The following is a 108015-nucleotide window of genomic DNA, read 5'->3' as shown; positions in this document are numbered from 1 at the left end:
TCGACGCGGTCGTCGGGGTTCGCGGGCCAGGCTTCCAACGAGGGTTCGGCCAGGATGGCGTCGATGCAGGCGGCGCTCGCGCCGACGTACGTGCTCACCAGGTCGATGTCAGTGGCGACACACCAAGCGCGGTCAGCGGGCCACCACAGGCTGGGACTCTGCTCGAACGGCGCCTGCGCCATCGAGACGGTGGCGGCGTCACTCAACGACCCCCGCAGCACGAGCATGGTGCGGCCGGGCATGGCCAGCGTGGCGACACGGTCGGGCGGCACGGCAGGCGCGCCGATTCCCTCCCACACTGCGAAGAAGCAGTCATCGGCCGCGGTGGTGAACCGTTCCAACGCTGAGACGAGGTGCCGGGCCTGCGCCGTCGGCAGCGAGCCCGGCGAGGGCGGCTGATCGAACAGTCCCGGCTGACGACCGCTGTAGTAGGAGTCCCACGAGCCGGTGAGAGCCACCCACTGCATGCCGGCGTGGGCTTCCCGCCCGATGGCCGCGGCCACCGTGGCCCACCGCACCTCGACCGCGTTCTCGTCAGCGCCGAGGTATGCGGGATGAAGAACTCGCGCGTACGCCGCGAACCCCGCCGGCACGAGCGATCCGACCGTCAGCCCACTGCGCACGCCTTGGCCGACCCAGCCCGCTTCGCCTGCTTGATCGGCTGAGACAGGCCGCAAACTGCCGAGCCCTCTGCGCCCCTCCATGACGTTCACTGTGCCCGAGAAGCACGGGCGAGGGGTGCGGTTGCCCGGAACAGAATTGAACGGGCGGGCAGATCAGTTCGCGTCGCCCCAGCTGTGTCGCGGAAATGGGGGCGACAGGTGCAGCGCGACTGCGGTGAGATAGTGCCCTTGCTGGAAGCAACGGATTGCGGCGCGATGGCAAGCTTCGGCCATGGCAAGGCGCATGAGGGGGGACAGCCGTGCAGCTGATCGCGGGCGACCCGGTGGAATACCTGGACGGCGACACCATCGTCGAGGTGGACCATCCGGCAGTACGGGCGCTGGCCGGTGAGCTGCGCGCAGCGCACCCGGATGACGTCGACTTCGCGCGGGCGGCCTACGAATGGATTCGTGACCGGATCCGGCACTCCGTGGACGCCCAGGATCCGCGGATCACCCTCACGGCCGGCGAGGTGCTCGACGCCGGTGTCGGCCTGTGCTTCGCCAAGTCGCACCTCTTGGTGGCGGTGGCCCGGGCCGGCGGCGTTCCGGCCGGCTTGTGTTACCAACAGCTGACCGACGGCGGGGAGCCCTTCCTGCACGGCCTCGTCGCCGTACACCTGGAGGGCCGCTGGCATCGCCAGGACCCGCGCGGCAACCGCACCGGCATCGACGCCCAATTCCGGCTCGGGCAGGAACAGCTGGCCTACCCGATCGCCGAGGGGTCGCCGAGCCTTGATCTGCCCGAGGTGCGCGTGCATCCTTCGCCCAACGTGATCGCGGCCCTGCGCGGCGCCCGGGACGCCCTTGAGCTTTGCCGCACCGGGTTACCCACCACACCCTGACCCGCAGGCGCACAACCGATCCGGTTTTCGACAGCACTGTCGGCGCGGGCATCCGGCCACGATGTCTGAGGTGGAGGGTGACCGGGTATGGCTTCGCCATGGCCAGCAGAACTACGCCCGAGTCGGTGGAGGCACCCGCCGACGACGCCGCATTGTTTCGGGTCTCGCGGGTGCTGAGCGTCGTGCGGATGTTCGGGATCATCTGGCTGATCTATCTGGTCACTCAACCGCTGGTGCGGCTGGCCCTGGGTGTGGATCGCGATCCCTGGGCGGTCCTGCTGCTGCAAGGAGCGATCTGGAGCGCCTTGGCCGCCGTCGGCATGGCTTTCTGGCCCCGCTCACCGTTCCATACCTGGGTGCGGATTTCCGGCGCAGGGTTGGAGCTCAGCGCCGCCGGCAGTGACCCGATCCTCTTGCTCTGGCCCGATGTCGCCTCCGTCGAGGTGAAGCGGCAAGGGCTGCGAAGCATTCTGCGGGTCACGCCGGTCGAGATGAGCCGCGTCCAACGAGCCGACGTGCACCATGGCCTTCCTCGAATCCGCGATGGCGCGTTCACGGTCGATATCGGACTTCTCCAGCCAGGTGTCGATGTTCTGCGGCGCGCTGTAGCCGCCCATACCGCTCACGCATGAGCAACGGCGCGCAGCCGGGGCGCGTGGGTATTCATGGGATTGTCCCGCCGCGAGGTAGGCGGTTCAGGTCTATGCGGCAGCCGCATCGGGCCTACCCGGCCGAACGGCCGGCTCGGGCGCCGATCGGACCAGGATGATGCTGTACGCCACGATCCATACCAGCCAGAGCAGCCACCCGGCGAGTCCGAACAGCGCGAGAGGGTTGACGCCACCGACGCCGTACGGGCTGGTCGTCGCGGTGACGAAGAGCAGCGTCGCGGCGAGCAGGCCGAGGCCGGCGTGCCATCGGGCTGTGCCGCCGGTGCGAAGGCCGAACAGGGACAACCCGAGCAGTGCGGTCGCCAGGAAGACCTGATTGAAGCCGAACAGGGCGGTGTACAAGCCCCAGAGGCCTGCGACGTCGCTGTCGTGCTGGGTTGCGGAGATCAGTGCGAGGCGGGTGGCTTCGACGCTGGCGAAAACGACCGATTGCATGAGCACCCCGGCCAGACCGACAATCGACCACGGGTCCGTCCGGGCCTGCTCGTCGCGTCGAAGGCAGGCCCACACCCCGACGGCGAAGATCGTGGCCAGTAACCAGGCCATCGGCAGCAGTGCCGAGGCCAGGCGGAGTGAACCGGATCCGGCGTCGAAGACCGTGCTGATCTCGTCGAGGGAGGCGGCTTCGGACGGGGTGGGAAAGCCCGCCATGGTCAGCAGCAGGTTCGCCACGATGAGGACGACGACGAACCCCATGCCGGCGATGCCGGCAAGCCGAGGGAAGCTCACGGCTGTCTCCTTCGATCGGGCACTACGCCGACGCGTGGACGAGCCGGTGGACGGCCGGCAGGGCGCGCATGCCATGGGCGTCGAGCGTGGCGCGTACGAAGCGATGGAAGCTCGGCCGCGCGAGTTGTCCGGCCAGGAACCGGATCGGTCCGGCCGGCAGGCGCGCGTAGTTGACGAGCGCGAACGACGAGGGTCCGACGGGCCGCAGGGCGGTGGAGTTGTCGACTCCGGTCTTGGTGGTGTACCAGCCGGTGACGGAGCGCCAGACTGCTTCGGCGTCGGTGTCCGGCGCGGCGGTGAAGTGGTTGAAGAGGAAGGCGCCGTCGGTTCGGGCCTCGGTGTCGCCGATCCGGGCCACGTTGACGCCGGCGAGAATGGGCTCGCCGGCGAGGGCCGCGACCTCGTCACAGGTGCGCACCGTTTGCAGGTGGTCCACGCGCACGGTACGGATCAGCATGGCGAGGTCGTGCCGCGGCGCGCCCGGCAATGGCGGGATGAACACCGCCCGGAAGATGTGGACGGACTTGACGTCCTCACGGCGCAGGAGGGCTGGGACGTCCTGCACCAGTTGTGCCGCCGCCCGTTGCCGGCGCGGGGTGCGGGCGTAGACGGGTAACCGTTGTGCGGGCTCGGCCTGAAAGCCCAGATAGATGAATCCGTACGGTTCCGGCTCGGCGAACTGGGGCGGCGGATAGGCCATCATGCGTCCTTCGGGATCGACGGTGGACGGTGGTCAGTAAGCGATGGCGGTGCGGTCTGTTCACGAGCTTCGGCGGCCGTACGGCCGGTCACTCTCCACAGCCTCCGCAAGTACGGCCCGGCAGTAACTGTCACCGTACCGGACAATAACAGGGACGTACAATGTTGCGGTGTTCGACGACTCCGCCCCAGGCACAGACCGGCCGCTGGCCGGCCGGGCCACCTTCCTGTTGTCACAACTCGGCTTCCACGTCGCGCAGACGTTCGCCGCGCGGTTGGCGCCGCTGGGCATCGCGCCGAACCACTTCGGGCTGCTCATGCACTTGGAGCGCAGCGAAGGCAACACCCAGCAACAGCTCGCCGACGCGCTGGGCATCCACCGCAAAGTCATGGTCGGCCTGCTCGACGAACTCGAGCAGCGCGAGCTGGTCGAACGCCGGCGGCATCCCAGCGACCGCCGTGCCCACGCCATCCACCTGACCGAAGCCGCACGCCATCTGCTGCCCCGCGCTCGCCAGGTCGCCGACCAGCACGAGGATGAGATCCTCACCCCACTCGACGCCGGCGAACGCGCCGAGCTTGTCGCCGTCCTGCAACGGCTCGCCGAGCACACCGGAAACGCGGCCGGCGTCCACCCGGGCCTGCACCAGCCGGCCACCCGATCGCGCCAGCCTGCCGACTGACCACCGCAGGGCCACCCGCTCCGCGGCGGCTCAAGCTTGATCGTTACCGTGGGCCAGGTGATTCAACCGGCGGACGGTCACGTACATACCGAATTCTCCTGGGATGCCCCCGAGGGCTCCATGGAGCGAACCTGCGTACGCGCCGTGCAGCTCGGACTGCCGGCCGTCGCGTTCACCGAGCACGTCGACTACTCCCGGTGGACGGTCGACGAGGTGGTCCTGGAGCGCTCACCGCTGCGGCGTGAGCTGACCGGCCCCGACGGCGTGCTGGTACCGCCTGAACTCGACCAGGAGCGCTACCTGGAATCGATCCAGCGGTGCCGCGAGATGTTTCCGTCGCTGCGTGTCATCAGCGGCGTCGAGCTGGGCGAACCGCACTGGAACGCGGTGCCGGTCGCGAAACTGCTCGGCACCGGCCACTACGAGCGGGTGCTCGGCTCGCTGCACGCGCTGCCGGTCGACGGCAACCTCGTCGAGGCGAACGCGCTCTACCGGCAGCGCCCAGCCGTCGAGGTGCTCCGGCTCTACCTGGCCGAGATCGCCGAGCTGATCGCCCGTACGGATGCTTTCGCGGTCCTCGCCCACCTGGACTACGCGCTGCGCGGCTGGCCGGCCGAGGCGGGGCCGTTCGACCTGTACGCCTTCGAGGACGAGTTCCGGCACGCGCTGCGTACCCTCGCCGCCACGGACCGGGCGCTGGAGGTCAACACCCGCATCCCGCTGGCCTCGGAGATCGTGCGGTGGTGGCGCGACGAGGGCGGCAAGGTCGTCACCTTCGGCAGCGACGCCCACGTCCCGGACGCGGTCGGCACCGGGCTCGCCGCAGCCGTCGACATGGTCGAGGCGCACGGTTTCCGGCCGGGCCGTCATCCGTACGACCGATGGACCCTGCCGGGGTGACCAGTCTTACCGGTGATCGCCGCCCGGCGCCGGATCGGGTGCGGTCGCCAGGTACCGCCTACTGCGACGCCGCGCGACCCACGACACTCCGACGCCCACTGCGGCCAGCACGACGACCAGTGCAGCGAACGCCAGTTCCAGCCCATCGGTGCCGCGCACGACCTTGGCGATGAACAGACCGGCCTGGAACACGAGCATGACCGCCAGGAAGCCCAGCAGCCAGCCGTTGCGGACGTTGCGGTCGGCCGCCTGGCGGGTCAGCGCCTCGAAGCGAGGGTCATCGACGTGCCCGACGCGCAGTGCCCGCCAGACGACGCGCCAAGATCCGCGTTCGGGACGCGCATCGTCTCCGTTCATGAGCTAGGCGGTACCCAGCCGAGCATGATCTGACGCGCTTTCCCAGCGGATCAGCGGGCATCGTACGGTCACCGCCGCGGGAGCCGGCCTCGGCATGCGACTCGCGGCTGATCGGGATCGGTCTCCCGGCACGGGCCTCGTTCGAGTCATCAGCCGGGCTGTGGCGTGTCGTGCGCGTCCACGGGCCGTTTTGCTGCGTGGGTGTCCATCCCTTGGCGCAGGAGGAGCGGTGACGATACGTGGTGATGTGCCGGTAGCGCGTCCGGTGACGACGGCCGTCGCGGGTGTGGCGGTTGCGGCGTGCGCAGTCATCGCCGGAGCTTCCGCCGTCGTGCCGGGGCGGGTTCCCACCGGCGCCGGCGGGTGGGGCTACCTCTGGGAGTACTTCTGGGTGCTGTGGCTGCTGGTGCTTGGCCTGGCGGCCGCCGGGACAGCGTTGGCGTTCCGGCCGCGGTGGAGGCGCCCCGCGGCGGTGATCGCGCTGGTGCTGGCGGCGCAGGTGTGCGGGCACGGGCTCGTGGCGGTGCGGGACTGGTTCAACACTGCCGGAGCCAGCGCCGGCATGCGGCAGACCGATCTCGCCTGGGTGGTCGGGCTCGCCGCGGTGGTGGCGGTGTGCGGGGCGGTGGCCGGCTGTGTCACCACGGCGCTGCTGTGGCGGGAGCCGGCCGGTGGCTGGCGCGGCCTGCGGCCCGAGAAGCCGGCTTACGTGGTGGCGGCCGTGGTGGTCACGCTGGGCGTACCCCTGGCTCTGGCCTTGTCGACGATGCCGGTCAGGGCGGTGACCATGATGTTCGGGCAGTCCGGACTGTTGTACGGGTTGCCGTGGGGCGTGGGTGTTGCCGCTGCGGCCTGGTTGGGTCGACGGGGAAGAATCGCGGCCCTGACCACGGTCGCGGTCTCGGCGCTGCTGGTCACAGCCGAGTACGCAGTACGAACCATGACCGTTTCCTGGTGAGCGCTCGCAGTTCAGGGGTTGATGGCGAAGGACTCCCGTAGCGTGGCGACCGCCGCGACAAGGTCGTCCAGGGGTCGTTCGATTCTGGCGTTCCGCACTGGCTCGAAATCGAGAATGCGGAGGCCGGCCGCGGTGAGATCCGAAGGGCCGAGATCGTACTGACTGACATTGCTCCAGCCGGCCTGCACTTCCACGAAGCCGTCGCGGGCCGGTCGGACCCGCAACCATCCGGTGCATTGGTCGGAGAAGTTGAAGGGCAGGAGCGCAACGGGACCGTCGCCGGACGAGAGTCGATCCAGTTGCGAGAGCCAGCAGTCCAGTGTGAAGGTGGCGTCGAGGTCTCCACCGCCGATCACGAAGTCGGGGTGATCCAGCTCCAGGATGCATTCGAAACGGCTGGTGCCCAGTTTCAGCACGAGGTCGTACGGCGATGCCTTGTCCGGCTCGATCGTCAGGCCGGCGAGATGTGGCGATGCCCTTCCCTCGTTCTCGGTCATCGCCATTCCTTCGCTGTCGCCTCACAGATGAGGTCCGCCATTCGATCACGACCGTAACTCGCTTCACGGGTGGCGCACTGATCGCGCGGCCGATGAGCGGGCTACTGTCCCAGCCCGTTGGCGCGCGAGATGCGGCAGAGGCCGGTACCGCGGCGTGCCTTCAGGAATCGCCGGACGATCCGCTGCCCGAGGGCGAGTCGCTGCCCCAGCCGTCGGGTGATGTCGGATCGCTGCCGTCGCTTCTGTCGCGCTTGCGGCCGCGGTTTCTGATGCCCGAGATCACTGCGAGCACGACGGTGGCGAGCACCAGTGCGGCGACACCGATGTAGCCCGCCGTCTGGATCGTCGCCATCACGCCGGAAGCCTAGACCGGCAGCCTAGAACGGAAGCCTAGAGCGGTAGCGCGCGGAACATGGCCTGGAGCTATGGCGACACCGTGTTGTATCGGTACGGCCGGCTGGGGCAGGCGCGTTTCGTACGGGTCGGCCGGGTCATCAGCGACGACGCCGAGGGGCTGGCGTTGTGGGTCGGGCCCGGCTCCCCGCAGATCGAGTCTGTTCTGGCCGACGGGCGGGGACTGCGCGAGGTCCCCGTCGCCGACCGGGTCGGGAACCCCGGCCCCTGACCACGCGCGCGGCAAGACGACCGGCTGGTGCGGCGGACGTGGCAGTTCCCGCCGTTCGTACCGATGACTTTTCCTGCTCCGGTTGGTCTGAGGACATGGCAGGACCAAACTTCCAAGCAGAAGGCGGCAGCGATGAGCTTCCAGGCGTATCTCGACAACATCGAGGCCAAGACCGGGCTGACCCCTCGCCAGTTCCTGGCGCTGGCCCACGAGCGCGGCCTCGATGAGCCGTCGACCAAGGCGGGGCAGATCGTCGAGTGGCTGAAGCAGGACCACGGTCTCGGGCGGGGACACGCCATGGCCCTGGTTCACGTGATCAAGAACGGTCCCGCGATCAGCGACAAGCACGTCGGGACGTCCGGCTCCCATCGCGACGAGTCGGACACGCTGTGGCTCGACGGCGTCGCCAATCGGCCCTGAGCCGATCCACCACGGTGCCGGCGGGCCGGTGGCCGACGAGCACTGTGGTGGATGATCGTCACATGCGGCTGCGGATGGAACTGTTCGTCGAAGACCTGGGGGCCAGCGTCGGCTTCTACCGTGAGGTGCTCGGATTCGAGCTGGAGCGACGCGCCGACGACTACGCGAGCCTGCGCCGGGGCCGGGTCGTCCTCGGGCTCGGCCCGGTGGCCAAGCTGCCCACGGACGGCCCCGGTCTCACCCGGCAACGGCTCAGCGGCGACAAGGGCGCCGGCGTCGAGATCGTCCTGGAGCTCGACGACCTGGACGAATTGCGAGCGCTCCATGAACGCTGCCGGCAGCGGACGGTGATCAGCGAACCGCTCATGGTGCGGCCGTGGGGCTTGCACGACTTCCGGCTCACCGACCCCGACGGCTACTACCTGCGCCTCACGCACGGCGATGCCGCGGCCCAGTCCCCGTGACCGCCCGGGCTCAGGCTCGTCGGTCAGACGGCAGCCGTCCGCTGGTCTGGCCGAACAGGAAACCGTTGAGCAGGACGCGCGGGTCGGTCAGGGCGGCGGCGGTCGCCGTCAGGTCGTCGTCGGTCAACCCGTGGGCCAGCAGACTGGTACGCAGCTGAGCCAGCCCGGCCAGCAGCAGCCGGCAGCCCGCGCCGCCACCGCGCCAGCTCGTCCCGTACGAGCGGAACCGCACCTCGGCCAGGCCGGCCGACACGAAAGCGGCCGGCGCCCGGTGAGCCCACTCGTTGTCGTAGCCGTGGGTGGTGAGCGCGCGCACGTGGGCCGTGACATAACGGGAAGACGTCGGCTGTCGCGTCGTCCGGCGCCGACATCACGAACGCCCCGGGGGCGAGCGTGAGGTCGCCGGTGAGCAGCACCCCGCCGGGGGCCACGGCGCTGACCAGCTGCCGGAGCGCCGTCGTCCGCTGCGGCAGGTGACCGAGCAGCAGGCGGGCACGTGTCTTAAGCTGGTCGGCTGCTCGACGGAAGGCTGACCGGAATGACCACCGACCGGGTTCGTCTGCCCGACTTTCACCTGCTCACCTGGCGTGACGTCGATCCGGCCGCGCGCCCCGGCTTCGACCCGGCGGGCGCGGCCGAGCTGGTGCGCTCGCTGCCCCTGGCGGCCGAGGTCCCGACGGCCGGCTCCGACTGGCGGCTCGCCGGCTTCTGGGCCGATCGGATGACGGGGGCCCTGGTCGAGCGGGTCGGCGCCTGGGCGGTGGGCTGGCAGCGCACCGTGGTGCTGGAGGACCACCCGGGGCGCGGCGTCGTTCCGGTCTGGTGGAACGTGGAGCTGACGATCACGACGCCGGCCGAGACTTTGGACAGCCTCGCCCGAGCCCTGGTGGCCTGGCACGAACTGACCGTCGAACTGGCTACGGACGCCCGCGGCCGGTTCGCCGCGGCCGCGCCGGCCACGACCGACAGCACCGGCGACCCGGTGGCGTGGCGGGCGGTCCAGGCATCCGGCCTCACCCGCTACGGCCCCGGGCCCGTTGCTCGCGGTCTCCCCCACCCGGCCCGTCTGGCCTGGGCCGACGTCGACCCGCGGGAGCGGGACTTCGAGCCGGCAACGGTCGCGACGGTCGTCGCCGGTCTGGTCACAGCGAAGAATCTCCCGGCGCGGGACGCGGATTGGCGCCTGCGGGACCTCTGGCTGGAGAACGTGTCGGCCGGCCTGACCGAGCGGTACGGACTGTGGGCGGCCGGCTGGCGCTGGTCGGTCGGCGAGGGCGACCTCGACGGCGGGCCCGTAGCCAACTGGTGCTGCTTCCCGCACTCGGCCACGACCCCGGAGGGGACCGCCACCGCTGTCGCCGCCGCCCTGATCGAGTGGCGCGAGTGGTTGGAGGACACCGCCGAGCGGTTCGACCGCTTCCTGCCGCTGGCCGCCGACGATCTGGACGGGTGGGAACGCGCCGTCGCTCACCTGGTGACCGCCGTCGGCGACCGGACCCAGTACGAGTCGGCCTGGTACGGCTGCTGCACCACCGTCCTCGGCTGGTTTCTCGAGGCGGCCGGCATCGCCGCCGACCGGCGGGAGGGGCTGCTGGACCACGCGATCGGCGGCCGGTTCGACAGCTGGGTCGAGCCGGACCGAACGGTCGTCGCCTCGGTGGCCGAACGCCTGGCCGGGCGGGTGGCCGATGCCTGACCAGCTCACGATCTGGCGGCGGGTCCGCGAGCAGGTGCCGTGGCGCGAGGTCGTCCCGCCCCGGCTGAACCCGGTCACGGCTGTCCGTGACGGGTTCACCGCTCAGGCCGCGGCCGCCGAAGATCACCGACGGCAGAGTCTGCTGCTGACCGCGTACGCCGACGTCCGGCAGACCGAAGCGGCCGGCGACGACCTGACACCGGACTTGACCGCCCGCTGGAACGCGATGCTGCGGGGCATCCCGGTCGCCCCTTTCCGCCGCCACCCGGCCTACGCCAAGAACGGCCGGGACCGGTACGGGCTGGATTCCGGCACCCCCGAGCAGTACGAGTCGTGCCTGTCCGAAGCGGCCGACCCGGCGATCCCGACGGCGGCCCGCGCGGCCCGGGCTTACCTGGACATCGCGTTCTTCCACCCGTACGACGACGGCAACGCCCGCCTGGCCGGACTGGTCCTGCACTTCGTGCTGCTTCGCGGCGGCATCGAACTCGACGACGTCCGCCCCCTCCTCACCATCGTCCGCCGCGCCGACGACCCGGAGGGCGCGGCCGGCCTGGCCCGCCTGATCCATGGCACAGCCGCAGCCACTCACCGCCGCCGGCTCCGCTCACTGGAGACCCACCACGCCGCGGCAGCGCATCGCGCGGTTGAACCACGCCCGCGACGAGGGCACGCCGACCCGCCGAGCGTCAGGTAGCCGATGGGTCGCGTGGCGCGGCGTGGAGGAGCCGCTCTCGCACCTCCGGGGAACACTCGCGCGAATGCCGGTGCGCGTCGCATCTGTCCCGCAGCTCTGCGGCCTCGACACGAGCAGCCGCAGCCTCCGTACGGGCCCGGGCACGATCCTCTTCGAAGAGCAGCGTCTCGGCCAAGCCGTCCAGAGCCTGAGCCATGGCCACCCGCCAATCGGCCAGGTCACACAGCCTTTCGCCGTCAGCAGGCCGCGTCGACCGCACTCGGCGAAGCTCCCGTAACGCAGCCTTCAAGGGCTCATCAATCATCAAGAACCTTCGCTCGCCGCTACCGCCGCTGACCCGAATGGGGCACCCCTCAGGTTGTCGATGTGGTGAGTGAGATCGCCGGCCGGCGGGTGGTGGCGGCCACGGCGAGGAGGGCCAGTCCACCGGCGAGGGTGGCGGCCACCAGCGCGGCCGCGGGATAGGCCACCACCCAGTAGTAGGCCGGAGCGATTCCGTAGACGCCGGGATCGGTGAAAGCGTGCTTGCCGAGCGTGTCGTACAGGCCGATCGTGGGGTGAGCGGCGAGGCCGACAGCGATGAGACCGAGCGCCAGGGCCGCCAGCCGCCGTGGCAGCGCGCTGCGCCGGAGCCGGTAGCCGGCCCAGCCGGACAACAACCAGCCGGCGACCGCCCCGACGAGCCAGCCCAGCCCGATCGCTGCCCATTCCTCACCCGGCCGAACCGGGTGGACGGTGACGCGCAGGTCGGTGCCGGCCAGGCCGGGCGCCAGCACCGTGTTCGCGTACCCGGTGACCGCCTGCCCGTCCTTGGTCGCCTGGAACACCTGGTGGAGCGCATCGTGCCGTTCGTCTCCGTAGGACCGGACCGATGTAGACCTCTCGACAGGTCCGATGGTCCAACCGTTCGCCCGCAGCCGGGCCTGTGCTGCTTCTATCGTCCAGTTCGGCACCGGCTGCTCATAGTCGGGCAACACGTCCACGCCCGGCCACAACTCTCGCGGGCCGTCGCGTCGCTCGATCTGGGGCATGGCCAACGGGACGCCGGCCATGGTCTCGACGGTCCGCACGGCCGTCGGGTCGGACACCAGCCGTGTCGTCTGCCGGCCCAGCCAGGAGCTCGCAGCTGCGCCCACCGCGCCCAGGACCACAGCCGACAGGACGGCTGCCACCACCGCCGCCTTGCCGATCGGCAGCCGGAACCACTGCCGTACCGCCCCGCGCAGCAGATCCAGCACGTCGGCGCGGGCGGGCCGACGTCGTCCCGGCTCGGCCGAGTCCATCAACATCGCCAGGATCTCGTCGCCGTGGGCCCGGCGGTAACCGACCGGATAGGCCCACAGCAGCCGCCGATACCGGCGTTCCAGCCGGCGATGCCCGGGCATGACCTCCCCCGAGGCGGTCATGCCGGAGCTCCGGACGAGTCGGCTGTCCGGCCGAGACCCCAGCTCGGTCGCGCCCGCAGCCGGCTTTCCGCGGCCTCCGCATTCTTGCGCAGACGACGGGCGCGTTCGGCGAGTTGCCCGGCGCCGGCGTCGGTGAGCCGGTAATAGCGGCGCAACCGCCCGTCGACGACTTCCTGCCGGTCGACGGTGATCAGTTCCTGCTCCACGAGGCGGTCGAGGGCTCCGTACAGGGTGCCGGCCCGCAGCGTGACCGTCCCCTCGGAGAGCTCGGCGACCTCCTGGGTCACCCCGTAGCCGTGCTTGGGCCCCGACGCCAGCGCGGTGAGGATCAAGAACGTCGGTTCTTGCATCGCGGTCATACCGGTAGACTACGTCCGCCGGTATATACCGTCAACTTGCGTCAATCACGACGCCAGGCGGCCGCGCACACCTCGATCCAGGATGTGAGGTCGGGTACGTCGTCGATGGTGAGCAGTGCGTACGCCGGTGAATCGGCCAACGGGGTGACGCCGGAGAAGCTGTGGTCGGGAGCGAACACCACCAGCCGCCCGTCGTCGTGCCGGGCCAGCGTCAGGTTGCCGTTGGCCTCCACCGCGGCGGTGTAGTAATCGGCGGGGTCGATCGCCATCTCGAGACCGTCCTGATCCCACATCCAGGCGTAGTCGGCCAGCGCGTCGGCGGCCGGCACCCGAGTCGCCTCGGCGGTGAGCACCTCGTCCTGATTGGTCCACCAGGTGGTGGGCTCACCGAACCGCTCGACCATCCCGCCGCAGACCTCCCAGAAGCGGCGGTGGACGGGAGCTACGGCGACGTCGACGACGCCACCCTGAGGCTGGCGGCAGAGCCAACCGCGCCGGTTGTCAGCGGGTCCCCAGGCGAGCAACTCGTAGGCGTCCTCGGCCACGGAGACCGGAGTGAGAGTCGCCTCGTCGAGCAGGGCGGAAAGGACCGGCAACCCGTCGATCGGGCCGCGTGTCCACGGACGCGGCTCACCCACCTCGGCGTTGTCGCCGGGCTGAAGGAACCAGGAAACCTCGTTCTGGAACAGCTGCCAATCGATCACGGCCACATGGTGCCACTGCCGGCGCGACCGCCCGTCGCCGACAGGGTGACAGACCAGGCGGTCGGAGTGATCTGGGTCACGATGGTCACACAGGACGCTTCGCCTGGTGTCTCGGGGTCGACAGTCGGCGAAGGGATCGGAAATGACCGAGAACATCAGGGTGGTAGTGGTCGGCGGAGGTTTCGCCGGTGTCATGGCGGCCAACCGGCTGATGCAGCGCGACGACGTCATCGTGACCGTGGTGAATCCGCGGCCGGACTTCGTCATCCGGCTTCGGCTGCACCACCTGGTCGCCGGTTCACACGATGCGGTCGTGGACTACCGGGAAGTTCTGGCCGATCGCGTCCAGCTTCTCCAGGACTCTGTCACGACCATTGACGCCGCTGAGCGCCGGATGGGTCTCGCGGACGGCGGCACCCTCGATTACGACTACCTGATCTATGCGGTCGGAAGTGCCGGCGCGAAACCGGTTGTTCCTGGCGCCGTCGAGTTCGCGTACCCGATGGTCACCCTGGAGTCGGCGCGGCGGTTGCGTTCGATCCTCGACGACCGGCCCGCGGCGAGCGCGGTGACAGTCGTGGGCGCCGGGCCGACCGGGATCGAAACCGCCGCCGAGCTCGCCGCACGCGGCTACCCGGTGAGCCTGGTCTGCGGCGGAACGCTGGGCGCTTACCTGCATCCACGGGCCCGGCGCGCGGCCGCCGGAGTGCTCGCCAAGACGGGGGTCGAGGTCTTCGACGGCCCCGGCACCGACGTCGTCGAGGTCACCCGGGACACCGTCCGGCTCGGTGACGGTCGTACGCTGCCGAGCGCGATCACCATCTGGGCCGCGGGGTTCGGCGTGCCGGATCTCGCCACGCGCAGCGGGCTGCGCACCGACGCCATCGGCCGCCTGCTCACCGACGAGACGCTGACCAGCATCGACGACGTACGCATCGTCGCGGCCGGGGATTGCGCGGCGCCGTCCGGTCTGCCCTATCGGATGGGCGCCTACGTCGCGGGCTGCCTCGGCGCCCACGCCGCCGACACCGTGCTGCGGCGGATGACCGGTGCTCGCCCCGAACCGGCCAGTCTCCTCTTCAACGCCATGTGTGTCGGTCTGGGGCCGCACGCCGGCATCTATCAACTGGCCGGCCGGGACGACATCGCGATCGGTCTCTTCGTCGGCGGCCGCCCGGGGGCCAAACTCAAGGAGCTCACGTACAAGTTCGCCGTCGGCCACCTCACGAACGAGGCCCGCAAACCCGGCTCCCATCGCTGGCTGCACAACAGCAAGCGCCCGCACCTGCTCGAGACCGAAGCGGAGCGGGTCCGGGCCGCTGCCGAGCGGTCGGCGTAGTTGCCCGGGTCACCTGGAGAAAGGGCCAGGACATTGAGCGATCAGGAGGTCGATCCGGCGACCGCGACCTTCCTCAGCTACCGCAACCTGCTGTTCACCGTGGCCTACGAGATGCTCGGGTCGGCCGCCGACGCGGAGGACGTCCTGCAGGAGACCTGGCTGAGATGGGTCGGCGTCGACCTCAGCCAGGTACGCGACCAGCGTGCGTATCTCGTCCGGATCACCACCCGGCAGGCCCTCAACCGGATGCGGGCCATGAAACGCCGCCGGGAGGCGTACGTCGGCCCCTGGCTGCCGGAGCCGTTGCTGACCGCCGCTGATGTGGCCGAGGACGTCGAGCTCGCCGAGAGCATGTCGACCGCGCTCATGCTCGTCCTGGAGACGCTGTCGCCGATCGAGCGTGCCGTCTTCGTGCTGCGGGAGGCCTTCGCCGTCAGCTACGACGACATCGCCGCGTCGGTCGGCCGGACCCCGGCCGCCGTCCGTCAGATCGCCCACCGTGCCCGCCGGCACGTCGACGCCCGCCGCCCGCGCAACCCGGTGCCGGCGAGCCAGGCCCGGGCCGTCCTGCAGTCGCTGCGACACGCGATCGAGAGCGGCGACCCGCAAAGCCTGCTGGACGTGCTCGCCCCCGGCGTCGTGCTGGTCGGCGACGGCGGCGGCGTCAGACATGCGACGCTGCGGCCGGTTGTCGGCTCCGACAAGGTCGCCCGCATGTTCCTCGGCGGCCTCAGCAAAGTCTCCGGCACCGTCACGGTTCACCCGACCGTCGTCAACGGCAACCCCGCACTTCTCGTACGCCTGAACGCCGAGTTCGACGGTGTCCTGACCATCCGCATCGACGACGCGCTGGTCAGCGGCCTCTACTACGTCCGCAACCCGCACAAGCTGACCCGGTTGCACACCGAAACGCCGCTCACCCTCGGCCGGTGATGGGGCTCCCCCCTCACTAGCTCCGTCGAGCTCTCCGCGCGGCGGTCGGGGCTTCGCCCTCGCCCGTTGCCCGGGACTTCGTTCGGAGGCGGATTCGCCACAGCGCGACGAGCTGCGCGGCGAAAACAAGCAGCATGGCCCCGAAACAAGCGGCAAGGAACCAATGACGTTCCCTGACGTTGTCGACGAACGCCCACGCCTGTACGACCATGACGGCGCCGAGCAGCCAGGGCATCCATCGGAGAAAGAGCTCGTGCCGTCTCATGGCTGGGTGTTGCCCAAAGGGTCGAAAGCCCAAGCGGGACCTCTCTCCTGAACCGCGCCGCAGTTCAGCCTTTCGCTTCGCGGACGTCCTTCCCATGCTCGGCGAACGCCTTGAAGTCCTGCATGTGCTGGAGCGACTGCTTGCGGAAGGCGCCGGGCATCACAACCCCGACCAGCCGCATCAGCAGACTGCTGAACCGGTACTCGTTCTCGCTCACCCACAGCGTCGCCTCCGGGCCGGAAGCGGTCAGGCGCTCACGCGCGGCGCTCCACATGCCCTCGCCGACGATCTCGCGCTCGAAATGGACGACGTCCTCCCGCCCGAGCCCGTGCAGATCCAGCGGCTCCCGGCGCGTGACGGTCTCGGTGCACTCGAACTCTTGCCGGCCCATCTGCAGCACGACTCGCGACGTGGTGCCGACCTGCCCGTGTTCGCCGCTCAGCGGCTCGTGCAGCACCAGGCCGCGCAGCCACATCGGCAGGTAGGCCGGATCGGTGAGCAGTTCGACGACCCTTCCCCGCGGCCGCGCGATCTCCAGCGAGACGGTGTACTTCATGGCGGGCGCTCCAGTTCTCGAGCGAACTGGACAGATGATATCAGCTTGTCCTTATATACCTGGCCGGCCGGGAACCACGAGAATGGCCGGGTGAAGGCCATTTACCCGGACAGCGGCGACGGTGACAGCGAGGCAGTTCCCGGCCTGCAACCCGAGAGCGCAGGCGCGGCCGACGTCGCTTCACGCATCCTTGAAGTCGATGGAGAGGTGTTCGCCCTCCGTCCGGACGAGTTCGGCGGCACCGGCTACACCTGGCTCAGCGGGCCGGATCCCGGCTACGGGTTCGGCGTCAGTCCGACCCCGGACCTGCCGGTCGACGAGCACATCGAGAACATCCGCGGCTTCCTGGCCCTCGTCGACCCCGCCACGGGGCACATCGAGGACGACTGAACCCACCGGCCGGCATGCAGGGGGAAACAGCGTCCGGCGACGCGATCAGGCCGCCGGGACGGGAAGCACGTGCAACTGGGCCGGAGCCTGATAGGCCGAACCGTCGTCGCTGATCGCGTAGAGCCGCCGGCCGTTCGGCGCCCAGGCCAGCCCGCCGCGGGTCAGGAGGTGATCCCGGCCGCCCAGATCGAACGCCGCCACCGACGTGCCGTCGATGTCGAAGACGAACACATCGCCGTCGTACGCCGCGTCGGACCCGCCGGCGATCCGGGTGCCGTCCCGGGTCAGCTCGACCGCGTTCGGGTAGGGGGCGATCGAATAGGACGGTCCGGTCCGGGTCGGATCGGCCATCGAGAACGACTGCAGGCGGTACGGCGAGCCGCTCGCCGTGTAGACGGTGGCGCCGGTCGGGTCGACGGCCGCGTCGCTCAGGTTCCCGCCGAGCTGGCTGGTGCTGCCGACCGAGGTCAGCGTGCCGCCGGCGCCGATCGTGTAGGAGTAGCCCGTCCACGGGCTGCCGCCCTCGTCCCCGACGAACAGCACCTTGGAGTTGCGCAGGGCCGTGGCCGGTCGCGGCGCGCCGAACCTCTGGCCGGTGAGCCCGGTGGTCACCACGGCCGGTTGACGGGCCAGGTCGATCTTCCCGATCTCGCCGCTCTCGCCACTGCAGCCGTACCCGAAGAACAGGTAACGGCCGGCGTAGGCCAGCGTGGACGGGCAGGTGCCGCCGGCGGTGTCGTGGACGGCCGACTGCGTGAGCGAGCCGGTGTCGTACGCGACGATCTTGTCGGCCGACGGCAGCGCCACGTAGAGCGTGCGCCGGTCGGTGCTCAGTTGCAGGTCGGTCGGGCCTTCGAGCCCGTCGATCGTGGCGGTGATCGCGCCGGCGGCCGAGGCGACCACGATCTGGGTGGCGTCGCGCCCGCCGCTGATGAAGACGCGGTCGCCGGCCGAGACGACGTCGGCCGGGTGACCGAACGGCAGCCGGGTCACGGTGGGCTCGGCCGCGGCCTGAGCCTGAGCCGGGCCCGGGGCGACGGCCAGGCCGCCCAGGGACATCACGAGCGCGGCGAGAAGTACGAGAGGTCTGCGCACCGATCTTCCTCCTTCACGTGAGGACGGATCACCGAGCAGGGGGCAGTTCGAACTGGACGGTCTCGCCCCCGCGCACCGATCCAGAAGGGTCCATAGATACCACAGCGACCCACGCCGGGCGGGGCCTCACCGGGGGGCCCGCAAGTCAGGGCCGTCATCTTCTTGACTTGAGTCGGCAACACATCGAGGCTCAGCTAAGAATGGGAACGCTCCCACTGTCCCGGACGAAGTAGCCGTACGAAGAGGAGTCCGACGTGTCCTTATCTCGTCGCGCGCGGCGGGCGAGCACCGCGTTCGCCGCCGCGGCCGCTGCCTGCGCGGTCGCCCTGGCAATGAATCCCTCACCCGCGGGGGCGGTGATCCCGGACGGCACCCGCTTCTACACCCCCAAGCCGGACCCGGGCGCCGTCCAGCAGATCGCCCAGCTCACGGCGGCCGGGCAGCGCGGGCTGGCCCACCAGATCCGAACCATGGTCGAGACTCCGCAGGCCGTCTGGGTCACCGGCGGCTCCGGCCGGTCGCTGACGAAGTCGGTCAAGGCCGAGGCGTGGCGGGCGGCCGCCAAGAGGACCATGCCGGTCTTCGTGGCCTACAACATCCCGTTCCGCGACTGCTCGCAATACTCCGCGGGCGGGGCGACCTCGGTGGCCGAGTACCGGGCCTGGATCGACGCGTTCGCGGCCGGCATCGGCGGGCAGCGGGCGGCCGTCATGCTCGAGCCGGACGGGCTGGGGATCATCCCCTGGTACACCACGATCAACGGCGAGCAGGAATGGTGTCAGCCGGCCGAGGCCGACGCGGCCACCGCCGCCGCCGAGCGGTTCGCGATGCTCAACTACGCGGTCGACCGGCTGGGCGCCCTGCCCCGGACCAGCGTCTACCTCGACGGCACGCACAGCGCCTGGCTGGGCGTCGGTGACATCGCCGACCGGCTGGTCAAGGCCGGCGTGCGCAAGGCCGACGGGTTCTTCCTCAACGTGTCGAACTACGAGACGACCGAGCGCCAGCTGAAGTACGGCAACTGGATCTCCAAGTGTGTCTACTACGGCACGCAGGGACCGGCCGAGGCCCGCGGCCACTTCGAACAGTGCGCCAGCCAGTACTACCCGGCCAGCCCGGGCGACTTCAGCACGTGGCCGCTCAGCGACGCCTGGTACGCCACCAACGTCGGCGACGTCTCCCCGCGCAAGCTGCCGCACTTCGTCGTGGACACCAGCCGCAACGGGCAGGGCCCGTGGACGGCGCCGGCCGGGGTGACCTGGCCCGACCCGCAGACCTGGTGCAACCCGCCGGACCGGGGCCTGGGACTGCGCCCGACCACCCGGACCGGCGATCCGCTGGCCGACGCCTTCCTGTGGGTCAAGACGCCCGGTCAGTCCGACGGTCAGTGTGACCGCGGCACGGGCACCGGCACCGACCCGGCGCGCGGCGGCATCGCCGACCCGGCCGCCGGCGCCTGGTTCCCGCAGCAGGCGGTCGAGCTCGTCCAGCTGGCCAACCCGCCCCTGCGCTGATCGGCGGGGCGGATGGGCCCCGGCTCATCCGCCCCGCTCGACCCGGCCCGCCCTCAGCCGAGCAGGTCCGGGCACTGCCACTTCTCACCGCGTACGTGGTGGTCGAGGAACGCCAGCATCGTGGCGTGCCACACCTTGGCGTTGCCGGGCTTGTTCACGCCGTGGGCCTCGTCGGGGAAGTACAGGAACTTGTGCCGGCCCTCGGCGCGCGACAGCAGGTCGTACCACAGGCGCAGCGCCTCGCCGATCGGGACGCGGTAGTCCCGGGCGCCGTGGATCACCAGCATCGGGGTGGTGATGGCGTCGGCCGCGTGGTGCGGTGACTGGGACCGCAGGCGGTCGGGAGTCATCTCGCGCAGCCAGTAGTACGGGTGGTCGGTGGTCGTCATCATCTGGTCGAGCGCCCACAGCGACGCGTGCGTGACGATCGCGTCGAAGCGGTCGCTGTGCCCGGCGATCCAGTTGGCCAGGTAGCCGCCGAACGAGGCGCCCACCACCGCCGTACGGGAGGGGTCGAGGTCCGGGCGTTGCAGTGCGGCGTCGGTGACGGCCATCAGGTCGGTGTAGGGCGCGTCGCCCCAGCTCCCCCACCCACGCCGGATGAAGTCGAGGCCGTATCCGGTGGACAGCGCCGGGTCGGGCATCAGCACCGCGTAGCCGCGCGCCACCGCGAGCCACGGGTTCGAGTGCCACTTCCAGGTGTTCCACGACGTCATCGGGCCACCGTGGACCCACAGCAGCAGGGGTGCGGGCGTGTCGGCGCCCGCCTCGCCGGGCACCGCGAGCCAGGCGTGCACCGGGCTGCCGTCGGCGGCTCGCGCGGTGACTTCCTCCAGACGGCCGGGTACGTCGACCGGTGCGGCCGGGCCCGGCAGGCATTCCACCTCGAGCGAGCCGAGCGACACCCGCACCGGGTGGGGCGGGGTGCCGATGGTGTTGCGCAGCGCGTAGACCCACTGCCCGTCGGGGGAGACCACCGGATCGGTGTAGGCGCCGTCGTCGTGGGTCAGCCGGGTCACCTCGCCGGTCGCCGCGTCGACCCGCCACAACGGTGAGCGACCGTGATCGTCGGCCGCCACGATCAGCGCGGCGCCGTCCGGCGTCCAGCACGGGCTGTGCGGCCACCGGTCCCAGTCGCCGGTCAGCGCCTCGACCGGCCCGCCGGCCAGCGGCACCAGGGCCAGCCAGATGTCGCTCGGCTCGGCCGCCGACGACCACCGGCGGACGACCAGGGCGACACGGCTGCCGTCGGGCGACACCCGCGGCGTGCTGTAGTCGTGACCGTCCTGGCCGGCCAGCATCCGGCGTCCGCCATCGGCCACGTCGATCACCGCGACCGCCGACCGCTGCGACGCGCCGGGCGCAGCCACCATCCAGCCGGTGACCACGGTCCGGCCGTCCGGGGTGATCTCCCAGTCGCGGTCGTCGTCCAGGGCCCGTCCGGCATGGCCGGTCAGGTCGCGCAGGACCAGGTCGTCGAGCGTGCCGGTGACCAGGCGCGGGCGGTCGGGCCCGAGGTCGTGGTCCCAGTACCGCACCGGGTACTCCTCATGCAGGATCGCCGAGACCCCGGCGTCGCTGCGCTGTTCGCGGGCCTGCCGGTCGGCGTCCGTACTGTCGGCCGAGGGCAGCATCGCCGTGCCGGCCACCAGCGTCCCGGCCGGGCTGACCCGCACACCGTGCAGGCCGCCGGGCGAGGTCGCGATCACGTACGCGTCGCCGCCCCCGGCCGGCTGCCGCCACAGGGCCGGGTCGTCGCCGTGCCCGGACGGCCGCGACGACGTGAACAACAGGTCGCCGTCGGGGGTGAAGCCGGCCGCGGACTCGCCCCGGTCGCTGCCGGTCAGCCGGCGGGCCGGCCGCTCCCCCGCCGGGTCGACCTCCCACAGCGACGTCCGGTACCGGGTGTTCCCGCTGTCCGGGGTTCCCACCCCGACGACCAGCCGGCGCCCGTCCGGCGAGAGCCACAGCCCGGCCAGTCGCGGCAGACGAACGTACGCGTCGAAGTCGGTGAAGGTGTCGGCGCTCACCGGGTTTGTCTATCACCGCTTCCGGCGGGCCGGAAGGCGCCCGGCGCGGACGAAGGCCGGACGCGCGACTCGGCCCGCGGCCTGGCCCCGGCCTAGCCCAGGGACTCCGGCCGCTGCCATTTCTCGCCGCGCACGTGGTGGTCGAGGAACGCAAGCACCGTCTCGTACCAGACCTTGGCGTTGCCCGGTTTGAGGATCCAGTGGTTCTCGTCCGGGAAGTACAGGAACTTGTGCGGCAGCTCGGAACGGGACAGCAGGTCCCACCACAGGCGCAGCGCCTCGCCGATCGGGACCCGGTAGTCCTTGTCGCCGTGGATGACCAGCATCGGGGTCGTGATGGCGTCGGCCGACCGGTGCGGGGAGTTGGTCTCGAGGCGTTCCGGGGTGAGCTCGCGCAGCCAGTAGAAGGGCAGGTCGGTGGTCGTCATCATCTGGTCGAGCGCCCACAAGGACGCGTGCGTGACGATCGCGTCGAAGCGGTCGGTGTGCCCGGCGATCCAGTTGGCCATGTAACCGCCGAACGAGCCACCCATCGCGGCGGTGCGGCCGGCGTCGAGGTCGGGGCGCTCCAGTGCGGCGTCGGTGAGGGCCATCAGGTCGGTGTAGGGCGCGTCGCCCCACTCGCCCCAGCCGCGCTCGACGAACCCGAGACCGTAGCCGGTGGACAGCGCCGGGTCGGGCAGCAGGACGGCGTAGCCGCGCGCCACCGCCAGCCACGGGTTCCATCGCCACGACCAGGCGTTCCAGGACCCGAGCGGGCCACCGTGGATCCACAGCAGCAGCGGCGCCGGCGTGCCCGCCTCTGCCTCCGGGGGCAGCGCGAGCCAGGCGCGCAGCGGGCTGCCGTCGGCGGCTCGGGCGGTCACCTCCTCGAGACGGCCGGGCACGTCGATCGGCGCGGCCGGGCCCGGCAGAGGCTCGATCTCGGCCGAGCCGAGCGACACCCGCACCGGGTGCGGCGGGCCGGCGATGGTATTGCGCAGCGCGTAGACCCACTGCCCGTCCGGCGAGACGCGCAGGTCGGTGTAGGCGCCGTCGTCGCCGGTCAGCCGGGTCACCTCGCCGGTCGCCGCGTCCACCCGCCACAACGGTGAGCGCCCGTTGTCGTCGGCCGCCACGATCAGCGCGGCGCCGTCCGGCGTCCACCGGGGGCTGTGCGGCCACCGGTCCCAGTCGCCGGTCAGCGCCTCGACCGGCCCACCGGCCAGCGGCACCAGGGCCAGCCAGGAGTCGCCCGGGTCGTCCACCGCCGAGCGGCGGCGGGCGAGCACGGCCACCCGGGACCCGTCCGGTGACACCCGCGGCGAGTCGTAGTCGTGCCCGAGGTCGTCGATGAGCAGGCGCCGCTCGCCGGTCGCCGTGTCGATGGCCGCGATCGCCGTGTGCTGCGACCCGGCGGGCTCGGCGACCGTCCAGACGGCGACCACCGTGCGGCCGTCGGGCGCGAGGTCCCAGTCGCCCTCGATGTCGAGGGCCACGCCGACGTGGCCGGTGAGGTCGCGGAACTCGAGCTCGCCGTCGCCCGCCCCCAGCTCGGCGGCCAGCAGGCGGGGCCGGTCGGGGCCGAGGTCGTGATCCCAGAAGCGGACCGGCTGACCCTCGTGCAGGATCGCCGACACCCCGGCCTGCTTGCGCTGCTCGCGGGCCTGCTTGTCGGCGGCTGGGCCGGCCGAGGAGGGCAGCAGCCCCGAGCCGGCCACCAGGGTGCCGGTCGGCGCGACCCGCACGCCGTGCAGGCCCCCGGGCAGCTGGGCGATCACCCGGGCATCGCCGCCGGCGGCCGGCTGCGACCACAGTGCCGCCGTCTCGTCGTCGTCCTCGCCGTCGGGCCGCGGGCGGGCCGAGGTGAACAGCAGGTCGCCGCCGGGTGTGAAGGCCGCGGCCGACTCGCCCTTGACACTGCGGGTCAGCTGCCGCGCCGGCCGCCGGCCCTCGGGATCGACCTCCCACAGCGCGGTGACGTAACGCGCGTTCTCCTTGTCGGGCGTGCCGACCCCCACCACCAGCCGCTGACCGTCCGGCGACAGCCACAGGCCGGCGAGTCGCGGCAGACGGACGTACGCATCGAGGTCGTGGAAGGGCTCGGCAGCGTTCATCGGGCCTTTCTACCACCGGCGTACGACATCCGCCGTCCGCTGCCGGAACCGGCCGCGGTCTCGTTCCCGGACGCCGGCGAGACCACGACGAACGCACGCGACGCCGGCCACAGAGCGGATTGGAACCGGCCCGTCGCGGGCACTGCGGCAGTCTCAACGTCAGGAGAAGCTTGTGCGCTCGCTGCTGGTCACACTCGGCGTCGTCGCCGTGGTGCTCATCGTCCTCGGCCTGGTCATCAAGGCCGTCAAATGGCTCCTCATCCTCGGCCTGATCGCCCTGGTCGCCTCGATCGTCCTGGGCGTCGTCAAAGGTCGCCGGTCGTTGCGGTAGCGATGGCCCTACGCTGAGGTCGTGACCAGCGTTTCGATCATCGGCGGCGGCGTGCTGGGGCTGACCGTCGCACACGAGCTGGCGGCTCGGGGCTTCGGCGTGACCGTGATCGCGGCCCAGGGCCATCGCGAGGCCGTGTCGTCGGTCGCGGCGGCGATCTGGTTCCCGCACGACGTGACGCCGACCCCGCGGGTGCTCGCGTCGGCCGAGGTGACGTACCGGCGGCTCGTCGCGCTGGCCGGGGACCCGTCGACCGGTGTGCGGCTGCGGCACGGCACGGTCGTGCACCGCACACCCGATCCGGATCTGAGCTGGGTCCCGGCCGTGCCGGGGGGCGCGGCGCCGGCCGACGCGCCGCCGCCCGGCGCCTCCGGTGTGCGCTGCCTGCTGCCGCTCGTCGTGACCGACGCCTACCTGGGCTGGTTGCATCGAGAGGTCCAGAGCCTGGGCGTACGGTTCGAGAGCCGGACGGTGGCGAGGCTGGACGAGGTGGCGGGCGACGCCGTGGTGGTCGCGGCCGGGCTCGGCTCGGCCGCGCTGCTCGGCGGTGACGACGAGGTGTACCCGATCCGCGGGCAGGTCGTGCGGCTGTCCAACCCGGGGCTGACCGACTGGCTGCTCGACGACGAGAACCCGGCCGGCTTGACCTACGTGGTGCCGCGCGACCACGACGTCGTCTGCGGCGGCACGGGCGACGTCGGCTCGTGGGACGAGACGATCGACCCCGACGTCGAGGCCGGCATCCTGGCCCGGGCGACCGAGCTCGTACCCGAGCTGGCCGGTCAGGCGGTGCTGTCGCGAGCGGTCGGCCTGCGCCCCGCGCGGACGAGCGTCCGGCTCGAGCCGGTGCCGGGCCACGGTCGTACGGTGATCGCCTGTTACGGCCACGGCGGCGCCGGATTCACCCTGTCGTGGGGTGAAGCGGCCGAGGTCGTCAACCTTCTGAGCTGAGCCGGATTGCCGCCGCCCGGACGGGGAATGCGGCGTCCATGATCGTCCACACCAGCGCGATCGCCGACGGCACGCTCCTCCTCGCCGTGACCGGGGAGATCGACCTGGCCACCATCGACGACTTCGAGGAGGCGCTCACCCGCGCGGCCTCGGCCGACGGCACGCCCCGCGTGGTCGTGGACTTCAGCGGCGTCAGCTTCTGCGACTCCTCCGGCCTGGCCGCCCTGGACCGAGCGTACGAGAAGGCCGCCCTCCGCGGCATCACGCTGCGGGTGGTCAAGCCGCAACGCGGCGTCCGCCGGCTGATGGAGATCGCCGGCATGCTGGACGGGCTGACCCGAGCGGAGATCTAGGGCGTATCTGAGGGATCACGTGGGAGTGAGGCGCGGTCCAGGTTGTGGCTGGCGTCGGCCGGCCCCGCTGTCCTGCAGCCCACCTTCGCTCAGACGGCACGCTGACGCCGGGTGATGGCGAGGAACGCGGCCGCCGACGCTGCGGAGAAGGCCAGGCCGAGACCGGCGACTTGCCGCTGGGCACCGGCGCCGGCCTCCCGGTAGTCGGCGGCGGAGACACAGGTGTAGATGTTGCCCTTCTCCCTGAGCGGGTGGGCACAATCGGCGCGGGGCGGGCTGGGAGCGCCGGCGCTGTCGAGGCTCATCACCCCGGTCAGGATGCCCACGGCGGTCAGCCCGAGGGCCACGGCACTGAGCCCGGCCCACCAGCCGCCCACCTTCGGCGCGGTGCCGGCCTCGCCGAACCGCTCCCGGAACTGCTCGGCGACGGCGACGACGATGGCCGGTGCCAACGCGGCGAAGAGGCCGATCGGGACCCAGGACGGCAAGTCGGCGATCAGGCCGAGGGGCCGCTCCAGCGCCCAGCTCACCACGACCACAGAGAGGCAGCACAGGGCGATGGTGAGGTAGAAGCCCGCAAGAATCGCGGAGATCACGCCCTTGGACATCCAGCGACGATAGTCGAACGCAGGGTCAGGAAGGAGCCCTGAGCGTCAGGCGTCACGGCCGACGGCGTGCACGACCGGTAGGTGCAGGCTCACGGTGGTGCCCTGCCCGAGCTCCGAGGCCACGGTGACCCGTCCGCCGTGGGCGCGGACGATGGCCTGGACGATCGCCAGGCCCAGGCCGGAGCCGCCGTAGTCGCGGCTGCGGCTCGCCTCGGCCCGCCAGAAACGGTCGAACAGCCGGGGCAGGTCGGCCGCGGCTATCCCCGTGCCGTTGTCGGTGACGTCGGCGCGGGCGTGGTCGCCGTCGGGTGACAGGGTCAGCCCGACCCGGGTGCCGGGCGGGTTGTGCTGGACGGCGTTGCCCACCAGGTTGCGCAGCACCTGCTGCAGCCGGGCGGCGTCGCCGGGCACCGGGGGCAGGCCGGGTTCCGCCCGCAGCGTGATGTCCAGGTCCGGGTGGATCACCCGGGCGTCCTCGACCACGCTCCCGGCCAGCGTCGCCAGATCGAGCGGCCGGCTTTCCAGCGGCCGGCCGGTGTCCAGCCGGGCCAGCAACCCCAGTTCCTCGACCAGCAGCCGGATCCGGCCCACCTCGTCCTCGATGCGGGCCACCGCCTGTGCGACGTCGTCGCCGCTCAGCCCGCCCTGGCGGTAGAGCTCGAGCCAGCCGGAGATCGTGGCCAGCGGGGTCCGCAGTTCGTGCGACGCGTCGGCCGCGAAGGTCCGTGCCCGGTCCTCGGCGCGGGCCTGGGCGTCGAAGGCCCGGTTCACGGCGGCCGCCAGCACGTCGGTCTCGGCGCCGCGGTCGGAGACGGGCAGTCGTTCGCCGCGGGAGCCGCCGGCGATGGCGTCGGCCGCCCGGGCCATCTCGGACAGCGGGCGCAGGCCGATCTGCAGGACGACCACGGCCAGTCCCATCAGGACGAGCACGGCGACGAACGCGATCACCGCCATGCTGCCCACATAGCCCAGGACGGTCCGGCGGTCGACGGTCGCGTCGTTGACCAGGATCAGGTGGGCCACCTGGTCGGTGCCCCGGTCGAGATAGGTCATCCGCATGCCGGGGGTCGTGATCAGCACGGCCACCACGTCGTCGCCGGTTCGCAGGATCTGGCCCGGGACCGCGGCGCCGGCCAGCCGGGCCAGCTCGTACTCGCGTCCGGCGCTGCTGCCGATGGCGAACAGGATGTCGCCGTCCGCGGCCAGCCCCATGATGCCCAGCGGCGGGCCGAGCATCGTCTCGAACTGATCGGCGTTGATGGTCTGCGGGCCGGACCGGACCAGCTCGGCGATCCGGCCCTCGTCGTCGCGCAGCTTGGTGACGGAACGGTCCGAGATGTAGTCGTTGACCAGCAGGGCGGTGATGACGCCGCTGGCCCCGAGGGCGAGGACGAACAGCATCAGGAAGCCCACCAGCAGCCGGCCCCGGATGCCGGCCCGCCACCGGCGCCAGCGGCGGCTCATCGGCGCCGCCGCAGCGCGTAGCCGACGCCGCGGACCGTGTGGATCAGCGGTTCGTGCCCGTCGTCGACCTTGCGGCGCAGGTTGGAGATGAACCGCTCCACGACGACCGAGTCGCCGCCGAAGTCGTACTGCCAGACCGCCTCGAGGATCTGCGGCTTGGACAGCACCTGCCCAGGGTGGGTGATCAGCAGGTGCAGCAGCTTGAACTCGGTCGGCGACAGCTCGACCAGCCGGTCACCCCGGCGGACCTCGTGCCGCTGCGGGTCCAGGGACAGGTCGTGGAAGGTCAGGGCCGGACCGGTGGGGGCCGCCGTGCCGCGCGAGCGGCGCAGCAGCGCCTCGATCCGGGCCCCGATCTCCACGACGCTGAACGGCTTGACCACGTAGTCGTCGCCGCCCAGCTGCAGCCCGCGCACCCGGTCCTCCACGGCGTCGCGGGCGGTCAGGAAGAGCACCGGCACCCCGATCGACCGGGCCCGCACCAGGGCCAGCACGTCGAACCCGCTGCCACCGGGGAGCATCACGTCGAGCACGATGACGTCCGGCCGGCCGGTGAGCACCCGCTCGAGGGCCTGCGGGATGTCGGCGGCCACCTCGACCTCGTAGCCGGCGAAGCGCAGCGCCGAGGTGAGCAGTCCGCGGATGCCCGGATCGTCGTCGACCACGAGCACGCGATCGGGTGTCCCGGTGCCGGTCATGGGTGTCTCCTTGCCTCAGACGAGCTCGGGCTCGGGTTTGGGCTGGGGCTGGGGCTCGGTCGCGCCGGCGGCCGGTTTCTCCCCGGACAGCTCGTGGCCCTCGATGTCGACCCTGGGCACCACCCGGTCCAGCCAGCGCGGCAGCCGCCAGGCCCGGTCGCCCAGCAGCGTCAGCACGGCCGGCACCAGGGTGAGGCGTACGAGGAAGGCGTCGACCGCCACGCCGACCGTCAGGGCCAGGGCGATCGGCATGACGTTGGGGTCGTGCGAGAACAGGAAGCTCGCGAAGACGACGATCATGATGACCGCCGCGGCCACGACGACCCGCCCGGCGTTGCGGCTGCCGGCCCGGATGGCGTCCCGGGCGTCGCCGTGCCGGGCGTAGTGCTCGCGCATCGTGGACACCAGGAAGACTTCGTAGTCCATGGCCAGGCCGAACAGGACGGCCATGACGATGATCGGCGCGAAGCTGGGCACCGGTCCTTCGAGCGGCACGCCGAGCGGTCCGGCCAGCCAGCCCCACTGGAAGACGGCCACCATGGCGCCGAACGCGACCCCGACCGACAGCAGGAAGCCGGCGGTGGCCTTGAGCGGGATGGCCCACGACCGGAAGGCGATCAGCAGCAGGAGCAGGGAGAGCCCGACGACCACCACGGTGAACGGCACCAGGGCGCCGTTGAGCTTGTCGACGACGTCGAGGCTGACCACGGTCAGTCCGGTCACCGCGACGTCGTCGCCGGTCCGCGCGCCGATCGGCACGAGCGCGGCCCGCAGGTCGGCGACCAGCGTGTTGGTGGCGCTGTCGCGGGGGCCGGTGGTGGGCACGATCGGCACGAGCGCGGCCTGCCCGTCGTCGGCGACGACCGGGCCGCCGGCCTGGGCGACGCCGGGCATCGAGGCGACCGTGTCGCGGACCGTCTCGGCGGTGGCGCCGGGGTCGTCCCCCTCGACCAGCACGACCAGCGGGCCGTTGACTCCGGGACCGAACGCGGCGGCGACCAGGTCGTACACCTGCCGGGGTTCGGACGCCCGGGGCGCGGAGCCGTTGTCGTTGAGGGCCAGCGCCAGTTGCGCCGCCGGCACGGCGGCGACGGCCAGACCGAGCACGACGGCCGCCACGACGGTGCGCGGGCGGCGCATCACGACGTCCACCCACCGGGCGGCCAGGCCGCGCGACCGGGTGTCGAGCTCGCGGCGGGCGGCCCGCGACGACGGCTTCGGTCGCAGCCTCTCCCCGGCCAGCGAGAGGACGGCGGGCAGCATGGTCAGGGCGAGCAGGACGGCCATGGCGACCGCGCCGGCCGCGGCCAGGCCCATGGAGGTGAGCATCGGGACCCCGGCCAGGGTCAGGCCGGCCAGGGCGATGATCACGGTCAGGCCGGCGAACACCACGGCGCCGCCGGCGGTGGCCGTGGCCAGCGCGATCGACTCGGCGACGGTGTGCCCCCGGGTCAGCTGGGCCCGGTGCCGCGAGACGATGAGCAGCGCGTAGTCGATGCCGACGGCCAGGCCCAGCATGATCGCCAGGGTCAGCGCGTTCTGCGAGACGTCGAACCGGGCGGCCGCGAGCAGAACGCCGGCGACCGTACCGCCCACCCCGAGCACGGCCGTGAGCATCGGGACGCCGGCGGCCAGCACCGACCCGAACGTGATCAGCATGACCAGCAGCGCCACGCCGATGCCGATCCCCTCCGGTACGCCGAACGGGCTGAGCTCCTCCTCGAAGGCGTCGCCGCCGAACAGCACCCGCCCGCCCTGGTCGCCGTACTGCTGGTTGAACGACGCGCCGGTGGCCCGGACGGCGTCCTGCACGGCCGGGTCGATCTCGCCGCCGGCCGGCAGATCGAAGCTGAGCGAGGCCACGGCGATCCGGCCGTCCGCCGAGACCTCCTCGAGCGGGTCACCCACGTCGGCGATCACGCCCTCGGCCCCGATGCGTTGCACGACGGCCCGCATCTGCCGGGCCACCGCCTCGTCCTTCATCTGGGCGCCGTTCGGGGCGACGAACAGCACCGTGCCGCCGACGCCGCTGCCGTCGGGGAAGTGCCGCTCGACCTTCTCCAGGGCGAGCTGCCCGGGCGAGCCGGGGATGGAGTGCCCGGGTGAGAACGAGCCGGCCGAGCCGAAGGCCAGGACGAGCGCCCCGGCCAGCACGGCCAGCGAAGCCCCCAGGAACAGGAGCCGGCGACGGGCCGCGAGGGCTCCGAGCCGATACAGGAATTGAGCCACCGGAGTGCCTTTCGTGACAGGTATCGAAGACCTGCACAGCCTCACGCCCCACCTTGACGGCTGACCGGCACCGACCTTGACGGCTTCCTGACGACCATCTGGACAGTGTGAGTATTGTGTTGAGCAGCCCAAACTGTCAACCATGGCGATGTCGTGCCAGGATTTGGCCATGGTTGAGAAGCGCCCTCGTACGAGGGCCACGTATCACCACGGCGACCTGCGCGCCGCCCTGATCGCGGCCGGCGTCACCCTGGCCCGCGACGGCGGCCCGCACGCGGTCGTCCTGCGCGAGGTCGCCCGCGCCGTCGGGGTGGCGCCGAACTCCGCCTACGGCCACTTCCCGACCCTGACCGCCCTCAAGAGCGCGGTCGCGCAGCGGGCCCGCGGCGACATGGGCCAGGCCATGGGCGCCCACCTCGACGCGGTGGAGGAGCCCGCGGATCGGGCCGAGGCGGCCAAGACGTACCTACGCGAAGTCGGCCGGGCCTACGTGCACTACGCCGTGGCCGAGCCGGGCCTGTTCCGCACCGCGATGGGCGGCGACCCGACCGGCATCACCGTCCCCGGAACGAGCACCGGCGACCGGGACGACCAGGGCCGGCCCAAACCGAAGGTGTTCCTGGAGCGCGCGCTGGCCCGGCTCGTCGAGGCGGGATGTCTGCGCCCGGCCGACACCGGCCGGGCGGTGATGGCCAGCTGGGCCGCCGTGCACGGGCTGTCGACCATGTTCCTCGACCTGCTGCCCCAGCTGACCGCCGAGGAGCAGGAGACGGCCATCGGCGACGCCCTCGACGTCCTCGTCGCCGGGCTGACCCGGACCGGTCAGGCGCCCCGCAGCAGCGCGGCCATCTCCGGAAGCTTGAAGTAGTCGGCGGTGGCCAGCGCCGAGGGCGTACCGCCGTTGGGGTCGGCACCGGCGGCGAGCAGCGACTTCACCGTCTCGGCGTTCTGCCGGAACACCGCGGCGGACAGGGCCGACTGACCGCGGTCGTTGACCCGGTCGGGGTCGGCGCCCTGCTCCAGCAGCGCGATCACCGTGTCGACGTGGTTGTGGTACGCGGCGAGGATCAGCAGCGTGTCGCCCTTGTCGTTGGTGAGGTTGGCCGGCAGCCCGCCGATGACGTTGCCGATGAGTTCCTCGGTGCCCCCGGAACGGGCCAGGTCGAACATGCGATGGGCGAACGCGATCGTCTCTTCATCCAGCTCAGCCACGGCGGAAGCGTACCGCTCCCGTTCCAGGCGGGATTGTCCGATCAGGTGAAGCCTGCCGTTGATCGGACGAAATCGGTGGCCCCGCCCGCCCCGCTGACCGACAGTGAGGAGAGCGAGTCAGACCCTCGCCTGGAGTGCCCGATGTCGTACGACTCCCGAACACCGTCCCGCCCCGGCCCCCGGTGGCGGCTCAACCCGCTGGTCGCGGGCCTGCTCGCGGTCGGCTCGATCGCCGCCCTGTTCCTGGCCGGCGTCGCGGCCCAGCGACTCGGCAGCCGGGAGCCGGTCGCCGCGGCCACCCCCGGCGCCTCTCCCGGCGCCACGACGAAGATCACACCGAGTGCAAAGCCACCGGGCCTCGGCGACCCGGTCCGCGACGGCGCCTTCGCCTTCGTGGTCACCAAGGTCGACTGCTCCCGTACGACCGTCGGGCCCGAGCGTCTGCGGCGCACCGCCAAGGGCAAGTACTGCCTGATCAGCCTGTCGGTGCGCAACACGGCCGACGGATGGCGGTACTTCCTGGGCCACGCGCAGAAGGCCCTCGACGCGGACGGGGCCGGCTACGGCACCGACGCGCTCGCCGGCCTCTACGCCAACCGCGACACCCAGACGTTCCTGCAGAGGCTCGGCCCCGGCGAGCGGGTGAACGGGCAGCTCGCCTTCGACGTCCCGGCAACGGTCGAGCTGACTGCCGTGGACCTGCACGACTCCCCGCTCTCCGGCGGCGTCCGGGTCACCCTGCGATAGCCGGTGCGGCCATATGGTCGGGCCACGGCACCGCGTACGCCGGATCCCGGCCACCGGCGGCGCGGGCGAACCGCAGCACCTCGCGGACGATCCCCGCGTTGCCCATCGCCCAGCCGACGTGCGGCTCGAGCGCGCTGGGCGTCACCCGGTGCTCATGGTTCGACCAGCGCACCCCGGCGGCGTCGACGGTCGCCCGGGCGGCGAGGTCGTCGGCCAGCACGGTGGCGAACTCCAGCGACTCCCCCCGCTCGACGTGCCGGTCGCAGGCCAGCGCCAGCACCCCCGCTGTCCCGCAGCAGCGGCCGTTGTTGTCCCAGAAGCCGGGGCGCAGGCGGCGCGGGAGGCCGCTGCCGGTGACGGTGTGCCAGCACCGATCGGCCAGCCCGGCCCAGGCCGGTTCCCCGGTCAGCGCGCCCAGCAACCGGAACGCCTGGGCGTCACCGGCCGGGCCGTTGCACCAGCCATAGCTGTAGCGCTCGATCAGCTCGGGCCGGTGCGGTGGGTCGGAGTGCGGCACGAGGAAGCCCGCCGGTCCGGCCTCGTCGCGGGACACCACGTCGGCCGCGCCGGCCCGGGCCAGCTCGATCAGGTCGTCCCGGCCGGCCGCGGCGCCCACGGCGGCCAGCGCGGACACGATGCCCAGCGTGCCGTGGGCCAGGTGGTGCGAACGCGCGGGACTCGGGCGGACCGCCCAGTTGACCCCGCCCGGAGTCGGATCGGCGGTGCGCAGGTAGGGCTCCACGGCCAGCACGGCCAGCTCCAGGTCGCCGGCGTGCAGCGCGCCCAGCCCGATGCCCGCGTTGCCGAAGAGCAGCTCGACCATCTCGCCCCAGCCCCGCCCGTCGAACCGCGCCCGCACCCGGCTCAGCGCCCGGTCCGCCGCCCGGCCCGCCGCCTCGTCGCCCAGCCGGCGGTGGACCGCGCGCAGCGCCACCGCCATGCCGGTCAGCCCGAAGTAGAGCGAACAGCCCTCCTCGCCGTCGACCGCGGCCGCCGACGCCGCCGCGCCACGCCGGGCGGCCTCGGCGTACCGGTCGTCCTGGAAGTGGCTCCAAGCCTCCAGCAGCGTGAGCACGACACCCGCGCCCCCGCTGTACAGCGTGTGGTCGGCCTCGCCTCCGGCCGCCGTGCTCGCCCACGTCAGGCCGGCCCCGGCCGGGCGGGCCGAGCCGATCATCCAGTCCAGGGCGCCCACGGCCAGAGCTTCCATCCGCCCATCACACCAGATCGATGCGCGCCCGGCCGCACCCGAACATTCTCCGAACATCCCGGCCGCGGCGCAGCGGGCAGAATGGGCCGGTGACCGACAAAGGGCTGGTCCTCGTGGTCGAGGACGAGCGGCCCATCGCCGACCTGCTGCGGCTCTATCTGACCCGGGACGGCTTCGGGGTGCAGGTCGAGCACGACGGCGCCGCCGGGCTGGCCGCGGCCCGGCGGATGCGGCCCGTCGCCTGTGTGCTCGACATCGCGCTGCCGTCGCTGGAGGGCACCGAGATCTGCCGGCGGCTGCGTGAGGACGGGGACTGGACGCCCGTGGTGTTCCTGACCGCCCGCGACGACGAGGTCGACCGCGTCCTCGGGCTGGAACTCGGCGGGGACGACTACCTGACCAAGCCGTTCAGCCCGCGGGAGCTGGTCGCCCGGGTCCGGGCGCTGCTGCGGCGCGCGGCCGGTCCCGGCGACGGCGAGCGGGTGCGTACGGTGGGGCCGGTCTCGCTCGATCCGGCCCGTCGCTCGGTCACCGTCGCCGGACGGGACCTGACGCTGACGCCGACCGAGTTCGACCTGCTGGCCCATCTGCTGCGCCGGCCCGGACGGGTCTTCACCCGCGAGGAGCTGCTGGCGACGGTGTGGGGTTACGCCTCGCCCGCCGGCACCCGCACGGTCGACGTCCACGTCGCCCAGCTGCGCGGCAAGCTGGGCGACGCCGCCGGGGTGATCCGCACCGTCCGCGGCGTCGGTTACACGGCCAATGCCTAAGACCCTCACCGGCCGGGCGGTTCTGGTCACCGCGGCCACCGCCGTCATCGCGGTCATCGTCACCGCGCTGGTCGCGCTGCCGATCGCCGTACGGTCGGCCGACCGCGCGGCCCGGGCCGACCTCGGTGACAAGTCGGCCATCGCCGTGGAGCTGCTCGCCACCGAGCGGCCCGCCGCGCGGCAGCGGATCGTCGCCCGGCTGCGCGACGACGGCATCGCGGTCTACCTCATCCGGCGCGGCGCCGCCGACCGCCCGGGCCTGCCCGCCCGCGTGGTCGAGCAGATCGCCGCGGGCTCGGCCGTCGACACCCGCGGCGTCGTCGGCGGCGCCGACGTGTTCATCGCCGGGCAACCGCTGAGCGGCAACGACGCCGGCGTCGTGCTGACCCGGGCGGCGTCCTCGGGCACCGCCGGGCGGGTGCTCGGCGGGGTGTGGCTCGCGCTGCTGGCCGGCCTGGCCGGTGGCGTGGGGGCGGGCGCGCTGCTGGCCCGGTTCGTGGCCCGGCCGTTGCGTCAGGCGGCGCTCGCGGCCGGGCGCCTGTCGGCCGGGGACCGCTCGGTGCGGCTGGCCGTGCGCCCGCCGGTCGAGGCGGCCGAGCTGGCCACGGCGCTGAACCAGCTCGGCGCGGCCCTGCAGCGCAGCGAGGGCCGCGAACGGGAGTTCCTGCTGTCGGTCTCGCACGAGCTGCGCACGCCGCTGGCCACCATCCGCGGGTACGCCGAGGCCCTGACCGACGAGGTGGTGCCGGCCGACCAGGCCGGCGCGACCATCCTGCGCGAGGCCGAGCGTCTCGACCGGCTCATCTCCGACCTGCTCACCCTGTCCCGCCTGGAGGCCGACGAGCTGCCGGTCACCATCGCGCCGGTCGACCTGAACGAGCTGGTCACCGCGGCAGCGCAGGCCTGGCAACCCCGCTACGGTTCCCGGCTGAGCGTCGACCGGCCGGCCACGCCGGTGGTGGTGGACACCGATGCCGACCGGATCCGGCAGGTGATCGACGGGCTGTGCGAGAACGCGCTGCGGGTCAGCCCGGCCGGGGCGCCGCTCGTGCTGGCTGTCCGGGCCGGTGAGCGCGGTGGCGTCGTCGAGGTGCGCGACGGCGGTCCCGGCTTCACCGACGAGGACCTCGGGGTGGCGTTCCAGCGCGGCGCTCTGCGGCAGCGCTACCGGCACGAACGCGCGACCGGCAGCGGACTCGGGCTGGCCCTGGCGGCCCGGCTGGTCACCCGGCTGGGCGGCACGATCGAGGCCGGTCACGCCCCCGAGGGCGGCGCCCGGTTCACCGTGACGCTGCCCTACCCCGCTTCGGGTACGCCCGACCGCGCCGGAGAATGAGGCCGGCGCCCTACCGGCAACCGATCGCGTCCTCGTACCCGTCCGGCGGCCCGGACCGGACGGTCTTGTCGGCGACCTCCCAGAAGACTTCGGACCAGCCGCCGTCGTCGGCCATGTCCTCGAGCACCTTCCACCGGTGGCTGCCGCGCAGCGCGGTGGCGGCCTTCTCGACGGCCGCCTGGTCGCCGGCCTGGTCGGCGCGCACCCACTCGGCGATCCAGGCACAGCCGACCCGGCCGGTCACCTGGGCGCCGAACTGGTACCGGTCGTTGGTGCCGAGATCGTCGAGCGAGGCGGCCGAGAAACCGGGCGGCAGCGGGATGTCGGCGAGCACCTCGGCCGCCGCCTGCTGCACCCGGGCCGGCGTGACGACCTCCGGCGGCATCGCGGCCAGCCAGGTGGCCACGTCGACCCGGTGGATCAGCGCGGCGACCCGGTCGAACTCGGCCCGCGTCCACCCCTCGCTCGCGGTGCCGAGCTCGACGAAGGCGCCGTCGCGCGGGCGCAGCATGACCGCGAAGCGGGTCGCGCTGTAGCGGAACAGGCTGCCCGGCCAGCCGTCGATCGTGGCCGGCGTGGGCTCGCTGACATGGAGCCGGTCCTGGTAGTAGCTGTCGTAGTGCTCACCGGAATACCAGTTGATCTCCAGCTTGAGCGGGCCCTTCGCGAACCGCATGGTGCCCGCGTGCTCGGCGAAGCCGTACGCCGCGTCCGCCTTCCACCCCGCCTCGCCGATGAGCAGGCGAGGGCTGCGGTCGGCGACCGCGGCCGCCGCGACCGGCCGGCCCGCCGGCGGGTTCGGCCGGACGGCGACCGGGGCCCGGTGGTCACGCCCGATCAGCGGAGTGACGGCGAGGACGCCGGTGACCGCGGCGGCGGCGGCGACCGCGGCGGCCCACCGGCGCGCCGGCCGGCGCCCGGCGATGGTCGGAACGGACATGATCTCCTCCAGGAGGATCTGGTCCGCCCCGTGCAGGCTGCGCGCGTGTTCCGGCCGGTAGGGGTCGGCGTCGCGGACCGCGCGGTCGAGCTGCTCGTCGGTCATCTGCGCTCCTTGGGGGCGGGTAGGGCCAGGACGTCGAGTACATGTCCGGCTCGGCCGAACTCGTCACCGAGCAGGTCGCGCAGCCGCGACCGGGCCCGGGTGAGCCTGGTCCGCACGGCCGCGGCGCTGACGCCCAGCACCTCGGCGATCTCGCGCGGTTCCAGCCCCTCCCACGCGGTCAGCCGCAGCACCTCACGATCGACCTCGCCGAGCCGGGCGAGCGCCGCGTGCACGGTGACCCGCCGCGACGCCTCGGCCGCGGGATCGGTGACGACGACGGCCGCGAGGCGCTCCCGCAGCCGCGCGGCCAGCCGCTCCCGGCGCCGGCCGCCGCGGTGCTGGTTGGCCAGCACGCGACGGGCGACGCCGTACAGCCACAAGCGGGTCTCGTCGCCGCCGGGCAGGTCGGCGCCGCGGCGCCAGGCGATGAGGAACGTCTCGGCGACCACGTCGGCCGCGTCCTCCGGGTGGTCCACCCGCCGCACCGCGTAGGCCAGCAACGGTTCGAAGTTGCCGGCGTACACGCGCCGGAAGCGCTCCTCGTTGCCGGAGTCGCCGGATGCGGAGTCGTCGGATTCGGAGCTCACACCAGTCCCATGTCCGGTTGCCCGGTCATCGTGACACCGGTCCTCCACCGGCCTCCGGCGGGGCGCAGGGTCAGACGGTGTTCACCAGGCCGCCGTCGATGAGCACGTCCGCTCCGGTCACATTGCCCGCGGTCTCGGCCGCGAGCAGCAGCACGATTTGGGCGACCTCGGACGGACGAGTGAACCGCCCGGTCGCGGCGCCGCTGACCGCGGCCGCCCGCACCGCGGCGGGGTCGAGACCGCGCGCCTGGCCCACGGTCTCGGCGACGCCGCCCGCCCCCAGCCACAGAGCGGTCTCCACCGGCCCGGGACTGACCGTGTTGACGCGTACGCCGACCGGCCCCAGCTCCTTCGACAGCGACTTGCAGAAACTGCGCAGGGCGGCCTTGGCCGCGCTGTAGTCGATCACTCCGGGGTCGGGCAGCGAGGCGTTCACCGAGCAGACGGTGACGATGGCCGACGGGGCGCCGCGGATCAGGTGCGGGATGGCCGCCCGCGTCGCGCGGACGGCGGACAGCAGGTTGACGTCCAGGGCCCACTGCCAGTCGGCGTCGGTCACCTCGTGGAAGCCGTCGGTGCTGGGGTGCACCCCGCCGACGTTGTTGACCAGGATGTCGATACCCCCGAAGCGGGCCACCGCCTGGTCGACGAGCGCCTGACAGCCGGCCGCCGTCGTCAGGTCGTCCAGCACGACGAGCGCCTCCCCCTCGCCGGTCAGGGCGGTGAGTTCGGCCGTGGCGGTGCGGGCCCCGGCGGCGACCCGGGCGCCCTCCTGGATCAGGGCCTGGGCCACGGCGAGCCCGATGCCCCGGCTCGCCCCGGTGACCACCGCCGTCCGGCCGGCCAGTCCGAGGTTCACAGCGACCGGTCCGTCAGCCGGCCCGGGCCGGCGCCGATGGGCCACACGCCGATGGCCACCTCGGCCGGGCACCGCCCCGGACCATGGATGAAGAGCACGGGCGTGGCCATGCTTGTCTCCGCTCGTCGCACGCCGGGCGCCGGACGCGCCGCGGCTGTCGCCCCGACCGTAGGGCGGCGCGGATCGCGGCGGCTTCAGTCGGCCGACTGCGTCATCGCGGGCGCCCGGAGTCACGGCTAGCGTCAGCTGACTGTGCGGTCAGCGCCAGGGCCAGCTGATTGCGGGACGTCACGCCGAGCTTCGGGAAGATCCGGTACAGGTGGGAGCTGACCGTGCGGTGCGAGAGGAACAGGCGCTGGCCGATCTCGCGGTTGGACAGCCCGCGCGCGGCCAGCTCGGCGATCTGGCTCTCCTGCGGCGACAGGTGCTCGCGCGGATTCGCCGTCGGTTGCCACCCGCCTTCGCCCGTCGCGCGGATCTCCTGGTCGGCCCGCTGGGCCCAGGCACGGGCGCCGACGGCTTCGAACGTGGCCCGGGCCGCCCGCAGCGGCTCCCGGGACTCGACGACGCGTCGCTGCCGGCGCAGCCACGAGCCGTACGCCAGCTCGACGCGGGCCAGGTGCCAGGGCAACTGACGGGCCGCGCCGTCCATCGCGGCGCGGAAGAGCGGCTCGGCCGCCCCGCGCTCGGCCAGCACCGCTCGCGCGTACTCCAGGGCGAGGTTCGTGCCGGTGGCCGGCGACGTGCCGACGGTCTCCTCGACCGAGGCGAGCATGGTCCTCGCCTCCTCGGCCCGGCCGGTGTGGACGGCGGCGTCGGCCAGATAGCTGAGCGTCCACACCCGCTGCACCCGCTGGAACGCCGGGTCGGCGGGCACGAACACGCGGCGCAGTTCCCCGTACGCCTGCTCCGGGCGACTCGCCCCGAGTTCGGCCACGCCCCGGGCCAGCTGCACGCCGGCCAGCAGGGAGGAGTCGGCGTTGGGCATCCGCAGCGCGATGTGCTCGGCCTCGGACAGCAGCGGGTGCGGGCCCGCCCAGCCCTTGCCGACCCCGTCGATCAACGCCACGGCGATGCGGGTGGTGGCCGACCACATGGACTGGCCGGTCTCGTCGGCCAGGCGCATGGCCTCGTCGGACGACGTCGACGCGTCGAAGACCCCGAGGTAGATCTCGCACCAGCCGCGGACCGCCAGCGCCTCGGCGAGCAGGCTCATCCGGCCCTGCGCCCGCAGCTCCTGGACCGGGGTGGACAGGAACGCCACGGCCCGGCGGAAGTCCCCGGCACAGAACGCGGCGATGCCCAGCAGACCGGCCAGATCCGGGCGCCCGCCCGCGTCCTCGGGCCACCGGGACAGGTGGTCGATGACCATCGGCCCGAGCTCGTGGGACTCGCAGAGCGCGAAGATGGCCAGCAGCCGGGCGTCGTTGCCGGGCACGCCCACCTGCCGGGCGACCCGGACGATCTCGTGCCGCACGGCCTCGCCCGGGTCGCGCCACCAGACCCGCCGGGCCGCGCCCACCAGCAGCTGCATGGCCAGGTCGAAGTCCTTGCCGCCGATGGCCAGGCGGGCCATCTCGATCAGGTGCCGCACCTCCGAGGGCTCCCCGGTGGAGCCGTCGTGGAACACCCCCTCGAGCCAGCTCAGCCGGGAGCGGTCGCGCGGCCGCAACGTCATCCCGGTGACCTGGGCCTTGATCTGCTCGACCTGGCTGTACCGGCCGAGCTGGTAGCCCAGCTCGGCCGCGCTGATCAGGCGCGCGGCCTGCGATCGCGGGTCCGGGCTGAGCGCGGCCGCCCGTTCGAGCCAGGCGGCGGCCGACGCGATCGCGCCGCGGCGCTGGGCGTTGCCGGCCGCCTCCTCCAGCTCGGCCGCGACCTGCTCGTCGCGCCCGGACACGGCGGCGGCCCGGTGCCACACCGCGCGGTCCGGGTGGGTGGCCAGCACCCCGGCGAGCGCCCGGTGCGCCTGCCGTCGCGTGGCCGGCGGCATGGCCTGCCGCAGCGCCGAACCGACCAGCGGGTGGGCGATCCGGTACCGCTCGCCGGCCACGGTCAGCAGCCCGTGCTCGAACGCCGGCTGGGCCGTCCGGCGGTCCAGCGGCGAGCCGTGCAGGACCTGCGCGGCCGCGAGGACGTCGTTGATGTCGTCGCCGTCGTCGACCACGGCCACGGTCAGCACGGCCCGCACGGCCGGGGCGAGATGCTCGGCCCGGGCCGCGAACGCCCGCTCCAGCCGCGTGGTCATCGGCAGGTCGTCGTCCAACTCGGCCCACGCGTACCGGCCCGACTCCAGCGCGGTGGCGAACTCGAGCAGGGCGAGCGGGTTGCCGCCGGCCTGGCGCAGCACGCGCTCGCGCGCCGTCGGCGACAACCGCGGCGCCCGCGCCTCCAGCAGGGTGGCCGAGGCGGCGGCGTCGATGCCGTCCAGCTCCATCCAGTCCAGCGTGTGCGCGTCCGGGAACGGCTGCGCCTCCGAGCGCGAGGTGCACAGCACGATCACCCGCTCGCTGACGATGCGGCGGCTCACGAAGGCGAAGGCGTCGATCGAGGGCTGGTCCATCCAGTGCAGGTCGTCGAGGCAGACGAGCACGGGCGCCCGCCGGGACGCGTCGACGAGCAGCTCCAGAACGGCCAGGTAGGTGAAGAACGGGTTCGTCCCGGTCGACTCGCTCATCGCGAAACAGCCGAGCAGGGCGTCGCGCTGGCGGGCCGGCAGCCGGTCGGCCCGGGGCAGCAGCGGCCGGACCACCTGGTGCAGGCCGGCGTACGGCAGATGCGTCTCGGACTGGCTGCCCCGGGCCGGCAGCACGGTGAACCCGAGCGACCGCGCGTACACCACGACCTCGGCCTGCAGCGCGCTCTTGCCCACGCCGGGCTGACCGAGCAGCCCGACCGCCCGGCCCCGGGCACCGACGCCGTCCACCTGCCCGAACAGCACGCGCAGCTCGTCGTCGCGACCGACCAGCCGACCACCGTTGATCGTGCTCACGGGCTTGAGCATTCAGCGCCCGACGGCGTGCTGTCCACCCTCCCGGTGTTTTCCGGCGGGCGTGAGGTGGACGATGCGGGAATGGCTACGCTGCGATCGGTCAACGTCGGACTGCCCAAGGACGTGCTGTGGCACGGCCGGTCCGTCCACACCGGGATCTGGAAGTCACCGGTCGACGGGCCGGCCCGGGTGCGGCGGCTCAACATCGACGGCGACGGCCAGGGCGATCTCGGCGGGCACGGCGGCGAGCAGCGGGCCGTGTTCGTCTACCAGCTCGACTCGTACCGGCACTGGCAGAAGGTCCTCGGCCGCGACGACTTCACCTTCGGGCAGTTCGGCGAGAACTTCACGGTCGAGGGACTGCCCGACGACGAGGTGCGCGCCGGCGACCGGTATCGGATCGGCGCGGCGCTGTTCGAGGTGACCCAGCCCCGGGTCACCTGCTACCGGGTCGGGATCCGGATGGACGAGCCCCGGATGCCGGCCCTGCTCGTCCAGCATCACCGGCCGGGTTTCTACTTCCGGGTGCTGCGCGAGGGCGAGGTCCGCGCCGGCGACGACATCGTCAAGGTCGCCGAGGGCCCGGAACAGCTCAGCGTGGCCGACCTGGACGCTCTGCTGTACCTGCCCGGCCACCCCCGCGAGCGCATCGAGCAGGCGCTGCGCATCCCCGCCCTCAGCCCCGGCTGGCAGGGGTCGTTCCGGGCGATGCTCGACCAGCCCGGGCCGGCCACCGGCAACGCCGGCCTGGTCGCCGCCGCCCCGCCGCCGGCCTGGCCCGGGTTCCGTACGCTGCGGGTGACCGCGATCGAGCCGGAGAGCTCGACGATCACCTCGATCACCCTGGCCGACCCGGACGGCACGCCGCTGCCCGCCGCGCTGCCGGGACAGTTCCTGACCGTACGGCTGCCGTCGGCGCTCGTCCGCAGCTACTCCCTGTCGGGACGGCCCGGCGATCCGGCCTACCGGATCAGCGTCAAGCAGGAGCCGCACGGCCGGGCCAGCGCCTATCTGCACACCCACGTCCGCCCGGGCGACCTGATCGACGCGGCCGCGCCCCGCGGCACGTTCGTCCCCCGCCCCGGCTCCGGCCCGGTCCTGCTGATCAGCGGCGGCGTCGGGGCGACCCCGATGCTGGCCATGCTGCACGCCCTCGTCACCGAGGAGTCGGCCCGGCCGGTGTGGTGGGTGCAGGCGGCCCGCGACGGCGCGCAACGCCCGTTCGCGGCCGAGGCGGCCACGCTGCTGGCCGAGCTGCCGCACGCCCGTTCGTACGTCTGCCTGAGCCGGCCCGGCCCGCACGACCGGCTGGGCCGCGACTACGACAGCGCCGGGCACCTGTCGGCGGACCGGCTGAGTGAGCTCGAGCTGCCGCCCGACGCCGACGCCTACCTGTGCGGCCCGGCCGCCTTCCTCACCGACGTGACCGCCGCGCTGGTCGCGACCGGTGTCCCGGCGGGCCGGATCCACACCGAGGTGTTCGGGGCGCAGCCCGGCCTGACCCCGGGCATCGGCGCGAAGTCGGGCCGGGCCCCGCACCCACCGGCGGGCGAGCCGGGCACGGGACCCGCGGTGTCCTTCGCCCGCAGCGACCTCACCGTGCCGTGGCCCGGTGGCTCGGCCAGCCTGCTCGAGCTGGCCGAGGCGTGCGACGTCCCGGTCCGGTGGTCGTGCCGCGTCGGGGTGTGCCACAACTGCGAGTCCGGCCTGCTGTCCGGCGCCGTCGACTACACGACCGACCCGGTCGATCCGCCGGCCGAGGGCAACGTGCTGATCTGTTCCAGCCGCCCCCGCGGCGACGTGGTCCTCGATCTCTAACCTTCGATCAGCAGTCGGGCGTTCGTCAGCGACACGTACCAGTCCGAGTCGGTGAAGCCCGGCCCGGTCTCCGGGCCGATGTAGGCGTCGAGGTGGCGGCGGCCGCCCAGGCCCGGCGTGAACTCGTCGGTGACCAGCCAGGAGGCCTTGCGCACCGCCGCGCAGGTCGCGGCGGGCGGGCGGGACCCGTCCTCCTGACGGCCGCAGGCGGCCACAGTGAAGCGCGTGCCGTGCGCCAGGACGTCCGGGTCGGCCGCAGCCGAGACGAACGGCACCAGCCGCCGCCCGTCGGAGCTGCGCGGCTGCGAGTCGAGCCAGAAACCGATGTCGTACGACCAGTTCAGGTACCGCCCGGAGTCGGTGCGCCCGGTCCCCTCGTCCTGAACCGCCTGCACGAAGTCTTCCGGGTAGCGGCCCAGGGCGTCGTCGCCGTGCGCGCAGTCCAGCTTGCGGCAGCCGGTGACCTCGATCGGGTCGCCGTCGTGGAACTCCTCGACCGCCGTGTAATAGACGGTGATCTCCCAGCCGTCACTGACCCGGCCCGTGCCTGTGCTTGTGCCTGTGCTTGTGCTGGGGCTCCGGCTCGTGCTCCGGCTCGGGCTCGCACTCCGGCCGGGACTTGCACCCCGGCTGCCGGCGGACGGCACGGCGCTCGAGCTCGGGCTCGGGCTCAGGGCGGCCGACGCGGTCACCGGGGCCGCGGTCACGCCCGGTGCCGCCGGATCGGTCCCGCAACCGGCCGCCAGCAGCACAGCCGTGGCGGCGGAAGCCAGGCAGAGGCGCATGTGGTGAGCATGTCAGGCCGGCCCGCCTCGTATGACCGCCTTGCCCCCTTGCGGCGCTTCTGTGAGCCCGGCCCGGGCATACGGATGCCCCTGTCCGCCGTCGATCCGCGACACACTGTCGGCATGACCCTGGACCTCGAACGGTTGATGTCGCTGTGGGACGTGCCGCCCGGACCGGACGCCGAGGCCGAGTTCGCCGGCCTGTACGCCGACCCCTTCGTGCTCAACGGCGCCTCCACCCCGGTGTCGGCGCTGGTCGCGATGTCGCGCGGCCTGCACGCGGCAGTCGCCGGCCAGCGGCGGGAGATCCTCGACGTGCTGACGGCGGGACCCGACCGCGTCGCGGTGGCCTTCGTCGTCCGCGGCCGGCACGTCGGCCCGCTGCCCAGCCGGCTCGGCACGGTGCCCCCGACCGGACGGGACGTGGAGATGTCGGTCATCGACCTCTTCACCCTCAGCGGCGGCCGGATCACCGAGGTACGGGCCGTCTCCGACGAGCTCGGCATGCTGATCGGGCTGGGCGCCGCCGGCCCCGGTACGCAACCCTGACGGCGCCGGCCTGATCACCCACCGATGGAGCCCAGCGCGGCCGCTCCCCACCCGGCTGGGTCGTCGCCGGCCGGCACCATCGCCAGGCCCTGCCAGAGCAGGACGATGTCCAGCCAGCCGGCCTCGGCCGGGGTCAGCGGGCGCTCGGACGCGTAGCCGGCCAGGAACTCCGCGCGGACGTCGGGCGTTGCCGGCTTCCAGTTGTGGTAGCGGGTGCCGAGCAGGACCGCCGCCCGGGCCAGCTCGACGAGCCGGTGCTCCTGTCGGACTTCCTCGAAGTCGAGGACCGCGGCGATCTGACCGTGGTGACACAGGATGTTGGCCGAGCGGATGTCCAAGTGGACGAGCTGCCGGGCGAGCCGGTCGGGTGGCGCGTCGGCGACGAGCCTGCGCAGCGTGTCACGAGCAGCCACCGGCAGATGGCCGGCGCCGGAGTCGAGCCAGTCGGTGATCCGGACCGTCAACGGCTCGAACGGGACAGCGGGCCCAGGCATCCGATCGGCATCCGGGTAGGCCGCCATCGCATCCTGCAAGCGGGCCAGGAGGGCGCCGGCCGCGCGCACCTGAGCGGGATCGGCGGTGTCGAGCAGGTCGCCCACGATCTCGCGCTGCACGCCGATCGAAACCTGGTCGACCTCGACCTGAAGCCGGCCGTCGCACGCCGGCACCGGCGCCGAGACCGGCAGCCCGCGGCCGTGGAGCCAGCTCGTGAGACGCGCCGTCTCGGCCAGCCGCGGGAAACGCCCCGGCACCACCGACCACTTCGCGAGCAGCCGGCCGGATGGCGTGCCGACCCAGGCCAGCGCGTTGCCGCCGCTCATGACGATCCGCTCGCAGGAGTCGACGCGAACGCCCCAGCGCTTGTCCAACGTGTCGGCGACCCACCGGCCGGCCGCCGGCCCGTCGCTGAACCCGAACCGCTCGCCCAGCGTGCGGCGGGGGTCGTCCGCCTCCCACAACATCTCCAGCACCGGCGCCTGCGATTCGACCATGCGGCCCATCCCACCACAGCGACCGACGGCCACCGCCCGGCGCCGTCCTGGGAGGACGCCGGACGGGAACGGCTCAGTAGTCCCGGATCGAGATCCAGTCGTACCGGCAGCCGGACGTCAGCTTGGCCTTGTAGGTGCCGTACAAGCCGTTGATCACCCGGTCGACGTCCTTGGTCTGACCCTTGCCGGTGCCGCTGGCGATGGTCTTACCGGTCGTGGTGTCCCACACCTTGTACGGAGACCCCTTGCACAGCGAGGCCGTGATGCGGATGTCGTGCGCCTTGTTCGGCTTGATCGAGGCCGTCGTGCACTTCTTGACCTTCAGCGACCAGTCTCTGAGCTCACACTGCACCGACGCCGCGAGCGCGGGCGACTGCACGACCGCGACACCACCGGCCGCCATCACCGCAACAACCGCCGCGGCGGCCTTCTTGGACAGTCTCATATTTCCCCCGTTGGATCCGGACCATGACCGCGGGAGTGTAACGAAGATCAATGTCTGGGTGGGGGCAGCTCTACCTACCTCCGGATGGCTTGCCCGGATCAAGCGTCGTCCGGGTCGGGCCGGACGCTGTGGTCGATCCGTTCGGAGGAGACGTGCACCTCGAGCTGAGCCAGCGTCGCCGGCGACAGACCGGTCACGTCGACGAGGACGTCGGTGTTCGTCGTGCGGGCGAGATGCACCGCGGTCTCCGCCACCAGGGACGCCCACAGGCCGGTGTCGCGCGGTTCGGAGGTCTGCAGCAGACCGGTCACCGCGTCGTCGAGGTACTTCAACTCGAGGCTGAGCCCGGTGGACGCGTCCGCCGCGGTGTCCTGCCCGCGCACCCAGACGATGCTGCCGTGCCCGGAATCGACCGGTGGCCACGCCGCGGGCCGGGGCGCCGCCGGCTCGCGCGGACCGGCGTCGATCATCGGAGGCGAGGGCCGGGTGCTGCCCGCGAGTTGAAGCCGGGTCTCGTTCTCGACGATGGCGGGCAGCGCGTTCAGGCCGTGCGCGACGTAGTAACCGTCGGGCCCGCCCTCCAGCGCCCGGGTGATCGGCCCCGGATAGTCGATGCCCCGGCCCTGGTCGTTGAACTCCGTCAACAGGATGCGGGCGTCCGGGAACAGCTCGCGCAACGACCCGAGCGTCCGGGCGCTGACCACCGTCGTCAGCACGATGGTGGCCGTGGTCGGGGCCGCCTTGATGTCCAGCACGATGTAACCGTCACCGAGCATCTGGCTCAGGTCGGCCCGGGCCTGCGCCGACAACGGCATCGTGGTCGCTACGACGACAGCGCCGGCCGCCCGCTCCTGCCCATCCATACGCCGCACCGTAGCGACACCGCACACTTCACCCGGCCGTCGTCAGGCCGCCGACCCGTTCATCGACCGCAGATAGCGGCGCCGGTAGACACGCTGGGCGACCAGCAGGGCCGGAAAGGCCCAGCCCCACTTTCCGGCGGCCGGTCGGGTCAATGATCGGATGGTCAGCCAGACCAGCCCGTCCGCCGAGCGGTGGGCGATGAACGCCTCCTCACCGCTGACCGGATGCCCGGCCAGAGTCCCGTAGGAGAACCCCCGCCTCGCCGGCTGATCGACCACGGCGATCACCCGGATCGGTTCCGTCACGGTCACCGGGCCCACCCGGGCGGTCAGCCGGTAGTCGTCGCCGCCGACCGGCAGCACCGTGAAACCGCTGCGGGTCTTCACCTGCCAGTCGAGGACGCCGGCCGAGACCGCCTCCCAGTCCGGCGTCCCGCGCCCGACGCGGACCGTCCGCTCGTACCGCCGGTAGCCGGCGGGCCGCTCGGCCCAGGCCTCCTGGTCGGGTCGCGTCGCGCCGACCACGTCATAGCTCAGCTCCGGCATCACTCCATGATCGCGCCGGTCGGCGCCTTCGTCCGGCGACACCGCTCACAACGCACGATCCTGCCATTGCGGGATGTCCCGGCGATGTGCGGAACCCGCGTCCGCCCCGGCAACGAAAGCCAGTGGGACGCGCTGCGGTCGGCCCGTAGCCGTCCGGGCTCTCGTGCGAGCTGCTCGATCGCCCATCGGGTCGTGCGGGCCGCCTTCCTGGCTGATGGCTTCTCGCGTACGGAAGGCGATCATGGAGCAGTGATCCGAGGCCGGCGGGGCAAGAAGGCGAAGCCGTCGCGTAAGCGGCGCGGACGTGCGCCGGGACCCTCCGGCGTACCCCTGACGGCCGGCCCGGCCTGGCGCGTGACGGCCGGCTTGTACTGGTGGGTCACCTTCACGGTGGTCGCCGGGCTGGCCTTGTGCTTCGCAGCCTCCCTCATCGTGCGTGACGAGGTGGCCCTGGACCTCCATCATCGCGTCGCGCTCGCCCGGGTGACCGACACCCACGCGGGTAAAGGCCCGGGCACAGCGAGGGTGGTTTTCACCGAGGACGGCAGCGTCCATGAGGCCGTCGTTCAGCAGCCCCTTCTCGGCTCGGGCCTCGAGGTCGACGACCAGCTCCGGGTGGAGTACCTCCCGTCGCGTCCGGCCGTGGCCCGCCGAGCCGGCGCTCATGACTTCCTGAGCTTCGCCGCCGTGATCGGCACCGTCGTCGTCCCGCCGCTCGTGGTGCCGTTGCTGCGAAGAAGGAGCCGCAGGCGTTGATCTCCGGCCCGCTCGGGGCAGCAACGGCCGGCGGTCGGCGCCGCGTAATACGAGTGCGAGGCGAGCAGGCCTTGGGGTTGGATCGGCCCATGCATATCGAGCGGACGACGCCGGATCCTGCCGCCCTCGACGCGGTTCTGTCCGACCTGGCGTCCTGGCAGCAGGACGGCGGGCCGGTCCAGCTGCATCCGGGCGACCTCGGGTGGCACATGCGCTTCGGGCCGGACGCGGTGGCCGGGGCCCTCCGGATCTGGACCGTCGGGGGGACCGCGGTGGCGATCGGCTTTCTCGACGAGAAGTCGCTGATCCGGATGTGTGTCACGCCGTCGGCCAATCAGGATGAGGAACTGGCCGAAGCACTCGTGCGTGACCTCGAAGATCCGGACAGCGGCGTCCTGACCGGCGACAGGGTTGTCGTGGAGGCCCGTTCCGGCGCGGCCCTCCGCTCACTGCTCCACCGGCGGGGCTGGGTCGACGACGACCCGTGGACGCCGCTGGTCCGCGATCTGCGCGACCCCGTCGAGGTCACCGACCTGCGCGTGGAGATCGCCGGACCCGAGCTGATCGCCGACCGGGTCGCCGTGCAGCGTGCGGCCTTCGACAACTCGACCTTCAGCGCCGACCGGTGGACCGTGATGTCGCAGTCGGCGGCCTACCGGCACGCCCGCTGCCTGGTCGGCTACGACAGTCAGGACAACGCCGTGGCGGCGGCCACCGTCTGGTCGGCCGGTGCGGGCCGCCCCGGGCTTCTGGAGCCCATGGGCGTTCACCGCGACCATCGCGGTCACGGCCACGGCACCGCGATCACTCTCGCCGCGGCCGCAGGCCTGCGGGACCTGGGTGCTTCCAGCGCCACCGTCGCCACCCCGTCGTCGAACGAGGGCGCCGTCGCCACCTACGCTTCGGCCGGTTTCCGGCCTCTGCCCGCGGTCACCGATTTCGCCCTCACCCGCTGACTCCCGGTCCAAGACGCCCGGCGCCGCCGAACCGGGCGGCGGCCGGGATCACCCGCGGTCGCCGGAACGTTCCGGCGATGCGGACGAGCGGACGTGGCGCAACGCCGCGATGGCGATCGCCGTCGCGAACAGTCCGGCCGTGAGGTAGCTCAACGTCCAGTGCTGGGCCTGCCAGAACAGTCCGGCGACGCCATAGCTGAGCAGGACCGGCGCGGCGAGACCGAACGGAAGCGCCAGAGCGAGACCGAGCATGGCCGGCTCGGGCGCCCATGCTCTCGTACCGAGAACGGTGACGCGGCGAAGGAGCAGCCATCCCGCCAGGAGAAGCACGCCACCCACCGCCAGCCACGGGTAAGCGTCACGATCCCCGCCTTCCAGGACGAGGTTGAGGGTGCCGCGATACCGGGTCAAGCAGTCGCTCGTCGCATTCGACGGCACCCACGGGCGCCCGCACATGCCGGCCTGCGTGCCGAACCGGTCGGTGGCGATCAGCAACCAGGTCCACGGCCACCCGAGCAGCCAGGTCATCACCCCGCTGCCACCCCACCAGAGCAGCAGAACCCCGGCGGCGAGCCACGTGCCGCTGAGCAGACGGCGCAGCGTCGTCCGGATGCTGCGTGCCGCAGCCGGAACGTGCCGTACGACGCCGGTCACCGTGCCGAATCGGTCGAGGGCCTCCCGCTCGGCCGCCTCGGCGTCGAGGCCACGGGCGCGCCCTTCTTCCACGGCGTCCAGCAGGTGGCTCTCCGTCTCGGACAGCAGGCGGCGGCCGGCGGCTCCGGTGCCGGCGAGGCGGTCGAACATCTCGTCGAGATACTGCTCCACCGACCCGTGGCCGGTCGCGGTCGTCACGCCATCCCCTGCAGCGTGGCCGACCCGATGACAGCCTGCACACCGCGGACCAGGCCGCGCCACTCACGCTGCTTGGCGGTGCGGGCGACCCGGCCGTCGGGCGTCAGCTCGTAGACCCGGCGCCGTCGAGGCGTCGCCTGTTCCCACCGGCTGACCACCAGACCGGCGCGCTCCAGCTTGTGCAGAGCGGGATAGACGGTGCCCTCCGGTATGTCGAAGACGCCTTGGGACCGCTCACGCAGGGCGGCGATCACGGCATATCCATGTACCGGTCCAGCGTCGGCCAGAACAGCGAGCAACAGCAGATCGAGATGACCCCGAATATCCATGCCTAGGAAACCTAGGCATAGGCTACCTAGGTGTCAAGGCACGGTGGCGGGCGGACCCAGTTCGAGGCCGCCAACGAGAAATGCCTCCAGCCGGGGCCTGAGGCGTGTCAGGGGCGGCGCCGGGGCTCGAGCATGTCGTCGAAGGGCAGCGGCGTGACGGAACGCTCGGCCCGGGTGGTGGGCTGGACCCCGGCCCAGCGGCGCAGAGTGGCGGTGGCGGCCGCGGCATCGGTCGCCGTCAGACGAGAGATGTTGGCGCCGTGGTTGGCCCCCGGCGCCACGTACAACGCCGAGTCGCGGCGGCTGGGACTGAAGCGTTCGGCGCCCCACGGGTCGTTCTGGCCGTAGACGAACATCATGCGCTGCGACTGCGTGCGGACCCACAGGTCGATGTCGATCATCGGCAGCGGGTTGTGCGGGCGGCGCAGGCCGGCCGGCAGCGACGAGTTGGCCGTGTAGAGGCCGGGGTGACGCCGCAGACCGCGCAGGTGCTCGAAGCGCAGGGACGGCCAGCCGAGCTGGGTGGCCGCCTGGTAGTAGTACGGCCAGTAGAACTCGAGCCCCTGATCGGTGTAGAACGACCAGCTCGCGACCCCGTCGATCCACGCGTAGAGCTGCTCGTCGGTGGCGCCGGCGGACGGCACGGAGGCGCAGTCGGCGGTCGAGCTGTACTGCCAGAACGCCCACACCGTGTCGAGCACGGTCATCTCGAAGGACCGGTCGGCGGTGCCGATCGTGCCGGCGAACGTCCAGCCGTTGGTGGCGGCGTCCGCGGCCAGGCGGGGCACCAGGCGGTCGCGACGCTTCAGCGCCTCTTCCTGTACGCCGTCGAGCGCGTCGCGGCAGGCGGCGTCGCCCACGGTGTCGAAGAAGCGGTCGTACGCGCCGTCCAGGTCGTTGAGCGCGTCGTTCGGGGCGACGTAGGCCACGACGCCGTCGATGTCGCCGGGATAGAAGCGGCGGTGGTAGACCGAGGTCATGCCGCCCTTGCTCGCGCCGGTCTGGATCCACTTGGTGGCGTAGATCGACTTGAGCGCCCGCACGATCCGGTGCTCGTCGCTCGCCTCCTGCCAGATGGTCAGGTCGGACCAGTCGGCCGGGCTGGGCCGCGACGGCGTGAAGAAGCGGTGTTCGACCGAGACCTGGTTGGCGTCGAGCAACGCCGTCGGCTCGGTGCGCCCGGGCCGCGGCGCGGCGGGCAGCCCGTACCCTCCGGTGGCCAGCACGACCGGCGCGTCGAGCGACCGGTGCAGCAGGGTGAGCCGCTGCTCGTACGTGCCCCGGCCCGGATGCCGGTGGTCGACCGGCTGGCGGTAGGTGAGCACGAAGAACCGGTAGCCGGCCGGCTCGCTCTGCGAGACGACGGTGAGGCCGGGGATCGCGGTCAGGCGCTCCAGCAGGTCGTCGGCCGCGGCGGCGGGCGAGGCCACCAGCAGACCGGGCAGGAGCAGGGCCACCACGGAACCGAGTACCGCCAGCAGTCGACGCATTGACGCATGCTAATCGATATCGGCGCCCTCGGGGTTGCTCCGGGCGTGGTTTCCGCCGGCCCGCCGGTGATCCGTAGGCTGACCGCATGTCTACAACTCCCCTGCCTCAGCCCGTCGTCGAGATGCTGCGCCGGCCCAACCCCGCGGTCATGGCCACGGTCGCCGCCGACGGCCGCCCGGTCACCGTGGCCACCTGGTATCTGCTCGAGGACGACGGCCGCATCCTGCTGGGCCTGGACGCCACGCGGGCCCGGATCAAGCACATGGAGAACGACCCGCGGATCTCGCTGACCGTGCTGGCCGCGGACGACTGGTACACCCACGTGAGCCTGCAGGGCCGCGTCGTCTCGATCACGCCCGACGAGGGCCTGCGCGACATCGACCGGCTGTCGCGCCACTACGGCGGCGAGCCCTACGCCAACCGCGAGAGCCCCCGGGTCAGCGCCCAGGTCGAGATCACCCACTGGCACGTCTGGGGCGCCCTGCGCAACCAGGGTTAGACGCGGCCCAGCTGGTCACGCCGGCGGGTGAGGTACGCCGTCTCGGCCGTGTTGCCGGCCAGCGCGATGGCCCGGTCGTACGCCGCCCGCGACTGCTCGCTGCGGCCGAGCCGGCGCAGCAGTTCGGCCCGGGTGGCGTGGAAGGCGTGGTATCCCTCCAGCGGCAGACCGTCGATCTGGGCCAGCGCGACCGCCGGGCCGTCGAGCTCGGCGACCGCGACGGCCCGGTTGAGCCGCACGATCGGTGACGGGTCGAGCCGGACCAGCTGGTCGTAGAGCGCGAGCACCTGCGACCAGTCGGTGTCGCGCACGTCGGGGGCGTCGGTGTGCACGGCGTTGACCGCGGCCAGGATCTGGAAACGGCCGGGCGCCCGGCCGGAGGCCAGACGCTCCCGGACCAGCGCGTGTCCCTCGGCGATCAGCTTCCGGTCCCAGGCGCCGCGGTCCTGCTCGCCCAGCGCGACGAGTTCGCCGCCGGCCGACACCCGCGCGGCCCGGCGGGCCTCGGTCAGGAGCATGAGGGCCAGCAGCCCGGCGACCTCGCCGTCGGCCGGCATCAGCTCGCGGACCAGCCGGGTCAGCCGGATCGCCTCGGCGGTCAGGTCGGCGCGGACGGCCTCCTGGGCCGGGTCCGAGGACAGGTACCCCTCGTTGAAGATCAGGAACAGGACGGCCAGCACGCCGGTGACCCGGGCCGGCAGATCGTCGCGCGAGGGCACCCGGTACGGGATCCGCGCCGCCTTGATCTTCTCCTTGGCCCGGGTGATCCGCCGCCCCATGGCCGCCTCCTGCACCAGGAACGCGCGGGCGATCTCGGGCACGGTGAGCCCGCCGACCAGGCGCAGCGTCAGCGCGACCCGCGTCTCGACGGCCAGAGCGGGATGGCAGCACGTGAAGACCAGGCGCAGGCGGTCGTCGTCGATGGCGCCGAGCGGCTCGGTGGGTTCGGACAGCATCAGTGCCTCCCGGTGCTTCTCGTCGCGCCGGGTCTCGCGCCGCACCCGGTCGATGCCCCGGCGGTGGGCGGTGGTGGTGAGCCAGCCGCCCGGATTCGGCGGCACCCCGTCGACCGGCCACCGTTCGACGGCGGTCGCGAACGCCTCGGCCGCCATCTCCTCGGCGAGGTCGAGATCACCGAACCGCCGGGTCAGGGTGGCGACCACCCGGGCCCATTCCTCGCGGTGGACCCGGGTGATCACCTCGCCGACGCCGGTCATCCTTCGAGGAGGGGCCGGACCTCGACCCGGCGGTTGCAGCTCTTCGAGGCTCCGGCGGCGAGCCGGAGCGCCACGTCGAGGTCGGGGATCTCGAGCACCCAGAAGCCGGCCATGAACTCCTTGGACTCCAGGTAGGGCCCGTCGGTGAACACCGGCTCCCCCGCCCGCCCGTCGACGACCGTGGCCGTACTCGGCGCGGCCAGGCCGCCGGCGAAGATCCAGTGACCGTCGGCCTGAAGCTGCTTGTTGAAGGCCCGGATGGCGACCATCTCGTCCTCGGTGCCGGAGTCGGCCGTGTCGTCGAGCACGGAAAACAGATACTGGGCCATCGGGATCGCTCTCCTGTCGTCGTGCGGCCGCACCCTCGGGCGGCCTCTCACCGGTTCCACGAACGCCGCCACCGGGATCCGACACGTCCCCCGGACTTTTCTCGACGAGGATAGGCGCGGGTCCTGGAGCGCGGCGCCGGAAGCTCCCGCTCACGCCGTGGGTCTGGTTGAGTGAGCGGGAGATCTGCAGCGAGGAGGCTGACATGAGCAACCACGTCTATCGGCTCAGCGAGGTGGTCGGCAGCAGTCCGGCCAGCATCGACGACGCCATCCGCACGGCCGTCGCCAAGGCTTCCCAGACCGTACGCAACATCGAGTGGTTCGAGGCGCAGGAGATCCGCGGCCAGGTGGTCGACGGCGAGGTCGCGCATTTCCAGGTGCGGCTCAAGATCGGCTTCCGGGTCGAGGACTGACGCCCGCGGGTCAGCCGGCCGGCGCCGGCGCGGACTCGATCGGCGGGTGCCGGCGGATCAACCAGGCCTGCTGCGCCAGCGCGAAGACGTTCTGCGTGGTCCAGTACAGGACGACCCCGATCGGGAAGAGGATGCCCGAGACGAGCAGCGAGAGCGGCAGGCCATAGGTCATCAGGCGCCGGATCAGCAGCTGGGCCGGGTCGTCGGCCGCGCCGCTGCCGGCCATCGACAGCCGGGTGGTGAGGAACGTGGTGGTGACCATGGCGGCGATCAGCACGCCGGCCACCAGCACCGACGCGCCCCCGCTGCTGACGCTGGAGGCGAGCGGCGCCCCCAGCAGCAGCGCGTGCGAGGCGTCGTGGAACTGCGCGGCCGTCCAGCCGTACAGCGTCTGCGTGCCCGGGTCGGTGATCGTCGGGCGCAGGTGGCGCAGCACGTGGAAGAGCCCGAGAAACACCGGGGCCTGCAGCAGCAGGGGCAGCAGACTCGCGTACGGGCTGACCCGCTCCCGGGTGTAGAGCTGCGAGACAGCGGCGCCCAGGGCCGGCCGGTCGCCCCGGTGTTTCTGCTGCAGCGCCCGGATCTCCGGCTGCAGGCGTTGCATCGCCCGCTGCGAGCGGAACTGCCGCACGTACAACGGCAGAAGGACACCCCGGACGGTCAGCACGAGGAAGACGATGCCCAGCACCCACGACCAGTCGGTGCTCAGCACGTCCGCGTCGCCGGCCAGGGCGTCCCAGACGGAGTGCCAGAAGAGGAGAAGGGCGGAGATCCCCGAATAGACCAGGGACATGAGCTCACTGAAGACGGACACGACGGAACCCCTCGCGGTGATGAGGATGGCTGGCGGACAGGCGTCACCAGCGGCCGCGTCGTGCTCCCGGCGCCTCGAGGAGGCGTCGGTGATCTCAGGCGGCCGCCAGGGGCCGCGCGGTGGGTCCTCTCGGGCGTGTCCGGCCCGGGGCGTCGGGGTCGCGATGACGGGGCACGCCGGCCCGCTCGGAACGGGCGCGCAGCGCGACGGGCGAAACCGGCTCGGCGGAGCCACCGCGGAACAGCAGCATCAGCCCCGCGGCCAGCGCGGCGAGCAGCAGCAGCCCGGCCAGCGCGGACGGACCGGTCAGCCCGGACGGACCGGCCTCGGTCAGCACGCCGACCAGGCACCAGATCGCGTCCAGCCACGTCATGGCCTGCAAGGTACACCCGTATGACAAGGCCGATATGCCCCCGATTCACCCGCGCCTTCCTATGCTGAGCGCATGTATCGACGCGCAGGGATGCTCACCGCCTCGGCCGCCCTCGCCCTGCTCGCCCTGACGATCACATGGGTACGGGCGCCGGCCGGGCTGGCCGCGGCCACGCTCACCGTGGCCCAGGCGATCAGCGGTCAGAGCGGCACGGGCACGGTCCGCGGCTACGTCGTGGGCGAGCCGACCGCCACGTCGACGGTCCGGTTCCGCGACTTCGTGGGCGACACCGCGATCGCGATCGCCGACAGCAGCGCCGAGACGAGCACCGCTCGCATGCTCTACGTGCAGGTGACCAGCCCGTACCGGTCGTCGTTCGGCCTGCGCGCCAATCCCGGCCGGCTGGGCGATCCGGTCACCGTCACCGGGACGCTGACCGCGTACTTCACCCATCCCGGCCTCAAGTCGCCGACCGCGATGACCGCCGGCGCGGGCACGCCGGCCCCGACGACTCCGGGCCCGACGACTCCGGGCCCGACGACACCACCGCCCTCTTCCGACGCCTACTACGCCGCGGCGGCCGGCAAATCGGGTGACGCCCTCAAGGACGCGTTGCACGGGATCGTCTCGCGGGGCGTGACCACCCTGTCGTACGACGCGGTCTGGAACGCCTTGAAAGCCACCGACCAGGACCCGGCGAACGCGGGCAACGTGATCCTGCTGTACTCGGGCGTGAGCCGGTCCAAATCGCTCAACGGCGGCGCCGGCGGCAACTGGAACCGCGAACACGTCTGGGCCAAGTCGCACGGCGACTTCGGCACCAGTGCCGGGCCCGGCACCGACCTGCACCACCTGCGCCCCGAGGACGTCGGCGTCAATTCGCTGCGCGACAACAAGGACTTCGACAACGGCGGCTCGGCCGTGCCGAGCGCCCCCGGCAACTTCACCGACGGCGACTCGTGGGAGCCCCGCACCGCGGTCAAGGGCGACGTGGCCCGCATGATCTTCTACATGGCCGTGCGCTATGAGGGCGGCGACGCCTGGCCCGACCTGGAGGTGGACAACACCACCGGCAGCGGCACCGCTCCCCGCCTCGGCCGGGTGTCGGCCCTGCTGCAGTGGAACGCCCAGGACCCGCCGGACGCCTTCGAGCGCAACCGCAACCAGGTCATCTACGCCGCCTACCAGCACAACCGGAACCCGTTCATCGACCACCCGGAATGGGCGGCCTCGGTCTTCGGCTGACCGCCCCACCCGGCGGCCGGAAACTCATCCGGGCGGGATGAGGCGCGGGCCTCGTCGCGGGCGGACCATCACCGCGTCCGCATGTCCCGTCCGCCCCGCTTGGGGGAAACATGTCCGATGACAACCAGATCCGTCCCTTCCGGCTCGACACGCCGGAGGAACAGCTCGACGACCTGCACCGCCGCGTGTCGGCCACCCGCTGGCCCGGCCGGGAGCTGGTCGCCGACCGCTCCCAAGGGGTGCAGCTGGCCACGGTTCAGGAGCTGGCCCGCTACTGGACGAGCGACCACGACTGGCGGGCGTTCGAGGCCCGGCTGAACGCGCTGCCCCAGTTCATGATCGAAATCGACGGCGTCGACATCCACTACCTGCACGTCCGCTCGCCGCACGAGAACGCCCTGCCGCTGATCATGACGCACGGCTGGCCCGGCTCGGTGGTCGAGCTGCTCGGCACGGTCGGCCCGCTCACCGACCCGACGGCGTACGGCGGCCGGGCCGAGGACGCCTTCCACCTGGTCCTGCCGTCCCTGCCCGGCTACGGCTTCTCCGGTACGCCGGCCGAGCTCGGCTGGGAGAACGGGCGCATCGCCCAGGCCTGGGCCGGGCTGATGAACCGCCTGGGCTACAGCCACTACGTCGCGCAGGGCGGCGACGTCGGGGCCGCCGTCACCGACGCGATGGGCCGGCTCGCGCCCGACGGTCTGCTCGGCATCCACGTCAACCTGCTGGCCGGCGCGATCGGGCTCAAGGATCACCTGCCGGCCGGGACCGAGCAGGAACGCGCGGCGCACGACAAGTTGAACGCGTTCACGACCGACGGCTTCGGCTACTTTCTCGAGCAGTCGACCCGTCCCCAGACGATCGGCTACTCCCTGCTGGACTCCCCCGTCGGCCTGGCCGCCTGGATGCTCGACCACGACACCGACAGCTACCACAAGATGTCGCGGGCGTTCGTCGACAAGGAACCGACCGGCGGGCTGACCCGCGACAGCATCGTCGACAACATCACCCTGTACTGGCTGACCGGAACCGGGGCCTCGGCGGCCCGGTGGTACTGGGAGTTCGGCCGTTTCCTGGCCGCGGCCGGCGCCTCCGGACAGGCGCCTCCCCCGGTGCGGGTCCCGGTCGCCTTCACGACGTTCCCCGGCGAGATCTGGGCTGCGCCGCGCAGCTGGGCCGAGTACGTCTACCCCGGCCTGGCCTCCTTCACCGAGGCCGGCCGGGGCGGCCACTTCGCCGCCTGGGAAGAGCCGGAGCTGTTCGCGGCCGAGCTACGCGCTGCCTTCGGCCCGCTGCGGAACGGGTAGGGAGATCTCGGTGTCGAGCACGATCTCCGGGAAGTGTTTGCGGATCGTCTCGGCGGCCTGGCGGATCTCGGTCGCGGCGGCCCGCTGGTGGCGTTCCACCATCCCGGCGCGGCCGTCGGCCAGCAGGTCGTAGACGCGGGCCTGCTCGTCGAGGATGCTCACCGCCGTCCACATCGCTTCCTCGATCTTGTCCTGCTGGGCGGCGACCAGGCTCTGCGGCGACCAGATGTGGCCGCTGTGGCAGGTGTAGTGGACGACGCCGGCGGATTCGACGATGTTCATCCCGCCGGTGCAGTCCGGGCAGCTCATCGCGGCCGGACGTCCGGGCTGATCGGAGGGGGCGGTGCCGGCGCGGTTCTCAGCCATGTCGGTTTCCTTGACCAGGTCGGCGTCCGGGCTGAACGTCGAGGATTCGACTCTCTCGGACAGCAGCGCCTGGATGCCGAACGCGATCTCCTTGCCCGGCAACATCTCGGCGTGCGGGACGACGGCCAGACCGGCCTGCGGCATGCTCGGGTACAGGGCGTCGTCGGGGTCCTGCACGACGCAGGCGCCCCCGGCGGCGTGGATGGCGGCGAGGCCCACCGCCCCGTCGTCCAGGCTGCCGGAGAGCAGCACCGCGACCGTGCGGGAGCCCCCCCAGCGGGCGGCGCTGCGGAACAGCGCGTCGATCGAGGGGCGGGCCCGGTTCTGCTTGGGCGCGACGCTGAGCAGCATCTTGCGTTCGCGTACGAGCAGATGCCGGCCGGCCACGGCGACGTAGACCCGGCCCGGCTCGAGCGGCGCGTCGTGGGTGGCCGCGACCACCGGCAGGGGCCCGCAGCGGTCGAGCACGCGGACCAGGCCGGTGGAATCGTCGGCCGACGAGTGCACGACCACGAGGACGGCCGCGGGCAGGTCGGCCGGGAGGCTCCCGAGGACGTGCGGAAGCACCTCGAGCGATCCGGCCGAGCCACCGATCACTACGAGATCACGCTGATGTTCGCTGTGGGCCGGCACAGATGGAGTATCCCCGATGACCGCTCAGCTAAACGACCCGTTTCCGCCGCGTCGCACCGGGAACGCGCGATCGATGGTGACCCTGACCGACGATCCGCCCCTGCCCCGCCACCTGCAGCTCGAGATCACCTCGGCCTGCAACCTGCGCTGCACGATGTGCCTGGTCAGCTATCGGGCGCCGGTGAACAAGCTGGCCGGCGCGATGCGGCCGGAGCTGTTCCACCGGCTGCTGGCCGACGTGCCGGTCCGCCGGCTGACGCTGCAGGGGCTGGGCGAGCCGCTGCTCTCGCCGTACCTGATGGAGATGGTCGGCGCCGCGGTCGCCGGGGACATCCGGGTCGGCTTCAACACCAACGCGACGCTGCTCAACGAGCGGCGGGCCGATGAGCTGGTGGCCGGTGGCGTCGACTGGCTGCACGTGTCGCTCGACGGCGCGCGCCCCGGGGTGTACGAGTCGATCCGCGCGGGCGCCACCTTCCAGACCGTCGTGGACAATCTGGCCGGTCTGGTGCGGGCCAAGCAGCGGGCCGGCAGCTCCACCCCGTGGATCCGGGTGGTGTTCGTGGCCATGCGCGACAACGTCGGCGAGCTGCCGGAGCTGGTGCGGCTGCTCAGCGGCATCGGCATCGACGAGGTGCGCGTGCAGAACCTGTCGCACGACTTCGGCGACGCGACCGGCGAGTACGACGGGATCCGCGCGTTCACCGCCAACCAGGCGCTGTGGACGGGCGCCGACGTGGACCGGGCCCGGACGGCGTTCACCGAGGCCGCGCGGGTCGCCGGGCGCCTCGGGTTCCGGCTGCGGCTGCCCGCGCTGCCCGGCGACGAGAACGCCGGCCACGGTGGCGGGAACTGCACCTGGCCGTGGGAGGCCGCGTACATCACCAGCACCGGGGTCGTCCAGCCGTGCTGCATGGTGATGGGCGACGACCGGATCACGCTGGGCACCCTGGAGGAGCAGTCGTTCCCGCAGATCTGGCACGGCGCGCCCTACCGCGAGTTCCGGCGCCGGCTCGACAGCACCGACCCGCCGGACGTGTGCCGCGGATGCTCGCTCTACCGGCGGACGTTTTAAAGCCGGCCAGTCCGGTACTCGCTGCCGATGAGACGAATCCCCCGTACCGTCCTGGCCGGAGCCGCCGTCGCCGGTGGCGTCGCGGCCGCCGGGTTCGCCGTCCGGCGACGTGCGAGCACGACCGGCGGCGACCCGCGCTGGCACTCGGTGACCGTGTTCCGCCCGCTCGACGACGTCGGCGCGAACCTGCCCGAGAAGCTGCGCGCCCTCGAGGTCCAGCTGCACCCGGCGCCGGGTGACCGCGGCACCGAGGTGCGGGCCCGGTCGGCCGGCGGCGAGGTGCCCGACGGTGAGGTGCAACGCGTCCTGCGCGAGAGCCGGTCCCTGCTCGAGGTGGGTGACGTGCTGCAGCCCGGCGGTCCGACCACGACACCCACACCACTGAACAAGCCGCTGCGGGCGATCACGCGGCGGACCCGTACGGGAGGCCTGTCGTGAAAGCTCTGCAGTGGCGTGGCGTCAACAAGCTGGCCGTCGGTGAGGTGCCCGACCCCGAGATCCGCAATCGGGGCGACATCATCGTGAAGGTCAAGCAGACCGTGACCTGCGGCTCGGACCTGCACCTGCTCGGCGGCTACATCCCGTTCATGGAGAAGGGCGACGTGCTCGGGCACGAGTTCGTCGGCGAGGTGGTCGAGACCGGCGCGGACGTGCAGCGGCACCGGATCGGCGACCGGGTGGTGGTGTCGTCGTTCATCGCCTGCGGCAAGTGCTGGTTCTGCTCGCAGAAGGAGTACTCGCTCTGCGACAACGGCAACACCAACCCGGCGATCACCGAGACGCTGTGGGGTCAGGCGCCGGGCGGCTGCTTCGGCTACTCGCACGCGATGGGCGGCAACCCCGGCAGTCACGCCGAGTACATCCGGGTGCCGTTCGCCGACGTGGGCGCCTTCACCGTGCCCGACGAGGTCACCGACCAGCGGGCGCTGTTCGCCTCCGACTCGGCGTCGACCGGCTGGATGGGCGCCGACCTGGGCGGAGTGCAGCCGGGCGACGTGGTGGCGGTCTGGGGCGCGGGCGCGGTCGGGCAGATGGCGGCGCGCGCGGCGATGCTGCTGGGCGCCGACCGGGTCATGGTCATCGACCGGTACGACAACCGGCTGCACCAGGTGGAGAAGCACGTCGGCGCCGAGACGATCAACTACGAGCAGACGAACGTGGCCCTCGAGCTGCGCGACCGCACCGGCGGCCGGGGCCCCGACGTGTGCATCGAGGCGGTCGGGATGGAGGCTCACACCCCCGGCCCACAGCAGGCGTACGACCAGGTCAAACAACAGCTCCGGCTGCAGACCGACCGCCCCTCGGCCGTCCGGGAGGCCGTCCACGCCTGCCGCAAGGGCGGATCGGTCTTCGTGCTGGGCGTCTTCGCGGGGTTCGTCGACAAGTTCCCGCTCGGCGCCCTGATGAACAAGGGCCTGACCGTACGCGGGGCGCAGATGCACGGGCAGCGCTACATCCCGATGCTGCTGGAGCGGATGGCCAAGGGCGAGCTGACCACCGAGCATCTCGCCACCCACGTGATGCCGCTGGACGAGGCGCCCGAGGGATACCGGATCTTCAAGGAGAAGGAGGACGGCTGCGTGCGGTCGGTGTTCCTGCCCTGACCGGCTCGTAGCTCAGATCCATCGTGTCGGTGTGCCCCGGCCAGGTGAGCGTCAGGCGCCAGCAGCCCGGCCGGGGCAGATCGACGATCGACGGTCCCGGGCCACCGGCGACCGTCCGCTGCTCGGTCTGCTCCGAGCCGTCCAGCCGCGCGGTGATGACGAGGTCCCCACTGCGGTCGAGCAGCTCGCGCGACACCCACAGGATCTTGTTGTTGCGCCCCTCGGCCGGCGGGGCACTCAACGGGAAGCCGAAGACGACGGCCAGGATGTCGCCCCTGGCCCCGTAGACGTGCTGGACGCCCGCGCCGTCGCCGCTGAATCCGGCCCGGGCCCATTCGGGCAGCGCGTCGGTGCGTACCGGGGAGCCGCAGGGAGCGGCCGAGGGCGGGGGCTGCGTCCGTACGGCCGGCGACGTCGGCGCGGGCACCGGCCCGCTTGCATCGCTGCAGCCCGCCAGCAGCAACACGGCGCTGAGCCCGATGAGCTTTCTCATGTCTGACAGACACCGCCGAGAGGACCGCGGTTCCCTGATGGCGAACGCTACCGGGTGGCCGTGGCGAGTGCGGCCAGGCGGGAGGCGGCCGCGCTCGGCGTGCGGCCGCGGTAGGTGGCGACGCTGACCACGGTCTCGAGCGTGGCGTCCTCGATGGGGATCCAGTGCAGACCGATGACGCGCTCGACGGAGTACCGGGGCAGGATGCCCACGCCCAGTCCGTTGCGGACCAGGGCCGCCGCGTCGTTGACGTCCGACGTCTCGATCTGGATGTCCCGCCAGAGGCCGCGGCGCCGGAACTCGCCGTCGACCAGGGTCCGGGTCGCGAATCCGGTGCGGTATTCGACGAAGCGCTCGAGGACGATGTCGGCGAACCGTACCCGGGCCCGACCGGCCAGCGGGTGGCCCGCCGGGACGACCAGCCCCATGGGCGAGCGGGCCAGCACGGTGACGCTCAGGTCGGGGTGATCCTCCGGTTCGGCGCTGAGGAAGGCCAGATCGAGATCCCCGCCGCGGAGGCCCTCGGCCAGCCCGGCAGTGCCGGTCGCGGCCGGCGACAGGTGCATGGTGACGCCGGGGTGGTCGGCGTAGAACCGGCCGAGCAGGCACGGGACGTCGAACAGGGTCACGTTGGTCATGTAGCCGATGCGCAGCGACCCGGAGAGGCCGGCGGTCACCGCGTCCACGGTCTCCCGGGCGTCCTGGAAGGCGTCCAGGATCGCCGTCGCCTTCGGCAGCAGGGCTTGGCCCGCGGCAGTGAGCCGCACCCGCCGGGTCGTCCGATCGAACAGGCGCTCGTCCAGGTCCGACTCGAGCGCGGCGACCGTGGCGGAGACGGCGGACTGCACCAGATGCAACTCCGTGGCGGCGCGGGTGAAAGTGCCGGCCCGGGCCACCGCGACGAAGACCTCCAGGTGGCGCTTGTCCATGGTTTGCACCGTCATTCATCACCATCGCCGATCAATGCCATCGGATCATATCGTGGCGGGCGATCAGTGAGCGCGGGATCGTCGTACCCATGGCAACTGCACACGCACCGGCGAAGAGCCGGGGCGTCCCCCACCGAGCCGGGTTCTGGATCGCCGCGGCCGCGTTCCTCGTCGTCATGGCCTACAACACCGTGCCGACGCCGCTCTGGCCGCTGTACCAGCAACGCGACGGCTTCTCGACCTTCGCCATCACGGTCGCGTTCGCGGCGTACGCCGTCGGCGTGGTGATCAGCCTCTTCCTCGCCGGACACCTCGGCGACACCCACGGACGACGACGCATCCTGCTGATCGCCATCTCGCTCGAGATCGCCTCGGCCGGCGTCTTCCTGCTGTGGTCCGACCTGCCCGGCCTGATCCTGGCCCGGGTCGTCGCCGGCCTCGGCGTCGGCATCCTGACCGCCACGATCACCGCGCACATCTTCGACCTGCACCTGGCCGCCCGGCCCGGCACCGACCTCACCCGGGGCCAGGTGGTGGCGACCGCGGCCAACCTGGGCGGATTCGGTGTCGGCGCTCTGGCCTCTGGAGCACTTGCTCAGTGGGTCGCCGGGCCGCTCGTGGTTCCGTACGTCGTCTTCCTCGTCCTTCTCGTCCTCGCCCTGGCCGGGGTGGCTCTCGTACCGGAGACCGCGAACGCTCCGGACGTCCGCCCGCCCTACCGCCCCCAGCGGGTCCGCGTCCCGGACAGCGCGCGGGGAACCTTCTTCCTGGCCGGCGGCATCGCCTTCGCCGCCTTCGCCGTTCTCGGCCTGCTGACCTCGCTGGTGCCGGGCTTCGTGTCCGGGCAGTTGAACATCACGTCACGGTTCACGGCCGGTCTGGTGGTCTTCGCGGCGTTCGCCGCCGCCGTGCTCGCCCAGATCGCCGTCCGCTCGCTCAGCCTGCGGGCCCAGATCGCTGTCGGAACCGCCCTGCTGGTCCTGGGCATCGTCGTGGTGACGGTGGTCGTGGTGCAGGTCGGCGCCCTTGGGTGGTTCTTCGCCGGTGCGGTCCTGACCGGCGCCGGCGGCGGCCCGCTGTTCAAGGCGTCCCTGGCCGTGGCCGGTTCCCTGGCCGACGCCACCCATCGCGGCGAGGTTCTCGCCGGCATCTTCCTGACCGGCTATGTCGGGCTGACCGTGCCGGTGGTCGGCATCGGCGTCGCCACGCTCACGGTCCCGCTCACCACGGCGCTCATCGGTTTCACCGTCGTCACGGTCGCGATCGCCCTGAGCACCGCGATCCCGCTGCTGACCCGTCTGCCGGGCGCATCGCGGGCGGCCGGGCCTCGCCCGACGCACCGTGCTCACGCTGTAACTTCATCATCACAGGAGGATTCTCGTGTCTGACAGCACTCTTCCCTCGGCCAGCACTGTTCCCTCGGCCGGCACTGTTCCCTCGGCGCCTTCGGGCCGTCGCTACGTCATTCGAGGCGGCACGGTCGTGTCCATGGACCCCGCCGTGGGTGACTTCGAGAGTGCTGACGTCCTTGTCGAAGGTACGAAGATCGTGGCGATCGGCCCCGGGCTGGACGCCGGCGACGCGGAGGTGATCGACGCCCGCGGGCGGATCGTCGTGCCGGGTTTCGTCGACACGCACCACCACCTGTTCGAAACCGCGTTGCGCTCGTTCCTGCCCGACGCGCTGCTGTTCAACGACGGATCCGGTACGCCGGCCGCCGATCCCTCGTACGTCGAGTACGTCCTGCAGAAGTTCGCGCCCGCCTACCGCCCGCAGGACGTCTACATCAACTCGTTGTTCGGTGGGCTGTCCCAGCTCGACGCCGGTGTCACCACGGTTCTCGACATCTCGCAGATCCACCATTCGCCCGAGCACACCGACGCGGCCGTGCAAGCCCTCGTCGACACCGGGCGTCGCGCGGCGTTCGGCTACTTCGAGGGTGACGGCCGCACCGGAGCGGCCTATCCGGAGGACGCGTACCGGGTCCGGAAGCAGTGGTTCTCCTCGGACGACCAGTTGGTCACGATGGTCATGGGCGGTGAGGTCTATCTCGGCGACGACGTGCTCACCCGGTCCTGGACCATCGCCCGCGAGCTCGGCCTGCCCATCGCGGCCCACGCGGTCGGCAGCTTCGGGCAGAGCCCGATCATCGACGCGCTCGCGCGGGGCGAGGGCGGGGCGAACAAGGACCTCGGACTGGGCCCGGACGTCCTGCTGATCCACATGACCGGGATGAGCGACCTCGCCTGGAAGGCCGCCCGGGACGCCGGGACGAAGGTCTCCGTGGCCGTGCCCGTCGAGATGGTCATGCGGCACGGCACACCGCCGCTGCTCAAGATGCAGGAAATGGGCCTGGAGCCGTCGTTGAGCTCGGATGTCGAGACCACGATGGCCGCCGATCCGTTCACGCTCATGCGGAGCGCCCTGACCATGCAGCGGATGCTCGTCAACCAGGCCGTTCTCGACCAGGGTGGTCCCCAGCCGGGCACGCCGGCGCTGCTGCGCACCCGCGACGCGCTCCGGTTCGCCACCGCCAACGGCGCCGACCACCTGGGCCTCGGCCGGCGGACCGGCTCCCTGACGGTGGGCAAGGAAGCCGACATCGTCCTGCTCGACGCCACCGCGCTCAACGTCGCGCCGGTCAACAACGCGGTCGGCGCCGTCGTGTCGCTGATGGACCGGAGCAACGTGGAAACCGTCATCGTGGCCGGCCAGATCCGCAAGTGGAAGGGGCAGCTGCTCGGCGCCGACCTGAACCGGCTCGGCCGCGAACTCGAGGAGTCCCGCGAGTATCTCTTCCGGACCACAGGCGTACGCCGGAATCTGCTCGCCTAGTTTTCGCGAACCCTGCGCCGGGCCGGACTCGGTATCGGCCCGGCGCAATGGGAAACACTCTTCACAGATCGAACACTGCCTATGTACGGTCGAGGCATGCGCATTCCCCTCACCGCCCTGCTCGCCGCTGCGCTGCCGCTGACCGTCGCCTCGTCGGCCGCACCGGCCCGCTCGGCCCCGACGCCGGCCGCCCCGGCCCTGGACAGCGTGATCCCGGCGCCGGTCCAGGTCCGCCCGCACGGCCCGGCCTTCCGGCTCACCGCCCGCACGGTGATCGAGGCGCCGCACTCGGCCCGAGCCGTCGCCGACCGCCTGGCCGAAGCGCTGAGAACCACGACGGGTTACCGGCTGCCGGTCGTCGGCCACGCCCCGGCCCGCACCCCGGCCATCACCCTGGAAACGGGCGCCCGGCTCGGCGCCGAGGCCTACGAGCTGAGCGCCGGCCGGTCCGGTGTCACGATCCGGTCGGGCGACAACGCCGGGCTGTTCAACGGCGTACAGACGCTGCGCCAGCTGGTGCCGTTGCGGGCGCCCTTCGTCGTCGCCGGCGGCGAGATCACCGACCGGCCGCGCTTCGCCTACCGCGGCGCGATGCTCGACCTGGCCCGCCACTTCCACACCCCGGCCGAGGTCAAGCGCTACATCGACGAGATCAGCCAGTTCAAGGTCAACCACCTGCACCTGCACCTCTCCGACGACCAGGGCTGGCGCATCCAGATCGACTCGTGGCCCCGGCTGACCACCGTCGGCGGCGCGCCCGGCACCGGGGTCGACGGCGAGAGCGGCGGCTACCTGACCAAGGCCGGCTACCGCGACCTGGTGCGCTACGCCGCCGCGCGGCACGTGACGATCGTGCCCGAGATCGACCTGCCCGGTCACGTCAACGCCGCGCAGGTCGCCTACCCCGAGCTGACCTGCGACGGGGTCGCGCCGCCACCCCGCACGGACACGGAGGTGGGCTACAGCTCGCTGTGCATCGGCAAGGAGGTCACGTACCGGTTCGTCGAGGACGTCATCCGCGAGCTGGCTGCGATGACGCCCGGCCCGCTGATCCACATCGGCGGCGACGAGGCCCACGCCACCACCGAGGCCGACTACGTCGCCTTCCAGCAGCGGGTGCTTCCGCTCGTCGCCAAGTACGGCAAGAAGGCGTACGGGTGGAACGAGATCACCCAGGCGCCGGCCAGTCACACCGCCGTGGCGCAGAACTGGAGCGACAAGACGTCGAACCCGGCCCTGGCCGCCGCCGTCGCGGCCGGCACCAAGGTGGTCATGTCGCCCTCGAACCTGACCTATCTCGACATGAAGTACGACCCGTCGACCCGGCTGGGGCTGACCTGGGCGGGCTACATCGAGGTCCGCAAGGCGTACGACTGGGATCCCGGCACCCATGTCACCGGTGTCCCCGAGAGCGCTGTGCTGGGCATCGAGGCTCCCCTGTGGTCGGAGACGTTGCGCAATCTCGACGACATCGAGTTCATGGCGTTCCCGCGCCTGGCCGCCCTGGCCGAGCTCGGCTGGTCCCCGGCGCGCGACTGGGAGTCGTTCCGGGCCAGGCTCGGCGCCTACGGCCCGCGCTGGACCGCCCGCGGCGTCGACTTCTACCCCTCCCCCCAGATCGACTGGGCCGGCTGAGGCTTCCGCGGTGTCACGCCGGGCCGGGGGCTGACCCCGGCCCGGCGCCACCAGGTCAGTCCGCCTGGGGCGGGGTCACCTTGAGGGTCATCAGCGGGATCGGGCCGGTGATCTGGGTCTTGACCTCCAGCTTGACGCCGGTGCCGGCCACCTTGACCGAGTTCTGCGGGTTGGCCGCGTTCCAGTAGGCCAGCGGGTCGGAGTCGTCGAAGACCGGCTTGGCCGCCTGGCGGGGCAGCGACACCGGGACGCCGTTGCGGTGGAAGGTCACCGGATCGGTCTTCTGCAACCCGAACGTGGCGTCGAAGGGCTGGCGCCGGTTGCCGAGCTGGACACCGTCAGGGAAGACGATCGGCGCGGGCCGCGCGTCGACCGGCAGCGCCAGGCCCGTACCCGGGTGGCGGCTGGTGTTGTTGTTGCCGGCCGCCGGGTTGACATACCAGACCAGCAGACCGTCCTGGTACGGGAACCGTTCGGCCCAGTCCGGCCGCGTGTCCTGCCAGCCCCAGTTGTACGGGCCGACCTTGAGCGTCTCGTCGTAGCCGGTGTACGAGCGGTACTCGGCCGCGTAGTACGAGCCGTCGGCCAGCGGCACCACGACCGCCTCGGGCAGCACGCCGGTCTCCGCGTAGGCGGCCGACCCCAGGGTCACGTACTTGCTCTTGCCGGGCTTGACCGTCACGAAGTTCGACCAGCCGAGGAAGATCTTCTCCCAGGCGCCCATGTAGCCGGGCGTCGAGCCGATCGTCGGGGCGCCACGGTTCAGCCACGACCCGCCCGACATCAGCGTCCAGAAGCCGGTGCCGTTGTCGCCGCCGGCCGTGTCGTACAGGTCGGGCAGGCCCAGGTCGTGCCCGTACTCGTGGGCGAAGACGCCGAGCCCGCCGTTCTCCGGCTCGGTCGTGTAGTCGCCGATCCAGAGGCCGGTGTCACCGATCGGCACGCCGCCGGCCAGGTTGCCCTCGGGTCCGGTGCTGCCGGCGTCGTCGGCGAACGCGTACCAGCGGTGCGACCAGATCGCGTCCGCGCCCTGCGCCCCGCCGCCGGCCTCCTCGCCCTCACCGGCGTGGATGGCCTGGAAGTGGTCGATGTAGCCGTCCGGCTCGTTGAAGTCGCCGTCCTTGTCGTGGTCGTCGCGGTCCCAGACGTCGAACGTCTTCAGGTACGCCTTGATCTGCTCGGGCGTCTTGCCGGCGGCGACCTCGGAGGCGTACCAGGCGGCGGCGCTGTCCTTGATGTAGTTCCAGTAGCCGTCCTCCTCGGCCAGCTCGTTGCTGCCGTAGCGCGCCTCGTTGTACGGCAGCTGCACCCAGTCGGTGACGTCGCCGCCGACCGTGTAGCGACCGCCGGACTGCTTGTAGTAGAAGTTCGCCATCGACTCCTTGTTCTTGGCGAACAGCAGTTCCTTGTAGTAGGCCGGGCTGAAGTCGGAGCGCCAGATCGTCGTGTTGTCGTTGGCCCGGTCCGGGCTGGCGATCTTGTTGTGCAGCGGGCCCGGCGTGCCACCGGCCGCAGGGTAGGTGGTGTCGCCGAACTCGACCAGGAAGGTGAGCACCGGGTCGGTCTTGGTCTCCTTCTTGCGGTACTCGACGAACTTGCCCTGGCCGAGGCGGATGACCTCCGATCCCGTACGCTTCTCGCTCTTGACCTCTCCGGCGATGAGCTTGGCCAGCGCCTCGGTGCGCTCGGCCTCACGCTGCTCGCCGAGCGGGTGGGGCAGGTTGTCCTCGCCCAGCGACGCGGTTGGTTCCGCGCCGGCCGAGCGGGTCGCGACGTCGCCGGGTGCGGCGCTCGCGGGCATGGCCGTGAGGCCCGCCACCACCGCGAACGCGGAGACGGCGGCCAGCACGACGGTGCTCTGGTTCCTCAAGGGACGTGCTCCTCTACAGAGATTCCGCGCCGGGTGGCTCGCACCCGGCTGACAAAATCTCATACCTTTCAATGTTTCGATGCAAGCCCTCACGTGGTCGAACCCGTTACTTATGGGGTGAAGTGCCGCCGGCGGCGCGGCGCGTGCCAACGTCCAGCCCGGAAACGGAGGCGGCCGATGACTTACGGCTCAGCGATGGCCGGCGGCTACGATCGCGGGCGCGGTCTCCGCCCCCGGGACGTCGAGAGGTGGATGTCCGGGGCGCTCCCCTACCTGCCGGCGGGGGCCCGGGCGCTCGCCGGCTTGCCCGGCCACGTCTTCGAGCAAGGACTGGCAGCGCTGCGGCGGGATGCGCGCGAGGGACGCATCGCCGGCCCCGTCGTCGACCGGCTGGACCTGGTGGTGTTCCGCTTGTCCGCCCTCGATCGAGGCAGCGCGAGCACAGTGCCCCGTCCGGACTGAGGCGGCACCGTCCGGCTGTAGGCGGCACCGGGCCGGCACCGTCCAGGTGAAGCCGTCACTTCCTGTAGTACTGAGTCCGAAGAGCAATTGATCTCGAACGCTAACGTCTCGGCATGCGCATACCCCCGTTACCGCCGTCGTCGGTGATGGCGACGCCGGAACAGATGGCGCGACGCGCCGTCGGCGACCGCGCGCCGGACACGCCCAAGGCACCCATCACCATCGGCCCCTACGATCCGAACTGGCCGGCGCGCTACCGGCGAGAAGAAAGCCGCATCCGGGACGCGCTCGGCGAGCGGGTCCTCGCACTCCAGCACGTCGGCTCCACCGCCGTGCCGGGGCTACCCGCGAAGGACCGCGTCGACATCGATCTGATCGTCGCCGACCCGGGCGACGAGGATGCCTACGTCCCGGACCTCACCGTTGCCGGATACGCGCTGCGCGCCCGGGAGCCGCACTGGTACGAGCACCGGTGCTTGTGGACCGAAAGCCACGACGTCAACCTGCACGTCTTCGGCCCGGACTGCGACGAGTACCTGCGCCACATCGTCTTCCGAGACTGGCTCCGGAGCCACCCGGACGACCGGGACCGCTACGCAGCACAGAAGTACGCATCGGCGGCGAAGCACCCACTCTCGGTATCGGGCTACGTCCAGGACAAAGCCGCCGTCATCGTGGAGATCCTCAAGCGTGCGGGTCTCCGCTGACTGCGGACCATCCGCCGCGCGTTCACCGACGCCTCTGCCGGATTCGCCCGCGCCACCGAATGAGGGACGACGCGCGTGGGCGACACCGAGTGGCCTGCGATCTCAGTCGAAATGAATGCGCATCAGTCTGCTGTCAGCCCAGTCCGCCAGCCTGGTCGGGCGGATGGTGCCGGGGTCGTGGGGCTGGTTGAGGTCGTCGACGATGGCGGTGAGGACCGCCGCTCGTTCGGCCGGGTCGGTGACGGTGGTGGCGTGGGCCGGCAGGTCGGCCTTGACGCCGTTCTTCAGGTGGAAGGTGAAGGCGGGGTTCGCGCGCAGGTTCGCGCTCCAGCCGGTGGGACCACCGCCCGCGCCGCTGCAGAGGTAGGTGGCGCCGTGGGCCCGGTAGAAGAAGATCTCGATGCGGCGGGGTCGTCCGGTGCGCCGCCCGGTGGTGGTGATGTCCACGATCCGCTCGCGGGTGCCGGCCGCGGGCGTGATCTCGATGGCTCGCCTGATCTCCGGCGGCAGCTGCGAGAGTGCCATCAGGCGGCGTCGTTCTTCAGGGCGGGCCCGAGGAGCAGTCCGCCGTCGACGATGTGCTCGGCGCCGGTGATGAAGGCCGCGTCGGGCGAGGCGAGGAAGAGCAGCGTCGCTGTGATGTCGGCGGGTTGCCCGAGCCGGGGGACGGCGAACGGCTCGGCGGAGTAGAAGTCGGCGATCGGGGCGTCGGCGCCGGCCGCGGGTTCGGTGATGAACGCGGTGGCGACGACGCCGGGGTGGATGGTGTTGACGCGGATGTTGTCGCGACCCAGTTCGAGTGCGGCGGTCTGGGTGAGCCCGCGGACGGCCCACTTGCTGGCGACATAGGGCGCGTAGAAGGCGGTGCCGCCGGTGCCCATGGTGGAGGCGATGTTGACGATCGCCCCGCCGCCCGCTCGCCGTAGCGCCGGCGCGGCGGCCTTGATGCCGAGGAACGTGCCGGTGAGGTTGGTGTCGAGGATGCGAGTCCACGTGGCCCGGTCGGTGGCCTCGATGAGGGCCGGCGGGTTCTGCACTCCGGCGTTGTTGACCAGGATGGTGAGCGCGCCGAACGCTTCCTCGGTCGCCGCGACGGCCGAGGCCCAGGACGTCTCGTCGGCGACGTCGAGGCGGACGAAAAGCGCCTTGTCACCCAGTTCGGCGGCGAGGGCGGCGCCGCGCTCGGCGTTGATGGCGCCGATGACGACGTTGGCCCCCTCGGCATGGAAGGCGCGCACGTGACTGGCGCCTTGCCCACCGGTGCCGCCGGTGACGAGAACGGTGTGATCGGTGAAGCGGGACATGCGGTCCTCCGACAGCGAAGCAAAGGTGAGTCAAGCGACTCACCATGAGGACAGTACGTCGCCACGGATGGTGAGTCAACCCACTCACCTCGCTATGATGACCGCATGACGACCTATCACCAGCGAGTGGCTCAGCAGAAGCGCGCGCTGATCGTGCAGGCCGCCACACAGCTGTTCCTCGAGCTGGGCTATGACCGGGCGTCGCTGGCGCGCATCGCCGAGGAAGCCGGGGTGTCGAAGGCGACGTTGTTCAAGCAGTTCCCCACGAAGGCCGCCTTGTTCGACGCCATCGTCATCGACTCCTGGGCCGGTGGTGAGGACGCCGAGGTGCCGTTCGTGGGTGACCTGGCAGCCGGACTGACCGCGCTCGGTCGGCATTACGCGGCGCTGCTGGGCCGGCCGGGGATGGTGGACCTGTTCCGCATCGTCATCGCCGAGCTCCCCCGCTTCCCGGAGCTGGCCAAGGCACACTTCGCCGAGGGCAAGCTGCCGTACTTCGAGACGGTGCGGACCTACCTCGTGGCCGAGCGCGACGCGGGGACGGCCGACATCACCGACCCCCAGATGGCCGCCACCCAGTTCCTCGGAATGATCTCCAACTACCTGTTCTGGCCGCGCCTGGTGGTCCCGGGATGGACGGTGACCCCGGAACGCGTGACCGCGGTGGTGGACGACGCCGTCTCCACCATGGTCGCGCGATACAACCGACACGCGAACCGATAAGCGGCACGACAGATCAGCCCACCAACCGCGTCACCCCGCGGCCACGGCAGGTCAGCCCACCAATAGCGTCACCCCGCGGCCACGGCAGATCAGCCCGCCAACCGCGTCACCCCGCGGCCACGGCAGATCGGCCCGCCGTCAGCGTCACCCCGCGGCCACGGCAGATCAGCCCGCCGTCAGCGTCACCCCGCGGGGCACGACAGGTCAGCCCACCACCGGCGTCGCCCCGTGGGCGCGGTGACGCCGGTTTCGGCTGCCGGTTACCGCGCTGCCTCCAGGGCCGGGCGGTCCCAGTCGGCCAGGTCGGCGGCGGCCACGTACGTCGAGCGCAGGAACTCGGTCAGCAGCGCGTCCGGGTCGGATGCCTCGGCCACGGTCTCGTAGGGCAGCACGCACTCGCTGAGCGCCGGGTCGTAGTAGGCCGCTGTGCGCTCCGCGTAGCCCGGCGGCTCCGGGTAGGCGTACGCGTAGAAGGCGCCCTCCTCGCCACCGCCGGGCCAGAAACCGAAGCTGGCCAGCTCGTGCGAATAGCCCTCGCGCATCACCCACGGCGGGCAGTTGGGGGCGCCGCCCGGGTGCGGCGGGGCGCTGCGGCCGGAGAAGCGGGTGTAGGCCAGATCCATCGCGCCCCAGAAGAAGTGGACGGGGCTCGCCTTGCCGACGAACTCGGAGCGGAACCGGCCGAGGACCCGCTCGGCCTGCAGCAGCTGCCGCCAGAACCGTTGCGCCGCGTCCCCGTCGTACGCCTTGTGCTCGTGGTCGTCGGGGAAGGGAATCGCGGCCGCGACCTCGTTGGGGACGGGTCGGATCTGCGGCTCGAGGCCCAGCGCGGCCAGCGCCTCGAGAGTCTCGGCGTAGAAGGTGGCGACCGGTTTGGGCTCGAGCGTGACGTCGCGGGAGCCGCCGTCGCTGGTGCGGATGCGCAGGCGGTGGTCGACGAAGTCGAACTCGATGTCGAACACGCCGCCGGCGTGCGGCACGGCCGACGTGGTCAGGCCGCGCGCGCTGGGGTAGAGCGTGACGTGCCACCAGTGGTTGACGGCCGGCGCGTACGCCATGCGGACCTTGCCCACGATCTGGGTCCACATGTGCAGCGTGTCGCGGGTATCTGTCCAGTCGGCGACGCGTAGGCGGGGCCACGGCGGGGTGATCGCGTTCTCCATGCCCCAAGACTGCCAGGCCGCGCCGCCGGCCGTCCGGCCCTGTGGACAAGCCGGCTGTGGACAACGCGATCTGTGGATGACGCGATCTGTGGACAACGCAATCTGTGGACAAAGCGCTCCGTGGACAACGCTAGAGGCGGTCGCCGTCCGGTGAGCGGATCAGCGCCCACACGATCTTGCCGTCGAGCAGGGGCGTGGCGCCCCAATGCGTGGACGCCGCGGCGACGATGCGCAGGCCACGCCCCGAACCCGGCCGCATCACCGTGCTCGTCACCGGCGGTCCCTCGGGCACCCGGGGCATCGCGGGGCTGGCGTCCTGCACGGCGATCCGCAGATAGCGGCCGGTATGGACGACGGTGAGGTCGAACTCGCCCCCCGAGTGCACAATCGCGTTGGCCGCGAGCTCGTTGGCGACCAGCCGGGCCGGGCCCCGCAACCCCTCGACACCCCAGGTCAGGCAGGCTTCGCCGGTCACGTTCCGGGCGACGGCGGCACTGTGGGGCTGGGGCGGCAGATGCCGGCGGACCCAGCGCGGCACGTTCGCGTGCACGGCGAGCATCGCCTGTGAAGTGTCCTCGTAAAGCGCCACATAGGGCCGAAAAGCGCTGAGCCCCTCCTGTACGCCGGGAGTAGCCTGGCACAGCAGCACGGGCACACCCCAGTGCAGCTGCGCGTCGTGCGTCATGGTCGCGAACACGACCAGCAGCGGGTCCTCGTCGTGACTTAGCCCGGTCAGATCGACGATCACGGCCGGCGGGCACTCGGCCACGGCCTTGGCGATCACGGTGCCGACCTCGGGCACGGTGACGGCCGACAGCTCCCCGTCGAGCCGAACCGTCGTCACCCCGCTGTCGAGATTCCGGTCGATCGCAGTCTTCACCATCGCAGCCCTCTGCTCGCACCTCCCGGTCGATAGCGCCCTTCACGTAACGCCCACGGCCCATCTCCGCGCAATACCTGGTCGTACGCCTATCGCCCGTTAGACGGAGGCCAGGCTGTCCAGGAAACGCGCCACGGCGGCGGCCCAGTTCTCGCGGGCCTCGTCGTTCTGCTCGGGGCCGGGCAGGCCGATCTGGGTGGCCACGATGGAGGCCGTACCGTTGGCCTTGGGCTCGCTGGTGACCGTGACGGACGAGCCGTCGGCCGCCTTGACCCGCCAGGTGATGCGGCGCTCGGTGCCGCTGACCTTGGGCTCACCGGTGATCAGCGCGGTCACGAACTCGTCCCGCGCCGCGAACGCGGTCCAGGCGTCCATCAGCTCGCGCATGCCGAGCCGCGTGGACTTGCTGACGCTCATCTGGAACGTGCCGTCGGGCCGCTGACCGGGGATGCGGCGGCCGATGAACTGCTCGTAGGCCACCGTCACGGCCTGGGTCCACCAGCCCAGCGGCTCCACGCCGGTGCCCTCGAGCTCGTAGTAGACCTTCAAGGCGATCTGCTTGTGATCGAGCTCCTGGGCGCCGATGCCGTCCATGAACGCCAGCCACTCGTCCCACGACCGCTTCGTGGCCCGCTCGACCGGCTTGATCCGGGAGTTCACCGCCATCGCGTCAGGCTACCTTTCACCCGCGGTTCATGGGCGACGACAGCCCGGCCCCCTAAAGTCAGGCTCGTCGATGGATGACGGGAGATGACACATGATCCGCCGAGTTCTCAGCCTGGTCGTCGCGGTGAGCGCCGCCCTGGCCTTCGCGCCCGCCGTGGCCCACGCGGACGGCCGCCCCGGAGCGCGCCCGCTGGCCCGCGCACACGCCCACAACGACTACGAGCACGAGCGCCCCCTGGCCGACGCCCTCGCGCACGGCTTCACCAGCGTGGAGGCCGACATCTACCTGGTCGACGGCGAGCTGCTCGTCGCCCACGACCTCGAGGACGTGGTTCCCGGCCGTACGCTGCAGAGCCTCTACCTGGAGCCACTGAAGCAGCGGGTGCGGGCCAACCACGGCCGCGTGTACCGGGGCAGCCCGATCTCGCTCCAGCTGCTGGTCGACATCAAGAACACCGGCCCGGCCACCTACACAGAGCTCGACCGGGTGCTCCGCCGCTATCGGGACATCCTCACGACGTACGCCTGGGGAAAGGTCTTGAAGGACGCGGTCACGGTGGTCGTCAGCGGTGACCGGCCCCGCGACCTGATGGCCGAGCAGCCGGTGCGCCGCGCGTTCTACGACGGCCGCGCCGCCGACCTGGGCTCGGGCGCCCCGGCGTCGTTCATCCCGCTGATCAGCGACAACTGGAACAATCTGTTCACGTGGCAGGGCGTCGGCCCCATGCCGGCCGCCGAACGCGCGAAGCTGCGCCAGTTCATCCACGACGCCCACGCGAGCAACCAGCGCGTACGCTTCTGGGCCACCCCCGACACCCCCGGCCCGGCCCGCGACGCCCTCTGGCGCGAACTGGTCGCCGCCGACGTCGACCACATCAACACCGACGACCTCGCCGGCCTGGAAGCGTTCCTGCGCGGCCGTTCGCTCCGGCAGGCCGCCTGACCCTTCGACCGCCCGCCGACAGTCCGCCGCCCGCATATCGCTGTGTCTCGCGGGTGCGCCTCGCGCGCACCCGCTCGACTGTCACAAAGAGCCGCTGTCAGTAGGTGGCGCGGCCGCCGCTGATGTCGTAGACGGCGCCGGTGGAGAAGGTGACCTTGTCGGAGGTGAGCCAGGCGATCAGTTCGGCCACCTCCTCGGGGCGGCCGGCGCGCTTCATCGGGATGAGGCCGGTGATGTGGGACAGCGTGGCCGGGTCGGTGGCGGCGTTCATGGGGGTCTCGATCACGGCCGGGGCTATCGCGTTGACCAGGACGCCGGAGGTGGCCAGCTCCTTGCCGAGCGACTTGGTCAGGGCGATGACCGCCGCCTTCGAGGCCGAGTACGGGCTCATGCCGGGGTTGCCGTCCTTGCCGGCGATGCTGGCCAGGTTGACGATGCGGCCCCAGCCGCGCGAGCGCATGCCGGGGACGAAGGCCTGGCACGTGTTGAACGTGCCGCGCACGTTGACGGCGAAGACCCTGTCCCAGGCGTCGGGCTCGATCTCCCACAGCGGCGCGTTCGGGCCGACGACGCCGGCCGAGTTGACCAGGATGTCGATCGGGCCGATCTGGGCGGCGGCCTCCCGTACGGCAGCCGGGTCGGACACGTCGGCGCGCAGATCGGCGCCGTCGGCCAGGTCGAGCGTGAGGACGGTGACGCCGTCGGCGCGCAGCCGGGCCGCGGCGGCCGCGCCTAGGCCGCTCCGGCCGCCGGTGATCAACGCCGTACGAGAGGAAGTCACGCAGTCATTTTGATCGCGACTCCGCAGACCACGTCGAGAGGCTGGGGGCCGGGATCTGCCGGGCGCCACAGCGGGGCCGAGGTCACGCCCGGCTCGATCAGGGTCAGGCCGTCGAAGAAGCGGGCGAATCCGGCGTGACCGCGGAGCACGTACGGCGGGTTGGCCTGTTCGTTCCAGATGGTCTCGGCTTCGGCGTGCTCGATGCTGTGCGAGCCGTCGAGGGCGATGAGGTAGCTGCCGGGAGCGAGCGCCTCGACGTAGGCACGCACCATCGCGGTGGCGTCGGCGTCGTCGGTCACGTGGCCCAGCAGACCCGACATGATCAGGGCCACCGGCTGGTCCAGGTCCAGCGTACGGGCGGCCTCGGCCAGCACCGCGCCGGTGTCGCGGCCGTCGGCCTGAGCGAACGCCGTGCGGCCCTCGGGGCTGCTGGTCAGCAGGGCCCGGGCGTGGGCGAGCACGAGCGGGTCGTTGTCGACGTAGACGATGCGGGCCTCGGGCGCTACGCGCTGGGCCACCTCGTGGGTGTTGTCGGCCGTCGGCAGCCCGGCCCCGACGTCCAGGAACTGCCGCAGGCCACCCGAACGGGTGACGTGGGTGACCGCGCGGACCAGGAAGGCCCGGGACGCCCGCGCGTTGTCGACGATGTCCGGGAACGCCCCGCGGATCTGGTCGCCGACCTGGCGGTCGACCGCGAAATTGTCGGTGCCGCCGAGCCAGTAGTTCCAGATACGCGCCGTCTGCGGCACGCCCGTGTCGAGTTCATCCATTTTTCCATTGTGGACCGGTGAGACAGCGTCCGGGAACGGGCGTTATGGTTCCGCTGTGGAGAACACCAGCGCGGCGCCCGCGGGCCTGGACCCGTCCGTGCCCCACCCGGCCCGGCGTTACAACTACTGGCTCGGCGGCAAGGACAACTTCGCCGCCGACCGCGCTTCGGGCGACGAGCTGCAAAAACTGTTCCCCAAGGTACGGCTGGGCGCGCTGGCCAACCGGGCCCTGCTCCAGCGGGCCACCCGTTTCCTGGCCGCCGAGGCCGGCATCCGGCAGTTCCTCGACATCGGCACCGGCCTGCCCACGGCCGACAACACCCACGAGGTGGCCCAGCGCGTAGCGCCCGAGGCCCGCATCGTCTACGTCGACAACGACCCGCTGGTCATGGTCCACGCCCGCGCCCTGCTCAACAGCAGCCCCGAGGGCCGCACGGCGTACATCGAGGCCGACCTGAACCGCCCCGGCGAGATCCTCCGCAACCCCGCGCTGCGCGACACCCTGGACCTCGACCAGCCGGTCGCCCTGATGCTGATCGCCGTGCTGCACTTCATCCACGGCGACGGCGCCGCCAAGCCGATCGTGCGCGAACTGGTCGACGCCCTGCCCTCGGGCAGCTACCTGGTCGCCACCCACGCCACGTCCGATTTCGGTACGCCCGAGCAGCAGGCCCTCTACCAGCAGATCATCGCCCAGGGCCGCTCCGACGTGTGGACCCGCCCCCAGCAGGAGTTCGCCGACCTGTTCGAGGGCCTGCAGCTCATCGACCCGGGCGTAGTGCCCGCCAGCGAGTGGCGACCCGAGCCAAACGCCGAAATCCCCGCCCGCTCCGACATCAACATCTGGACCGCAGTGGGCCGCAAACCCTGAGGCAGCCTCAACCTCCCAGCCCACGACCTCCCCAGCCGTAACCCTCCTGAGCCGCGACCTGCACAGCTGTAGCCTCCCCAACCGGGATCCGCTCAGCCGCAACCTCCCCAACCGGGATCCGCTCAGCCGCAACCTCCCCAACCGGGATCCGCTCAGCCATAACCTCCCCAGCCGGGATCCGCTCAGCCATAACCTCCCCAGCCGGGATCCGCTCAGCCGCAACCTCCCCAGCCGGGATCCGCTCAGCCGCAACCTCCCCAGCCGGGATCCGCTCAGCCATAACCTCCCCAGCCGTAACGTCCCCAGCGGTAACCTCTCAGCCGCGACCTCCTCAGGCGCGACGACCTCGATCGAACGACGAGTCATGTCATGACCGCAGCCTTGATCAAGATGTACGACGGTGTTCAGCTGCGCACGTGGACCACCGGTTCACCGAGCCGGCAGACGTGGCCCGTGGTCCTGGTGCACGGTGGCCCGGGACTTCCGGACTATCTCGGCCCCGTCGCCGGCATGATCGACGACCTGTGCCTGGTCCACCGCTACGACCAGCGAGGCACTGGAGGATCCCAGTGGGACGGGCAGCACACGATCGCCCGCCACATCCGTGACCTGAACTCGTTGCTCAACGCTTGGCAGCACGATCGGGTCGTTCTGGTGGGCCACTCGTACGGGACCAACTTGGCCGGCTACTTCACGCTGGCCCATCCCGAGCGTGTAGTGGGCCTGGTTCAGCTGGCCGGACCTTTCCTGGGCTCTTGGCGAGAAGCCGACCGGGCAACGCAGCGAGCACGCCGCACCGACGAGCAGCAGACCAGGCTCGACATTCTCGAAGCCATCGCCTCGCGGACCAACGCCGAAGAGACCGAATACCTCACGCTGTCATGGTTCACCGACCACGCCGACCAAACCCAGGCATGGGATCGGGCTAGTGAATCCGCCCATAACCTGCGCCCCGTCAACTACACAATGAACACCCAGCTCAACGCCGCGACGAAAGCCGACCCGCTCGAATCACACCTGAACGAGCTCCGCGACCGCCTTCCCCCCGGCACAGTGATCATCGGTGGAGCCGCCGACAGCCGCCCCGCGGACGCCCTCAAACAACTCGCAGCCCGCCTCAAGTGCAAGGTCGTCCTGATCCCCGACGCAGGCCATCATCCCTGGCTGGAAGCACCAGACCAGTTCGCCACGACGTTCCGCGCCGCAGTAGCGAACCAGACGCGAAAGCACCTCTCATAAATCAACGACGCGACGGTAATGCTTGGTCTCGAAAACGCGCCCACTGCAGCCGATCTGTTCGACGCGCGATCTGTCCGCCGGCCGACCCGCTCGCCCGCCAAGCCGCTCGCCCGCCAAGCCGCTCGCCCGCCAAGCCGCTCGCCCGCCAAGCCGCTCCCCAGCCATGCCGCTCGCCCGCCAAGCCGCTCGCCAGCCAAGCCGGACCCGGACAGCGGCGCCGGAAGCGTCAACGGCCGGATCAAGCTCGGCAAGGCATTCGCCAACTTGATCGGCCGGGATCCGTTCAGGCAGGTAGCCGTTGATCCGCGTACTTCCGCGCTGTTCCCGTGGTGGACCGACCTCGCCTATGTCGCCGTAGGTATCAGCTTCGTCGGGGACCACGGCAATCTGTGGCTGGGAATCGCCGGCTGGACCTTCGCGACAGTCACTTTCGCTGATCTCGTAGCACACGGGCGGCGCAGGCACTGCAGCCGATGTCCGTCACGCCCGGACCAGGAGTTGATTTCGCCGCATCGCCGGGCAGCCAAGCAGCGTCCGAAAAACATGGGTGGCAGGTATGCGCTCAAGGTATGACGTTGATGCGGTCGTGCGATACCAACGTCGATCAGCAAGCGCGCTGCTGATCATCTGGCGCCCGCTGCGCCCGCTGCGCCCTGCGGCAGGGCACCTCAGCCCAGCCGGACCATCCGAACGGGCTGATCATGGCCGCGCTGCTCGTCCGGCAGGCGTTCAACCTGCACATCTCTGTTGTGCGCCGGCTGTCCGAACAGCGCCTCCCCTGGCAGCTTGGCCGCATGACTTCGAGTTGACCATGGGACGAGCGCCGGGCGCAGCCTGTGCAAGGTCGACTGGTCCATCTGCGGATGAGTGTTGCGCGTGGTGGGTGGACGGCGGTTATTGGCGTCGGTGGTAGAGGTTGCGGCGTGGTCGTCGTAGCGGGTCGATGGACGGTGGTGGGTAGAAGTCGGGGTGCTGGTCGGGGCCGAGGCGGATCTGCCAGCCACCACCCGGGTGGTGGATGAGTCGGTGGTGGTGGCGGCACAGCAGGACCAGGTTGTTCAGGGTGGTCGGGCCGCCGCTGGTCCAGGGGATGAGGTGATGGGCGTCGGTCCAGCGTGGTGGGCGGTCGCAGTCGGGGAACGCGCAGCCTTGATCGCGGAGGTGCAGGGCGCGGCGTAGGGGGCCGGTGGCAAGTCGGCGGGCGCGGCCGGTGTCGAGGATCTGGCCGGCGCCGCCGAGCACGAACGGCAGGATCCGGGCGTCACACGCGAGCCTGCGCATCGTGGCGGCCGACAGACGCAGCCCGGTGTCGGTCGTCCCGATGCTCAGCGTGCCGGCGCTCCGCGCGCCAACACTCAGCGTGCCGTTGCCTATGGTGACGGTGTGCGACGCGCAGCGAACTAGAGGCCCCTCGCTTGAGGTGCCGGTCTGCAGGTTGCCATCGCCCGAAGTCCCCGGACCCGAGGCTCGGTTGTGCGAGGTGCCGGTGTGCGGGTTGCCGGTGCCCGAAGTCCCCGGACCCGAGGCGCGGTTGTGCGAGGTGCCGGTGTGCGGGTTGCCGGTGCCCGAAGTCCCCGGACCCGAGGCTCGGTTGTGCGAGGTGCCGGTGTGCGGGTTGCCGCCGCCCAGAGTCCCCGTGCTTGAGGTACCGGTTTGCGGGTCACCACTGACTGAAGTTTCCAGACCGGAGGCACCGGTGTGCGCGGTGCCGGTGTGCGGGGCGCAACTCCCCGAAGTTCCGGTATGTGAGGTGCCAGAGTTCCGGATGCCGGAGTGCGGTATGTCGCTGCCCGACGTTTCGGTGCCCAAGGTGCCGAATTGAGAGGCGCCCCTACCCGAAGTCGCCGTGCCCAAGGCGGCAGTGTGCAAAGCACCGTCGTGTGAGGCGCCGCTACCCGAAGTCCCGCTCCCCAAGGCGGCAGTGTGCAAAGCACCGTCGTGCGAGGCGCCGCTACCCGAAGTCGCGTTGGCCAAGGCGCCGGCGTGCAAGGTACCGACGTGCAGGGCGCCGCTACCCATAGTCCCGATGTCAGAGGCGTCGGCGTGCGAAGTACCGCCGTGCGAGGCTCCGCTACCCGAAGTCCCGCTGGCCAAGGCGCCGGCGCGCGAAGTACCGCCGTGCGAGGCGGCGCTGCCCACAGTTTCTGGCCCTGAGGCGCCGGCGTGCGAGGTCCCGCTGCCAGAGCTGCCGGTGCTTGCAATGCCGACGAGCGGGAGTCGGGTTAGTAGGTCGTAGGCGACGGTGACGGCCAGCTGGGGTGGTTCGCCGCCGTCGGCGGGTAGCTCTCCGGTGCGTAGAGCCAGTCGGCAGATGTCGATCAGGGCGTCGGCGCGGCGGTGTTCTGCTGTGCGGTCGTCGCCCGGCGTGGGGGTGCACAGTGGGTGCAGGGCGGCGTGCATGATGGCGGCGTCTTCGGTGCCGAGCAGGCCGGAGATGCGGACCAGGCCGTCGGATGGCAGCGACAAGGTGAACTTGCGACGGCGGTGGGCGCGGGCTTCCTGACGGGCCAGGGCTGCTTCGTCGGCTCGTTCGGCCAGTTCCGGGGCGACGTGGGCCAGGATGCGTTCGCCCACTCGGCGTAGTTGGTAGGCCGGTAGCCGCTCGGCCATGCCGATCATCGTGGTCTGGGCCAGCTCGACCAGGCGGGATACATCGTGGCCGTTCTGGTCATCTCCGCAGTCCTGACCATCGCTGCGGCTCGGGTAGTCGTCACCGGCGCCGTCGTGCCGGTCGTGGGGACGGTCGGGGTCGTTGCTGCCTTTGTCTCCGGCGCGATGACAGTCGCTATTGCCGTCGTTGCCGATGCCGTTGCCGTCGCTGCCTTGGTCGCGGTCGCGGTGACAGCCGCAGTTATCGTGGCCGCTGCCACCCTTGTCGCCGTCGCGTTGACAGCCGCAGTCGTCATGGCCGCTGCCACCCTTGTCCCCGTCATGATGACAGTCGTGGCGGTCGTGGCCGTCGTGGCCGTCGTGGCCGTCGTCGGCGGCGGCGTCATCGGGGGTAGTGCCGTAGTCGTGGTGGGCTAGGTCGTCGGGGAGGGCATCTAGGGTTTCGGCGATCACGGTGGATTGGCGGAGGTTCAGGTGGCCGGCCCAGACTGCCTGTTCTACCGCTGGGTGGCGGGTCAGTGCGGCGGCCTGGGCGGCCAGCTCGCGGGCTGGTTGCGGGTCGAGCAGCAGGTGGGTGCGGAGCCAACTGGGGGTGCTGCGGTGGCCCTGTGCTGTGGGCAGAGCGCGGGTGATGGCTTGGTGCACCAGCCGCGCCTGCAGGGCTGCGGCGCACTGCTCCAGGCGACGTGCTTCCTTCAGGCACGCGGTCAGCTCATCGTCGGCTAGGGGCCACAACGCGGTCGCGGCGAGTTTCGCCGTGTCCTCGCTCAGCTGCCGCACGTCTGCCATCACGGGAACCATAATCGAACATACGTACGACAGTTTTCAGGCTCTGCTGGCCGCTGAGAAGATCGACGTTCACCATCTGAAGCGGATCATGACAGTGCAGCCCCGACGTGCGAGAAAGTACTGGCGGCGGCGGCTAGGAGCATCTGAAGTGGGCGCTCAGCGCGCGGGGGAATCTGCCGAATCCTGGCGTCCGACTTCGCGGTCGCTCGGTCAGGACGGCAACGGCCCGTTGACTGAACCCGCGGCTCTGTCGACCCCGCCGAAGGTCTCAGACGGTTGCCGCGCTGGGCGAAACGGCGGTCGACGGCGGGCGGCAGTTGCTCCGGCGCGGCCGAGGCATCCGCTTGAAGCGGCACAGCGACCAGCATGGCTCCGGAGAGACGCCCACCCAGCACTCGGCCGGAGCGATTCCTAGACGGCACACAGCCTCAGAAGCATGCAATCAGAGCGGGGTCCGACATGAGGGCCTGGCCCGAGCGGGGGCTCAAGGGCCAAAAGCGAGTACTGCTGGTCGGGTGGATGAAGCCGAGCGGGCGCCAAAATCCCGGCCCGCTCGGACATCACCGCCCGGATCCCAGTGGGCCGCAAGCCACGAGGCGACGCTCAGGGAGCGCCGCCAACGGTGGCCCGCACGTTGTCGAGTCGAATCCGCCCGCGGTGCAGGATTCGCCCGTGGCCTGAGTCGGCGTGGGCGAGCCTGCGTGCCGGGACGGCGCCGCCGTGATCGGGTGGGTCAGCTCTGCTGCTCGGTGCTCCAGAGCTGCCAGACCGTCGTCCGCACGGAGCGGGGCTGCTCCAGGACGACGCGGATCGTGTGGGCGACGTCCTCGGGGCGCAGGTAGGCGTCGAGGTCCGGGGACCCTTCGGTGCGGCCGGCTCCGATGGCGAACTCGGTGGCCGTCCCGGCCGGGCAGATCAGGGTGACCCGGGTGCCTTCGGCGCGCAGTTCGCGGTCGAGGGAGCCGGCCAGGCCGACCTGGGCGTGCTTGGTGCCGGCGTAGACGGCCTCGTCGGCGCCGCCGCGGAAGCCGGCGACGGAGGACACCACGATGATGTCGCCGCCGCTGTTCTGCGCGCGGAACTGCTTGACCGCCGAGCGGGCGCTCCAGACGGTGCCCAGGTAGTTCGTCTGGACCATCTCGGTCAGGGTGTCGTCGTCGAGGTCCAGGATCCCGCCGTACGCGCCGATGCCGGCGTTGGCGACCATCGTGTCGAGCCGGCCCCACTTGTCGACGGCCGCCTTGACCAGGGCATCGCTCAGGCCGGGGTCACGGACGTCGCCGACGACCGGTACGACCTTGTCGTCGCCGAGGTCTTCGACGATCTTGTCGAGGCGGTCCGCGCGGCGAGCCGAGACGGCCACCCGGGCGCCGGCGTCGACCAGCGAGTAGGCGGTGGCCGCGCCGATACCGGCGCTGGCGCCGGTGATCGCGACGACGGTGCCGTCGAGGGAACGGGTGGTGGCATGGGGCATGACGAATCTCCAAGCTGAATGTTGATCTCGTTTCAACCTACGCTTACCCACCGGACGGCTCTTACGCTGTGCGCCCTTGGGGTCGTTCATTCAAAATGTCTCGTTCGACTGCCCCGGCGACGCGGAATCAGGCCGTCGTCAGGAGGCGGCCGCGCGGAACCGCGCGAGCAGGATCTCGAGACGCTCGGCCTCGTGCTCCGGGCGCAGGCGGCCGTTGCGGCCCAGCAGGACCAGGCCGTGCAGCGCGGCCCAGAGCACCTCGGTGAGCGTGTCGACGTCGCCGCCGGCCGCGATGGTGGTGACTGCCTGGCGCAGTTCGCCGAAGGCCTCGATCAGCGGAGCGGGAGTGTCCTCGGCGCCGAAGCGCAGTCGCGTCGACCGGGTGAACATCGCGTCGTAGAGCGCGGGATTGTCCGCGGCGAAGCCGTTGTAGGCAGCGGCCACCCGGTCGACCTCGCCGGCCGGCGTGGCGCCGCCGTGACGAGCCTCCCGCAGCGTCACGGCGAGCTCGCCGAAGCCCTCCAGGGCGACGGCTTCGACGATCTCCTCCATGGAACCGAAGTGCTTGTACAGCACCGGTTGGCTGTACTCGATCTCGGTGGACAACCGGCGTGTGGTGACCGCGTCCCAGCCTTCGCTCTCGGCCAGGGCGCGCGCCGTTGCCGTGATGAGCTGGCGGCGGGCGATGCGCTCACGCAGCCGGCGATCCTCGATAGCCATGCCCGACTTTAGCATTGCTAGCGGTTGTAGCACCGCTATTGACGCGAGCAGTCCGCAGAGTTAGCGTTGCTACCAGCTAGCGGTGCTAACCCTAAGGAGCCCGACATGACCAGCCCCGGACGCGAACTCACCGACCTCTTCGTCGAGATGACCAACACGCACAACGCCGACCTGGTGGACCGGTTCGTCGCCGACGACTACGTGAACCACAACGCCTTCGTCGCCGACGGGCGGGAGGCCAACCGGCAGTTCTGGAACGCTTTCTTCACCGGGCTGCCCGACGTCCAGGTCACCCGGGAAGACCTGGTCGTCGCCGGTGACCGGGTGGTGGGCCGCTTCGTCTATCGCGGCACCCACACCGGCGACCTGCTGGGCATCCCGGCCAGCGGCAAGCCGGTCGAGATGCGCAGCATCGACATCTGGCGGGTACGCGACGGCCTGTTCGTCGAGCACTGGGACGAGCTGAACCTCATGCAGGTGTTCCAGCAGGTCGGCGCCCTGCCGCAGCTGACCGGCCCGGAGCCCCGGGCATGACCCTGGTCGCGCAGCTGGCCGCGCTTCTGGCCATTCTGAGTACGGGCATCGTCTACGGCACCGATGCCTTCTGCGCGCTCGTGCAACGATCCGCCCTGGCCCGGGTCGACGACGCCACGCTCACGACGGTCATGGGCCAGCTGCACGGCGTGGCCGACCGGCGCATGCCCGTTCCCGGCATTCTCGGTGTCGTCGCGGCCGGCGTGGCGGCCGTGCTCGCCGCGGTGGCCGGTCACACCGCCGCGTCGGCGAGCGCGGGGGCGGCGTTCCTGCTGCTGGTCGTCTGGGTGCTGCTCTACGTGCGGATCAGCGCACCCATCAACCGCAGACTCACCGCGGCCGCCGACGCCCACGAAACCCCGGCGGACGTACGCTCCTGGCAGCGCGCCTGGGACCGGATCATCGTCCCCCGCGCCGTCCTGCAGGGCCTGGCCGTCCTCGCTCTGGGCGTCAGCCTGCTGAATTGAGACGGCGGCAGCTCGCACGAGCATCACCAGTGCAGCGTCACCACGGCACCGGGCCGGCGTCGTCGAAGAACCCGCCGGTCGGGCCGTCGTCGGGCAACGTGGCCAGCCGGACGGCGATGGCCGCGCCCTGACTGGGGGTGCGGTAGCCGCTGAAGTGGTTCAGGTCGGTGGCGACGTAACCGGGACAGGCCAGGTTGATCAGGATGTTCGTGCCGGCCAGCTCCTTGGCGTACTGCACGATGACCGCGTTGAGGAAGCTCTTCGAGGGCGCGTACGCGGCGGAGATCGGGCCCACGTCCTCGGTGCCCCCGCTCTGCAACGTCAGCGAGCCCACGCTGCTGGACATGGTGACGATCCGCGGCGACGGCGAGCGGCGCAGCAGCGGCAGCATCGCGTTGGTGACCCGGATGACGCCGAGCACGTTGGTGTCCACCACCGTCGCGACCATCGCCGGGTCGACGACGGTGGGCTCCTGCGGTCGCCCGCCGGTGATCGCGGCGTTGTTGACCAGCACGTCGAGGCCGCCACGCTCGGCCAGCAGGGCGGCGGCAGCGGTGACGCCGGCTTTGTCGGTCACGTCCAGCGGCACCCCGAACGCGTCCACCCCGTCGGCGCGCAGCTTCTCGACGGCCGCGTCCCGGCGTTCGGCCGACCGGGCGCCCACGCCCACGGCCCAGCCGAGCGCGCCCAATCCGGCCGCGATCTCGTATCCGATACCTTTGTTCGCGCCGGTGACCAGCGCCGTTGTCGTCCTCATGAATTGATCCTGGGCGCCGCGACCGGATCGGGCCAACACCGTCTGAGTGCTCAGCGATACCGTGGCGGTATGGAAACGCGGGAGCTCCGCTACTTCGTCGCCGTCGCCGAGGAGCTGCACTTCGGGCGGGCGGCGCAACGACTCGGCATGGCGCAGCCACCCCTGTCGCGGGCGATCAGTCAACTCGAGCGCCGGATCGGGGTCGAGCTGCTGCGCCGCACCAGCCGTTCGGTGACGCTGACCGACGCCGGGGCGGTGCTGCTGCGCGAGGGCCGGGCCGCGCTGGGTGCGGTCGAGGCGGCCGAGAGGCGGGCCCGGCGGGCCTCGGAGAGCCCCGGTCTGGTGCTGGTGTCGAAGGCCGGGGCGGCCGGCGAGCTGCTGCCCAAGCTGCTCGACGCCTACGCGGCCGAACCGGGCTCGGTCACCGTCGATGTGGTGCTGTGCAGCGTCGGTGAGCAGGAGCGAATGCTGCGCGACGGCCGGGCCGACGTGGCGTTGCTGCACCTGCCGTTCGACTCCGCCGCCGGCCTGGACATCGAGGAGCTCAGCACCGAGAGCCAGGTGCTGGTGGTGCCGGCCGGTCACGAGCTGGCCGCCCGGGCGCACGTGCGGATGTCCGATCTCGCGCAGGTCCCGCTGCCGCGCTGGCCCAGCGGCGACGCCACCTATCCGCCGGGGCCCGGGCCCGAGGTGCACGACGTGGTCCAGTTGCTCCAGCTGGTGACGCTGGGCCGGGCCGTGAGCGTGCTGCCCGAGTCGATCCGGTCCTCGTTGCACGACGGGCTCGCCGCCGTGCCCGTGCTCGACGCCCCGCTGGTCACGACGGTGATCGCCTGGCCGCCGCACAGCCGGTCACTGGCGCTGGCGGGCCTGATCCGGACGGCGACGCGGCTCTGACAGCGCCTCCGGCAGCGGGAGCGGCCGCGCGTACAGGAAGCGGAATGACCAGCGGCGCCGCCCGCGGATCTCGACCAGCCGGGTCACGAACGCCCACGCTGAGGGCCGTTCAGATGTTCTCATCACTCGGATGATGTGAGTATCCTAAGGGCGTGAGGATGTCCCGCGCGCAGCAGCAGACGCGCACCCGCGCGGCCGTGCTGACCGCGGCCCGCGCCGAGTTCGCCGAGCGCGGCTACCCCGAAGCCAAGATCGACCGCATCGCCGAACGGGCCGAGCTGACCCGCGGAGCCGTCTACTCCAACTTCGCGAGCAAGCGGTCGCTGTATCTGGCGGTCCTGCTCGACGCCACCCCCTCCCCCACCTCGGCCGCGCCCGCAGCGCCGCCCAAGCTGGCGGACGCGGCCGAGGCCTTCGCCCGCGTCTGGCTCGAACGGCTGCCGCTGGCCACCGGCGACGCCACGGCCGGGCGACTGCGGGCGCGGTCGCTGACCGGGGTGTTCGACGACGAACGGGGACGGGCCGCGCTGGCCCCGATCGCGCGGCTCGAAGCGCTGCTGCTGGCCGTCGCGCTCGAATCGGATCGCTCGCGGCCCGGTCGCCGGGTGCGGCTGGCCGAGCTGATCCTGACGATGCTGCACGGCGCGGCCGGCCTGGCCGAGAGCGCCCCGGGCTTCGGCGACCCCTTCGACGTGGCCCGCGCCTGCCGGCACCTCGCCGGACTGGAGCTCGCCGGACTGGAGCTCGCCGGACTGGAGCCCGCCGACGGCTGGGAGCCACCCCATCTGCCGTACGTGCCGGCCGCCCGGCCGGTCCGGCAGAGCTGGGACCCGCCGGCCCGGATCACCGACGAGCTCAGCGGCCAGGCCGCCACCGTGGACGACGGCGTCGTCGTGGTGCTGGGCACCGGCCGGCTCGCGGCCGCCGAGGAGGCGATCCGCGCCGCCCGCCCCGGCGACACCATCACACTGGCCCTGGTCAGCGACGACCCGGCCGAGACGGGCGCGCTCGTCCGGCTGCGCATCACCGACCTCACCGCGATGCTGCGCCAGGTCTTCGGGGCGGCCCCTCGGCCGGTGCGGCTCGTCCTCGACGACCACGGCACCCTCGCCGCCGCGGCCGGCGCGGCCACGACGTTCGAGACCGAGACGGCCGTACGGGTCACCGGCGGCGAGATCGTCGCCCGGGCCGACGGCCGGGGTGCCGCCCACGCGGCCGCGAAAGCCGGGCCGGCCTGATGAATCAGGTGCTGCACACGCTGCGCTGCCTGGGGTTCGCCGAGCTGGCCCGGGTCGCCGACGCGGCCGGCCTCGACGAGGCGGACACCGAGTCGGAGCTGATCGATCTGGCCGTGGACGGTCTGGTGCGCCGCGAACTGGGCGCCTGGGGACCGACCGAGGCGGGCCGGGCCCGCGACGCGCGGCAGGCCGCAGCCGAGCTCGAGACGGCCGGGGCCGGCCCCGAGGTGGGCGCCGCGTACGAGCAGTTCCTCGTCCTCAACCCCGAACTGCTGGACCTGTGCTCGGCCTGGCAGCTCCGCCCGGTCGACGGCGTGCCCGTGGCCAACGACCACCGCGACCCCGCGTACGACGCCCGGGTCCTGGAGCTCTTCGGCGACCTCGACCAGCGCGCCCAGGTGGTCTGCGGGCGGCTGGCCGCGGCGCTGCCGCGATTCGGACGCTATCGGCGACGGCTCGGCGCGGCCCTCGACCGGGCCCGCGGCGGCGCCCTCGAAGAGCTGGCCGACAGCCTGACCTCGTACCACGTGGTCTGGTTCCAGCTGCACGAAGATCTGCTCGTCACGCTCGGCCGGACCCGCGGATGATCTTCCCGCTCGATCCGGCGGTCGACCGGGGCGCGGACGTGCTCGGCGGCAAGGCGCACGGGCTGATCGCGATGATGCGGCTCGGCCTGCCGGTGCCGGCCGGCTTCGTCGTCGGGGTGCCCGCCGGCCGCGCCTTCCTGCGCCACGGCGAGCTGCCCGCCGGGCTCGGCGCGGCCCGCGACGACCTGCACGCCGAGGCGGTGTCCGTGCGGTCGGGCGCCGCGATGTCGATGCCCGGCATGATGACCACCCTGCTCGACGTGCGCGGCCCGATCACGCCGGCCGTGCGGGACGTCTTCGCCTCCTGGAACACCCCGCGCGCCCGCACCTACCGGTCGCTGCACGGCATCCCGCACGACCTCGGCACCGCCGTCGTGGTCCAGCGGATGGTCTACGGCGAGCGCGGGGCCAGCGGCGTCGCCTTCAGCCGCGACCCCGGCAGCGGTGCCCGCGTCCCGTACGGCGACGTCCTGTTCGGCCGGCGCGGCGACGACGTCGTCTCGGGCCGCGCCACCACCCTGCCCCTGCCCGCCCTGCGCGAACACGAACCGGTGGCCTGGAACGACCTCCTCGACGCGCTGTCGACGCTCGAAGGGCACTACCGCGACGCCTGCCACGTCGAGTTCACGATCGAGTCCGGACGGCTGTGGCTGCTGCAGGTGCGCCCCGGCGGGCTCACCGCCCGCGCCGCCGTCCGCGTGGCCGTCGACCTCGCCGACGAAGGACTCATCGACCGCCGCCAGGCCGTACGCCGGATCACGCCCCGGCACCTGCGCGCCGCCGCCACCCCGCGCATGCTCGGCGGCGACCTGGTGGCCCGCGGCCGCGGCGCCTCCCCCGGCGTGGCCACCGGCCGGATAGCCGTCACGGCCGACCGGGCGGCGCGGATGGCCGCCGACGGGCCGGTCATCCTCGTCCGTCCCGAGACCTCACCGCTCGACCTGCACGGGCTGGCCGCGGCGGCCGGCATCGTGACCACCCGCGGCGGCCTGGCCAGCCACGCCGCCGTCGTCGCCCGGTCCCTGGGCCGGCCCGCCGTCGTCGGCACGACCGAGCTGACCGTCGACGGCCCGGCAGCGCGGGCGGGCCACCGGTCGCTGCCCGAAGGCACCGTGATCACCATCGACGGCACCAGCGGCGACGTCGCCCTCGGCAACCCCGGCCTCACGCCCGCGATGGCCGACACCCACCTGCACCGGCTGCTCACCTGGGCCGACGACATCTCGGGTGACCGCTCGCCCCGCCCCGGCGAGCAACGGCTGACGGCCGCCCACGGTGAGATCCCGGCCGGACGGGATGACGGCGCGCCGAGATCCCCCGGTCGAAGCGGGAGCAGTCCTGATGCGGGCGAGCAGTAACGGGCACCTCACGACGGTCAGGGGCGCTCGCCGGCCGGCCGGAACACAAGGTCGTGCACCAACCCGTCGTCAGGTCTCATCTGTCGATCTCGGCCAGGACGGCCGGGAGATCGCCGAGGGTTCCGATGGTCGAGATGTCCTCGTGCGGAGGGTCGTTGCTCCGGTTGAGCCAGATGCCGTGCAGTCCGGCGTTTGTCGCGGCGATGGCGTCGGTGTGAAGCCGGTCGCCGACGTAGACGACTTCGGCTGGGGACAGCCGCAGGCGCGTGCAGCCGTGATGGAAGATCCGCGCGTCCGGCTTGGCGGCGCCGACGGTGCTGGAGACTATGACCTCGGAGAGGCCGGCGGTGAGTCCGGTGCGCCGAAGTTTCCGGTGCTGCTGGTCGGCGTCACCGTTGGTGAGAACGCCGATGGTGAGGCCGGGGCGCTGGACGGCGAGTGCTCGGAGTGCCGGCTGGACGTCGTCGTAGGCGCACCAGGCTGCTTCGTAGTGCCGTAGGTAGCTGGCGAACCATGCGTCGGTCCGGGGGTTATCCCAGGTGCCCAGCCCGAGTTCTGCGGCGATGGAGGTGACCCGCAGGCGACGTTGTCCGGTGAACGTCAAGTCGCCGGCGAGGTAGCGGTCCATGGCGAGGTTCTCAAGTTCGCGCCAGCGGTGACGCGCGCGTTCGTGGTCGAGATGACTGAGACCGGGGGTCGCTTCCAGTGCCCGGGTGAGTGCGACCGCGGCGGCGCTGTCGTGGTCGATCAAGGTGCCGTCCAGGTCGAACAGCACAGCCTTGACGCTCGGCATCATCCTGGTGCTCGATCGGGGACGGGGGCATCAGGACATGAACGACCCTGACGCCGGTCATGACCCGCGCGGACCCCAGGTCGGTCCGCGCCGGTCCTCACCACGTCAGGGTTCGCGTCACCGCCGGGCCTCGACAACGCTCGACGACGCTCCGACGGCGGGGGACGTCAGCGGCGGGCCAGGCGGCGCTCGCCGGCCGTACCGGTCTGGTAGGGCAAGTTGTAGTGGGCGAAGACGCCCGGCTCGTCGGCCGCGGCCAGCTCGCCGTCGACGTCGATCGTCGGGGCGTCGCCGACCACCTTCTTGTCGTAGCGCACACGCACGGCGCTCGGCAGCACCGTCGCGCCGTCCAGCGGCACGAAGGCAAGCTTGTGCCGGCCGAGCATGCCGACCTTGATGGTGGCGAAAGCCGGCTGGTCGGAGGCGGTGTCGACATAGACCGCCTCCAAGTCGCCGATCTTGTCGCCGTCGGGATCGATGACCTTCTCGCCGCGCCAGTCGCGCAGGTTCTCAGCGGGGAACATGGCTGTCAGATGCCCGGCTCCGGACGGTACGAAACAGGCCGGACACCGCCTCCACCCCCGTTTCAGCCTCAGCCTCCGTTGAAGACGACCCGGGCGACCAGGCCGCCGTCGGCCGGGCTGGCGAAGCACAGGTCGCCGCCCTGCGCCCGGACGATGCGCTGCGTCACGGCCAGCCCGAGACCCATGCCCGGAGCCTCGTCGTCGCGGGCCTTCGAGCCCCGGAAGAACGGCGTACCCAGCATGCGCAACTCATCGGCGCTCAGACCCGGCCCCGTGTCGCGGATCTCGAGCACCGGGCTCGGGTCGTCGATGACCGTCACGGTCACCGGCCGGCCGGGCGCGCTGAACCCCAGGGCGTTGCTCAGCACGTGCCCGATCGCCACCTCGAGCAGAGCCGGGTCGACGTGCACCGGCACCGCGCGATCCGGCGCGCTCAGCTCGAGACGCGACCCGGCCGAGCCCAGACCGGCCGCCACCGACCTGGTCAGGCAGGACAGATCGACGGTGCGGCGGTCCCCGACCGGCTCGTTGTCGTGCTGGTGCACGGCCCGGACCAGCGTGTCCACGGTGCGGCACAGGCGGCCGGCGTTGCGGCCGATCGCCTCCAGCTGCCGGGCGTACGCCGGCGGCAGCGCTCCCGGCATGTCGGTCAGCAGCTCGACGTACCCCTGGATGGCGGTCAGCGGCGTCCGGAACTCGTGCGACACCGTGGCCAGCAGATCGTCGCGGCCGGTCAGCTCGTACGGCGACCGCGTGACCAGCAGGTGCCGCAGCCCCGTCTCGCAGTCGACGCGGCGCGCCATTCGCTCGAGGTAGCGCCGGGTGGTGTCGGCGTCGATCCGGCGCCGACCGTTGTCGAAGACGCAGAGCGCGCCGACGATGTGCCCGTCGTGGCGCAGCGGCGCGGCGGCGATGAAGTTGACGTGCGTGGCCCCGGCGACCAGCGGGTGGTCGGCCAGGCGCGGGTCGTGCAGCGCGTCGTCGACGACCATGGCGTCGTTGCGCCCGGCGACGATGTCGCACAGCGAGCGCGACTTGGGCACGTCGACCGCCATCGGCATGCCCAGCGTGGCCGCGAAGTGCGCGTGCGCCTCGTCGGCGACCTTGAGCGCGACCATGGGCGCCTGGCAGACGTCCGCGACCAGCTCGAGGACCTCCGGTACGTCGTCCACGGCCGCCCGGTAACGGCCGGCCGCGAGGTGACGCGGCTCGACTATCGACGACACCATCTTTCCCCCTTGAAGACCTGCTGACCGAAGACAGCCGATGCTGACCTGACAGTGCAGATCATCGGTCGGCACGGCCCGCACGTGTGCGGTCCTCCGGTGCAGAGAGGGAGCGAACCCCTCCCGCACTACCGCTAAGGCATCCTAGGAGGCTAGGAATAGGAGGATGCGGCTGTGCCGACCACGCGGTCGCCGCGCCATCTGCTGCCGGCGCGACGCGGGTCCGTCGCGCCCCGGGCCTGATCACTCCGGCCGCAGCGCCGCCGCGGTTCGCAGGACGTGGTGGCACAGCAGGTCGGCGGCCCGGTCGGCGTCGCGGGACAGGGCGGCCTGCTCGAGGGCCCGGTGTTCGGCGGCGGCGTCGCGCGACGGGTCGGCGACCGGTGACCAGCGGCGGGCCAGCTCACCCGCCGTCCACAGCCGGTCGAACGTCTGCAGGACGACATCGTTGCCGCAGCCCTCGAGCAGCGCGCGATGGAACCGGCGGTGGGCCTCGGCCCATGCGTCCCCGACCCCGGCGTCACCCTCGCGGTCGTGGAACGGGGTGCCGGCCAGGCGGTGGTGAGCGGCCCGCACGGCAGCCTCCCACTCCAGGTCGCCGCGGGCCACCGCCAGGCGCAGGGCGGCCGGCTCCAGGAGCGAGCGCGCCTCGGCGATCTGCTGCCAGCGGTCGGCGCCGGTGGCCGGCACGGCGAAGCCCCGGTTGGGCCGGCGATCGGCCAGGCCCTCCCCGACCAGGCGCAGCAGCGCCTCCCGGGCCACCGCGAGACTCACCCCGTGCCGGGTGGCCAGCTCCTGCGGCTTCAACGCCTGCCCCGGCTCGAACTCGCCGCGCAGCACGGCCGAGCGCATCGAGGCGTACATCCCCTCCGACACTGTCATGGTCATCACTCTAGCAAGAATAATCGATTATCTGTACGTTGGTCGATCATAGGACGAAGCAAGGACGAGGAGACACCATGAACGACCCGTTCGCCCGGCTGCCCGAGGTGCCGGGCTTCACCGTCACCAGCACGAGCGTCAAGGACGGCGAGCCGCTGCCCCTCGCACAGATGTCCGGCCTGTTCGGCCTGCCCGGCGGCCAGGACGCCTCACCCGCGCTGGGCTGGAGCGGCGCCCCCGAGGGCACGAAGAGCTACGCGGTCACCATGTACGACCCCGACGCGCCCACCGGCTCCGGCTTCTGGCACTGGGCGGTCGCCGACCTGCCGGCCGCGGTGACCTCGCTGCCCGAGGGCGCGGGTGACGACACCGGTTCGGGTCTGCCGGAGCCGGCCTTCCAGCTGCCCAACGACGCCCGCGCGGCCCGTTTCGTCGGTGGCGCGCCGCCCGCCGGTCACGGCCCGCACCGGTACTTCATCACCGTGCACGCGCTCGACGTCGAGACCATCGGCGTTCCCGCCGACGGCACTCCGGCCTTCCTGGGCTTCACGATGGCCGGGCACATCCTGGCCCGGGCGACGATCGTCGCCACCGCCGAGACGCCGGCGGCCTGACTCGGCGACCGCCCAGACGCCGGCGGCCTGACCCGACGACCGCCCAGACGCCGGCGGCTTGATCCGGCGTCCCGCCGGCTGGCCTGGCCCGGGCAGCCGAGAAAGGCGAACTCCTCGGTCCACAGGTCGCGGCGTACCGGTCGATCGCCGGGTCGGGCCCAGATGCCGGCTCCGGGTGGCTTCGAGCGAGAGGAAGTTCTCGCGCAGCGCCGCCTCGTGGGCGGCGCGGCCGGCCAGAAGGCGCGCAGCGCCACCACAGGGGACCGAGTCTGCTGTCCGTGCGCGACGGCGTTCTGGATGATCAGGGCGTCGACGCTCCCGGGACGTCATCGGGGCAGCGCTTGCAGGGCGGCCACGTAGATCTCGGAGAACGTCGGGAACGGCTGGATGGTGTCGCGCAGCACGTCGAGCGGGACGCGCGCTCGGATCGCCAGGGTGGCCTGCTGCAGCCACTCCCCCGCCTCCGGGCCCAGGGCGTACGCCCCGACCAGCACCTCACCGTCGCTGAGCAGGGTCAGGAAGCCGGGCGAGTCCGCGTACGCCCGGGAGTAGGTCTCCATCTTGGCGACCTCGTTGATTGCGGCGGTGGCGCTGAACGGCGCCTCGGTCGCGCCCACCGCGGCCGCCTGCGGGTCGGTGAACACGGTCCGCGGCACGGCCCGGTAGTCGGCCTCGCGGGGCCGGCCCAGGAGGTTGTCGCCGGCCACCTCGCCCTGGTACTTGCCGACGTGGGTGAACATGTGCAGCCCGGTCACGTCGCCGACGGCCCAGAGCCGGTCGGTGACGCGCAGCCGGCTGTCGACCGGGACGCCGGCGCCGGTCACCGTGACCCCGACGGTCTCCAGGCCGATGTCGTGCGTGCGCGGACGCCGCCCGGTGGCCACGAGCAGCCGGTCGCCGCGCAGCTCCCGGCCGTCGTCGAGGGTGAGCACGTAGTCGTCGCCGTCGCGGCGGGCGGCCACCGCCGCCGGGCCGAGCACCAGCTCGACGCCGTCGCGGCGCAGCATCTCGCCGAGCGCCTGCCCCAGCCCGGCGGGCTCGCGCGGCAGCACCCGGTCGCCGCGCGCGGTCAGCACCACCTCGCCGCCGAGCCGGCGCACCGCCTGGGCCATCTCGACGCCGACCGGCCCGGCGCCGAGCACGATCAGCCGCCGGGGCACCTCGCGCATGCCGGTGACCTCGCGGTTGGTCCACACGCCGTCGAGGTCCCGCAGCCCCGGGATCGGCGGGCTGATCGGGGCGGCGCCGGTGGCCAGCACGACGTGATCGGCGGTGTGCCGGACGCCGTTCACCTCGACCGTGCCCGGACCGGCGAGCCGCCCGGCGCCGCGCAGCAGGTCGATGCCGGCGGTGGCCAGCCACTGCTGCTGTCCGGCGTCCGAGTAGTTCGACACCATGAAATCGCGCCAGGCGAGCGCCCGCTTCACGTCGACCTCGGCGTTCGACTCGGCTTCGCGGGCGGCGTTGACCGCTTCCCCGGGCCGCAGCAGGGTCTTCGACGGGATGCACGCGTAGTACGAGCACTCCCCGCCGACGAGCTCGCGTTCGACCAGGGCCACCCGCAGCCCGCCCCCGGCGAGATACCCGGCGCAGTGCTCGCCGGGCGACCCGCCGCCGACGACGATGACGTCGTAGTCGTTGCTCATCAGTAGCCTCCTGGTGGTGATGACATTGCGCCGGGCGCTGGAAGTGGTCGGGCCGCGGCCCGCGGACGACGTGTGGGACCGGTACGCGCGACCCGGGCGGTGGCCGGAGTGGTCGCCACAGATCCGGTCGGTCGACTATCCCGAGCCGGTGCTGCGGGCCGGTGTCTCCGGGACGGTGCACGGGCCGCTCGGGTTCCCGGTCCGGTTCCGCATCGAGCAGGTGACCCCGCCGCGGGCCTGGTCCTGGGTCGTGTCGGCGGCCGGGGTCCGGCTGACGCTGTGGCACACCGTCGAGGCCACCGCGGCCGGGACGAGAACGCTGCTGGCCATCGAGGGTTTCGCACCCGCCGTCCTCCTGTATCTGCCGGCCGCCCGCCTCGCGTTGGGCAAACTGGTCAGCGAGTGAGCTGCTGGCCGCCGTCGACGTCGTAGACGGCTCCGGTCAGGGCCGTGTTGGTCATCAGGTGCAGGACGAGCGCGGCGACGTCCTCGGCGCCGACGACCCGGTGGATCGGCAGGGTGTCGCGCAGCTGCCGGCGACGGTCTTCCAGGTCGTCGCCGAGGATCCGGGCCGACAGCGGGGTGTCGACGAAGCCGGCCGCGACCGCGTTGACCCGCACCGGCCCGATCTCGAGGGCCGCGTTCGCGGTGATGGCCGTGACCGCGGCGGTGCCGATGGCGGCCAGGCTGATGCCGACGGCGGCGTGGCGGGCCCCGGTGCCGCTGATGAAGGTCAGCGAACCGCCGGACCGTACCCGGGTGGCGCACTCGCGGACGATGCGCAGGTGGCCCAGGATGTGCTCGTCGAGGAAGACCCGGGCCCGGTCGAAGTCCAGCTCGGCGATCGGGGCGTAGAACGGGCCGCCCCCGCTGACCAGCACGTGGTCGACCGGCTCGGGCAGGTCGGCGAAGAACCGGGCGACCGCCACGGTGTCGCCCAGGTCGAGGGTCACCGCGGTGGCCCCGAGCTCGTCGCGGACCGCTTCCAGCCGGGCCGGGTCGCGGCCGGTGACGATCAGGTCGGCGCCGGCCGCGCGGGCCAGCCGGGCGGTCTCCAGGCCGATGCCGGAGGTGCCGCCGAGGACGACGACGATGCTGTCCTTCATGGTCGGTTCCCTTTCACTGGTACGGCGCACGCGTGCACCCGCGGGCCCGGCGCCGGATGCGGCGCGGTGACCCGGCGGCTCGGGACGAACAGGGCGGTCAGTACGGCGGCGGCGAAGGTGACGCCGGCCAGCACGACCATGGCGAAGCGGTAGCGGTCGGCCAGCGGACCGGTGAAGTCGGTGGCCCCGCCGACGCCCAGCAGCAGCGGGACGAGCGCGATCAGCACCACCCCGCCGACCCGGGACGCGGCGTCGTTGATGGCCGAGGCCTCCCCCAGGTCGTCGTCGGGCACGGCGGCCAGCACCCCGGCGGTGAGCGGCGCGACGGCCAGCCCGAGACCCAGGCCCCACAGGATCGCCCCGGGCAGGATCGCTTCCCCGTACGGCTGACCGGGTCGCGCCGCCGCCAGCCAGACGAAGCCGGCCGCCACCAGCAGGATGCCGATCGCCATCGGCCAACGCGTGCCGATCCGGGCCACCAGCGCCCCGGCCAGCGGCGACACGACCAGGAAGACGGCCGACTCGGGGATCAGCGCCGCCCCGGCCTCGGTCGCGCTGTAGCCGAGCCGCAGCTGACAGAGCAGCACGACCAGGTACGAGGCGGCCGAGATGGCGCCGTAGAACAGCACCGTCGCCACGTTGATCGCGTCGAACGGCCGCGACGTGAACAGCGACAGCCGCAGCATCGGCCGGCGCAGACGCCGCTCGAGCGGCACCAGCGCGACCAGGCAGCCCACCCCGATCACCGCGGCCGGCCACGACGACGAGGTCAGCGCGAAGATGATCCCGCTCAGACCGACCGACGCCAGCAGCGCACCACCCACGTCGACCGACAGCGGCCGGCGCTGCTCGTGGTCGGCCGGCACCCGGGTCAGCACCAGCAGGGCGGCCGCGATCAGCGGCACGTTCACCAAGAACACCCAGCGCCAGGACGCGTGATCGACCAGCCAGCCCCCGCCGTACGGGCCGAGCGTGGTGCCCAGCGTCGAGATGCCGGCCCAGATGCCGATCCCGCGGGCCCGGTCCCCGGCCCGCAGCGACCCGTTGAGCAGGGCCAGGCTGCTGGGCACGACCAGCGCGCCGCCGGCCCCCTGAACGAGCCGGGCGGCGATCAGCGCGGCCGGGGTGGGGGCGACGGCACAGGCGACCGAGGCGGCCAGCATCACCAGCAGCCCGGCGACCAGCACCCGCTTGCGGCCGAAGTGGTCGGCCAGCGCCCCGGCCAGCAGCAGCAGCGAGGCGACGGTGATCAGATAGCCGGTCAGCACCCACTGCAGCTCGTCGACGCTCGCGGGCAGGTCACGGCCGATCGCCGGGACGGCCACGTTGATCATGTACGCGTCGACGAAGCCGACCATCGACGCGAGCACCGTCGCGGCGACCAGGGCCACCCCGGCCGGCGAGCGCAACGCCACCGGGCCCGGGCCCTCGGTGAGGACTGTCATGGCTCCCAGCGTCGGCCGCCCGGGCTCCGGTTCGCGCCCGTGGCATTCCCTGGTACCCGGGCGACCAGTGTGTCTCCCTGGCGCGACCTGGGACCGGGGGGCGGCAGTCTCGACGGGTCGGCATCATCCGTACGAGCGCTGGAGGCGCTGTCATGGACATGAAGCTCGAAATCGTCGTGGTCCCCGTCTCGGACGTCGACCGGTCCAAGGAGTTCTACACCAGGCTGGGCTGGCGGCTGGACGCCGACTTCGCCTGCGACGACGGTTTCCGGGTCGTGCAGGTGACCCCGCCCGGGTCGCCCGCCTCGGTCATCTTCGGCGCCACCGTCACCGAACAGGAGCCGGGCACCGCTCGGGGCCTGCACCTGGTGGTCAGCGACATCGACGCCGCCCACGACGAGCTCAAGCGGGTCGGCGCCGAGCCGAGCGAGGTCTTCCACGACGCCGGCGGGGTCTTCCACCACGCCGGCACCGACGCCCGGGTGCCCGGCCCGGCCCGGGACCACGCCAGCTACGGCTCGTTCCTGTCGTTCAGCGACCCGGACGGCAACGGCTGGCTCCTGCAGGAGGTCACCACCCGCCTGCCCGGTCGCGTCGACCCGACCACCACGGCGTTCGCCACGACCGCCGACCTGGCCGCCGCGCTGCGCCGGGCGGCCACCGCGCACGGCGAGCACGAGGCCCGGACCGGCATCGCCGACCCGGATTGGCCCGACTGGTACGCCGATTACCTGGTCAAGGAGCAGGCCGGGGCCGAACTGCCGCTCTGACCCCGACGTCGGTTCCGACGGGGGCGGGTGATCGCCCGCCCCCGTCGGTTGTAGCGCTTCCTAGCGGTTGTTGCGGCCGTTGCCGCCGCCGTTGCCCCCGGCGTTCCCGCCGCCGGTGCCCGGGAGCGGGAGGCCGGTGCCGGGATCGTTGCCCGGACCGCCGGTGCCCGGACCGCCGTTGCCCGGGTCGCCCGTGCCCGGGTCGCCCGTGCCCGGATCGCCCGTGCCCGGGTCGTTGTCGTTGCCGGGCGGGCAGACCGTGCCGTTGAGGACGCAGCCGTTGTCGTCCGGCGTGGGCAGCGGATCGAGGCCGTTGCCCTTCTTCTCCGGGTCGCCGACCTGCACGTTCGGCGGGAACTTGTCCCTCTCCGGGTCCAGCGCCTTGTTGGCCAGGTCCATGAAGACCTTCCAGGTGTCGCCGGGGGTGGAGCCGCCGGTCATGCCCTTCTTTGTGCCGGGCTTGTAGATCGGCAGCAACTGCATCTTGTCCTTGACGACCTTCTCGCGGCCGATCCAGACCGATGCGGCCAGGTGCTTGGTGCCGCCCACCCACCAGGCGTCGCCGTTGTCGCCGCTCTTGCCGTCCTTGTACTCCCAGGTGCCGGACTTGCCGATCGCTTCGTAACCGGCGCGCAGGTTCTGACCGTTCTTGCCGGGGATCTTCTGCAGCACGTGGTCGATCGCCGCCACGACGTCGGGCTCGAAGGCCGGCGTGGCCCGGATGCGTTCGGTGTGGACCGGCTTGAACTTGCCGGTCTTCTCGTCGCGCTTCTGCACCGACTTGACGAAGTGCGCCTTGTTGTAGAGCCCGTCGTTGGCCAGCGTGGCCATGCCGTTGGCGTGGTCGAGCGCGGTGATCGCGTACTGGCCGTAGCCGATCTCGTTGCCGAACTGCCGCAGATCGTCTTCCTTGCTCTTGGCCAGGTCGACGCGGGCACCGATCTTGGTCGGGCTGGAGATGTACTGGATGCCGGCCTTGTGCGCGGCCTGGGCCACCTTGTCGGGGCCGAGCGCGGCGGCCAGGTGATAGAAGGGGAAGTTGTACGACTGGACGGTCGCCTCGTCCAGCGGGCAGCGGCGCTTGTCACAGCTGAGCTGCAGACGGCTGGAGTTGTTGATCGCGTCGCCGCCGACCTTCTTGGCCTCCGCGTCCCAGGTGGTGTCGAAGCCGTACCCGTTACTCAGCGCGGCCAGCAAGGTGTAGATCTTGAACGTGGAGCCGGGCGGACGGCCGCCGCCGATGAAGTCGCCGTCGCTGTTGTAGTTGGGGCCCGCGTAGTCCCAGCCCACGCCGTCCGGGCCGCCGTAGTAGCCCAGCACGTGCCCGTTCGCCGGGTCGATGGCGACCAGCGCCGTCTTGTAGGTGGCGTCGAGCTTGCGCAGCGGCGACTTGCTGCTGGTGCGCATGGCCGCGGTCTCGGCCGCCTTCTGCACGGCCGGGTTGATCGTCGTGGTGATCCGCAGACCACCCTTCTTCTGCTCCGCGTCGTCGATGCCGATCGCGCGCAGCTCCTGCTTCACGTACTTGACGATCTTGCCGGTGGCCCGGTCGTTGCCGCAGGAGGTCCGGCACGCGTCCGGGTCGAACTTCTGGACCTTCGGGTACGCGGTGGGCAGCTGCGTGACCCAGCCCTTTTCCAGCATGTTGTTGAGCGTGTACTTCCAGCGGATCTCGGCGTCGGCCCGGTTGTTGTCCGGGTCGTAGCCCCGGTGGGTCTTCGACGGCTCGGGCTGCTTGATCACCGACGCGATGACGGCGGCCTCGGACGCGGTGATCGCGCCCTTCTGGCCGGGCGGGGTCAGCGACGAGCGGCTGTTGCCGAAGTACGCCTTGACGGCCGCCTCGATGCCGTTGGCGCCGCGGCCGAAGTACACCGAGTTGAGGTAGCGGCCGAGGATCTCGTCCTTGGAGTAGTGGTCCTCCATCTTGCGGGCGATCACGGCCTCGCGCAGCTTGCGGTTGTAGCTGATCTCCTTCAGCTCGGCCGCGTGCCGCGCGTACTGCTGGGTGATCGTCGACGCACCCTGCTGGTCACCACCGGTGAAGTTGTTCCACGCGGCGCGGGCGATGCCCCTCATGTCGATGCCGCGGTGGTCGTGGAAGTTCTTGTCCTCGGCGGCCATGACGGCCTGGCCGATGAGCGGGTTGATGCGCTGGTACGGCACCAGCGAGCGGTTGGCGTTGCCGATGGTGGCGACGAGCGTCTTGTTGTCGCCGGCGAAGATCTGGCTGACCTGGTCCTCGCTCTTCGGCTCGGTGAACTGCACGTCGTCGAAGAAGTAGGCGCCGCCGACCACGCCGGCGCCGAGCAGGATCACCAGCACGGCGGCGGCCACGGTGAGCAGATTGGTGCGGCGGCGCTTCTTGGCCGCCTTGGCCTGATCCTTGCCACGCGGGGCCGGGCTCCCCGGGCTGCCGGGCGCACCGGGCGGCGGGGAGGGCCGCACCGCGGCCCGCGCGACCGCGCCGGCGGATCCGACCCGGGCCGCGCCCACCGGGGCGGCGCCGACCGACGCCGAGCCCACCGAGGCGCGCGCGCCGACCGAAGGAGAACCGACCGAAGCCGAACCAACCGAAGCAGAACCGACCGAAGCTGAGCCCACCGAAGCCCGACCGCCGGCCGAAGCCGAGCCCACCGAGGCCCGGCCGCCGGCCGAAGCGGAACCCACCGAGGCAGAACCCACCGACGCAGAGCCGACTGAGGCAGAGCCGACCGGGGCGGAACCGGCCGCGGCTCGCCCACCGGCCGCCGGGGCTGGAGGCACGGAGGCTGAGCCGGCGCCGGGCACACGGGCCCGGGCGCTCGCTGACTGCGGATCGCCGTAGGGGTTCATCTATCCTCGTCGTCGCCGGAGTGGATCTCCTATTTACACGACTCTGCCAGGACCGGACAACGCGTCCGGCAGTGCCGCGTGGTGGTGATGTCGAGTTCCGGGGACACATGATAGAGGTGTTCACCCCCGATCGGGGGGAACAGATTCTGCCCGACGGCCCTGACCTGCACCCTGGCCGCCCCCGATCGGCCCGAAGACTCAACGAGGCCGCTCTCCTGCCGAAGTGATCCGCGACACCGTACGCACACTTCCCCGGACGGAGAACCCGGTGACCGCCGAACCTCGCACGAGCCAGGGTTGGCTCAGCTCCGCCCCGCCGTCGCCGGCCGCCTCACCCCAGAGCTACCAGGCCCGGCAGCAGGCCGGCGGGCTCGCGGACCGCTATCAGGCGTCCGCCCGGCCCGTCCCCCGGCCGTTCGGCACGCCGCCCGCCTCGGCCTACCCGGCCCAGCGTCCCCGGCCGACGACGCCCACCCGCAATCTGCCGCCCTCGGCCCAGCGCCCGCCGGGCGTCGGAGCGATCATCGTCGTCACGCTCGTCTTCGGCCTGATCGGTCTGATCCCCACGATGCTCCGGGCCGGCAAGGCGGCCCGGATGGGCGCCACCACCACCCGGTACTGGGTCGCCTTCAGCGTCACCATGGCGATCGGCTACGGGCTCGGCATCGCGCTGGCCGTCTATTCGGTCATGGCCCACGACCTGATCCCGCTGTGAGCCGCGGGCTCGTTCGCTCCGCTGGTCGCCCGGGCCGCTGACGATGGGGTGGGCCTGGCGGGGCTACGTGGTCGCGATGATCGCCGCGACGGCGGCCGGCTTCGTCGTGCCCGCCGGCGGCGCCGCGACGCTCGGGCTCAATCTGTTCACCGGTCTGCTGCCGGTCGCGGCGATCCTGGCCGGCCTGCGACGGGTGCCGCCGGGCGAGCGGGCGCCCTGGCGGTTCTTCGCGGCCGGCCTGCTCTCCCTCGGCGCTGGCGTCCCTGGCGTCGGGCGAGGGCGCCGATCTGCTGCCCGGTGACTGAACGCCGGCTGGGCGAGCCACTGGTGGTACGGGCCGGTCATCAACGCCGTCTACCAGCTCTCCTGCTCGTGATGGCCCGCTTCACCCAGCTGCTCCGACAGGCCGAACGTCAGGCCCGCACCGTCGACGCGCTGTCCCGGACCGACGAGCTGACCGGTCTGCCCAACCGGCGGGCCTGGAACGACGAGCTGCCGCACGTGCTCGAGCGGGCCCGTTCCGGTGGCACGCCCGTCGTGGTCAGCATGATCGACCTCGACCGCTTCAAGAACTACAACGACACGTACGGGCACCCGGCGGGCGATCGGCTGCTGAGCGCGGCGGCCGAGGTCTGGACGGCCGAGCTGCGCAAGGGCGACGTGCTGGCCCGGTACGGCGGTGAGAAGTTCATCGTCCTGCTCCCCGGCTCGACCGCCGAGCAGGCCACCACCGTGCTGGAGCGGCTGCGCGCGGCGACCCCGGAGAACCAGACGTTCTCGGCCGGCCTGGCGTCCTGGGACGGCCTGGCGTCCTGGAACGGCCTGGAGACTTCGGAGAGCCTGATCGCCCGGGCCGACGCCGCCCTGTACGCCGCCAAGGCGTCCGGCCGCGACCGGATCAGCACGGCCGAGCTGCTCGAGCGCCATCCCGGTCACCATCGTGCCCAGCGCCCCGAGGAGGCCCGCTACACCGTCTCGTGATCGGGGCAGGTGACCCGCAGCTCGGCATCGCCGAAGGAGGCGTCGACGAACCGGCAGTGGTGCGGGCGGGTCGATCCGGGGTGCGCCTCGGGCACGAAGAAGCGGCAGGTCAGGCACATCCGGGAGACCGGGATGGCCCGCCGCTCCTGCAACTGGCGCATGAGGGTCGTGGCGCCGCGCAGCATGGCGGCGAAGTCGTCGGCCGACAGCGCGGCGACGGCCTCGCTCAACGCCGGCGACGTGACGGTCAGCCGGCCGGCCTCGGCCTCACCGGCCGGGCTCAGCCGCACCAGCAACACCCGCGCGTCGCCGGCATCGCGGGCCGACTCCACCAGCTCCTTGCGGCGCAGCACCTTGACGGCGTCGGAGACGGTGGGCGGCGTCGACGCGAGCGCGGCCACGATCTCGCCCTGGCGCAGCGGGCGCGCGCTGTCGGCCAGCAGCGCGACGATGTCGGCCTGCAGCGGCGAGAGGTTGTGCGGACCGGCGTTGCGCCACGCCTCCATGCGGACGGCCTGACCGAGACGGGCCAGGCCCAGCCACAGCTGAGTGGCCGGCGGCGGACCCGGTACGTGCTCCATTAGCACATCCTAGAGACCGATAGTTGGCAGACACAAATAACAGCCTGTGCGCCTGCCCACGTTGCTTCCCCGATCGGCGGCGACGATAGTTGGCAGTGCCAAAAGATACGAGGAAGGACGATCCCATGTCACGTCTCGCCACCGTCGATCCCGCCACCGCCGAGCCGCAGGCCCGGGCCCTGCTGGGCAAGGTCGAGCGCGCCCTCGGCGTCACCCCCAACATGATGCGGGCGATGGCCAGTTCGCCGGCCGTGCTCGACGCCTACCTGCAGTTCAGCGGCGCGCTGTCCAAGGGCCGGCTGCCGGGCCGGGTGCAGGAGCAGATCGCCCTGGTCGCCGCCGTCGAGAACGACTGCGACTACTGCCTGGCCGCGCACACTGTGCTCGGGGCGAAGGCCGGCGTCAGCGACGACGACCTCGTCGCCGGCCGCAAGGCGCAGGCGTCCGACCCCAAGGCCGAGGCCGCTCTCACGTTCGCCAAGGCGGTCATCGCCACCAAGGGCTTCGTCGCCGACGAGGACCTCGACGCCGTGCGACAAGCGGGTTACGGCGACGGCGAGATCGGCGAGATCGTCGCCGCGGTCGCCCTGAACACCTTCACCAACTATTTCAACTCGGTCGGGCGGACCACCCTGGACTTCCCGCCCGCGCGGTAACGCGAAAGGGCGGTGGTCAGGTGCGGCGCAGGACGGAGACGACCTTGCCCAGCACCACGGCCCGGTCGCCGTCGATCTCGTCGTAGGCGGGGTTGCGCGGCTGGAGGACAACGTGGCCGCCCCGGCGGCGGTAGACCTTCACGGTCGCCTCGTCGTCGATCATGGCGGCCACGATGTCGCCGTTGTAGGCCTCGGGCTGCTGCTTCACCACGACGATGTCACCGTCGCAGATCGCCGCGTCGATCATCGAGTCGCCGCGGACGCGCAGCCCGAACAGGCTGCCCCGCCCGACCAGGTCGCGGGGCAACGCGAGCGTCTCGTCGGAGTTCTGCTCGGCCAGGATGGGTGTGCCGGCGGCGATGTCGCCGAGGACCGGCACGCCCACGGTGGCCGGCTCGGCGCGCTGCCGCTGCTCCGGGAGCAGGAACATCCGTACGTCGACGGGCCTGGTCGCCCGGCCGCGGCGCAGGAAACCCAGCTCCTCGAGCGCGCGCAGGTGCCGGCCGACCGACGAGGTCGAGGCCAGCCCGAGCGCGTCCGCGAGCTCCCGCGTCGACGGCGAGTAGCCGTGGCGCTGTGCCCAGGTCTGGATGACGGTGAGGATCTGGCGCTGCCGCCCGGTCAGCCGCGACGTGTCGTAGTAGTCCTCATCGGTCAGCACTCCAGGATCCTGCCAGTTCTCGCGAGACCGGGCGGGAAGGCGCGCCGTCGGTTGCCCGCCCGGTCTCGCGAGGACGGTGGGCCGGATCAGTCGTCCGCGTTCTTGGTCAGCACCTTGAAGGCCGCGTCGAGCTCGACGTCCCACTCGGTGTTGTCGGCCGCCCGGACCTCGACGTCGTAGGCGACATCCTGGTCGTCGCTCGCCTCGACGTCCAGGACGGTGCCGCCGGCGATCGCGCCGAGGGCCGCCTTCTCGGCCGCGGCCCGGTCGGCGTCGCTCACCGGGCGGTCGCCGGTGCCCGCGGCTGCGTCGGGCGTCTCGGCCTGCTGAGCGAGCACCTTGAGGTCCTTGTCCAGGAGGACGTCGACCTCGCTGCCGTCCGGCTTGCGGACCTCGACCTCGTAGGCCTCGCCCCGGTCGTCGCCGGTCTCCACGTCGAGCACGGTGCCGCCCCCGACGGCCTGGACCGCGGCGGCGCCCACCCGGTCACGGTCGCCGCCCTGGACCTCGGGGTCGGCGTTCGCGGCGGTGGCCCAGACTCCCCCGCCGACGGCGAGGGCGGCCAGGGCCGCGGTGGTGACGATGACGCGCTTGCTGCGCAGCTGGGAGATGTTCATGGGAGCGAGCATGCCGGGAGGCCCCTGAATCTGACCTGAACGGAATCCTGAGCGGCGGGATCAGCGGGAGCGGGGCAGCCGTACGGTGAAACGGGCGCCACCCAGCGCCGAGGGTGAGACGGCGACGGTGCCGCCGTGGGCGCCGACGATCTCCTTGACGATGGCCAGGCCGAGCCCGCTGCCACCGGCGTCACGGGCGCGGGCCTCGTCCAGCCGCACGAACCGCTGGAAGACGCGCTCGCGCTGGTCGGCCGGGATGCCGGGACCGTCGTCGTCGACGGTGAGCTCGACCGTGTCACCGCTCTCCCGCACCCCGACGGCCAGGGCGGCGACCGCGTGCCGGGCCGCGTTGTCGGCGAGGTTGCGGATCACCTGGCCGAGCGCGGAGGCGTCGCCGCGAACGCGCCCGGCGCCGACGCCCGTGGTGTCGACGGCCAGACCGCCCCGGCCGACCCGCCGGGCCTCGGCCAGCACCAGGTCGTCCAGGTCGATGTCGTCGGCCCGCACGGCCCCGCCGTCGTCGGCCCGGGTGAGCACCAGCAGCTGATCGACGAGCCGCTGCAGGCGGGCCGACTCGGCCAGCACGGTCTCGGCGAGCTCCCCGTCGGGCAGGGCGGCCGGATGGGCCTGGGCGACCTCGGCCACCTGCCGGATGCTGGCGACCGGCGACCGCAGCTCGTGCGACGCGTCGGCCACGAACTCGCGCTGCCGGTCACGGGAGTCCTGCAGCCGGGCCAGCATCTGGTTCATGGTCCGGGCCAGCCGGCCGATCTCGTCGCCGGTGGCCGGCTCGGGCACCCGGCGGTCGAGCTGGTCCCCGGTGATCTCCTCCACCCCGCGCCGGATGCGTTCGACCGGGGCCAGCGCCCGCGAGACCACCACCCAGGTGGTGCCGCCGACCAGCAGGACGAGCAGCGGCAGGCCGATCGCGAGAGGGGTGGTCAGCGCGGCCGTGGATTCGTCGACGTCCTCCAGGGAGACGGCGACCGAGACGCGGTAGCCACCCTCGTCGTCGGTGACCA

118 protein-coding genes (2 of these 118 only partly in view) are annotated in these 108015 nt (G+C 72.0%); 55 read left to right on the top strand and 63 right to left on the bottom strand.

The genetic code is table 11. The annotated features are described in order from the left end of the window. Window positions 1-593 carry the 5' portion of a hypothetical protein gene (locus tag HJC40_RS31865; protein WP_250006820.1) on the bottom strand. Its footprint begins 40 nt before the window's first position, so the window shows 593 of its 633 coding nt (coding positions 1-593); it begins with the start codon at window positions 591-593; its stop codon lies beyond the left edge, outside the window. A gap of 329 nt (window positions 594-922) precedes the next feature. Here HJC40_RS31865 and HJC40_RS31860 point away from each other — a divergent pair, with 329 nt between their 5' ends. Together HJC40_RS31860 and HJC40_RS31855 are read left to right on the top strand one after the other, a co-directional pair. After that, the gene (locus HJC40_RS31860; protein WP_250006819.1) at window positions 923-1507 is read left to right on the top strand and encodes a transglutaminase family protein; all 585 of its coding nucleotides are present in this window, start codon (window positions 923-925) and stop codon (window positions 1505-1507) included. Between the two features lie 77 nt (window positions 1508-1584). Beyond that, window positions 1585-2139: a hypothetical protein gene (locus HJC40_RS31855; RefSeq protein ID WP_250006818.1), complete on the top strand. Its 555-nt coding sequence runs from the start codon at window positions 1585-1587 to the stop codon at window positions 2137-2139. A gap of 69 nt (window positions 2140-2208) precedes the next feature. On the opposite strand, the gene HJC40_RS31850 is transcribed toward HJC40_RS31855, so the two are convergent. Then, window positions 2209-2907 (bottom strand): hypothetical protein, encoded by a 699-nt coding sequence (locus tag HJC40_RS31850; RefSeq protein WP_250006817.1) that lies wholly within the window; start codon window positions 2905-2907, stop codon window positions 2209-2211. A 22-nt stretch (window positions 2908-2929) separates the two neighbouring features. Beyond that, on the bottom strand, window positions 2930-3607 hold the full coding sequence (locus tag HJC40_RS31845; RefSeq protein ID WP_250006815.1) for a hypothetical protein: 678 nt from the start codon (window positions 3605-3607) through the stop codon (window positions 2930-2932). Window positions 3608-3776: 169 nt separating this feature from the next. On the opposite strand from HJC40_RS31845, the gene HJC40_RS31840 reads away from it, so the two are divergent. Together HJC40_RS31840 and HJC40_RS31835 are read left to right on the top strand one after the other, a co-directional pair. After that, the gene (locus tag HJC40_RS31840) at window positions 3777-4289 is read left to right on the top strand and encodes a MarR family transcriptional regulator (protein WP_250006813.1); all 513 of its coding nucleotides are present in this window, start codon (window positions 3777-3779) and stop codon (window positions 4287-4289) included. A gap of 57 nt (window positions 4290-4346) precedes the next feature. Beyond that, entirely contained in the window at window positions 4347-5189 is an 843-nt protein-coding gene (locus HJC40_RS31835; protein WP_250006811.1) for a PHP domain-containing protein, read from the top strand. Window positions 5190-5195: 6 nt separating this feature from the next. Here HJC40_RS31835 and HJC40_RS31830 read toward each other — a convergent pair whose 3' ends face one another. Continuing rightward, complete coding sequence (locus tag HJC40_RS31830; RefSeq protein ID WP_250006809.1) at window positions 5196-5546, bottom strand: hypothetical protein; 351 nt, start codon at window positions 5544-5546, stop codon at window positions 5196-5198. A gap of 229 nt (window positions 5547-5775) precedes the next feature. Between HJC40_RS31830 and HJC40_RS31825 the strand changes: the two genes are divergently transcribed. Next, entirely contained in the window at window positions 5776-6504 is a 729-nt protein-coding gene (locus HJC40_RS31825) for a hypothetical protein (RefSeq protein ID WP_250006807.1), read from the top strand. An 11-nt stretch (window positions 6505-6515) separates the two neighbouring features. Here HJC40_RS31825 and HJC40_RS31820 read toward each other — a convergent pair whose 3' ends face one another. After that, a complete protein-coding gene (locus tag HJC40_RS31820) occupies window positions 6516-7001 on the bottom strand; it encodes a hypothetical protein (RefSeq protein WP_250006805.1) in 486 nt (161 codons plus the stop codon). 160 nt (window positions 7002-7161) lie between these two features. Beyond that, the gene (locus tag HJC40_RS31815) at window positions 7162-7356 is read right to left on the bottom strand and encodes a hypothetical protein (RefSeq protein WP_250006803.1); all 195 of its coding nucleotides are present in this window, start codon (window positions 7354-7356) and stop codon (window positions 7162-7164) included. A 57-nt stretch (window positions 7357-7413) separates the two neighbouring features. On the opposite strand from HJC40_RS31815, the gene HJC40_RS31810 reads away from it, so the two are divergent. The 3 genes from HJC40_RS31810 to HJC40_RS31800 all read left to right on the top strand — a co-directional run bounded on the left by HJC40_RS31810 (window position 7414) and on the right by HJC40_RS31800 (window position 8510). Next, the gene (locus tag HJC40_RS31810; RefSeq protein WP_250006801.1) at window positions 7414-7626 is read left to right on the top strand and encodes a hypothetical protein; all 213 of its coding nucleotides are present in this window, start codon (window positions 7414-7416) and stop codon (window positions 7624-7626) included. A 132-nt stretch (window positions 7627-7758) separates the two neighbouring features. Then, on the top strand, window positions 7759-8046 hold the full coding sequence (locus HJC40_RS31805; RefSeq protein ID WP_250006799.1) for a DUF4287 domain-containing protein: 288 nt from the start codon (window positions 7759-7761) through the stop codon (window positions 8044-8046). A 62-nt stretch (window positions 8047-8108) separates the two neighbouring features. Then, window positions 8109-8510: a glyoxalase/bleomycin resistance/extradiol dioxygenase family protein gene (locus HJC40_RS31800; protein WP_250006797.1), complete on the top strand. Its 402-nt coding sequence runs from the start codon at window positions 8109-8111 to the stop codon at window positions 8508-8510. A gap of 10 nt (window positions 8511-8520) precedes the next feature. Here HJC40_RS31800 and HJC40_RS31795 read toward each other — a convergent pair whose 3' ends face one another. After that, the gene (locus HJC40_RS31795) at window positions 8521-8826 is read right to left on the bottom strand and encodes a hypothetical protein (RefSeq protein ID WP_250006795.1); all 306 of its coding nucleotides are present in this window, start codon (window positions 8824-8826) and stop codon (window positions 8521-8523) included. A gap of 222 nt (window positions 8827-9048) precedes the next feature. Between HJC40_RS31795 and HJC40_RS31790 the strand changes: the two genes are divergently transcribed. Both HJC40_RS31790 and HJC40_RS31785 read left to right on the top strand, forming a co-directional pair. Next, entirely contained in the window at window positions 9049-10206 is a 1158-nt protein-coding gene (locus HJC40_RS31790; protein ID WP_250006793.1) for a hypothetical protein, read from the top strand. Then, complete coding sequence (locus HJC40_RS31785; protein WP_250006791.1) at window positions 10199-10903, top strand: Fic family protein; 705 nt, start codon at window positions 10199-10201, stop codon at window positions 10901-10903. The genes HJC40_RS31790 and HJC40_RS31785 overlap by 8 nt, the downstream gene beginning before the upstream one ends. Before the next feature lie 353 nt (window positions 10904-11256). Here the strand turns inward: HJC40_RS31785 and HJC40_RS31780 are convergent, their stop codons facing one another. From HJC40_RS31780 to HJC40_RS31770, 3 genes are read right to left on the bottom strand one after another with little or no spacing between them, the layout of a single operon-like run. After that, window positions 11257-12309 carry a hypothetical protein gene (locus HJC40_RS31780; RefSeq protein ID WP_250006789.1) on the bottom strand — a complete coding sequence of 351 codons (1053 nt, stop codon included), beginning with the start codon at window positions 12307-12309 and terminating at the stop codon, window positions 11257-11259. Continuing rightward, window positions 12306-12659, bottom strand: coding sequence for a PadR family transcriptional regulator (locus HJC40_RS31775; RefSeq protein WP_250006930.1), 354 nt, complete (start codon window positions 12657-12659; stop codon window positions 12306-12308). Before HJC40_RS31775 ends, HJC40_RS31780 begins: the two co-directional genes overlap by 4 nt. A 50-nt stretch (window positions 12660-12709) precedes the next feature. Continuing rightward, window positions 12710-13372 carry a hypothetical protein gene (locus tag HJC40_RS31770; RefSeq protein ID WP_250006787.1) on the bottom strand — a complete coding sequence of 221 codons (663 nt, stop codon included), beginning with the start codon at window positions 13370-13372 and terminating at the stop codon, window positions 12710-12712. A gap of 142 nt (window positions 13373-13514) precedes the next feature. Between HJC40_RS31770 and HJC40_RS31765 the strand changes: the two genes are divergently transcribed. Both HJC40_RS31765 and HJC40_RS31760 read left to right on the top strand, forming a co-directional pair. After that, window positions 13515-14711, top strand: coding sequence for an NAD(P)/FAD-dependent oxidoreductase (locus HJC40_RS31765; protein WP_250006785.1), 1197 nt, complete (start codon window positions 13515-13517; stop codon window positions 14709-14711). A gap of 33 nt (window positions 14712-14744) precedes the next feature. Beyond that, window positions 14745-15644, top strand: coding sequence for an RNA polymerase sigma-70 factor (locus HJC40_RS31760; protein ID WP_250006784.1), 900 nt, complete (start codon window positions 14745-14747; stop codon window positions 15642-15644). A gap of 329 nt (window positions 15645-15973) precedes the next feature. On the opposite strand, the gene HJC40_RS31755 is transcribed toward HJC40_RS31760, so the two are convergent. Continuing rightward, window positions 15974-16465 carry an SRPBCC family protein gene (locus HJC40_RS31755; protein ID WP_250006782.1) on the bottom strand — a complete coding sequence of 164 codons (492 nt, stop codon included), beginning with the start codon at window positions 16463-16465 and terminating at the stop codon, window positions 15974-15976. Window positions 16466-16555: 90 nt separating this feature from the next. On the opposite strand from HJC40_RS31755, the gene HJC40_RS31750 reads away from it, so the two are divergent. Further along, on the top strand, window positions 16556-16855 hold the full coding sequence (locus tag HJC40_RS31750; protein ID WP_250006780.1) for a hypothetical protein: 300 nt from the start codon (window positions 16556-16558) through the stop codon (window positions 16853-16855). A 45-nt stretch (window positions 16856-16900) separates the two neighbouring features. Here the strand turns inward: HJC40_RS31750 and HJC40_RS31745 are convergent, their stop codons facing one another. After that, entirely contained in the window at window positions 16901-17950 is a 1050-nt protein-coding gene (locus HJC40_RS31745) for a beta-propeller fold lactonase family protein (RefSeq protein ID WP_250006778.1), read from the bottom strand. Window positions 17951-18204: 254 nt separating this feature from the next. On the opposite strand from HJC40_RS31745, the gene HJC40_RS31740 reads away from it, so the two are divergent. Beyond that, window positions 18205-19464, top strand: a complete 1260-nt coding sequence (locus HJC40_RS31740; protein WP_374273204.1) for a glycoside hydrolase family 6 protein — start codon at window positions 18205-18207, stop codon at window positions 19462-19464. A 53-nt stretch (window positions 19465-19517) separates the two neighbouring features. Here HJC40_RS31740 and HJC40_RS31735 read toward each other — a convergent pair whose 3' ends face one another. Then, window positions 19518-21494, bottom strand: a complete 1977-nt coding sequence (locus HJC40_RS31735) for an alpha/beta fold hydrolase (RefSeq protein WP_250006776.1) — start codon at window positions 21492-21494, stop codon at window positions 19518-19520. 92 nt (window positions 21495-21586) lie between these two features. Continuing rightward, window positions 21587-23590 (bottom strand): prolyl oligopeptidase family serine peptidase, encoded by a 2004-nt coding sequence (locus HJC40_RS31730; protein WP_250006774.1) that lies wholly within the window; start codon window positions 23588-23590, stop codon window positions 21587-21589. Window positions 23591-23762: 172 nt separating this feature from the next. Here HJC40_RS31730 and HJC40_RS31725 point away from each other — a divergent pair, with 172 nt between their 5' ends. The 3 genes from HJC40_RS31725 to HJC40_RS31715 are packed head-to-tail and all read left to right on the top strand — an operon-like array spanning window position 23763 to window position 25225. Continuing rightward, on the top strand, window positions 23763-23921 hold the full coding sequence (locus tag HJC40_RS31725) for a hypothetical protein (RefSeq protein ID WP_250006772.1): 159 nt from the start codon (window positions 23763-23765) through the stop codon (window positions 23919-23921). A 21-nt stretch (window positions 23922-23942) separates the two neighbouring features. Continuing rightward, window positions 23943-24872 carry an FAD-dependent oxidoreductase gene (locus HJC40_RS31720; RefSeq protein ID WP_250006770.1) on the top strand — a complete coding sequence of 310 codons (930 nt, stop codon included), beginning with the start codon at window positions 23943-23945 and terminating at the stop codon, window positions 24870-24872. Between the two features lie 38 nt (window positions 24873-24910). Beyond that, a complete protein-coding gene (locus HJC40_RS31715; RefSeq protein ID WP_250006768.1) occupies window positions 24911-25225 on the top strand; it encodes an STAS domain-containing protein in 315 nt (104 codons plus the stop codon). Window positions 25226-25314: 89 nt separating this feature from the next. Here HJC40_RS31715 and HJC40_RS31710 read toward each other — a convergent pair whose 3' ends face one another. From HJC40_RS31710 to HJC40_RS31695, 4 genes are read right to left on the bottom strand one after another with little or no spacing between them, the layout of a single operon-like run. After that, entirely contained in the window at window positions 25315-25833 is a 519-nt protein-coding gene (locus HJC40_RS31710) for a hypothetical protein (RefSeq protein WP_250006766.1), read from the bottom strand. 45 nt (window positions 25834-25878) lie between these two features. After that, entirely contained in the window at window positions 25879-27297 is a 1419-nt protein-coding gene (locus HJC40_RS31705; protein WP_250006764.1) for a cell wall metabolism sensor histidine kinase WalK, read from the bottom strand. After that, window positions 27294-27995, bottom strand: a complete 702-nt coding sequence (locus tag HJC40_RS31700; RefSeq protein WP_250006762.1) for a response regulator transcription factor — start codon at window positions 27993-27995, stop codon at window positions 27294-27296. The genes HJC40_RS31705 and HJC40_RS31700 overlap by 4 nt, the downstream gene beginning before the upstream one ends. Window positions 27996-28010: 15 nt before the next feature. Continuing rightward, window positions 28011-30224: an MMPL family transporter gene (locus HJC40_RS31695; RefSeq protein ID WP_250006760.1), complete on the bottom strand. Its 2214-nt coding sequence runs from the start codon at window positions 30222-30224 to the stop codon at window positions 28011-28013. A gap of 169 nt (window positions 30225-30393) precedes the next feature. Between HJC40_RS31695 and HJC40_RS31690 the strand changes: the two genes are divergently transcribed. Next, window positions 30394-31092, top strand: coding sequence for a TetR/AcrR family transcriptional regulator (locus tag HJC40_RS31690; RefSeq protein WP_250006758.1), 699 nt, complete (start codon window positions 30394-30396; stop codon window positions 31090-31092). On the opposite strand, the gene HJC40_RS31685 is transcribed toward HJC40_RS31690, so the two are convergent. Beyond that, window positions 31047-31436: an ankyrin repeat domain-containing protein gene (locus tag HJC40_RS31685; RefSeq protein ID WP_250006756.1), complete on the bottom strand. Its 390-nt coding sequence runs from the start codon at window positions 31434-31436 to the stop codon at window positions 31047-31049. The genes HJC40_RS31690 and HJC40_RS31685 overlap by 46 nt on opposite strands. Window positions 31437-31577: 141 nt before the next feature. On the opposite strand from HJC40_RS31685, the gene HJC40_RS31680 reads away from it, so the two are divergent. After that, window positions 31578-32183 carry a DUF4352 domain-containing protein gene (locus HJC40_RS31680; RefSeq protein ID WP_250006754.1) on the top strand — a complete coding sequence of 202 codons (606 nt, stop codon included), beginning with the start codon at window positions 31578-31580 and terminating at the stop codon, window positions 32181-32183. Here HJC40_RS31680 and HJC40_RS31675 read toward each other — a convergent pair. Further along, window positions 32170-33393 (bottom strand): lanthionine synthetase LanC family protein, encoded by a 1224-nt coding sequence (locus HJC40_RS31675; protein WP_250006752.1) that lies wholly within the window; start codon window positions 33391-33393, stop codon window positions 32170-32172. The genes HJC40_RS31680 and HJC40_RS31675 overlap by 14 nt on opposite strands. An 89-nt stretch (window positions 33394-33482) precedes the next feature. Between HJC40_RS31675 and HJC40_RS31670 the strand changes: the two genes are divergently transcribed. Both HJC40_RS31670 and HJC40_RS31665 read left to right on the top strand, forming a co-directional pair. Continuing rightward, window positions 33483-34163, top strand: a complete 681-nt coding sequence (locus HJC40_RS31670) for a response regulator transcription factor (RefSeq protein WP_250006750.1) — start codon at window positions 33483-33485, stop codon at window positions 34161-34163. Further along, window positions 34156-35499, top strand: coding sequence for a HAMP domain-containing sensor histidine kinase (locus HJC40_RS31665; RefSeq protein ID WP_250006748.1), 1344 nt, complete (start codon window positions 34156-34158; stop codon window positions 35497-35499). Before HJC40_RS31670 ends, HJC40_RS31665 begins: the two co-directional genes overlap by 8 nt. A gap of 10 nt (window positions 35500-35509) precedes the next feature. On the opposite strand, the gene HJC40_RS31660 is transcribed toward HJC40_RS31665, so the two are convergent. The 4 genes from HJC40_RS31660 to HJC40_RS31645 all read right to left on the bottom strand — a co-directional run bounded on the left by HJC40_RS31660 (window position 35510) and on the right by HJC40_RS31645 (window position 40982). Continuing rightward, the gene (locus HJC40_RS31660; RefSeq protein WP_250006746.1) at window positions 35510-36544 is read right to left on the bottom strand and encodes a hypothetical protein; all 1035 of its coding nucleotides are present in this window, start codon (window positions 36542-36544) and stop codon (window positions 35510-35512) included. Then, window positions 36541-37131 (bottom strand): RNA polymerase sigma factor, encoded by a 591-nt coding sequence (locus HJC40_RS31655; RefSeq protein ID WP_250006744.1) that lies wholly within the window; start codon window positions 37129-37131, stop codon window positions 36541-36543. Before HJC40_RS31655 ends, HJC40_RS31660 begins: the two co-directional genes overlap by 4 nt. Before the next feature lie 70 nt (window positions 37132-37201). Then, the gene (locus HJC40_RS31650; protein WP_250006742.1) at window positions 37202-37990 is read right to left on the bottom strand and encodes an SDR family oxidoreductase; all 789 of its coding nucleotides are present in this window, start codon (window positions 37988-37990) and stop codon (window positions 37202-37204) included. Window positions 37991-38201: 211 nt separating this feature from the next. Further along, a complete protein-coding gene (locus HJC40_RS31645) occupies window positions 38202-40982 on the bottom strand; it encodes a LuxR family transcriptional regulator (RefSeq protein WP_250006740.1) in 2781 nt (926 codons plus the stop codon). Window positions 40983-41063: 81 nt separating this feature from the next. On the opposite strand from HJC40_RS31645, the gene HJC40_RS31640 reads away from it, so the two are divergent. Next, on the top strand, window positions 41064-42800 hold the full coding sequence (locus tag HJC40_RS31640) for an MOSC and FAD-binding oxidoreductase domain-containing protein (RefSeq protein WP_250006738.1): 1737 nt from the start codon (window positions 41064-41066) through the stop codon (window positions 42798-42800). On the opposite strand, the gene HJC40_RS31635 is transcribed toward HJC40_RS31640, so the two are convergent. After that, the gene (locus HJC40_RS31635) at window positions 42797-43585 is read right to left on the bottom strand and encodes a hypothetical protein (RefSeq protein WP_250006736.1); all 789 of its coding nucleotides are present in this window, start codon (window positions 43583-43585) and stop codon (window positions 42797-42799) included. The genes HJC40_RS31640 and HJC40_RS31635 overlap by 4 nt on opposite strands. A 123-nt stretch (window positions 43586-43708) precedes the next feature. Here HJC40_RS31635 and HJC40_RS31630 point away from each other — a divergent pair, with 123 nt between their 5' ends. Further along, complete coding sequence (locus tag HJC40_RS31630; RefSeq protein WP_250006735.1) at window positions 43709-44134, top strand: ester cyclase; 426 nt, start codon at window positions 43709-43711, stop codon at window positions 44132-44134. A 14-nt stretch (window positions 44135-44148) separates the two neighbouring features. Here the strand turns inward: HJC40_RS31630 and HJC40_RS31625 are convergent, their stop codons facing one another. The 4 genes from HJC40_RS31625 to HJC40_RS31610 all read right to left on the bottom strand — a co-directional run bounded on the left by HJC40_RS31625 (window position 44149) and on the right by HJC40_RS31610 (window position 46980). After that, window positions 44149-45126: a phosphotransferase gene (locus HJC40_RS31625; protein WP_250006734.1), complete on the bottom strand. Its 978-nt coding sequence runs from the start codon at window positions 45124-45126 to the stop codon at window positions 44149-44151. 73 nt (window positions 45127-45199) lie between these two features. Further along, a complete protein-coding gene (locus HJC40_RS31620; protein ID WP_250006733.1) occupies window positions 45200-45571 on the bottom strand; it encodes a hypothetical protein in 372 nt (123 codons plus the stop codon). A gap of 98 nt (window positions 45572-45669) precedes the next feature. After that, entirely contained in the window at window positions 45670-46434 is a 765-nt protein-coding gene (locus HJC40_RS31615; protein WP_250006732.1) for a hypothetical protein, read from the bottom strand. Between the two features lie 42 nt (window positions 46435-46476). Next, the gene (locus tag HJC40_RS31610; RefSeq protein ID WP_250006731.1) at window positions 46477-46980 is read right to left on the bottom strand and encodes a DUF1990 family protein; all 504 of its coding nucleotides are present in this window, start codon (window positions 46978-46980) and stop codon (window positions 46477-46479) included. A gap of 249 nt (window positions 46981-47229) precedes the next feature. Here HJC40_RS31610 and HJC40_RS31605 point away from each other — a divergent pair, with 249 nt between their 5' ends. Next, window positions 47230-47736: a hypothetical protein gene (locus tag HJC40_RS31605; RefSeq protein ID WP_250006730.1), complete on the top strand. Its 507-nt coding sequence runs from the start codon at window positions 47230-47232 to the stop codon at window positions 47734-47736. 89 nt (window positions 47737-47825) lie between these two features. Further along, window positions 47826-48692: an N-acetyltransferase gene (locus tag HJC40_RS31600; RefSeq protein ID WP_250006728.1), complete on the top strand. Its 867-nt coding sequence runs from the start codon at window positions 47826-47828 to the stop codon at window positions 48690-48692. Between the two features lie 48 nt (window positions 48693-48740). Here the strand turns inward: HJC40_RS31600 and HJC40_RS31595 are convergent, their stop codons facing one another. From HJC40_RS31595 to HJC40_RS31585, 3 genes are all read right to left on the bottom strand, one after another. Further along, window positions 48741-49544, bottom strand: a complete 804-nt coding sequence (locus tag HJC40_RS31595) for a permease prefix domain 1-containing protein (protein WP_250006727.1) — start codon at window positions 49542-49544, stop codon at window positions 48741-48743. After that, window positions 49541-49873 carry a PadR family transcriptional regulator gene (locus HJC40_RS31590; RefSeq protein WP_250006725.1) on the bottom strand — a complete coding sequence of 111 codons (333 nt, stop codon included), beginning with the start codon at window positions 49871-49873 and terminating at the stop codon, window positions 49541-49543. Before HJC40_RS31590 ends, HJC40_RS31595 begins: the two co-directional genes overlap by 4 nt. Window positions 49874-49980: 107 nt before the next feature. Next, on the bottom strand, window positions 49981-51363 hold the full coding sequence (locus HJC40_RS31585; protein ID WP_250006723.1) for a S28 family serine protease: 1383 nt from the start codon (window positions 51361-51363) through the stop codon (window positions 49981-49983). An 86-nt stretch (window positions 51364-51449) separates the two neighbouring features. Between HJC40_RS31585 and HJC40_RS31580 the strand changes: the two genes are divergently transcribed. After that, window positions 51450-51863 (top strand): TIGR03618 family F420-dependent PPOX class oxidoreductase, encoded by a 414-nt coding sequence (locus tag HJC40_RS31580; protein ID WP_250006721.1) that lies wholly within the window; start codon window positions 51450-51452, stop codon window positions 51861-51863. Here HJC40_RS31580 and HJC40_RS31575 read toward each other — a convergent pair. Together HJC40_RS31575 and HJC40_RS31570 are read right to left on the bottom strand one after the other, a co-directional pair. Further along, entirely contained in the window at window positions 51860-53080 is a 1221-nt protein-coding gene (locus HJC40_RS31575) for an RNA polymerase sigma factor (protein WP_250006719.1), read from the bottom strand. The two genes, HJC40_RS31580 and HJC40_RS31575, sit on opposite strands and share 4 nt — an antisense overlap. After that, complete coding sequence (locus HJC40_RS31570; protein WP_250006718.1) at window positions 53077-53409, bottom strand: YciI family protein; 333 nt, start codon at window positions 53407-53409, stop codon at window positions 53077-53079. Before HJC40_RS31570 ends, HJC40_RS31575 begins: the two co-directional genes overlap by 4 nt. 203 nt (window positions 53410-53612) lie before the next feature. On the opposite strand from HJC40_RS31570, the gene HJC40_RS31565 reads away from it, so the two are divergent. Continuing rightward, window positions 53613-53822: a dodecin gene (locus HJC40_RS31565; RefSeq protein WP_250006716.1), complete on the top strand. Its 210-nt coding sequence runs from the start codon at window positions 53613-53615 to the stop codon at window positions 53820-53822. A gap of 10 nt (window positions 53823-53832) precedes the next feature. Here HJC40_RS31565 and yidC read toward each other — a convergent pair whose 3' ends face one another. Then, a complete protein-coding gene (yidC, locus tag HJC40_RS31560) occupies window positions 53833-54636 on the bottom strand; it encodes a membrane protein insertase YidC (protein WP_250006714.1) in 804 nt (267 codons plus the stop codon). Between the two features lie 94 nt (window positions 54637-54730). Then, complete coding sequence (locus HJC40_RS31555; RefSeq protein WP_250006712.1) at window positions 54731-55009, bottom strand: DUF6412 domain-containing protein; 279 nt, start codon at window positions 55007-55009, stop codon at window positions 54731-54733. Window positions 55010-55081: 72 nt separating this feature from the next. Here HJC40_RS31555 and HJC40_RS31550 point away from each other — a divergent pair, with 72 nt between their 5' ends. After that, the gene (locus HJC40_RS31550) at window positions 55082-56254 is read left to right on the top strand and encodes an endonuclease (protein ID WP_250006710.1); all 1173 of its coding nucleotides are present in this window, start codon (window positions 55082-55084) and stop codon (window positions 56252-56254) included. A gap of 110 nt (window positions 56255-56364) precedes the next feature. Then, the gene (locus tag HJC40_RS31545) at window positions 56365-57561 is read left to right on the top strand and encodes an epoxide hydrolase family protein (RefSeq protein WP_250006709.1); all 1197 of its coding nucleotides are present in this window, start codon (window positions 56365-56367) and stop codon (window positions 57559-57561) included. On the opposite strand, the gene HJC40_RS31540 is transcribed toward HJC40_RS31545, so the two are convergent. Then, window positions 57526-58560, bottom strand: coding sequence for a chemotaxis protein CheB (locus HJC40_RS31540; RefSeq protein WP_250006707.1), 1035 nt, complete (start codon window positions 58558-58560; stop codon window positions 57526-57528). The two genes, HJC40_RS31545 and HJC40_RS31540, sit on opposite strands and share 36 nt — an antisense overlap. Before the next feature lie 16 nt (window positions 58561-58576). On the opposite strand from HJC40_RS31540, the gene HJC40_RS31535 reads away from it, so the two are divergent. Genes HJC40_RS31535 through HJC40_RS31525 form a run of 3 tightly spaced genes read left to right on the top strand, consistent with a single transcriptional unit; the run spans window position 58577 to window position 61239 of the window. Then, window positions 58577-59635: a radical SAM protein gene (locus HJC40_RS31535; RefSeq protein ID WP_250006705.1), complete on the top strand. Its 1059-nt coding sequence runs from the start codon at window positions 58577-58579 to the stop codon at window positions 59633-59635. Window positions 59636-59662: 27 nt separating this feature from the next. Then, window positions 59663-60073, top strand: a complete 411-nt coding sequence (locus HJC40_RS31530) for a hypothetical protein (protein WP_250006703.1) — start codon at window positions 59663-59665, stop codon at window positions 60071-60073. After that, the gene (locus HJC40_RS31525) at window positions 60070-61239 is read left to right on the top strand and encodes a zinc-dependent alcohol dehydrogenase (protein ID WP_250006701.1); all 1170 of its coding nucleotides are present in this window, start codon (window positions 60070-60072) and stop codon (window positions 61237-61239) included. Before HJC40_RS31530 ends, HJC40_RS31525 begins: the two co-directional genes overlap by 4 nt. Here HJC40_RS31525 and HJC40_RS31520 read toward each other — a convergent pair. Both HJC40_RS31520 and HJC40_RS31515 read right to left on the bottom strand, forming a co-directional pair. Continuing rightward, complete coding sequence (locus HJC40_RS31520) at window positions 61193-61732, bottom strand: hypothetical protein (protein ID WP_250006699.1); 540 nt, start codon at window positions 61730-61732, stop codon at window positions 61193-61195. The genes HJC40_RS31525 and HJC40_RS31520 overlap by 47 nt on opposite strands. Window positions 61733-61779: 47 nt before the next feature. Further along, window positions 61780-62661, bottom strand: coding sequence for a LysR family transcriptional regulator (locus HJC40_RS31515; RefSeq protein WP_250006697.1), 882 nt, complete (start codon window positions 62659-62661; stop codon window positions 61780-61782). A gap of 89 nt (window positions 62662-62750) precedes the next feature. Between HJC40_RS31515 and HJC40_RS31510 the strand changes: the two genes are divergently transcribed. The 3 genes from HJC40_RS31510 (at window position 62751) to HJC40_RS31500 (ending at window position 67131) form a co-directional block, all read left to right on the top strand. Continuing rightward, the gene (locus tag HJC40_RS31510; protein ID WP_250006695.1) at window positions 62751-64049 is read left to right on the top strand and encodes an MFS transporter; all 1299 of its coding nucleotides are present in this window, start codon (window positions 62751-62753) and stop codon (window positions 64047-64049) included. Continuing rightward, window positions 64042-65496, top strand: coding sequence for an amidohydrolase family protein (locus tag HJC40_RS31505; protein WP_308200965.1), 1455 nt, complete (start codon window positions 64042-64044; stop codon window positions 65494-65496). Before HJC40_RS31510 ends, HJC40_RS31505 begins: the two co-directional genes overlap by 8 nt. 96 nt (window positions 65497-65592) lie before the next feature. Beyond that, the gene (locus tag HJC40_RS31500) at window positions 65593-67131 is read left to right on the top strand and encodes a beta-N-acetylhexosaminidase (protein ID WP_250006693.1); all 1539 of its coding nucleotides are present in this window, start codon (window positions 65593-65595) and stop codon (window positions 67129-67131) included. A gap of 55 nt (window positions 67132-67186) precedes the next feature. On the opposite strand, the gene HJC40_RS31495 is transcribed toward HJC40_RS31500, so the two are convergent. Further along, window positions 67187-69001 carry an immune inhibitor A domain-containing protein gene (locus HJC40_RS31495; RefSeq protein WP_250006692.1) on the bottom strand — a complete coding sequence of 605 codons (1815 nt, stop codon included), beginning with the start codon at window positions 68999-69001 and terminating at the stop codon, window positions 67187-67189. Between the two features lie 177 nt (window positions 69002-69178). Between HJC40_RS31495 and HJC40_RS31490 the strand changes: the two genes are divergently transcribed. Both HJC40_RS31490 and HJC40_RS31485 read left to right on the top strand, forming a co-directional pair. Further along, window positions 69179-69463 carry a hypothetical protein gene (locus HJC40_RS31490; protein ID WP_250006691.1) on the top strand — a complete coding sequence of 95 codons (285 nt, stop codon included), beginning with the start codon at window positions 69179-69181 and terminating at the stop codon, window positions 69461-69463. 113 nt (window positions 69464-69576) lie between these two features. Continuing rightward, window positions 69577-70170: a GrpB family protein gene (locus HJC40_RS31485; protein ID WP_250006690.1), complete on the top strand. Its 594-nt coding sequence runs from the start codon at window positions 69577-69579 to the stop codon at window positions 70168-70170. A gap of 102 nt (window positions 70171-70272) precedes the next feature. Here HJC40_RS31485 and HJC40_RS31480 read toward each other — a convergent pair whose 3' ends face one another. Both HJC40_RS31480 and HJC40_RS31475 read right to left on the bottom strand, forming a co-directional pair. Then, window positions 70273-70695 (bottom strand): nitroreductase/quinone reductase family protein, encoded by a 423-nt coding sequence (locus HJC40_RS31480; RefSeq protein WP_250006689.1) that lies wholly within the window; start codon window positions 70693-70695, stop codon window positions 70273-70275. Further along, on the bottom strand, window positions 70695-71474 hold the full coding sequence (locus HJC40_RS31475) for an SDR family NAD(P)-dependent oxidoreductase (RefSeq protein WP_250006688.1): 780 nt from the start codon (window positions 71472-71474) through the stop codon (window positions 70695-70697). The genes HJC40_RS31480 and HJC40_RS31475 overlap by 1 nt, the downstream gene beginning before the upstream one ends. A gap of 105 nt (window positions 71475-71579) precedes the next feature. On the opposite strand from HJC40_RS31475, the gene HJC40_RS31470 reads away from it, so the two are divergent. After that, entirely contained in the window at window positions 71580-72197 is a 618-nt protein-coding gene (locus HJC40_RS31470) for a TetR/AcrR family transcriptional regulator (protein ID WP_250006686.1), read from the top strand. Between the two features lie 260 nt (window positions 72198-72457). Here HJC40_RS31470 and HJC40_RS31465 read toward each other — a convergent pair whose 3' ends face one another. The 3 genes from HJC40_RS31465 to HJC40_RS31455 all read right to left on the bottom strand — a co-directional run bounded on the left by HJC40_RS31465 (window position 72458) and on the right by HJC40_RS31455 (window position 74906). Next, the gene (locus HJC40_RS31465) at window positions 72458-73360 is read right to left on the bottom strand and encodes a DUF5996 family protein (protein ID WP_250006684.1); all 903 of its coding nucleotides are present in this window, start codon (window positions 73358-73360) and stop codon (window positions 72458-72460) included. A gap of 130 nt (window positions 73361-73490) precedes the next feature. Next, the gene (locus HJC40_RS31460) at window positions 73491-74243 is read right to left on the bottom strand and encodes a hypothetical protein (RefSeq protein WP_250006682.1); all 753 of its coding nucleotides are present in this window, start codon (window positions 74241-74243) and stop codon (window positions 73491-73493) included. Window positions 74244-74339: 96 nt separating this feature from the next. Beyond that, the gene (locus tag HJC40_RS31455; protein ID WP_250006680.1) at window positions 74340-74906 is read right to left on the bottom strand and encodes a hypothetical protein; all 567 of its coding nucleotides are present in this window, start codon (window positions 74904-74906) and stop codon (window positions 74340-74342) included. 91 nt (window positions 74907-74997) lie between these two features. Between HJC40_RS31455 and HJC40_RS31450 the strand changes: the two genes are divergently transcribed. Further along, complete coding sequence (locus HJC40_RS31450; protein ID WP_250006678.1) at window positions 74998-75849, top strand: phosphatidylinositol-specific phospholipase C/glycerophosphodiester phosphodiesterase family protein; 852 nt, start codon at window positions 74998-75000, stop codon at window positions 75847-75849. Between the two features lie 97 nt (window positions 75850-75946). On the opposite strand, the gene HJC40_RS31445 is transcribed toward HJC40_RS31450, so the two are convergent. After that, window positions 75947-76630 carry an SDR family NAD(P)-dependent oxidoreductase gene (locus tag HJC40_RS31445; RefSeq protein ID WP_250006676.1) on the bottom strand — a complete coding sequence of 228 codons (684 nt, stop codon included), beginning with the start codon at window positions 76628-76630 and terminating at the stop codon, window positions 75947-75949. After that, complete coding sequence (locus HJC40_RS31440; protein WP_250006674.1) at window positions 76627-77400, bottom strand: SAM-dependent methyltransferase; 774 nt, start codon at window positions 77398-77400, stop codon at window positions 76627-76629. Before HJC40_RS31440 ends, HJC40_RS31445 begins: the two co-directional genes overlap by 4 nt. A 55-nt stretch (window positions 77401-77455) precedes the next feature. Here HJC40_RS31440 and HJC40_RS31435 point away from each other — a divergent pair, with 55 nt between their 5' ends. The 3 genes from HJC40_RS31435 (at window position 77456) to HJC40_RS31425 (ending at window position 80083) form a co-directional block, all read left to right on the top strand. Continuing rightward, a complete protein-coding gene (locus HJC40_RS31435) occupies window positions 77456-78271 on the top strand; it encodes an SAM-dependent methyltransferase (RefSeq protein WP_250006673.1) in 816 nt (271 codons plus the stop codon). A gap of 369 nt (window positions 78272-78640) precedes the next feature. Then, a complete protein-coding gene (locus HJC40_RS31430; protein WP_250006671.1) occupies window positions 78641-79510 on the top strand; it encodes an alpha/beta fold hydrolase in 870 nt (289 codons plus the stop codon). Window positions 79511-79528: 18 nt separating this feature from the next. Beyond that, window positions 79529-80083, top strand: a complete 555-nt coding sequence (locus tag HJC40_RS31425) for a hypothetical protein (protein ID WP_250006669.1) — start codon at window positions 79529-79531, stop codon at window positions 80081-80083. Window positions 80084-80404: 321 nt separating this feature from the next. Here HJC40_RS31425 and HJC40_RS46720 read toward each other — a convergent pair whose 3' ends face one another. From HJC40_RS46720 to HJC40_RS31405, 3 genes are all read right to left on the bottom strand, one after another. Then, window positions 80405-82909 carry a DUF222 domain-containing protein gene (locus tag HJC40_RS46720; RefSeq protein WP_374273181.1) on the bottom strand — a complete coding sequence of 835 codons (2505 nt, stop codon included), beginning with the start codon at window positions 82907-82909 and terminating at the stop codon, window positions 80405-80407. Window positions 82910-83642: 733 nt separating this feature from the next. Next, window positions 83643-84383, bottom strand: coding sequence for an SDR family oxidoreductase (locus HJC40_RS31410; RefSeq protein ID WP_250006667.1), 741 nt, complete (start codon window positions 84381-84383; stop codon window positions 83643-83645). Between the two features lie 138 nt (window positions 84384-84521). After that, a complete protein-coding gene (locus tag HJC40_RS31405) occupies window positions 84522-85103 on the bottom strand; it encodes a TetR/AcrR family transcriptional regulator (protein ID WP_250006665.1) in 582 nt (193 codons plus the stop codon). A gap of 105 nt (window positions 85104-85208) precedes the next feature. Here HJC40_RS31405 and HJC40_RS31400 point away from each other — a divergent pair, with 105 nt between their 5' ends. Together HJC40_RS31400 and HJC40_RS31395 are read left to right on the top strand one after the other, a co-directional pair. Then, on the top strand, window positions 85209-85637 hold the full coding sequence (locus tag HJC40_RS31400) for an ester cyclase (RefSeq protein WP_250006663.1): 429 nt from the start codon (window positions 85209-85211) through the stop codon (window positions 85635-85637). Next, entirely contained in the window at window positions 85634-86104 is a 471-nt protein-coding gene (locus HJC40_RS31395; protein WP_250006661.1) for a DUF1772 domain-containing protein, read from the top strand. Before HJC40_RS31400 ends, HJC40_RS31395 begins: the two co-directional genes overlap by 4 nt. A gap of 37 nt (window positions 86105-86141) precedes the next feature. Here HJC40_RS31395 and HJC40_RS31390 read toward each other — a convergent pair whose 3' ends face one another. Beyond that, window positions 86142-86861, bottom strand: a complete 720-nt coding sequence (locus tag HJC40_RS31390) for an SDR family NAD(P)-dependent oxidoreductase (RefSeq protein WP_250006659.1) — start codon at window positions 86859-86861, stop codon at window positions 86142-86144. A gap of 69 nt (window positions 86862-86930) precedes the next feature. On the opposite strand from HJC40_RS31390, the gene HJC40_RS31385 reads away from it, so the two are divergent. The 4 genes from HJC40_RS31385 (at window position 86931) to HJC40_RS31370 (ending at window position 90941) form a co-directional block, all read left to right on the top strand. Beyond that, window positions 86931-87758, top strand: a complete 828-nt coding sequence (locus HJC40_RS31385; protein ID WP_250006657.1) for a LysR family transcriptional regulator — start codon at window positions 86931-86933, stop codon at window positions 87756-87758. Between the two features lie 158 nt (window positions 87759-87916). Beyond that, complete coding sequence (locus tag HJC40_RS31380; RefSeq protein ID WP_250006928.1) at window positions 87917-88996, top strand: TetR/AcrR family transcriptional regulator; 1080 nt, start codon at window positions 87917-87919, stop codon at window positions 88994-88996. Next, entirely contained in the window at window positions 88996-89583 is a 588-nt protein-coding gene (locus HJC40_RS31375; RefSeq protein WP_250006655.1) for a transcriptional regulator, read from the top strand. Before HJC40_RS31380 ends, HJC40_RS31375 begins: the two co-directional genes overlap by 1 nt. After that, entirely contained in the window at window positions 89580-90941 is a 1362-nt protein-coding gene (locus HJC40_RS31370; protein WP_250006653.1) for a PEP/pyruvate-binding domain-containing protein, read from the top strand. Before HJC40_RS31375 ends, HJC40_RS31370 begins: the two co-directional genes overlap by 4 nt. A 76-nt stretch (window positions 90942-91017) precedes the next feature. Here HJC40_RS31370 and HJC40_RS31365 read toward each other — a convergent pair whose 3' ends face one another. The 4 genes from HJC40_RS31365 to HJC40_RS31350 form a co-directional block, all read right to left on the bottom strand. Beyond that, on the bottom strand, window positions 91018-91716 hold the full coding sequence (locus HJC40_RS31365) for an HAD family hydrolase (protein WP_250006651.1): 699 nt from the start codon (window positions 91714-91716) through the stop codon (window positions 91018-91020). 185 nt (window positions 91717-91901) lie between these two features. After that, window positions 91902-92258 carry a PRC-barrel domain-containing protein gene (locus HJC40_RS31360; RefSeq protein ID WP_250006649.1) on the bottom strand — a complete coding sequence of 119 codons (357 nt, stop codon included), beginning with the start codon at window positions 92256-92258 and terminating at the stop codon, window positions 91902-91904. A 68-nt stretch (window positions 92259-92326) separates the two neighbouring features. Continuing rightward, window positions 92327-93487, bottom strand: a complete 1161-nt coding sequence (locus HJC40_RS31355) for a GAF domain-containing sensor histidine kinase (RefSeq protein WP_250006647.1) — start codon at window positions 93485-93487, stop codon at window positions 92327-92329. A 240-nt stretch (window positions 93488-93727) separates the two neighbouring features. Next, entirely contained in the window at window positions 93728-94366 is a 639-nt protein-coding gene (locus tag HJC40_RS31350; RefSeq protein WP_250006645.1) for a GntR family transcriptional regulator, read from the bottom strand. A gap of 77 nt (window positions 94367-94443) precedes the next feature. On the opposite strand from HJC40_RS31350, the gene HJC40_RS31345 reads away from it, so the two are divergent. Further along, complete coding sequence (locus HJC40_RS31345) at window positions 94444-94980, top strand: YbhB/YbcL family Raf kinase inhibitor-like protein (protein ID WP_250006644.1); 537 nt, start codon at window positions 94444-94446, stop codon at window positions 94978-94980. Window positions 94981-95306: 326 nt separating this feature from the next. Here the strand turns inward: HJC40_RS31345 and HJC40_RS31340 are convergent, their stop codons facing one another. After that, window positions 95307-96626 (bottom strand): NAD(P)/FAD-dependent oxidoreductase, encoded by a 1320-nt coding sequence (locus tag HJC40_RS31340; protein WP_250006642.1) that lies wholly within the window; start codon window positions 96624-96626, stop codon window positions 95307-95309. Between the two features lie 19 nt (window positions 96627-96645). On the opposite strand from HJC40_RS31340, the gene HJC40_RS31335 reads away from it, so the two are divergent. Further along, on the top strand, window positions 96646-97032 hold the full coding sequence (locus tag HJC40_RS31335) for an SRPBCC family protein (protein WP_250006640.1): 387 nt from the start codon (window positions 96646-96648) through the stop codon (window positions 97030-97032). Here HJC40_RS31335 and HJC40_RS31330 read toward each other — a convergent pair. Both HJC40_RS31330 and HJC40_RS31325 read right to left on the bottom strand, forming a co-directional pair. After that, the gene (locus tag HJC40_RS31330; RefSeq protein ID WP_250006638.1) at window positions 97022-97732 is read right to left on the bottom strand and encodes an SDR family oxidoreductase; all 711 of its coding nucleotides are present in this window, start codon (window positions 97730-97732) and stop codon (window positions 97022-97024) included. The two genes, HJC40_RS31335 and HJC40_RS31330, sit on opposite strands and share 11 nt — an antisense overlap. Beyond that, the gene (locus tag HJC40_RS31325) at window positions 97729-99177 is read right to left on the bottom strand and encodes an MFS transporter (RefSeq protein WP_250006636.1); all 1449 of its coding nucleotides are present in this window, start codon (window positions 99175-99177) and stop codon (window positions 97729-97731) included. Before HJC40_RS31325 ends, HJC40_RS31330 begins: the two co-directional genes overlap by 4 nt. A 152-nt stretch (window positions 99178-99329) precedes the next feature. Between HJC40_RS31325 and HJC40_RS31320 the strand changes: the two genes are divergently transcribed. Next, on the top strand, window positions 99330-99947 hold the full coding sequence (locus HJC40_RS31320) for a VOC family protein (RefSeq protein ID WP_250006634.1): 618 nt from the start codon (window positions 99330-99332) through the stop codon (window positions 99945-99947). Window positions 99948-100007: 60 nt separating this feature from the next. Here HJC40_RS31320 and HJC40_RS31315 read toward each other — a convergent pair whose 3' ends face one another. Next, complete coding sequence (locus tag HJC40_RS31315; RefSeq protein WP_250006632.1) at window positions 100008-102473, bottom strand: transglycosylase domain-containing protein; 2466 nt, start codon at window positions 102471-102473, stop codon at window positions 100008-100010. Between the two features lie 577 nt (window positions 102474-103050). Between HJC40_RS31315 and HJC40_RS31310 the strand changes: the two genes are divergently transcribed. From HJC40_RS31310 to HJC40_RS31300, 3 genes are read left to right on the top strand one after another with little or no spacing between them, the layout of a single operon-like run. Further along, window positions 103051-103497, top strand: coding sequence for a hypothetical protein (locus HJC40_RS31310; RefSeq protein ID WP_250006630.1), 447 nt, complete (start codon window positions 103051-103053; stop codon window positions 103495-103497). 43 nt (window positions 103498-103540) lie between these two features. Further along, on the top strand, window positions 103541-103798 hold the full coding sequence (locus HJC40_RS31305) for a hypothetical protein (RefSeq protein ID WP_250006628.1): 258 nt from the start codon (window positions 103541-103543) through the stop codon (window positions 103796-103798). Then, window positions 103795-104478 carry a GGDEF domain-containing protein gene (locus HJC40_RS31300; protein WP_250006626.1) on the top strand — a complete coding sequence of 228 codons (684 nt, stop codon included), beginning with the start codon at window positions 103795-103797 and terminating at the stop codon, window positions 104476-104478. The genes HJC40_RS31305 and HJC40_RS31300 overlap by 4 nt, the downstream gene beginning before the upstream one ends. Here the strand turns inward: HJC40_RS31300 and HJC40_RS31295 are convergent. Beyond that, window positions 104463-105059, bottom strand: a complete 597-nt coding sequence (locus HJC40_RS31295; RefSeq protein WP_250006624.1) for a MarR family winged helix-turn-helix transcriptional regulator — start codon at window positions 105057-105059, stop codon at window positions 104463-104465. The two genes, HJC40_RS31300 and HJC40_RS31295, sit on opposite strands and share 16 nt — an antisense overlap. Before the next feature lie 125 nt (window positions 105060-105184). Here HJC40_RS31295 and HJC40_RS31290 point away from each other — a divergent pair, with 125 nt between their 5' ends. After that, on the top strand, window positions 105185-105715 hold the full coding sequence (locus HJC40_RS31290; RefSeq protein WP_250006623.1) for a carboxymuconolactone decarboxylase family protein: 531 nt from the start codon (window positions 105185-105187) through the stop codon (window positions 105713-105715). 16 nt (window positions 105716-105731) lie between these two features. On the opposite strand, the gene lexA is transcribed toward HJC40_RS31290, so the two are convergent. The 3 genes from lexA to HJC40_RS46335 all read right to left on the bottom strand — a co-directional run. Next, the gene (lexA, locus tag HJC40_RS31285) at window positions 105732-106376 is read right to left on the bottom strand and encodes a transcriptional repressor LexA (protein WP_250006622.1); all 645 of its coding nucleotides are present in this window, start codon (window positions 106374-106376) and stop codon (window positions 105732-105734) included. 86 nt (window positions 106377-106462) lie between these two features. Further along, a complete protein-coding gene (locus HJC40_RS31280) occupies window positions 106463-106993 on the bottom strand; it encodes a PepSY domain-containing protein (protein ID WP_250006621.1) in 531 nt (176 codons plus the stop codon). Between the two features lie 60 nt (window positions 106994-107053). Beyond that, window positions 107054-108015, bottom strand: the 3' portion of a protein-coding gene (locus tag HJC40_RS46335) for a HAMP domain-containing sensor histidine kinase (RefSeq protein WP_250006620.1). The gene runs 343 nt beyond the window's last position; the window shows 962 of its 1305 coding nt (coding positions 344-1305); the start codon falls outside the window, past its right edge — the gene reads right to left on this strand; its stop codon occupies window positions 107054-107056.

This window comes from Actinoplanes sp. M2I2 (genome assembly GCF_023544445.1).
Lineage (GTDB): Bacteria > Actinomycetota > Actinomycetes > Mycobacteriales > Micromonosporaceae > Actinoplanes.
The sequence above is the reverse complement of the archived record's forward strand: the minus strand, read 5'-3'. Positions and strand labels throughout refer to the sequence as shown.

What these genes read in the sequence shown, in the direction of transcription:
- HJC40_RS31845 (WP_250006815.1), bottom strand. Translation starts at nt 3,607, where the DNA reads ATGGCCTATCCGCCGCCCCAGTTCGCCGAGCCGGAACCGTACGGATTC.
- HJC40_RS31830 (WP_250006809.1), bottom strand. Translation starts at nt 5,546, where the DNA reads ATGAACGGAGACGATGCGCGTCCCGAACGCGGATCTTGGCGCGTCGTC.
- HJC40_RS31820 (WP_250006805.1), bottom strand. Translation starts at nt 7,001, where the DNA reads ATGACCGAGAACGAGGGAAGGGCATCGCCACATCTCGCCGGCCTGACG.
- HJC40_RS31810 (WP_250006801.1), top strand. Translation starts at nt 7,414, where the DNA reads ATGGCCTGGAGCTATGGCGACACCGTGTTGTATCGGTACGGCCGGCTG.
- HJC40_RS31805 (WP_250006799.1), top strand. Translation starts at nt 7,759, where the DNA reads ATGAGCTTCCAGGCGTATCTCGACAACATCGAGGCCAAGACCGGGCTG.
- HJC40_RS31800 (WP_250006797.1), top strand. Translation starts at nt 8,109, where the DNA reads ATGCGGCTGCGGATGGAACTGTTCGTCGAAGACCTGGGGGCCAGCGTC.
- HJC40_RS31790 (WP_250006793.1), top strand. Translation starts at nt 9,049, where the DNA reads ATGACCACCGACCGGGTTCGTCTGCCCGACTTTCACCTGCTCACCTGG.
- HJC40_RS31785 (WP_250006791.1), top strand. Translation starts at nt 10,199, where the DNA reads ATGCCTGACCAGCTCACGATCTGGCGGCGGGTCCGCGAGCAGGTGCCG.
- HJC40_RS31780 (WP_250006789.1), bottom strand. Translation starts at nt 12,309, where the DNA reads ATGACCGCCTCGGGGGAGGTCATGCCCGGGCATCGCCGGCTGGAACGC.
- HJC40_RS31775 (WP_250006930.1), bottom strand. Translation starts at nt 12,659, where the DNA reads ATGCAAGAACCGACGTTCTTGATCCTCACCGCGCTGGCGTCGGGGCCC.
- HJC40_RS31765 (WP_250006785.1), top strand. Translation starts at nt 13,515, where the DNA reads ATGACCGAGAACATCAGGGTGGTAGTGGTCGGCGGAGGTTTCGCCGGT.
- HJC40_RS31755 (WP_250006782.1), bottom strand. Translation starts at nt 16,465, where the DNA reads ATGAAGTACACCGTCTCGCTGGAGATCGCGCGGCCGCGGGGAAGGGTC.
- HJC40_RS31730 (WP_250006774.1), bottom strand. Translation starts at nt 23,590, where the DNA reads ATGAACGCTGCCGAGCCCTTCCACGACCTCGATGCGTACGTCCGTCTG.
- HJC40_RS31715 (WP_250006768.1), top strand. Translation starts at nt 24,911, where the DNA reads ATGATCGTCCACACCAGCGCGATCGCCGACGGCACGCTCCTCCTCGCC.
- HJC40_RS31710 (WP_250006766.1), bottom strand. Translation starts at nt 25,833, where the DNA reads ATGTCCAAGGGCGTGATCTCCGCGATTCTTGCGGGCTTCTACCTCACC.
- HJC40_RS31705 (WP_250006764.1), bottom strand. Translation starts at nt 27,297, where the DNA reads ATGAGCCGCCGCTGGCGCCGGTGGCGGGCCGGCATCCGGGGCCGGCTG.
- HJC40_RS31700 (WP_250006762.1), bottom strand. Translation starts at nt 27,995, where the DNA reads ATGACCGGCACCGGGACACCCGATCGCGTGCTCGTGGTCGACGACGAT.
- HJC40_RS31690 (WP_250006758.1), top strand. Translation starts at nt 30,394, where the DNA reads ATGGTTGAGAAGCGCCCTCGTACGAGGGCCACGTATCACCACGGCGAC.
- HJC40_RS31680 (WP_250006754.1), top strand. Translation starts at nt 31,578, where the DNA reads ATGTCGTACGACTCCCGAACACCGTCCCGCCCCGGCCCCCGGTGGCGG.
- HJC40_RS31675 (WP_250006752.1), bottom strand. Translation starts at nt 33,393, where the DNA reads ATGGAAGCTCTGGCCGTGGGCGCCCTGGACTGGATGATCGGCTCGGCC.
- HJC40_RS31665 (WP_250006748.1), top strand. Translation starts at nt 34,156, where the DNA reads ATGCCTAAGACCCTCACCGGCCGGGCGGTTCTGGTCACCGCGGCCACC.
- HJC40_RS31660 (WP_250006746.1), bottom strand. Translation starts at nt 36,544, where the DNA reads ATGACCGACGAGCAGCTCGACCGCGCGGTCCGCGACGCCGACCCCTAC.
- HJC40_RS31640 (WP_250006738.1), top strand. Translation starts at nt 41,064, where the DNA reads ATGGCTACGCTGCGATCGGTCAACGTCGGACTGCCCAAGGACGTGCTG.
- HJC40_RS31635 (WP_250006736.1), bottom strand. Translation starts at nt 43,585, where the DNA reads ATGCGCCTCTGCCTGGCTTCCGCCGCCACGGCTGTGCTGCTGGCGGCC.
- HJC40_RS31630 (WP_250006735.1), top strand. Translation starts at nt 43,709, where the DNA reads ATGACCCTGGACCTCGAACGGTTGATGTCGCTGTGGGACGTGCCGCCC.
- HJC40_RS31625 (WP_250006734.1), bottom strand. Translation starts at nt 45,126, where the DNA reads ATGGTCGAATCGCAGGCGCCGGTGCTGGAGATGTTGTGGGAGGCGGAC.
- HJC40_RS31620 (WP_250006733.1), bottom strand. Translation starts at nt 45,571, where the DNA reads ATGAGACTGTCCAAGAAGGCCGCCGCGGCGGTTGTTGCGGTGATGGCG.
- HJC40_RS31615 (WP_250006732.1), bottom strand. Translation starts at nt 46,434, where the DNA reads ATGGATGGGCAGGAGCGGGCGGCCGGCGCTGTCGTCGTAGCGACCACG.
- HJC40_RS31610 (WP_250006731.1), bottom strand. Translation starts at nt 46,980, where the DNA reads ATGCCGGAGCTGAGCTATGACGTGGTCGGCGCGACGCGACCCGACCAG.
- HJC40_RS31600 (WP_250006728.1), top strand. Translation starts at nt 47,826, where the DNA reads ATGCATATCGAGCGGACGACGCCGGATCCTGCCGCCCTCGACGCGGTT.
- HJC40_RS31590 (WP_250006725.1), bottom strand. Translation starts at nt 49,873, where the DNA reads ATGGATATTCGGGGTCATCTCGATCTGCTGTTGCTCGCTGTTCTGGCC.
- HJC40_RS31585 (WP_250006723.1), bottom strand. Translation starts at nt 51,363, where the DNA reads ATGCGTCGACTGCTGGCGGTACTCGGTTCCGTGGTGGCCCTGCTCCTG.
- HJC40_RS31580 (WP_250006721.1), top strand. Translation starts at nt 51,450, where the DNA reads ATGTCTACAACTCCCCTGCCTCAGCCCGTCGTCGAGATGCTGCGCCGG.
- HJC40_RS31575 (WP_250006719.1), bottom strand. Translation starts at nt 53,080, where the DNA reads ATGACCGGCGTCGGCGAGGTGATCACCCGGGTCCACCGCGAGGAATGG.
- HJC40_RS31570 (WP_250006718.1), bottom strand. Translation starts at nt 53,409, where the DNA reads ATGGCCCAGTATCTGTTTTCCGTGCTCGACGACACGGCCGACTCCGGC.
- HJC40_RS31565 (WP_250006716.1), top strand. Translation starts at nt 53,613, where the DNA reads ATGAGCAACCACGTCTATCGGCTCAGCGAGGTGGTCGGCAGCAGTCCG.
- HJC40_RS31555 (WP_250006712.1), bottom strand. Translation starts at nt 55,009, where the DNA reads ATGACGTGGCTGGACGCGATCTGGTGCCTGGTCGGCGTGCTGACCGAG.
- HJC40_RS31550 (WP_250006710.1), top strand. Translation starts at nt 55,082, where the DNA reads ATGTATCGACGCGCAGGGATGCTCACCGCCTCGGCCGCCCTCGCCCTG.
- HJC40_RS31545 (WP_250006709.1), top strand. Translation starts at nt 56,365, where the DNA reads ATGTCCGATGACAACCAGATCCGTCCCTTCCGGCTCGACACGCCGGAG.
- HJC40_RS31535 (WP_250006705.1), top strand. Translation starts at nt 58,577, where the DNA reads ATGACCGCTCAGCTAAACGACCCGTTTCCGCCGCGTCGCACCGGGAAC.
- HJC40_RS31530 (WP_250006703.1), top strand. Translation starts at nt 59,663, where the DNA reads ATGAGACGAATCCCCCGTACCGTCCTGGCCGGAGCCGCCGTCGCCGGT.
- HJC40_RS31520 (WP_250006699.1), bottom strand. Translation starts at nt 61,732, where the DNA reads ATGAGAAAGCTCATCGGGCTCAGCGCCGTGTTGCTGCTGGCGGGCTGC.
- HJC40_RS31515 (WP_250006697.1), bottom strand. Translation starts at nt 62,661, where the DNA reads ATGGACAAGCGCCACCTGGAGGTCTTCGTCGCGGTGGCCCGGGCCGGC.
- HJC40_RS31510 (WP_250006695.1), top strand. Translation starts at nt 62,751, where the DNA reads ATGGCAACTGCACACGCACCGGCGAAGAGCCGGGGCGTCCCCCACCGA.
- HJC40_RS31500 (WP_250006693.1), top strand. Translation starts at nt 65,593, where the DNA reads ATGCGCATTCCCCTCACCGCCCTGCTCGCCGCTGCGCTGCCGCTGACC.
- HJC40_RS31490 (WP_250006691.1), top strand. Translation starts at nt 69,179, where the DNA reads ATGACTTACGGCTCAGCGATGGCCGGCGGCTACGATCGCGGGCGCGGT.
- HJC40_RS31485 (WP_250006690.1), top strand. Translation starts at nt 69,577, where the DNA reads ATGCGCATACCCCCGTTACCGCCGTCGTCGGTGATGGCGACGCCGGAA.
- HJC40_RS31480 (WP_250006689.1), bottom strand. Translation starts at nt 70,695, where the DNA reads ATGGCACTCTCGCAGCTGCCGCCGGAGATCAGGCGAGCCATCGAGATC.
- HJC40_RS31475 (WP_250006688.1), bottom strand. Translation starts at nt 71,474, where the DNA reads ATGTCCCGCTTCACCGATCACACCGTTCTCGTCACCGGCGGCACCGGT.
- HJC40_RS31470 (WP_250006686.1), top strand. Translation starts at nt 71,580, where the DNA reads ATGACGACCTATCACCAGCGAGTGGCTCAGCAGAAGCGCGCGCTGATC.
- HJC40_RS31465 (WP_250006684.1), bottom strand. Translation starts at nt 73,360, where the DNA reads ATGGAGAACGCGATCACCCCGCCGTGGCCCCGCCTACGCGTCGCCGAC.
- HJC40_RS31460 (WP_250006682.1), bottom strand. Translation starts at nt 74,243, where the DNA reads ATGGTGAAGACTGCGATCGACCGGAATCTCGACAGCGGGGTGACGACG.
- HJC40_RS31455 (WP_250006680.1), bottom strand. Translation starts at nt 74,906, where the DNA reads ATGGCGGTGAACTCCCGGATCAAGCCGGTCGAGCGGGCCACGAAGCGG.
- HJC40_RS31450 (WP_250006678.1), top strand. Translation starts at nt 74,998, where the DNA reads ATGATCCGCCGAGTTCTCAGCCTGGTCGTCGCGGTGAGCGCCGCCCTG.
- HJC40_RS31440 (WP_250006674.1), bottom strand. Translation starts at nt 77,400, where the DNA reads ATGGATGAACTCGACACGGGCGTGCCGCAGACGGCGCGTATCTGGAAC.
- HJC40_RS31430 (WP_250006671.1), top strand. Translation starts at nt 78,641, where the DNA reads ATGACCGCAGCCTTGATCAAGATGTACGACGGTGTTCAGCTGCGCACG.
- HJC40_RS31425 (WP_250006669.1), top strand. Translation starts at nt 79,529, where the DNA reads ATGCTTGGTCTCGAAAACGCGCCCACTGCAGCCGATCTGTTCGACGCG.
- HJC40_RS46720 (WP_374273181.1), bottom strand. Translation starts at nt 82,909, where the DNA reads ATGGCAGACGTGCGGCAGCTGAGCGAGGACACGGCGAAACTCGCCGCG.
- HJC40_RS31410 (WP_250006667.1), bottom strand. Translation starts at nt 84,383, where the DNA reads ATGCCCCATGCCACCACCCGTTCCCTCGACGGCACCGTCGTCGCGATC.
- HJC40_RS31405 (WP_250006665.1), bottom strand. Translation starts at nt 85,103, where the DNA reads ATGGCTATCGAGGATCGCCGGCTGCGTGAGCGCATCGCCCGCCGCCAG.
- HJC40_RS31400 (WP_250006663.1), top strand. Translation starts at nt 85,209, where the DNA reads ATGACCAGCCCCGGACGCGAACTCACCGACCTCTTCGTCGAGATGACC.
- HJC40_RS31395 (WP_250006661.1), top strand. Translation starts at nt 85,634, where the DNA reads ATGACCCTGGTCGCGCAGCTGGCCGCGCTTCTGGCCATTCTGAGTACG.
- HJC40_RS31390 (WP_250006659.1), bottom strand. Translation starts at nt 86,861, where the DNA reads ATGAGGACGACAACGGCGCTGGTCACCGGCGCGAACAAAGGTATCGGA.
- HJC40_RS31385 (WP_250006657.1), top strand. Translation starts at nt 86,931, where the DNA reads ATGGAAACGCGGGAGCTCCGCTACTTCGTCGCCGTCGCCGAGGAGCTG.
- HJC40_RS31380 (WP_250006928.1), top strand. Translation starts at nt 87,917, where the DNA reads ATGTCCCGCGCGCAGCAGCAGACGCGCACCCGCGCGGCCGTGCTGACC.
- HJC40_RS31375 (WP_250006655.1), top strand. Translation starts at nt 88,996, where the DNA reads ATGAATCAGGTGCTGCACACGCTGCGCTGCCTGGGGTTCGCCGAGCTG.
- HJC40_RS31370 (WP_250006653.1), top strand. Translation starts at nt 89,580, where the DNA reads ATGATCTTCCCGCTCGATCCGGCGGTCGACCGGGGCGCGGACGTGCTC.
- HJC40_RS31360 (WP_250006649.1), bottom strand. Translation starts at nt 92,258, where the DNA reads ATGTTCCCCGCTGAGAACCTGCGCGACTGGCGCGGCGAGAAGGTCATC.
- HJC40_RS31355 (WP_250006647.1), bottom strand. Translation starts at nt 93,487, where the DNA reads ATGGTGTCGTCGATAGTCGAGCCGCGTCACCTCGCGGCCGGCCGTTAC.
- HJC40_RS31350 (WP_250006645.1), bottom strand. Translation starts at nt 94,366, where the DNA reads ATGACAGTGTCGGAGGGGATGTACGCCTCGATGCGCTCGGCCGTGCTG.
- HJC40_RS31345 (WP_250006644.1), top strand. Translation starts at nt 94,444, where the DNA reads ATGAACGACCCGTTCGCCCGGCTGCCCGAGGTGCCGGGCTTCACCGTC.
- HJC40_RS31340 (WP_250006642.1), bottom strand. Translation starts at nt 96,626, where the DNA reads ATGAGCAACGACTACGACGTCATCGTCGTCGGCGGCGGGTCGCCCGGC.
- HJC40_RS31335 (WP_250006640.1), top strand. Translation starts at nt 96,646, where the DNA reads ATGACATTGCGCCGGGCGCTGGAAGTGGTCGGGCCGCGGCCCGCGGAC.
- HJC40_RS31330 (WP_250006638.1), bottom strand. Translation starts at nt 97,732, where the DNA reads ATGAAGGACAGCATCGTCGTCGTCCTCGGCGGCACCTCCGGCATCGGC.
- HJC40_RS31325 (WP_250006636.1), bottom strand. Translation starts at nt 99,177, where the DNA reads ATGACAGTCCTCACCGAGGGCCCGGGCCCGGTGGCGTTGCGCTCGCCG.
- HJC40_RS31320 (WP_250006634.1), top strand. Translation starts at nt 99,330, where the DNA reads ATGGACATGAAGCTCGAAATCGTCGTGGTCCCCGTCTCGGACGTCGAC.
- HJC40_RS31305 (WP_250006628.1), top strand. Translation starts at nt 103,541, where the DNA reads ATGGGGTGGGCCTGGCGGGGCTACGTGGTCGCGATGATCGCCGCGACG.
- HJC40_RS31295 (WP_250006624.1), bottom strand. Translation starts at nt 105,059, where the DNA reads ATGGAGCACGTACCGGGTCCGCCGCCGGCCACTCAGCTGTGGCTGGGC.
- HJC40_RS31290 (WP_250006623.1), top strand. Translation starts at nt 105,185, where the DNA reads ATGTCACGTCTCGCCACCGTCGATCCCGCCACCGCCGAGCCGCAGGCC.
- HJC40_RS31280 (WP_250006621.1), bottom strand. Translation starts at nt 106,993, where the DNA reads ATGAACATCTCCCAGCTGCGCAGCAAGCGCGTCATCGTCACCACCGCG.